The 111357-nt window shown below is 68.0% G+C and carries 102 protein-coding genes, 2 tRNA genes and 1 pseudogene (2 of these 105 only partly in view); 43 read left to right on the forward strand and 62 right to left on the reverse strand.

Translation table 11 applies throughout. The features are described from left to right. Window positions 1-234 carry the 3' end of a lytic transglycosylase domain-containing protein gene (locus AC1RRV_RS10165; RefSeq protein ID WP_492859684.1) on the forward strand. The gene continues 1311 nt to the left of window position 1, outside the view, so only the last 234 of its 1545 coding nucleotides appear in the window; its start codon lies off the left edge, out of view; the stop codon is at window positions 232-234. Between the two features lie 12 nt (window positions 235-246). On the opposite strand, the gene AC1RRV_RS10170 is transcribed toward AC1RRV_RS10165, so the two are convergent. After that, window positions 247-711 (reverse strand): glycosyltransferase family protein, encoded by a 465-nt coding sequence (locus tag AC1RRV_RS10170; protein WP_492859500.1) that lies wholly within the window; start codon window positions 709-711, stop codon window positions 247-249. A 141-nt stretch (window positions 712-852) separates the two neighbouring features. Between AC1RRV_RS10170 and AC1RRV_RS10175 the strand changes: the two genes are divergently transcribed. Both AC1RRV_RS10175 and AC1RRV_RS10180 read left to right on the forward strand, forming a co-directional pair. Continuing rightward, window positions 853-1332 carry a hypothetical protein gene (locus tag AC1RRV_RS10175; protein ID WP_492859501.1) on the forward strand — a complete coding sequence of 160 codons (480 nt, stop codon included), beginning with the start codon at window positions 853-855 and terminating at the stop codon, window positions 1330-1332. Between the two features lie 112 nt (window positions 1333-1444). After that, window positions 1445-1828 (forward strand): hypothetical protein, encoded by a 384-nt coding sequence (locus AC1RRV_RS10180; RefSeq protein ID WP_492859502.1) that lies wholly within the window; start codon window positions 1445-1447, stop codon window positions 1826-1828. A gap of 55 nt (window positions 1829-1883) precedes the next feature. Here AC1RRV_RS10180 and AC1RRV_RS10185 read toward each other — a convergent pair whose 3' ends face one another. After that, window positions 1884-2966, reverse strand: a complete 1083-nt coding sequence (locus AC1RRV_RS10185; RefSeq protein ID WP_492859503.1) for a PA0069 family radical SAM protein — start codon at window positions 2964-2966, stop codon at window positions 1884-1886. Window positions 2967-3140: 174 nt separating this feature from the next. Here AC1RRV_RS10185 and AC1RRV_RS10190 point away from each other — a divergent pair, with 174 nt between their 5' ends. After that, entirely contained in the window at window positions 3141-6338 is a 3198-nt protein-coding gene (locus AC1RRV_RS10190; protein WP_492859504.1) for a PAS domain S-box protein, read from the forward strand. Further along, the gene (locus AC1RRV_RS10195) at window positions 6338-6763 is read left to right on the forward strand and encodes a response regulator (protein WP_492859505.1); all 426 of its coding nucleotides are present in this window, start codon (window positions 6338-6340) and stop codon (window positions 6761-6763) included. Before AC1RRV_RS10190 ends, AC1RRV_RS10195 begins: the two co-directional genes overlap by 1 nt. Here AC1RRV_RS10195 and AC1RRV_RS10200 read toward each other — a convergent pair. After that, window positions 6760-7281, reverse strand: a complete 522-nt coding sequence (locus AC1RRV_RS10200) for a CinA family protein (protein WP_492859506.1) — start codon at window positions 7279-7281, stop codon at window positions 6760-6762. The two genes, AC1RRV_RS10195 and AC1RRV_RS10200, sit on opposite strands and share 4 nt — an antisense overlap. A gap of 6 nt (window positions 7282-7287) precedes the next feature. Next, the gene (locus AC1RRV_RS10205; RefSeq protein ID WP_492859507.1) at window positions 7288-7518 is read right to left on the reverse strand and encodes a hypothetical protein; all 231 of its coding nucleotides are present in this window, start codon (window positions 7516-7518) and stop codon (window positions 7288-7290) included. Window positions 7519-7671: 153 nt separating this feature from the next. Between AC1RRV_RS10205 and AC1RRV_RS10210 the strand changes: the two genes are divergently transcribed. Continuing rightward, the gene (locus AC1RRV_RS10210; protein WP_492859508.1) at window positions 7672-8901 is read left to right on the forward strand and encodes a hypothetical protein; all 1230 of its coding nucleotides are present in this window, start codon (window positions 7672-7674) and stop codon (window positions 8899-8901) included. 37 nt (window positions 8902-8938) lie between these two features. On the opposite strand, the gene AC1RRV_RS10215 is transcribed toward AC1RRV_RS10210, so the two are convergent. The 6 genes from AC1RRV_RS10215 to AC1RRV_RS10240 form a co-directional block, all read right to left on the reverse strand. After that, window positions 8939-9343 carry a VOC family protein gene (locus AC1RRV_RS10215; protein WP_492859509.1) on the reverse strand — a complete coding sequence of 135 codons (405 nt, stop codon included), beginning with the start codon at window positions 9341-9343 and terminating at the stop codon, window positions 8939-8941. Window positions 9344-9422: 79 nt separating this feature from the next. Further along, complete coding sequence (locus tag AC1RRV_RS10220) at window positions 9423-10682, reverse strand: RNA polymerase sigma factor (protein WP_492859510.1); 1260 nt, start codon at window positions 10680-10682, stop codon at window positions 9423-9425. Further along, a complete protein-coding gene (locus tag AC1RRV_RS10225) occupies window positions 10679-11062 on the reverse strand; it encodes a YciI family protein (protein WP_492859511.1) in 384 nt (127 codons plus the stop codon). The genes AC1RRV_RS10220 and AC1RRV_RS10225 overlap by 4 nt, the downstream gene beginning before the upstream one ends. A gap of 69 nt (window positions 11063-11131) precedes the next feature. Beyond that, window positions 11132-12133 carry an acyltransferase family protein gene (locus tag AC1RRV_RS10230; RefSeq protein ID WP_492859512.1) on the reverse strand — a complete coding sequence of 334 codons (1002 nt, stop codon included), beginning with the start codon at window positions 12131-12133 and terminating at the stop codon, window positions 11132-11134. Window positions 12134-12188: 55 nt separating this feature from the next. Further along, window positions 12189-13247 carry a class I SAM-dependent methyltransferase gene (locus AC1RRV_RS10235; RefSeq protein WP_492859513.1) on the reverse strand — a complete coding sequence of 353 codons (1059 nt, stop codon included), beginning with the start codon at window positions 13245-13247 and terminating at the stop codon, window positions 12189-12191. A 22-nt stretch (window positions 13248-13269) separates the two neighbouring features. Next, window positions 13270-14511 (reverse strand): class I SAM-dependent RNA methyltransferase, encoded by a 1242-nt coding sequence (locus tag AC1RRV_RS10240; protein WP_492859514.1) that lies wholly within the window; start codon window positions 14509-14511, stop codon window positions 13270-13272. A 198-nt stretch (window positions 14512-14709) separates the two neighbouring features. Here AC1RRV_RS10240 and AC1RRV_RS10245 point away from each other — a divergent pair, with 198 nt between their 5' ends. Beyond that, a complete protein-coding gene (locus AC1RRV_RS10245; protein WP_492859515.1) occupies window positions 14710-15354 on the forward strand; it encodes a hypothetical protein in 645 nt (214 codons plus the stop codon). 77 nt (window positions 15355-15431) lie between these two features. Here the strand turns inward: AC1RRV_RS10245 and AC1RRV_RS10250 are convergent, their stop codons facing one another. Next, window positions 15432-16163: a TlyA family RNA methyltransferase gene (locus tag AC1RRV_RS10250; protein ID WP_492859516.1), complete on the reverse strand. Its 732-nt coding sequence runs from the start codon at window positions 16161-16163 to the stop codon at window positions 15432-15434. 121 nt (window positions 16164-16284) lie between these two features. Here AC1RRV_RS10250 and AC1RRV_RS10255 point away from each other — a divergent pair, with 121 nt between their 5' ends. Continuing rightward, a complete protein-coding gene (locus AC1RRV_RS10255; protein ID WP_492859517.1) occupies window positions 16285-17772 on the forward strand; it encodes an amidase in 1488 nt (495 codons plus the stop codon). A gap of 57 nt (window positions 17773-17829) precedes the next feature. On the opposite strand, the gene AC1RRV_RS10260 is transcribed toward AC1RRV_RS10255, so the two are convergent. Continuing rightward, window positions 17830-19581, reverse strand: a complete 1752-nt coding sequence (locus tag AC1RRV_RS10260; RefSeq protein WP_492859518.1) for a class I adenylate-forming enzyme family protein — start codon at window positions 19579-19581, stop codon at window positions 17830-17832. 245 nt (window positions 19582-19826) lie between these two features. On the opposite strand from AC1RRV_RS10260, the gene AC1RRV_RS10265 reads away from it, so the two are divergent. Then, window positions 19827-21062, forward strand: coding sequence for a serine hydrolase domain-containing protein (locus AC1RRV_RS10265; RefSeq protein ID WP_492859519.1), 1236 nt, complete (start codon window positions 19827-19829; stop codon window positions 21060-21062). Between the two features lie 40 nt (window positions 21063-21102). On the opposite strand, the gene AC1RRV_RS10270 is transcribed toward AC1RRV_RS10265, so the two are convergent. The 4 genes from AC1RRV_RS10270 to AC1RRV_RS10285 all read right to left on the reverse strand — a co-directional run bounded on the left by AC1RRV_RS10270 (window position 21103) and on the right by AC1RRV_RS10285 (window position 26764). Then, window positions 21103-23823, reverse strand: coding sequence for a valine--tRNA ligase (locus tag AC1RRV_RS10270; protein ID WP_492859520.1), 2721 nt, complete (start codon window positions 23821-23823; stop codon window positions 21103-21105). Window positions 23824-23949: 126 nt separating this feature from the next. After that, a complete protein-coding gene (gene popZ, locus AC1RRV_RS10275; protein WP_492859521.1) occupies window positions 23950-24474 on the reverse strand; it encodes a pole-organizing protein PopZ in 525 nt (174 codons plus the stop codon). Window positions 24475-24618: 144 nt separating this feature from the next. Then, a complete protein-coding gene (locus AC1RRV_RS10280) occupies window positions 24619-26067 on the reverse strand; it encodes a TolC family outer membrane protein (RefSeq protein WP_492859685.1) in 1449 nt (482 codons plus the stop codon). Between the two features lie 124 nt (window positions 26068-26191). Next, a complete protein-coding gene (locus AC1RRV_RS10285; RefSeq protein WP_492859522.1) occupies window positions 26192-26764 on the reverse strand; it encodes a protein-L-isoaspartate O-methyltransferase family protein in 573 nt (190 codons plus the stop codon). Between the two features lie 249 nt (window positions 26765-27013). On the opposite strand from AC1RRV_RS10285, the gene AC1RRV_RS10290 reads away from it, so the two are divergent. Both AC1RRV_RS10290 and AC1RRV_RS10295 read left to right on the forward strand, forming a co-directional pair. After that, window positions 27014-28087 (forward strand): glycosyltransferase family 4 protein, encoded by a 1074-nt coding sequence (locus tag AC1RRV_RS10290; RefSeq protein WP_492859523.1) that lies wholly within the window; start codon window positions 27014-27016, stop codon window positions 28085-28087. Window positions 28088-28103: 16 nt separating this feature from the next. Continuing rightward, window positions 28104-30266 (forward strand): amylo-alpha-1,6-glucosidase, encoded by a 2163-nt coding sequence (locus AC1RRV_RS10295; RefSeq protein ID WP_492859524.1) that lies wholly within the window; start codon window positions 28104-28106, stop codon window positions 30264-30266. Window positions 30267-30292: 26 nt separating this feature from the next. Here AC1RRV_RS10295 and AC1RRV_RS10300 read toward each other — a convergent pair. The 3 genes from AC1RRV_RS10300 to AC1RRV_RS10310 all read right to left on the reverse strand — a co-directional run bounded on the left by AC1RRV_RS10300 (window position 30293) and on the right by AC1RRV_RS10310 (window position 31636). Continuing rightward, window positions 30293-30367: transfer RNA gene (locus AC1RRV_RS10300), tRNA-Asn, on the reverse strand. 269 nt (window positions 30368-30636) lie between these two features. Further along, window positions 30637-30711: transfer RNA gene (locus AC1RRV_RS10305), tRNA-Asn, on the reverse strand. Window positions 30712-30931: 220 nt separating this feature from the next. Next, window positions 30932-31636, reverse strand: a complete 705-nt coding sequence (locus AC1RRV_RS10310; protein ID WP_492859525.1) for a glutathione S-transferase N-terminal domain-containing protein — start codon at window positions 31634-31636, stop codon at window positions 30932-30934. A 181-nt stretch (window positions 31637-31817) separates the two neighbouring features. Between AC1RRV_RS10310 and AC1RRV_RS10315 the strand changes: the two genes are divergently transcribed. Further along, window positions 31818-32219, forward strand: a complete 402-nt coding sequence (locus AC1RRV_RS10315; protein WP_492859526.1) for a hypothetical protein — start codon at window positions 31818-31820, stop codon at window positions 32217-32219. A 9-nt stretch (window positions 32220-32228) separates the two neighbouring features. Here AC1RRV_RS10315 and AC1RRV_RS10320 read toward each other — a convergent pair whose 3' ends face one another. The 3 genes from AC1RRV_RS10320 to AC1RRV_RS10330 form a co-directional block, all read right to left on the reverse strand. Beyond that, window positions 32229-32666 (reverse strand): VOC family protein, encoded by a 438-nt coding sequence (locus AC1RRV_RS10320; protein WP_492859527.1) that lies wholly within the window; start codon window positions 32664-32666, stop codon window positions 32229-32231. A gap of 63 nt (window positions 32667-32729) precedes the next feature. Beyond that, entirely contained in the window at window positions 32730-34658 is a 1929-nt protein-coding gene (locus tag AC1RRV_RS10325) for an ABCB family ABC transporter ATP-binding protein/permease (protein ID WP_492859528.1), read from the reverse strand. Then, window positions 34589-35395, reverse strand: coding sequence for a hypothetical protein (locus tag AC1RRV_RS10330; protein ID WP_492859529.1), 807 nt, complete (start codon window positions 35393-35395; stop codon window positions 34589-34591). Before AC1RRV_RS10330 ends, AC1RRV_RS10325 begins: the two co-directional genes overlap by 70 nt. Window positions 35396-35466: 71 nt before the next feature. On the opposite strand from AC1RRV_RS10330, the gene AC1RRV_RS10335 reads away from it, so the two are divergent. Together AC1RRV_RS10335 and AC1RRV_RS10340 are read left to right on the forward strand one after the other, a co-directional pair. Beyond that, on the forward strand, window positions 35467-36075 hold the full coding sequence (locus AC1RRV_RS10335) for an LOG family protein (RefSeq protein WP_492859530.1): 609 nt from the start codon (window positions 35467-35469) through the stop codon (window positions 36073-36075). Window positions 36076-36178: 103 nt separating this feature from the next. Further along, on the forward strand, window positions 36179-36505 hold the full coding sequence (locus AC1RRV_RS10340) for a DUF8200 family protein (protein ID WP_492859531.1): 327 nt from the start codon (window positions 36179-36181) through the stop codon (window positions 36503-36505). 92 nt (window positions 36506-36597) lie between these two features. On the opposite strand, the gene AC1RRV_RS10345 is transcribed toward AC1RRV_RS10340, so the two are convergent. The 4 genes from AC1RRV_RS10345 to AC1RRV_RS10360 form a co-directional block, all read right to left on the reverse strand. Next, entirely contained in the window at window positions 36598-37737 is a 1140-nt protein-coding gene (locus AC1RRV_RS10345; protein ID WP_492859532.1) for an acyl-CoA dehydrogenase family protein, read from the reverse strand. A 102-nt stretch (window positions 37738-37839) separates the two neighbouring features. Beyond that, entirely contained in the window at window positions 37840-39054 is a 1215-nt protein-coding gene (locus AC1RRV_RS10350; RefSeq protein ID WP_492859533.1) for an acyl-CoA dehydrogenase family protein, read from the reverse strand. A 208-nt stretch (window positions 39055-39262) separates the two neighbouring features. Continuing rightward, on the reverse strand, window positions 39263-40144 hold the full coding sequence (locus tag AC1RRV_RS10355) for a nicotinate-nucleotide--dimethylbenzimidazole phosphoribosyltransferase (RefSeq protein ID WP_492859534.1): 882 nt from the start codon (window positions 40142-40144) through the stop codon (window positions 39263-39265). A gap of 67 nt (window positions 40145-40211) precedes the next feature. Then, the gene (locus AC1RRV_RS10360) at window positions 40212-40574 is read right to left on the reverse strand and encodes a hypothetical protein (RefSeq protein ID WP_492859535.1); all 363 of its coding nucleotides are present in this window, start codon (window positions 40572-40574) and stop codon (window positions 40212-40214) included. Between the two features lie 84 nt (window positions 40575-40658). On the opposite strand from AC1RRV_RS10360, the gene AC1RRV_RS10365 reads away from it, so the two are divergent. Next, entirely contained in the window at window positions 40659-40877 is a 219-nt protein-coding gene (locus AC1RRV_RS10365; protein WP_492859536.1) for a DUF1289 domain-containing protein, read from the forward strand. A 7-nt stretch (window positions 40878-40884) separates the two neighbouring features. On the opposite strand, the gene AC1RRV_RS10370 is transcribed toward AC1RRV_RS10365, so the two are convergent. Beyond that, window positions 40885-41211, reverse strand: a complete 327-nt coding sequence (locus tag AC1RRV_RS10370; protein ID WP_492859537.1) for a hypothetical protein — start codon at window positions 41209-41211, stop codon at window positions 40885-40887. Between the two features lie 280 nt (window positions 41212-41491). On the opposite strand from AC1RRV_RS10370, the gene AC1RRV_RS10375 reads away from it, so the two are divergent. Next, the gene (locus AC1RRV_RS10375; RefSeq protein ID WP_492859538.1) at window positions 41492-42007 is read left to right on the forward strand and encodes a TIGR02281 family clan AA aspartic protease; all 516 of its coding nucleotides are present in this window, start codon (window positions 41492-41494) and stop codon (window positions 42005-42007) included. A 16-nt stretch (window positions 42008-42023) separates the two neighbouring features. Here AC1RRV_RS10375 and dusA read toward each other — a convergent pair whose 3' ends face one another. Beyond that, window positions 42024-43040 (reverse strand): tRNA dihydrouridine(20/20a) synthase DusA, encoded by a 1017-nt coding sequence (gene dusA / locus AC1RRV_RS10380; protein WP_492859539.1) that lies wholly within the window; start codon window positions 43038-43040, stop codon window positions 42024-42026. Between the two features lie 343 nt (window positions 43041-43383). On the opposite strand from dusA, the gene AC1RRV_RS10385 reads away from it, so the two are divergent. The 3 genes from AC1RRV_RS10385 to AC1RRV_RS10395 all read left to right on the forward strand — a co-directional run bounded on the left by AC1RRV_RS10385 (window position 43384) and on the right by AC1RRV_RS10395 (window position 45308). Then, window positions 43384-43995 carry a hypothetical protein gene (locus AC1RRV_RS10385; protein ID WP_492859540.1) on the forward strand — a complete coding sequence of 204 codons (612 nt, stop codon included), beginning with the start codon at window positions 43384-43386 and terminating at the stop codon, window positions 43993-43995. An 85-nt stretch (window positions 43996-44080) separates the two neighbouring features. Next, window positions 44081-44533, forward strand: a complete 453-nt coding sequence (locus AC1RRV_RS10390; RefSeq protein ID WP_492859541.1) for an EthD family reductase — start codon at window positions 44081-44083, stop codon at window positions 44531-44533. Between the two features lie 157 nt (window positions 44534-44690). Further along, a complete protein-coding gene (locus tag AC1RRV_RS10395) occupies window positions 44691-45308 on the forward strand; it encodes a cytochrome P460 family protein (RefSeq protein WP_492859542.1) in 618 nt (205 codons plus the stop codon). Between the two features lie 75 nt (window positions 45309-45383). Here the strand turns inward: AC1RRV_RS10395 and AC1RRV_RS10400 are convergent, their stop codons facing one another. Continuing rightward, window positions 45384-45719: a DUF2322 family protein gene (locus AC1RRV_RS10400; RefSeq protein WP_492859543.1), complete on the reverse strand. Its 336-nt coding sequence runs from the start codon at window positions 45717-45719 to the stop codon at window positions 45384-45386. A 357-nt stretch (window positions 45720-46076) separates the two neighbouring features. Here AC1RRV_RS10400 and AC1RRV_RS10405 point away from each other — a divergent pair, with 357 nt between their 5' ends. The 3 genes from AC1RRV_RS10405 (at window position 46077) to AC1RRV_RS10415 (ending at window position 49872) form a co-directional block, all read left to right on the forward strand. Beyond that, the gene (locus AC1RRV_RS10405; protein ID WP_492859544.1) at window positions 46077-49076 is read left to right on the forward strand and encodes a TonB-dependent receptor domain-containing protein; all 3000 of its coding nucleotides are present in this window, start codon (window positions 46077-46079) and stop codon (window positions 49074-49076) included. A 120-nt stretch (window positions 49077-49196) separates the two neighbouring features. Next, window positions 49197-49454, forward strand: coding sequence for a hypothetical protein (locus AC1RRV_RS10410; protein ID WP_492859545.1), 258 nt, complete (start codon window positions 49197-49199; stop codon window positions 49452-49454). 4 nt (window positions 49455-49458) lie between these two features. Continuing rightward, the gene (locus AC1RRV_RS10415) at window positions 49459-49872 is read left to right on the forward strand and encodes a MarR family winged helix-turn-helix transcriptional regulator (protein ID WP_492859546.1); all 414 of its coding nucleotides are present in this window, start codon (window positions 49459-49461) and stop codon (window positions 49870-49872) included. Between the two features lie 3 nt (window positions 49873-49875). On the opposite strand, the gene AC1RRV_RS10420 is transcribed toward AC1RRV_RS10415, so the two are convergent. Next, window positions 49876-50217 (reverse strand): MarR family transcriptional regulator, encoded by a 342-nt coding sequence (locus AC1RRV_RS10420; RefSeq protein WP_492859547.1) that lies wholly within the window; start codon window positions 50215-50217, stop codon window positions 49876-49878. Between the two features lie 28 nt (window positions 50218-50245). Then, entirely contained in the window at window positions 50246-50503 is a 258-nt protein-coding gene (locus AC1RRV_RS10425; RefSeq protein ID WP_492859548.1) for a hypothetical protein, read from the reverse strand. Window positions 50504-50888: 385 nt separating this feature from the next. Here AC1RRV_RS10425 and AC1RRV_RS10430 point away from each other — a divergent pair, with 385 nt between their 5' ends. Both AC1RRV_RS10430 and AC1RRV_RS10435 read left to right on the forward strand, forming a co-directional pair. Further along, complete coding sequence (locus AC1RRV_RS10430; RefSeq protein WP_492859549.1) at window positions 50889-51029, forward strand: hypothetical protein; 141 nt, start codon at window positions 50889-50891, stop codon at window positions 51027-51029. A gap of 13 nt (window positions 51030-51042) precedes the next feature. After that, complete coding sequence (locus AC1RRV_RS10435; RefSeq protein ID WP_492859550.1) at window positions 51043-51429, forward strand: c-type cytochrome; 387 nt, start codon at window positions 51043-51045, stop codon at window positions 51427-51429. Here the strand turns inward: AC1RRV_RS10435 and AC1RRV_RS10440 are convergent. Further along, the gene (locus tag AC1RRV_RS10440) at window positions 51424-53742 is read right to left on the reverse strand and encodes a nitric-oxide reductase large subunit (protein WP_492859551.1); all 2319 of its coding nucleotides are present in this window, start codon (window positions 53740-53742) and stop codon (window positions 51424-51426) included. The genes AC1RRV_RS10435 and AC1RRV_RS10440 overlap by 6 nt on opposite strands. 294 nt (window positions 53743-54036) lie before the next feature. Between AC1RRV_RS10440 and AC1RRV_RS10445 the strand changes: the two genes are divergently transcribed. Together AC1RRV_RS10445 and ligD are read left to right on the forward strand one after the other, a co-directional pair. Next, the gene (locus AC1RRV_RS10445; protein ID WP_492859552.1) at window positions 54037-54306 is read left to right on the forward strand and encodes a hypothetical protein; all 270 of its coding nucleotides are present in this window, start codon (window positions 54037-54039) and stop codon (window positions 54304-54306) included. 5 nt (window positions 54307-54311) lie between these two features. Beyond that, entirely contained in the window at window positions 54312-56975 is a 2664-nt protein-coding gene (gene ligD, locus AC1RRV_RS10450; RefSeq protein WP_492859553.1) for a DNA ligase D, read from the forward strand. A 122-nt stretch (window positions 56976-57097) separates the two neighbouring features. On the opposite strand, the gene ku is transcribed toward ligD, so the two are convergent. From ku to AC1RRV_RS10465, 3 genes are read right to left on the reverse strand one after another with little or no spacing between them, the layout of a single operon-like run. Further along, window positions 57098-57925 (reverse strand): non-homologous end joining protein Ku, encoded by an 828-nt coding sequence (gene ku, locus AC1RRV_RS10455; RefSeq protein ID WP_492859554.1) that lies wholly within the window; start codon window positions 57923-57925, stop codon window positions 57098-57100. Window positions 57926-57981: 56 nt separating this feature from the next. Then, complete coding sequence (locus AC1RRV_RS10460; RefSeq protein WP_492859555.1) at window positions 57982-59016, reverse strand: DNA topoisomerase IB; 1035 nt, start codon at window positions 59014-59016, stop codon at window positions 57982-57984. Further along, on the reverse strand, window positions 59016-59270 hold the full coding sequence (locus AC1RRV_RS10465; RefSeq protein WP_492859556.1) for a hypothetical protein: 255 nt from the start codon (window positions 59268-59270) through the stop codon (window positions 59016-59018). Before AC1RRV_RS10465 ends, AC1RRV_RS10460 begins: the two co-directional genes overlap by 1 nt. A gap of 45 nt (window positions 59271-59315) precedes the next feature. On the opposite strand from AC1RRV_RS10465, the gene AC1RRV_RS10470 reads away from it, so the two are divergent. Next, the gene (locus AC1RRV_RS10470) at window positions 59316-65072 is read left to right on the forward strand and encodes a HAMP domain-containing protein (RefSeq protein WP_492859557.1); all 5757 of its coding nucleotides are present in this window, start codon (window positions 59316-59318) and stop codon (window positions 65070-65072) included. A 2-nt stretch (window positions 65073-65074) separates the two neighbouring features. Then, window positions 65075-67102: a response regulator gene (locus AC1RRV_RS10475; protein ID WP_492859558.1), complete on the forward strand. Its 2028-nt coding sequence runs from the start codon at window positions 65075-65077 to the stop codon at window positions 67100-67102. An 8-nt stretch (window positions 67103-67110) separates the two neighbouring features. Here the strand turns inward: AC1RRV_RS10475 and AC1RRV_RS10480 are convergent, their stop codons facing one another. From AC1RRV_RS10480 to AC1RRV_RS10495, 4 genes are all read right to left on the reverse strand, one after another. Next, a complete protein-coding gene (locus AC1RRV_RS10480; RefSeq protein ID WP_492859559.1) occupies window positions 67111-68184 on the reverse strand; it encodes an NAD(P)H-dependent flavin oxidoreductase in 1074 nt (357 codons plus the stop codon). A 58-nt stretch (window positions 68185-68242) separates the two neighbouring features. Continuing rightward, a complete protein-coding gene (locus AC1RRV_RS10485) occupies window positions 68243-68479 on the reverse strand; it encodes a tautomerase family protein (RefSeq protein ID WP_492859561.1) in 237 nt (78 codons plus the stop codon). A gap of 24 nt (window positions 68480-68503) precedes the next feature. Then, window positions 68504-69214, reverse strand: a complete 711-nt coding sequence (locus AC1RRV_RS10490) for an SDR family NAD(P)-dependent oxidoreductase (protein ID WP_492859563.1) — start codon at window positions 69212-69214, stop codon at window positions 68504-68506. 143 nt (window positions 69215-69357) lie between these two features. Further along, window positions 69358-70296 carry a LysR family transcriptional regulator gene (locus tag AC1RRV_RS10495; protein WP_492859564.1) on the reverse strand — a complete coding sequence of 313 codons (939 nt, stop codon included), beginning with the start codon at window positions 70294-70296 and terminating at the stop codon, window positions 69358-69360. 149 nt (window positions 70297-70445) lie between these two features. Here AC1RRV_RS10495 and pcaF point away from each other — a divergent pair, with 149 nt between their 5' ends. Beyond that, window positions 70446-71648: a 3-oxoadipyl-CoA thiolase gene (gene pcaF, locus AC1RRV_RS10500; RefSeq protein WP_492859565.1), complete on the forward strand. Its 1203-nt coding sequence runs from the start codon at window positions 70446-70448 to the stop codon at window positions 71646-71648. Here pcaF and tpiA read toward each other — a convergent pair. From tpiA to AC1RRV_RS10525, 5 genes are all read right to left on the reverse strand, one after another. Then, window positions 71645-72385 carry a triose-phosphate isomerase gene (gene tpiA / locus AC1RRV_RS10505; RefSeq protein ID WP_492859566.1) on the reverse strand — a complete coding sequence of 247 codons (741 nt, stop codon included), beginning with the start codon at window positions 72383-72385 and terminating at the stop codon, window positions 71645-71647. The genes pcaF and tpiA overlap by 4 nt on opposite strands. Window positions 72386-72457: 72 nt before the next feature. After that, window positions 72458-75037, reverse strand: a complete 2580-nt coding sequence (locus AC1RRV_RS10510) for a TonB-dependent receptor (RefSeq protein ID WP_492859567.1) — start codon at window positions 75035-75037, stop codon at window positions 72458-72460. 135 nt (window positions 75038-75172) lie between these two features. After that, a complete protein-coding gene (locus AC1RRV_RS10515; RefSeq protein WP_492859568.1) occupies window positions 75173-76525 on the reverse strand; it encodes an ATP-binding protein in 1353 nt (450 codons plus the stop codon). Next, window positions 76522-77187 (reverse strand): response regulator transcription factor, encoded by a 666-nt coding sequence (locus tag AC1RRV_RS10520; RefSeq protein WP_492859569.1) that lies wholly within the window; start codon window positions 77185-77187, stop codon window positions 76522-76524. The genes AC1RRV_RS10515 and AC1RRV_RS10520 overlap by 4 nt, the downstream gene beginning before the upstream one ends. After that, window positions 77188-77520 (reverse strand): PepSY domain-containing protein, encoded by a 333-nt coding sequence (locus AC1RRV_RS10525; RefSeq protein ID WP_492859570.1) that lies wholly within the window; start codon window positions 77518-77520, stop codon window positions 77188-77190. It lies immediately after the preceding gene. 120 nt (window positions 77521-77640) lie between these two features. On the opposite strand from AC1RRV_RS10525, the gene AC1RRV_RS10530 reads away from it, so the two are divergent. Then, window positions 77641-79662 (forward strand): TonB-dependent receptor plug domain-containing protein, encoded by a 2022-nt coding sequence (locus tag AC1RRV_RS10530; RefSeq protein WP_492859571.1) that lies wholly within the window; start codon window positions 77641-77643, stop codon window positions 79660-79662. A 181-nt stretch (window positions 79663-79843) separates the two neighbouring features. On the opposite strand, the gene AC1RRV_RS10535 is transcribed toward AC1RRV_RS10530, so the two are convergent. The 3 genes from AC1RRV_RS10535 to AC1RRV_RS10545 all read right to left on the reverse strand — a co-directional run bounded on the left by AC1RRV_RS10535 (window position 79844) and on the right by AC1RRV_RS10545 (window position 82298). Further along, window positions 79844-80065 carry a hypothetical protein gene (locus AC1RRV_RS10535; protein ID WP_492859572.1) on the reverse strand — a complete coding sequence of 74 codons (222 nt, stop codon included), beginning with the start codon at window positions 80063-80065 and terminating at the stop codon, window positions 79844-79846. Window positions 80066-80152: 87 nt separating this feature from the next. Continuing rightward, entirely contained in the window at window positions 80153-80956 is an 804-nt protein-coding gene (locus AC1RRV_RS10540; RefSeq protein ID WP_492859573.1) for an inositol monophosphatase family protein, read from the reverse strand. A gap of 4 nt (window positions 80957-80960) precedes the next feature. Continuing rightward, on the reverse strand, window positions 80961-82298 hold the full coding sequence (locus tag AC1RRV_RS10545; RefSeq protein WP_492859574.1) for an MFS transporter: 1338 nt from the start codon (window positions 82296-82298) through the stop codon (window positions 80961-80963). Window positions 82299-82354: 56 nt separating this feature from the next. On the opposite strand from AC1RRV_RS10545, the gene AC1RRV_RS10550 reads away from it, so the two are divergent. Further along, a complete protein-coding gene (locus tag AC1RRV_RS10550; RefSeq protein WP_492859575.1) occupies window positions 82355-82774 on the forward strand; it encodes a type II toxin-antitoxin system RelE/ParE family toxin in 420 nt (139 codons plus the stop codon). Window positions 82775-82821: 47 nt separating this feature from the next. Further along, window positions 82822-83139 carry a HigA family addiction module antitoxin gene (locus AC1RRV_RS10555; protein WP_492859576.1) on the forward strand — a complete coding sequence of 106 codons (318 nt, stop codon included), beginning with the start codon at window positions 82822-82824 and terminating at the stop codon, window positions 83137-83139. Window positions 83140-83234: 95 nt separating this feature from the next. Here AC1RRV_RS10555 and AC1RRV_RS10560 read toward each other — a convergent pair whose 3' ends face one another. From AC1RRV_RS10560 to AC1RRV_RS10590, 7 genes and pseudogenes are all read right to left on the reverse strand, one after another. After that, complete coding sequence (locus AC1RRV_RS10560) at window positions 83235-84734, reverse strand: CoA-acylating methylmalonate-semialdehyde dehydrogenase (RefSeq protein WP_492859577.1); 1500 nt, start codon at window positions 84732-84734, stop codon at window positions 83235-83237. 35 nt (window positions 84735-84769) lie between these two features. Beyond that, window positions 84770-85576 (reverse strand): 5-deoxy-glucuronate isomerase, encoded by an 807-nt coding sequence (gene iolB, locus AC1RRV_RS10565; RefSeq protein ID WP_492859578.1) that lies wholly within the window; start codon window positions 85574-85576, stop codon window positions 84770-84772. Between the two features lie 48 nt (window positions 85577-85624). Continuing rightward, window positions 85625-85706 (reverse strand): annotated as a pseudogene (locus tag AC1RRV_RS10570) (hypothetical protein); the annotation flags it as partial. A gap of 18 nt (window positions 85707-85724) precedes the next feature. Then, window positions 85725-86624 (reverse strand): myo-inosose-2 dehydratase, encoded by a 900-nt coding sequence (iolE, locus tag AC1RRV_RS10575; RefSeq protein WP_492859579.1) that lies wholly within the window; start codon window positions 86622-86624, stop codon window positions 85725-85727. Between the two features lie 6 nt (window positions 86625-86630). Then, window positions 86631-88475 carry a 3D-(3,5/4)-trihydroxycyclohexane-1,2-dione acylhydrolase (decyclizing) gene (gene iolD, locus AC1RRV_RS10580; protein WP_492859580.1) on the reverse strand — a complete coding sequence of 615 codons (1845 nt, stop codon included), beginning with the start codon at window positions 88473-88475 and terminating at the stop codon, window positions 86631-86633. After that, the gene (locus AC1RRV_RS10585; protein WP_492859581.1) at window positions 88476-90407 is read right to left on the reverse strand and encodes a bifunctional 5-dehydro-2-deoxygluconokinase/5-dehydro-2-deoxyphosphogluconate aldolase; all 1932 of its coding nucleotides are present in this window, start codon (window positions 90405-90407) and stop codon (window positions 88476-88478) included. It lies immediately after the preceding gene. A 127-nt stretch (window positions 90408-90534) separates the two neighbouring features. Continuing rightward, the gene (locus AC1RRV_RS10590) at window positions 90535-91410 is read right to left on the reverse strand and encodes a MurR/RpiR family transcriptional regulator (protein WP_492859582.1); all 876 of its coding nucleotides are present in this window, start codon (window positions 91408-91410) and stop codon (window positions 90535-90537) included. 166 nt (window positions 91411-91576) lie between these two features. Between AC1RRV_RS10590 and iolG (AC1RRV_RS10595) the strand changes: the two genes are divergently transcribed. Together iolG (AC1RRV_RS10595) and iolG (AC1RRV_RS10600) are read left to right on the forward strand one after the other, a co-directional pair. Beyond that, the gene (gene iolG / locus AC1RRV_RS10595) at window positions 91577-92563 is read left to right on the forward strand and encodes an inositol 2-dehydrogenase (RefSeq protein WP_492859583.1); all 987 of its coding nucleotides are present in this window, start codon (window positions 91577-91579) and stop codon (window positions 92561-92563) included. A 15-nt stretch (window positions 92564-92578) separates the two neighbouring features. Then, the gene (gene iolG, locus AC1RRV_RS10600; RefSeq protein ID WP_492859584.1) at window positions 92579-93565 is read left to right on the forward strand and encodes an inositol 2-dehydrogenase; all 987 of its coding nucleotides are present in this window, start codon (window positions 92579-92581) and stop codon (window positions 93563-93565) included. Window positions 93566-93688: 123 nt separating this feature from the next. Here the strand turns inward: iolG (AC1RRV_RS10600) and AC1RRV_RS10605 are convergent, their stop codons facing one another. Beyond that, window positions 93689-95116, reverse strand: coding sequence for an alkaline phosphatase D family protein (locus AC1RRV_RS10605; protein WP_492859585.1), 1428 nt, complete (start codon window positions 95114-95116; stop codon window positions 93689-93691). A gap of 8 nt (window positions 95117-95124) precedes the next feature. Next, a complete protein-coding gene (locus AC1RRV_RS10610; RefSeq protein WP_492859586.1) occupies window positions 95125-96360 on the reverse strand; it encodes a histidine-type phosphatase in 1236 nt (411 codons plus the stop codon). A gap of 210 nt (window positions 96361-96570) precedes the next feature. Here AC1RRV_RS10610 and AC1RRV_RS10615 point away from each other — a divergent pair, with 210 nt between their 5' ends. Continuing rightward, window positions 96571-98595 (forward strand): phytase, encoded by a 2025-nt coding sequence (locus tag AC1RRV_RS10615; RefSeq protein WP_492859587.1) that lies wholly within the window; start codon window positions 96571-96573, stop codon window positions 98593-98595. 365 nt (window positions 98596-98960) lie between these two features. Continuing rightward, window positions 98961-101144, forward strand: a complete 2184-nt coding sequence (locus AC1RRV_RS10620) for a transglycosylase domain-containing protein (RefSeq protein WP_492859588.1) — start codon at window positions 98961-98963, stop codon at window positions 101142-101144. 10 nt (window positions 101145-101154) lie between these two features. Here AC1RRV_RS10620 and AC1RRV_RS10625 read toward each other — a convergent pair whose 3' ends face one another. After that, window positions 101155-101751, reverse strand: coding sequence for a TetR/AcrR family transcriptional regulator (locus AC1RRV_RS10625; protein ID WP_492859589.1), 597 nt, complete (start codon window positions 101749-101751; stop codon window positions 101155-101157). 97 nt (window positions 101752-101848) lie between these two features. Here AC1RRV_RS10625 and AC1RRV_RS10630 point away from each other — a divergent pair, with 97 nt between their 5' ends. Next, window positions 101849-102313: a PaaI family thioesterase gene (locus AC1RRV_RS10630; RefSeq protein ID WP_492859590.1), complete on the forward strand. Its 465-nt coding sequence runs from the start codon at window positions 101849-101851 to the stop codon at window positions 102311-102313. A 30-nt stretch (window positions 102314-102343) separates the two neighbouring features. Here the strand turns inward: AC1RRV_RS10630 and AC1RRV_RS10635 are convergent, their stop codons facing one another. Further along, window positions 102344-103822: an esterase-like activity of phytase family protein gene (locus tag AC1RRV_RS10635; protein WP_492859591.1), complete on the reverse strand. Its 1479-nt coding sequence runs from the start codon at window positions 103820-103822 to the stop codon at window positions 102344-102346. Window positions 103823-103990: 168 nt separating this feature from the next. Here AC1RRV_RS10635 and xth point away from each other — a divergent pair, with 168 nt between their 5' ends. The 4 genes from xth (at window position 103991) to AC1RRV_RS10655 (ending at window position 106568) form a co-directional block, all read left to right on the forward strand. Then, window positions 103991-104764 (forward strand): exodeoxyribonuclease III, encoded by a 774-nt coding sequence (gene xth, locus AC1RRV_RS10640; RefSeq protein WP_492859592.1) that lies wholly within the window; start codon window positions 103991-103993, stop codon window positions 104762-104764. A gap of 62 nt (window positions 104765-104826) precedes the next feature. Continuing rightward, complete coding sequence (locus AC1RRV_RS10645; RefSeq protein ID WP_492859593.1) at window positions 104827-105174, forward strand: arsenate reductase family protein; 348 nt, start codon at window positions 104827-104829, stop codon at window positions 105172-105174. A gap of 118 nt (window positions 105175-105292) precedes the next feature. Next, window positions 105293-106333: a substrate-binding domain-containing protein gene (locus tag AC1RRV_RS10650; RefSeq protein WP_492859594.1), complete on the forward strand. Its 1041-nt coding sequence runs from the start codon at window positions 105293-105295 to the stop codon at window positions 106331-106333. A 76-nt stretch (window positions 106334-106409) separates the two neighbouring features. Then, a complete protein-coding gene (locus tag AC1RRV_RS10655; RefSeq protein WP_492859595.1) occupies window positions 106410-106568 on the forward strand; it encodes a hypothetical protein in 159 nt (52 codons plus the stop codon). A gap of 50 nt (window positions 106569-106618) precedes the next feature. Here the strand turns inward: AC1RRV_RS10655 and AC1RRV_RS10660 are convergent, their stop codons facing one another. Then, on the reverse strand, window positions 106619-107065 hold the full coding sequence (locus tag AC1RRV_RS10660) for a GFA family protein (RefSeq protein WP_492859596.1): 447 nt from the start codon (window positions 107063-107065) through the stop codon (window positions 106619-106621). 194 nt (window positions 107066-107259) lie between these two features. Here AC1RRV_RS10660 and AC1RRV_RS10665 point away from each other — a divergent pair, with 194 nt between their 5' ends. Next, entirely contained in the window at window positions 107260-107841 is a 582-nt protein-coding gene (locus tag AC1RRV_RS10665) for a hypothetical protein (RefSeq protein WP_492859597.1), read from the forward strand. A 1-nt stretch (window position 107842) separates the two neighbouring features. Here the strand turns inward: AC1RRV_RS10665 and AC1RRV_RS10670 are convergent, their stop codons facing one another. The 3 genes from AC1RRV_RS10670 to AC1RRV_RS10680 are packed head-to-tail and all read right to left on the reverse strand — an operon-like array spanning window position 107843 to window position 110441. Beyond that, window positions 107843-108178 (reverse strand): hypothetical protein, encoded by a 336-nt coding sequence (locus AC1RRV_RS10670; RefSeq protein ID WP_492859598.1) that lies wholly within the window; start codon window positions 108176-108178, stop codon window positions 107843-107845. A 16-nt stretch (window positions 108179-108194) separates the two neighbouring features. Continuing rightward, on the reverse strand, window positions 108195-108848 hold the full coding sequence (gene mepK, locus AC1RRV_RS10675; RefSeq protein ID WP_492859599.1) for a peptidoglycan L,D-endopeptidase MepK: 654 nt from the start codon (window positions 108846-108848) through the stop codon (window positions 108195-108197). Between the two features lie 57 nt (window positions 108849-108905). Beyond that, entirely contained in the window at window positions 108906-110441 is a 1536-nt protein-coding gene (locus tag AC1RRV_RS10680) for a L,D-transpeptidase family protein (RefSeq protein WP_492859600.1), read from the reverse strand. Between the two features lie 205 nt (window positions 110442-110646). Between AC1RRV_RS10680 and AC1RRV_RS10685 the strand changes: the two genes are divergently transcribed. After that, window positions 110647-111357, forward strand: the beginning of a protein-coding gene (locus AC1RRV_RS10685) for a glycoside hydrolase family 15 protein (RefSeq protein ID WP_492859601.1). 1098 nt of this gene lie beyond the right edge of the window; only the first 711 of its 1809 coding nucleotides appear in the window; the start codon lies at window positions 110647-110649; its stop codon lies off the right edge, out of view.

Raw genomic sequence — 111357 nt, forward strand, 5'->3', positions numbered from 1 at the left:
GGCGCGGACTGCGACACGCTGTTGCTGATCGAAAGCCTGCCTTTCCAGGAGACCCGCAACTATGTCGAGAAGGTGATGGCCAGCTACTGGACCTATCGCCGGCTCCTAGGCGCGGAGAACAAGACCCTCGACGCCGTGGCCAGCGGCGCACGGCAGGTGGATTTCCGCCTGGATCCGCAGATCGCCCAGCCGACCTCGATCGATCAATTGATGAGCCAGCTGCAGCAGCCGTGATCGCTGGACCGCTCAGTACCTGAGGCTCTTGGCCTTCAAGGCCTTCGCCAGCACCTTCTCGTCACCACCGCTCGCGGGCCAGTCCAGCCGGCGCACGAACACGCCGTGCAGGCGGGGCGACAGCCTGCCCAGCAGGCCGCCCGGCGCGGTCAAGAAAGCCGAAGCCCCCGACCCGCCCGCCAGATGCTTCTCGACCGGCTCACGCCAGCCCTCACGCAGGATCGGCGTCGCGCGCAGGGTCAGGATCCAGTCGCCCTTGGCCACGGCGGCGCCGGCCGAAAGGCGCGCGGCGACCTCGCCCGACGCCTTCACCAGGCGCGCGCCGCTGTCCTCGGCCAGGGCCTCGACTCCGGCCTCGCCGTCGGCGACCAGGATCACCTCCTTGACCAGCCCGTCCACGGCGGCGGGCACCAGCATGGCCAGCTGGGCGGCCAGACCTTGCAGGTCTTCTGAAGCGACGAGGACGACGGAGATCATGCCCCTGCTTGGCCAGCGGGCGAGGTCGGGTCAAGGGCGAAAGGCCAGGAGCGAGTAGCGCAGCGGCAAGGACGCACGCGTGGCCGCTCGTTGTGATCCCTTTCAACCTCGCCTATCAAGGGCGACGAACAACCATAGGGCGTGCCGGTGATATTCCATGTTCGCGCGTTTGCGCTCACCGTCGTTTCGGTGATCGCCGTCAGTGTCGGTGCGTACGCCGCCCACGCCGCCTACTGGCGTCCTGTCATGCCCAGCGTCGTTATCGATGCGAAAGGCAAGGAAGCCCTCGCGGCGGCAACTCAATTGATGATCATCTATGGGGAAAAGGGCAGCGATCCGTCGAGATCGGGAACCTTGGCGCCGGACCAACGGATTTCGTCCTGCGACATCCTCGGCGAGGCTTGCGTATCACGCGCCGCACGCCACGAGTTCCGGTTGGACGGCCCGCATCGTCAGAGTCTCCAGATCCGCCGCGTCAACGGCCAGGGCAATCCCATTGTCGCGACACTGGTCTGGGTCGGACCGGCCTATCCTGATGAAATCCGACTGATCTGCGATTTTCGCGTCACCGACAGGGACAAGGCTTGTGCGGTCCGAGACATCAGCACTGGAGAGTCTTGAGACCGTCTACCGGCGAAAACCTCAGATTGGTCGCCTCCGGGCGTAGGGCGGCTTTCGACCTCTTCGAGACTACGGGAACGTCTGCTACCAGTTCGGTATGTTCGGGACACGCATGGCCGTTCTGGGTCTCTCGACCGCACTTCTGGTCGGCTGCTCCCCCGTGGTCCAAGAGGTCAGCCGCCCCTTCTACGTCATGTACGTTGCAGACAGTAATGACCGCGCGCTTTTCCGCTGCCCGGACGGTCCTGAAGGCGGATGCGCGGTTGACGGATTGCCTGGTCCCGATGTGTTTGCCGCTGGCGGTAACGCGACGCACATCGTCATTGCGCGCCACCGGGCGGACCGGGATGAGTATTTCTACTTCCGTCGTGTCGCCGAGGAAAAGCGGGGCTGGGGTGACAATCCCGAACGTATCGTAGGACCGCTCGAAAGGTCAGAGTTCGAAGCCGCCTCCAAGCAGGTGGGGCTGCCAGCACTGATTGATTTCTCACGTTAGTGCAGACGTCCGCTCACCACCAATACCCGACAACCACCATTTACGGCCCCGCCCCCTACCCAAACAGATCCAACTGCGGGCTTGCCTTCCTCGGCGGCGTGAATTGGCTGGCGTCCAGCGGGGTCCAGGGTTGGTCGAGACCGAACTTGTTCACCGCCAGGTGGAAACGCTGGCGCAGCACCTCGGCGACTGGCCCGTCACCGATCATCCGCTCGCCCCAACTGGCGTTGTAGGTCTCGCCCTTGCGGATCTGGCGGACCAGGGACATCACCTTGCGGGCGCGGTCGGGATGGTCGGCCTCCAGCCATTCCTCGAACAGTTGGGCGATCTCGCGCGGCAAGCGCAGGGCCACGTAGCCCGCTCCCCGCGCGCCGGCCTTGGCCGAGGCCTCCAGCACCGCCTCGACCTCGTGGTCGTTGAGCCCCGGAATGGCCGGCGCGAACATAACCGTCACCGGCACCCCGGCTTCGGTCAGCCGCCGCACCGCCTCGATCCGCTTGCCCGGCGTCGCCGCGCGCGGCTCCATGCTCCGCGCCAGCTTGCGGTCCAAGGTCGTGATCGAGATCGCCACCCGTGTCAGCTTTCGCGCCGCCATCCGGCTCAGCACGTCGATGTCGCGCAGGATCAGGGCGGACTTGGTGATGATCGTGAACGGGTGGCTGTAGCGGTCCAGCACCTCGATCACTTGCCGGGTCACGCGCAGCTGCTTTTCGTCGGGCTGATAGGGGTCGGTGTCGCCCCCGATATGGATCGTCGCCGGCTTGTAGCTGGCCCTGGCCAGCTCCTTCTCCAGAAGTTCGCCCGCATGGGGCTTGAAGAAGATCTTGCTCTCGAAATCCAGGCCGGGCGACAGCCCCAGATAGGCGTGGGCCGGCCGGGCGTAGCAGTAGATGCAGCCGTGGCTGCATCCCCGATACGGATTGATCGAGCGATCGAAGCCGACATCAGGACTCTGGTTGCGGGCGATGATCGTCCGCGACTTCATCGGCTGCAGCTCGGTCTTCAGCTGCCGAGGCTCGTCCTCCTCGCCCCAGCCGTCGTCGAACACTTCGCGCGCCTGCGCCTCGAAACGTCCGGTCCGATTGGATTTCGCCCCACGCCCCCTGGGCGCGGGCCCCAGCTTCACTGCCTCGGCCATGGCGGCACTATGCGCCAGCGATGAGAACATAACAAGAACTTACGTGTGCCGACGGGCCGTGCGCCAATCGGTCGCACGCCGAGCGCCGGTCCGGATCAGCAATTGGCAAGGCTGTTTCGCGCAAAGTACGCCCGACGCTGCAAAGGTTTGCATCGCAGAGTTGAGAAGCGCCGAATGTCCGAAAGCGATCGCCTCGCCGCGCTCGTCTCCTATCGCGTGCTGGACACGGCGCCCGAGCCTGCCTTCGATGAGATCACCCGGTGCGCGACCGAGCTCTTCGACGTGCCGATCGCCCTGGTGTCGCTGATCGATCGCGACCGGCAATGGTTCAAGTCCAGACAGGGCCTGGCCGCCTGCTCGACGCCACGAGACCACGCCTTCTGCGCCCACGCGATCCAGCTGCCGCCGGGCGAGGTCATGGTGGTCGAGAACGCGACCCAGGATCCGCGCTTCGCCGACAATCCGCTGGTCACCGGCGATCCGAACATCCGCTTCTACGCCGGCGCCGTGCTCAGCGACGCGGAGGGCCATAACCTCGGAACGCTCTGCCTGATCGACGACAAGCCCCGGCCTGCTCTGACGCCCCGTGAATCCGCCGAACTGCGCATGCTGGCCACGGCCGTGGTCGGACAGCTTGAGAAGACCCGTGCCGAACGCCGGCTGCAGGAAGAGAGCCGCCTCCTGCAGATGACCGAGACCATCTCGGGCGTCGGTCACTGGCGCGCCGATCTGCTGACCGACACGATTCATTGGTCTGACGAGGTCTACAAGATCTACGGCCTGGCGCGCGAGGCGTTCACGCCGACCTCCGATAACTGGCTGGAGCTCTACCACCCCGACGACCGTGAAGGCGCCCGCCAGGCCTTCGCCCGGACCGTCAAGGGTGAGCGCCTCGTGGAGCACGAGCTGCGCCTGCTCCGCGCTGATGGCCAGACCCGCCTGGGCCTGGGCCGCGCGACCTGCGAGTACGACGAGGCGGGCAAGGTCGTATCGATCTTCGGCGTGCTGGAAGACGTCACCGCGCGGAAGGCGGCCTTCGAGGCCCTGAGCCGCAGCGAGAACCAGCTCCGGGCCAGCGAGGCGCGCGCCAGCAAGGTCGTGGCCAACGCCTATCAGGCCATCGTCACCATCGACGAAACCGGCCACGTCACCGGCTGGAACCGCTTCGCCGAGAAGACCTTCGGCTGGACGGCGGAAGAGACGATCGGCCAGCGCCTCAGCGACTTCATCATCCCGCAGGAACACCGCCCGGCCCACGACAAGGGCATGGCTCGCTTCCTGCGCACCGGCCAGAGCGCCGTGATCGACCAGCGCATCGAGGTGCCCGCCCAGCGCAAGTCGGGCGAGACCTTTCCGATCGAGCTGGCCATCAGCGGCGCCGAGGGCCCGGACGGTTGGGGCTTCACCGCCCTGATGCACGACATTTCGGAGCGCAAGGCGCAGCTGGAGATCTTCGAGACCTCGTTCGACCACGCCGCCGTCGGCATGGCTCTGGTCAGCCTGGACGGCGCCTTCAACAAGGTGAACGACGCCTTCTGCGACATCGTCGGCTATTCGGCCGAGGAAATGGCGACGACCGACTTCCAGGCCATCACCCATCCCGACGACCTGGAAAAGGACCTGACCCTGCTGCATCAGCTTTTGGATGGCGAGATCCAGAGCTACGGCATGGACAAGCGCTACCTCCATAAGGACGGACGCCTGGTCTGGGTCCACCTGTCGGTGTCGCTGGTGCGCGCGCCGGACGGCGCGCCGAAACACTTCATCGCCCAGGTCCAGGACCAGACCGCCCGCATCGAGGCCCAGGACGCTCTGGAGCGCCAGACTCTGAGCCTGTCGGCCATGGCCGAACAACTGGCCGTCGCCAAGGACACCGCCGAGGACGCCGCCCGCGCCAAGGCCGAGTTCCTGGCGACCATGAGCCATGAGTTGCGCACGCCGCTGAATAGCGTGATCGGCTTCTCGCGCCTGCTGACCGACAGCGGAGATCTTACCCCGACCGATCGCCGCTACGCCGAGCGTGTCCGCTCGGCCGGCGAAGGCCTGAACGTGCTGATCGACGACATCCTGGACTATTCCAAGCTGGACGCCGGGGCCGTGGCCTTGGAAGCCAAGTCGTTCAGCTTCGATGACTTGGTCGCCGACACCCTGGCCATGCTGGAGCCTCAGGCCGCCGACCATGGCGTGGCCTTGCGGCGTTCGGGACGCATCGCCGGCTGGGTCGAGGGTGACGCCTTCCGCCTGCGCCAGGTGCTGCTGAACCTGCTGTCCAACGCCGTGAAGTTCACCCTGGACGCCTCGGTGACGGTCGACATCGCGCTGCTGGACGCTCCAGCCGGTCGCCGACGCCTGCGCCTCTCGGTCATCGACGAGGGCGTCGGTATCGCCCCAGACGCCCTGGGCCGCCTCTTCCACCGTTTCGCCCAGGCCGACGACTCCATCAGCCGCCAATTCGGCGGTACGGGCCTTGGCCTGGCGATCTCGCGCGAGCTTGTCGAACTGATGGGCGGCATGATCGGGGTCGAAAGCAAGCTGGGCGAAGGCTCGACCTTCTGGTTCGAGATCGATCTGCCGGTCGCCGCGCCCGTGGTCGCTATCGCGGCCGCTCGAGCCCCCCGCCGCTTCGACGGGCGACGCGTGCTGCTGGTGGACGACACCGAGCTGAACCGCGAACTGTTCAAGGCGCTGCTGGAGCGTCGTGGCTGCATCGTCGATCTGGCCGACGACGGCGCCCAGGCCGTGGCGGCCTTGGAACGCACCAGCTACGACCTGGTCCTGATGGACGTGCATATGCCGGTCATGGACGGCCGCGCCGCCTCGCGGGAAATCCGCCGACGGGGCCTCTCCGAAGCGCCGATCGTGGCCCTGACCGCCGGCGGCTCGCCCGACCAGATCGCCACCTGCAAGGCCGCCGGCATGTCGGGGCACCTGCTCAAACCGCTCTCCGAGGCGGACCTGGAGCAGGCGCTGGAGACCCACCTGTTGGGCGCGGCGCCGGATCGATCCGCCGGCAAGGCCAGCGACGAAACCGAGGACGAACGCGAGGCCCGAGACGCGCTTGAGGCCCTGATGGGTTTCGAGGCCAGCCTGAAGATGGCCCGCCTGCTGCACGACCAGCTGGGTCGGGCGCTGCGAAATTCCGGCGGGCGATCCCTGGCGGACGAGGCGCATGCGCTCGCGGGTTCGGCGGGCCTTCTCGGCTTCAACCGCCTGACCAATGCCGCGCGCGTCCTGGAAGACTGCTGCCGGGCCGGTGAACCCTCCAAGATGGCCTTCGCCGCGGCGCGGACGGCCGCGGACGGCGCCGAGCGGGTCCTGGCCCAATGGATCGCCCGCCTAGAGCGCCGGATCGAGCGCGAGGCGGCCGCCTGATGTCCAGCAAGGTCCTGATCGTCGATGACGACCCCATGGTCCGCCAGTTCGTGGACCTGGTCCTGACCCAGCAGGGTTACAAGGTCTCGTCGGCCGCGGCGTCGGATACGGCGATGCAGGTCCTGGGCCGTGAAAGCTTCAGTCTCGTGCTGCTGGATATCCGCATGCCCGGCATGACGGGCCTGGACATCCTGCGGCTGATGAAGTCGCGGCGGAACAAGCCGAAGATCCTGATGATGACCGCCCAGCGGGATCCCGGCACGATCATGCAGGCGATCGAGCAAGGCGCGGCTGGCTATCTGATCAAGCCGTTCAAGCCGCAGGACCTGGCCCGCCGCGTGAACGCCATCCTCCGTCCCGAGCCCGCCGAGCGGACCGCGCCGTCGATCGCCGCGCCGCCCGACGACTCCGTGATCCTGGACTAGACCACGAGCGGCGCCGCCACGAGCCCTCGCGCCAAGGCCAACACCGTGCGCAGGCAGGCGATCCTCACCGCCGCGCGGCTGACGTCGCCGAACCGGCGAACCTCGTACCGCAAGGGCTGGTCCCGCAGACCAAGCCCGAAATAGACGAGACCCGGCTCCTCCCCCGGCGCCCCACGTCCCGCGAAGCCCGTGATCGCCAAGGCGAGATCGGCTTTGGACCGCGCCAGTGCGCCCGCCGCCATGGCGATTGCCGCCTGGGGCGAAACCGCGCCGTGCGTCTCCAGGATTTCGGGGTCCACGCCGAGGATGTCCCGCTTGGCGTCATCCGTATAGGCCACGAAGGCCCGGTCAAAGCCGTGGGAACAGCCCTCGACATCGGTCAAGACGGCGGCAGTCAGCCCGCCGGTGCAGCTCTCGGCGACCGTGATCAACATGTCTCGCCCACAGACGTCCGCCATCAAGTCCTGTGCAAGCCGATGGATGTCGTCGGGCAAGCCACGCGCGAAGGTCTCGATCATGGATCGCTACGGCTTGTCCCGCTCGGCGTCGCTGGCTTGGAAGTCCCGTTTGCGTTCGGGATCCGCCGCGTGATGCACATCAGCCTCTCCGCCGCCGCCCGAGACCTTGCTGTGGCGGCTAGAGCGATCGGGGTCGTCGCGATCCTTCACGATGGGATCCGGACGCGGCTTGTCTCGGTTCTCGTGGCTTGCGCCAGGACCACCCCAGCGTTCGGTATTGTCGGTCGGTTGGGTCATCGAGTCCTCCAAGAGATCATCCCCTTGGTCAATTCGACCGCCTCGCCGAGGTTCCCGCCCAGATCGCTCAAGCTTGTCCGCGCCACTCCTGCGACAGTGGGTCGCTGGAGCTTCTAGCTGGGCGATAACCATTGAGGGCTCAGGATCATCGACATGACCGCGCTCGCATGCCTGAAGATCATGGTTGGTGATGAGCTAACCTTCGCCGACACCGAAACCATGGCCACGCTCGTCGCCAAGGTCGCGGGCGCGTATCTCGAAAGCCGATGGCTCTTCCCTCGCCGCTACGGCCTCGTGGCGCCGTTCTCGTTCGTACTGGCCGATCCACGCGCCACCCTGCTGGACGCGCGTGAACTGCAGGCCCTCGCGCGGGACCTTCACGCCAAACTCTTCGGCCACAGCGGCGACGGCGAGGTCTCCCTGCTCATGCTGGAGGGCGACAAGGGCGAGGTGATGCGCTTCGCGGGCATGCCGGTCCAGCAGCTCAAGGCGATGCTGGCCGCCGAGGGCCTGGGGGACGCCATAGGGCGAGTCTGCCGGATCACGCCGGACGGCGTCCTTTCGGTGTCGCCGCCGGGTGGCTCCGTCGCTGGCGAACCGCCGCTGGAAACCCTCAGGGATATACCCGTGACGGCGCCGCGTCCCCGCGTCGGCTATCGCGGCGTCTTCCACGCCACGCGCGAGCTCTTCGTCGGCAACATCGCCGTGTGGCGGCCGGACGAGGCCCTGAGCGACTTCGCGATCGACGCGCCGGACGCCGTTCACGGCCGCGACGCCGACCATGACATCCCGATCCTGCAAGGCGCGAGCGAGGTTCTGGCCGGCCAGGACGCCGGCGTGGCCTTCTTCCCGATCAGCTTCTCGACCCTGATCAAGCCCAGCGCTCGAGACCAATTGCTGCCGCACTTGAAGGCCCTGCCGCGAGGGGCGAGAACCCGCCTGGCGGCGGCGATCTACGACACGCCTCGCGCGCCGTCGTTCTCGGCCATGCAGGTGATCAAGGCCTATCTGAAGCCGTTCTTCGGGCGCGTGGACCTTCGCATCTCCGACCCCGCCTTCCGGGTGGAAGACCTGCCGCCGGACTTCGCCAGCAGCGTCACCCTGATCCTGCCCGAAGGCGCCGAGGGCGTTCGTCTCTCGGCGATCTCACGGTTCCTGCGCGATTGTCCGACCTATACGCGAAAGCGGATCTGGCAGGGCGTCAGCGAGCTGCGCACCCGCCGCGAGCTGAACGCCTGCATCGAACTGGGCGCGCCGTTCTTGAGCGGTCCCGCCGTCACCGACCTGCTGGAGGCGCCCACGCCGGTCACGCCCTGCTCGTCGTTGCACCTGCCGCTACGCGACTGGTCGCGCTCCGACGGACCCGCCACCCGCGCCGCCTAGGGACGAGAGTGGCGACGCGCTTGTGCTTCGTCGCGGCTTACGATTTCGGCGTTGTGGCCAGCGACCAGCTCACCCCGAACCGATCCTTCAGCTGACCATAGCGGTCGCCCCAGAACATCAGCTGGATCGGCATCACCACCTCGAAGCCGGCGTCCACGGCCCGCGCCCAGGCCGCGTCGACGTCGGGCACCTGCAGATGCAGGGTGTAGCCCTGAGGCTTCACCGGATTGAAGCCATGCTCGGGGAAGAAATCGCTGACCATCAGGTTGCCGCCGTTGATCTCCAGGTGGCAGTGGATCAGCCGCTCATCGCCGTCCTTGTAGGGCATGCGCACCAGCTCCCGCGCGCCCAGGGCTCGCTGGTAGAGCTCAGAGGCCCCCGCCGCGCCCTCGACATTGATGTAGGCGGTGACCCCGGTCACTTGCGGCAGTTGGTCGGTCATCAGGTTCTCCGGCTTTGCGGGTGACGACCGCCCGTCGCGGTCTCGAGGCAAGGACGGACGAAGCGTCCGCCGCCCGACACTAGGTCGAAGATTTTTCCGCCTCGGCGGTCACGCGGTCCAGGTACTGGCGGATATTGGCCGCCTCGGCCGCGGTGTTGGCCAACGCGATCGCGCGGTCAAAGGCCTGGCGCGCCTCGACCTTGTGTCCGCTCTGCAGCAGGAACGCGCCCCGCGCGCCGTGGAAGTGGAAGTAGCCGTCCAGCCGCGTGGCCAGCGGTTCGATCATCTCCAGGGCCGCCTCGGGCCCGTGCACCTTGGCCGTCGCCACGGCGCGGTTCAGGGTGATCACCGGCGACGGCTGCATGATCTCCAGAGTCGCATAGAGCTGGTCGATGCCGGCCCAGTCGGTCTCCTCCGGCCTGGCCGCGCGGGCATGCAAGGCCGCGATGGCCGCCTGCACCTGGTACGGCCCTGGATCTCGCTTCAGCATCGCCTTGTCGATCAAGGCCAGCCCCTCACCAATCATCTTGCGATTCCAGAGGCTTCGATCCTGATCTTCCAGCAGGATCGCCTGGCCGTCGGCGCTGAACCGGGCTTCGGAGCGAGCGTGTTGCAGCAGCAGCAGCGCCGTCAGCCCCATCATCTCCGGCTCGGCCGGGAACAGACGCAGCAGCAAGCGCGCCAGACGGATGGCCTCGTCGCAGAGACCGCCCTTGGCCTCGACCGCCTTGCCGCTGGCCGAGTAGCCCTCGTTGAAGACCAGGTAGATCATCGCCGCGACGGCCGCGAAGCGTTCGGCGCGCTCGATCGGCCCTGGCGCCTCGAAGGGCGCGTCACCGGCCCCGACCTTGGCCTTGGCGCGGGTGATCCGCTGCTCCATCGCCGCCTCGCCGACCACGAAGGCGCGAGCGATCTCGCGGACCGACAGGCCCGAAACGATCCGCAGCGCCAGGGCGATCTGCTGGGTGGCCGGCAGGTCCGGATGGCAGCAGATGAACAGCAGCCGCAGCACGTCGTCGCGATAATGCGAACCGTCCAGCCGCTCGGCGGCCTCGGCCTCGGCGTCCTCAAGGTCGGACAGCAGTTCCTCGGGCGGCAGGACCGTGTTGCGGCTGGACTTGCGAACCGCGTCGATGGCGGCGTTGCGGCCGACCATGATCAGCCAGGCCGTCGGATCGCGGGGCGGCCCGTTCTTGGGCCACGCCTTCAGAGCGCGCAGGCAGGCGTCCTGGAACGCCTCCTGGGCCGCGTCCATGTCGCGGAAATAGCGCAGCAGCGCCGCCATGGCCTGGGGCCGGGCGGCGGTGATGGCCCCCTCGATCCAGGCCAGGTCGGTCATGCGCCACTGGCTCCTGAAGCCGCTCCGGGCAGGAACAGGGCGATAGGACGGATCTCGTACGAGCCGCCGGGATTGGCCTTGCCCAGGTCCTTGGCGATCTCCAGCGCGCCGTCCAGCGAGTCGCAGTCGACGACGTAGAAGCCCAGCAGCTGCTCCTTGGTCTCGGCGAACGGACCATCCAGCACCAGCGGCGGATCGCGGTCCTTGCGCAGGGTCGTGGCCGCCGTGGTCGGCATCAGGCGCGCGACCGGGCCGAGACGCCCTTCGCGGGTCAGCCGCTCCTGGACGACGCCCAGCTTCTGCATGACCTCGTCGTCGTGCTCCTTGGACCAGGCGCAGGTGACGTCTTCCTGGTTGTAGCAAAGTATGGCGTAGAGCATGGGCGATCCTCGTTTCCCGTCCTAAGGACGGCGGACTATGCCCAGATCCGACATCGCGCCCAGAATTTTTTAGAGCGACCGCAGCCGGCGGCGGGCGGGTTCGTCATAGAGCCTCAGCACGGCCCAGGCGCCGACAAGGATCAAGGGGATCGCGACCGCCGCGAAGCCCAGCGGATAGCCCTTGCCGCCCACCGCCCGGAAGGCCCGCAGCAGCAGCTCCCAGCCCAGCCAGTGCAGGGCGTAGAGCGGATACGAGATCGCGCCCGAGATCCGGCACAGCACGCCCGAAACGCCCGTCGGGTCGCGCCGCCCGACCAGCACCATCAGCGGGAAAACGATGCTCACGCAGGCGAAGTCATAGAGCCAGTTCAAGGTCGTCCACGGGAAGCTCAGGACAATGGCCAGGACCACGGTCAGCAGCCAGGCCGGCGCCGCGAGGCCCGTGAAAGGTTGGATCCGGTAGCAGCCCCAGCCCAACAGGAAGGCGAAGGCGGTGCGCAGCCCGCTGATCACGAAGGTCGCCCGGTCCCACCCCGTCAGCACCCCGCCCATCCCGTGGGCGATATAGGCCATCACCGGGATCAGCAGCACGAGCATCAGCACGTGCCCCATGACGCCCAGGCGTCGTAGCGGGAACCACGCCGCGCCGACGGCCAGCTCGAAGAACAGCGACCAAGCCGGTGGGTTCAAAGGAAAAATCGGCGCGAACCCCGGCTCCTCCGCCCAGAGGCGCGGGACCATCACGAGGCCAAGTCCCAGCCACTCCGGCACGCGCTCACGATGCTCGATGATCACGGTCGCGCCGGCCAGCATGGTCAGCGCGATCAGCGGCCACAGCCGGATCAACCGCTGACGCATGAAGCCCAGCCAGCCGATATCGCGGCGGCCATAGGCATGGGCCAGGACGAAACCCGACAGACAGAAGAAGAAGTCGACCGCCAGATAGCCGTGCGAGACCAGCCAAGGCCGGCCGGTCCATCCGCCGATGTGGTAGAGCATGACGCCGATAGCCGCGACGCCGCGCAGGCCGTCCAGCGCCTCGTATCGTCGTCCCGCGTCGCGATCAGCCAAGCCTGCGCCCCTATTCCCCGTCCCTGCTTAGCCAAGGCCGGGCAATGGACGCAACTCAGCTCGCCGGTTTCTCCAGCAGCAGCGCCTTGGTCAGAAAGGCCCGATCCTCACCGATCACCTTCAAGCCCGCCGCGTCGAACAGGGCCGGCAGGTCGGTCTCGGCGTAGCTGCCGTAATAGGGTTCGTGAAAATAGGCCGGGAAGGCCTCGAGCAAGCGGGCCAGATCCGGCGTGTCGCTCGGCTGTACGGAGTCGACGAAGACCAACACCCCACCAGGCTTCAGAACCCGCGCCAGGCTGGCGGCCACGACGGGGCGGACGCGCGGCGGCAGTTCGTGGAAAAGATAGACGCAAGTCACGGCGTCCAAAGAGCAATCCGCGAAGGGCAAGGTCTCCGCATTGGCCTTGATCCCGCCCCCGCCGACACGCTTGCGGGCCTCGGCCAGATAGGCCTCCGAGAGGTCCAGGCCCGCGATCGCCGCGCGCGGAAACGCGGCCTTCAGGTCCCTGAGAAAGGCTCCCGAACCGCAAGCGACGTCGACAACCCTTGCGTCGCGATGGTCGCGCCCGCGCCAGTGTTTCGCCAACAGCGACAGGCCGCGTCGCCGCATCGCGCCCGCCGTGCCTGAGAACAGCGCCTCGACCTGCGCCTCGTAGCGCCGGGCGCTCTCGGCCGTGAACCAGCCGCCGGACTGATAGTGGAAGTTTTGGCGGTAATAGTTTGGATAGGCTCGACTATCGGCCACATCCCGAACCTCGACCCCATCGCCGCGACGGCGACGCTGGTCGACCTCGAAGGCGTCCGCGATGAAGTCGGCGGCCTCGCGCAGAGCGGCCGAGGGACGGCTGAAACCGTCCTCGACGGCGGGATAGAGCCCTTTGGCGACGTCGCGCGCGTCCTTTTCGAACGCTTCCAGATAGGCGCGGCGCAGACCGCTCTTGCCGACGGGCGCGGTCGAGGGTTTGAAGCGCGTCGTCTGCTCGCCCTTGGTCGGCTGGGTCAGGGACCGTGCGAGACTTCCGGTCGCCGTCCACCAGGCCGCCTTCACCGCGGCCTTGGCGCGCTGGCCTAGGGCGTCGACCGCGAAGGCTGTCCTCGTCCGTCTCTCGTCCATACCGCGCTCATCCAGGCCGGCGTCACCGCGTGAAGACCCCGACGAGCTCAATATGGGGCGACCATACGAACTGGTCCACCGGCAGCACCTTCTCCAGCCGGAAACCGGCGTCGACCAACACGCGGGCGTCCTTGGCGAAGGTGCCCGGATTGCAGGACACGCTGACGACCTTGGCCACCTTGGAGCGGGCGATCTCGACCGTCTGCTCGGCGGCGCCGGCGCGCGGCGGGTCGATGACAACGACGTCGGTCTTGGTCAGTTCGGTGGTCAGCACCGGACGACGGACCAGATCGCGGGCCTCGGCGGTGATCGGCTTCAGCCCGGATACCGCGCCCAGGGCGGTCTTCAGCGCCGTGATGGCGGGCGCGCTCACCTCGGCGGCGTAGACGGCGCCGACCTCGGCCAGGCGGAAGGTGAAGGTGCCGACGCCGCAATAGAGGTCGGCGATGCGGTTCGCGCCCTGGGCTTCGGCCACGGCGAACTCGACCATGGCCCGCTCGGCGGCGGGCACCGCCTGCAGGAAGCTCCCCGCCGGCAGGGCGACCACCGCCGGACCCAGCTTCACCATCGGCTGGCGGGCGCCATAAACGGTCTCGCCGGCGAGCGTGACGCGCGCGAAATCACCCTCGCTGGCCGCCATGGCCGCGCGCATGCGGGCGTCGGCCGACAGGCCGCCACTCTTGCGCTCGACGCCGGTGACATCGATGTCGAGACCGGTGCTGGTCAGGGTGACGTGGAGGGTCGGCGCCGACTTCGGATGCTCCAGGAACGGTTCGGCCAAGTGGGCGAGCGCCGGCAGCGCCGCGACGATGCGCGGATCGGTGACTGGGCATTCCTCGATCGGCACGAGGTTCCAGGATCGGCGCGACTTGAACCCCAGATGCGCCCCGCCCTTGATCTTGCGGGCGTGCAGGGCGACGCGGCGGCGCGAGCCCGGCGGCGCGGCGAAGGTCGGCAGGATTTCGGTCTCCAGGCCTTCCATCGACAGCTGGATGCGGATCTGCTCCGCCTTCCAGGCGCGATAGGGCTCGGCGGCCCAATGCTGCAGGGCGCAGCCGCCACAGGCGCCGAAATGCTTGCAGAGCGGCGCGACCCGGTCGGCGCTGGCGCTGAGGATCTCCGCGATCTCGCCCCGCGCGCCCTCCATGTTGGCCCGCACCGTCTCGCCCGGCAGAGTCAGGGGTACGAAGGCCGGCTTGCCGTCCACGGTGCGGGCGAGTCCATCGCCCTGGGCGCCGACGGCGTTGATGATCAGGTCTTGCATCGGCCGTCCATACCCCAAAATCGGGGCTTGAGCGCGCGCCGTGAATGATTTTCCGTGCGTGTGAACGAAGCTGAATATCTCGGTCAGGCGCCGTTCATGTTAGCGGCGCCACTACCTACATCAACGAATGGACCGGGACGGTCGGCGCCGGCGCTCGTAAGCGTCGGCCTGGACGCCCCCAAAAAGACAAGCTCTCTCATGACCATGATCGCCCCAATGAGCAGGACTCCCATGATCAAGACCGTTCTGGGCGTCACCGCCGCCCTCGTCTGTGGCGTGCTGACGCCGACCCTGGCCTCGGCCCAGGCCTATGGCTCGCAAAGCGGCGCCTATGACCGCCAGGGCTACTACTACGACCCCTGCCAGCGCTCGACGACCCAGCGCGGCACGGGCGGCGGCCTGGCCGGCGCCGGCATCGGCGCGGCGATCGGCAGCGGCGTCGCCGCCAACGGCGCCCGCACCGAAGGCGCTGTCCTGGGCGGCCTGCTGGGCGCGGTCATCGGCTCCAACATCGGCAAGAACTCGGCCGCCTGCCGTCCGGGTCAAGCTCCGCCGCCTCCCCCGCCGTCGGCCTACAACGGCTCCTACGACGATCCCGCCTACCGCTCGGCCCCGCCCTCGGGCGGCTACGAGGACGCCCGCCGTGACGCCCAGCGCGACAGCTACTACGAGCGCTCCTACGAGCGGCGCGAGGGCTATCAGGTGAACGACCGCGTCGGCCAAGCCGACGTCAACGGCTGCACCCTGGCCGAAAGCCCGATCCACATGCCGGACGGCCGTATCCAGAAGCGCTTCGTGCGCGTCTGCCCGGACGCCAACGGCAAGTACCAGGTCGTCGACTAAGCCCGACGTTCCGTTTCTTGTGTGGAAGACGATCGGCCGTTCGCTTTGCGAGCGGCCGATTTCTTTTTGCGCCGTGACTAGCGCTTCACCGCCCAGACCAGCTGTTCGACCTGGCCGTCGCCGCCCCTGATCGGGCTTTCGGCCAGACCTTTCACAGACCATCCGGACTCTTCCAGGAAGTCGACGACCTCACGCTCGACGCGGGCGATGGTCTCGGGATCCTTCACGAGGCCGCCCTTGCCGACATGGTCGCGCCCCGCTTCGAACTGCGGCTTGATCAGCGCCACCAGGTCCGCGCCGGTCTCGGCCAGCCCCAGAGCCGCCGGCAAGGCCTTGACCATCGAGATGAAGCTGACGTCGCTGACCACCAGCGCCGGCGGGGTCGGGATCACCGCCTCGTCCAGCGCCCGGGCGTCGACGCCTGAGAGGTCCGTCACGCGCGGATCGTCCCTGAGCTTGGGATGCAGTTGGTCGCGACCCACATCGACCGCGAAAACCCGCGCCGCGCCGCGCGACAGCATCACTTCGGTGAAGCCGCCGGTGGAAGCTCCGACGTCGAGGGTCACGCGGCCCTCCACGGCGATCGGCCAGAGGTCCAGCGCATGGACCAGCTTCAGCGCCCCACGCCCCACCCAGGGGTGGGCCGCCTGGGCGACGATCTCGACGTCCTTCTCGAAGGTGTCCGCCGGCTTGGTGATCACCTTGCCGGCGACCATGACGAGCCCCGCCTCCACGGCCGCACGGGCCTTGGCGCGGCTGTCGACGACGCCGCGATCGACGAGCAACTGATCGATACGTTTCTTGGCCACGCGGCCTCCTGAAAACTCTAGGCCGCCCTTTAGCACGGGGTTGCGGTCAAGGTCTCTTCCGGGCCAACTTAACAGTGATCACCGGCGCGTCAGACGCCGGTCCTGTCGGGGAGCAAACTCAATGCGCTTTAGCCGCCGCGGCCTCATGGCCGCCTCCGCCGCGATCGCGGCCGCGCCGTCCGCCTTCGCCAAACCCAAGACCGCCGCCGCGCCGGCGCCCTGGACGGCGGACGCGACCGAGATCGCCGGCCGCCTGCGTCGCAAGGAGGTCAGCGCCGTCGAGGTGGTCGAGGAGGCCATCCGCCGCGCCGAGGCGCTGCAGCCCAAGGTCCAGGCCCTGGTCGATTCCGACTTCGACCGCGCCCTCGACCGGGCCAAGGCCGGACAGCTCTCGGGCCCGTTCGCCGGCGTGCCGTTCCTGGTCAAGGACCTGGACCCCTACAAGGGAACCCGCACCCGCTACGGCACGCGCGCCACCCTGCGCGCCCAGCCGGAAACCGCCCAGACCGGCTATATCGACGCGTTCGACGCGGCCGGCTTCGTCACGATCGGCAAGTCGGCGACTCCGGAATATGGCTTCCTGCCGACAACCGAGCCGATGGGCTTCCTGCCCACGCGCAACCCCTGGAACACCAAGCACTCGTCGGGCGGCTCTTCCGGCGGCGCGGGCGCGGCGGTGGCCGCGGGGATCGTGCCGATCGCCCATGCCAGCGACGGCGGCGGCTCGATCCGCATCCCAGCGTCCAATTGCGGCCTGTTCGGCCTCAAGCCCTCGCGCGGCCGGATGATCCAGAACCGTCCCGCCAGCCGGGGCATCGATCTGTCGGTCTCGCACTGCGTGGCTCACAGCGTCCGTGACTCGGCCGCCCTGTTCGCCGCGACCGAGCGCACGGACGCCGGCGCGCCCTTCAAGCCGATCGGCGTCGTCACCGCGCCGCTGAAGAAGAAGCTGATGGTCGGCCTGGTCATGAACACCGGCACGGGCCAGGCGCCGCATCCCGAGGTCCAGACCGCCGTCAACAACGCCGCCAAGCTGCTCGCGGACCTGGGCCACAAGGTCGAGCCTACGGCCTGGCCGATGGACGGCGCCCAGTTCAGCCAGGACTTCACCGTGCTGTGGTCCGCCGGCGCCGCCGAGTTGGTCGCCAATATCGGCAAGGCCATCGGCCGCAAGCCCGACTCCAGCATTCTGGAGCCCTTTAGCCTGGGCATGGCCGAACTGATCGGCAAGCTGCCGCAAGGCGCCCTGCCCGCCGCCGTCCAGCGCCTGAACGCCATGATCGGCGTCTATGACGCCTGGCTTGCCAAATACGATGTCATCCTGTCGCCGGTTCTGGGCAGCCCGCCCGTCGAGCTGGGCTACGTCGCCGGCTGGGTGCCGTTCGAGGAGTTGCAGGCGCGCCTGATGAGCTATGTCGGCTACACCCCGGTTCAGAACGTCGCCGGCGCGCCGGCGATGAGCGTACCGCTGCACTGGACCGCCGACGGCCTACCGGTCGGGGTGCAGTTCGCCGGCCGCGCCGGCGGCGAAGCCCAGCTGCTGGCCCTGGCCTACCAGCTGGAAGAGGCCGCGCCGTGGGCGCACAGGAAGCCGCCGGTCAGCGCATAACAAAAAGGGCCCGCGCCTCCGGACGCGGGCCTTTCCCTTGTCAGGATGCGTGGAGGCTTAGCCCTCTACGAACACCTTCTTGAGCTCGTTCTTCATGATCTTGCCGTTGGCGTTGCGCGGCAGGGTCTCGTGCCAGAACACCACCTTCACCGGCACCTTGAAGGCCGCCAGGCGGTCGGCGACGAAGGCGCGCAACTCGGCCTCGGTCGCCTCGGCGCCCGGCTTCAGGGTCACGACGGCGGCCGGCTCTTCGCCCAGGGTCTTGTGTTCGATGCCGACCAGGGCCGCGTCCATCACCGCCGGGTGGTCGTAGAGGCAGTTCTCGACCTCGATGCAGTAGATGTTCTCGCCGCCGCGGATCAGCATGTCCTTGGCGCGGTCGATGATGAAGCAGAAGCCCTCGGCGTCCAGGCGCGCCAGGTCGCCCGTGCGCACCCAGCCGTCGACGAAGGTCTGGGCGCTGGCCTCGGGCTTGTTCCAGTAGCCACGCACCACCTGCGGGCCCCGGCACCACAGCTCGCCCACCTCGCCGATCGGCAGCTCCTTGTAGGGGGCCTCGACGGTCATGATCTTCAGGTCCGTGACCGGCACGGCCGGGCCGCAGCTGTCGGGACGGTTTTCATAGTCCTCGGCCGAGTTGCTGGTCGCGGTGGCCGAAGTCTCGGTCATGCCCCAGCCGTTGCCCGGCGAAGCCTTGGGCCAGATTTCCTTGATCTTGCGGACCAGCTCCGGCGCGGACGGCGCGCCGCCATAGGCCACGGCCTCGATCGACGAGAGGTCGTAGTTCTCGCGGCTGGGATGCTCGATGATCTGCCAGGCGATGGTCGGCACGCCGCCCATCTGGGTCAGGCGCTCGTCCTGGATCAGCTGCATCGCCTTTTCCGGGTCCCACTTGCGCATCATGGCCAGCTTGGCGCCGCCGAACAGCGAGGGGTTCAGCACCGCGAAACAGCCCGTGGCGTGGAAGAACGGCACCGAGATCAGCGAGCCGCGCTGCGGGCCGTTGGGATCCGGCTCCGGGGGCGCTTCGCCCCGACGCAGGAAGCTGCGCGCCCCGGCGGCGGCGGCGGCGAAGATGTTGCTGTTGACGTTGCGGTGGGTGCCGATGGCGCCCTTGGGCTTACCCGTGGTGCCCGAGGTATAGAAGATCGTCGCGTCGTCGTCGGCCGAGATCGCCACGGTCGGCAGCGGCTTTTCCTCGAGCTTGGCCCAGTCATTGGGACAGCCGATCGCCGTCTCCAGACGCTTCACGTACGGATGGGCGATCTCTTCCTTGGCGCGGCTGACATAGACGCGCTCCAGCTCCGGACAGTTGTCGAAATGCTCGGTCAGGCGCTCAAAGCGCTCGACGTCGACGATGGCCACGCGAGCCCCGGAATCGACCATGCCATATTCCAGCTCCGCCCCCGTCCACCAGGCGTTCAGCGGCGTGACGATCGCGCCCAGCGACAGGGCCGCGTAGAAGCTCACCGGCCATTCGGGCAGGTTGCGCATGACGATCGCGACCCGATCGCCCTTCTTGAGGCCGAAGGCTTCCAGCTCGGCGGCCATGTGGGTCACGGCGCGATAGAAGGCCTCGAAGCTGACCCGCTCGTCCTCGTGGACCATGAAGATCTTCTCGCCGTGGGCGCGGCCCAGGACGAGGGTGTCGCGCAGGGTCGGCGGGGCGTTCTTCCAGACCCGCGTCTTCACGCCCCGGATCTCGATCTCCTCCATCTCGCCGGCCGTACCGGGCGCGGTGATCATGGCGTAGGCCTGCTGGACGGACATCGCCGGCCAGGGCGCGACTTTAGGGGCGGCCTGGGTCATTTGTACTCTCCCGGTATGGTGTCGCGCCTTGTTGAGCGAGCGCGTTCAACGATCAGAAAGCACAGCCGCAAGCCGGATGCAAACATCCGTTTGACCCTAAGAGAACATCGATAAGTTAGGAGCGCCCGGCGTCACGTGACCTAAGGTCATTTGGCCTCCCAAAAGGCCGGCCCTTGCGCCCGGGCGACGCGACCTCACATGCCTGACAAGACGTGAAGTCGCCGCGATTCGAGGGAAGAGGTCTCATGCGTATCCTGCTCGCCGGCTTGGCGACCGCCGTCGGCCTGGCCTTGGCCCTCCCCGGCGCGAGCCTGGCCGCCCAGCGTCCCGTCGCCCTCGCCCAGGCGCCCGACGCGGCGCTCGCGCCCCGGATCGACAAGGTCCTGGATGCGGCCATCGCCGAGCAGCGCCTGGTCGGCGCGGTCGTGCTGGTCGCCCGTGACGGCAAGCTGGTCTACCACCGCGCCGCCGGTCTGGCCGATCGCGAAGCCGGCCGGCCGATGACCGAGGACGCCGTCTTCCGCTTCTCGTCGGTGACCAAGCCGTTCGTCAGCGCCGCCCTGATGCGCCTGGTCGAGCGGGGCAAGGTCCGGCTCGACGATCCGGTGACGACCTACCTGCCCGGCTTCAAGCCCAAGCTGGCCGACGGGACGACGCCGGTCATCACCCTCCGGCAGTTGCTGAGCCATACGGCCGGCCTGACCTACGGCCTCGCCGAGGGCCCGGCGCACCCGTATCACAAGCTCGGCGTCTCGGACGGCATCGACCTGTCCAGGATCAGCCTGGACGAGAACGTCCGCCGTATCGGCCTGGCGCCGCTCGCCTTCCAGCCTGGCTCGGCCTGGCGCTATTCGGTCGCCATCGACGTGCTGGGCGACGTGATCGAGAAGGCGGCCGGCAAGCCCCTGCCCGAGGTGGTCGCCGAGACGGTGACCCTGCCCCTGGGCCTCAAGGACACCGGCTTTCTGGCCAAGGATCCATCCCGCCTGGCCACGCCCTACGCCAACGCCCAGCCCGCGCCGGTGAAGATCGCGGACAATCAAGACGTGACGCTGTGGCAAGGCGCCGTCCGTTTCGCGCCCAGCCGCGCCACCCATCCCGAGGCATTCCCATCCGGCGGCGCGGGCATGATCGGCACGGCCGGGGACGTGCTGGCCTTCCTGGAGACCATTCGCAAAGGCGGCGGGCCGATCCTGAAAGCCGCGACCGTCGCGGAGATGACCAAGGACCAGGTCGGCCAGCAGGCGGCCACCCAGGGGCCCGGCTGGGGCTTCGGCTATGGCTGGGCGGTGCTGGACGACCCGGCCGTCGCCAAGACCCCGCAGGCGGCCGGCACGCTCGCCTGGGGCGGCGTCTACGGCCACAACTGGTTCGTCGACAAGACCAGCGGCCTGACGGTGGTTCTGATGTCCAACACCGCGTTCGAAGGCATGAACGGTCCGGTGACCCAGCAACTGCGCGACGCGGTGTACGGGCGCTAGGCGGGTAGATCCTCCCCCGCGATGCGGGGGAGCATCTCCCCTACCCCACCGACTCCAGCCGGCTCAGCGCCGCCTCGAGCTTGGCCTTGGCGGCCTCCGCGTCGGCGAGACGCTCGCGGTTTTCCTCGATGACCTCTTCCTTGGCGCGGGCCAGGAAGTCCGGGTTGCCGAGCTTCTTGTTGGTCTTCTCGATCTCCCCGACGTGACCGGCGATCTCCTTGGTCAGGCGCGCCTTCTCGGCAGCCAGATCGATGAAGTCTGCGATGGCCAGGGCGCCGGTCGCCTCGCCCATCACGATCGGGACCGACCCCGCCGGAGACGTCTCCGCCTCGCGAACGCTGTCCAGGCGAGCCAGGCTCAACAGCAGGTCGCGATGGCGGGCCAGGCGCGCCTTGGTCTCCGCGCCCGCGCCGACGACGCTGAGGCCCGGCTTGGCCGAGGGCGGCACGTTCATCTCGGCCCGGATCGAGCGGATCTCGCCGACCGTCTCGACCAGCCAGCCGATCTCGGCTGCGGCCTCGGCGTCGATCCAGCTTTCAGGCATTTCCGGCCACTGGGCCGAGATCAACATGCTGTCGCGGGCCGGGCCGAACTCGGCGGTCTTTTCCCACAGCTCCTCGGTGATGAACGGCATCACCGGGTGCAGCAGCTTCAGGATCACGTCCAGGGCCCAGGCGGCGGTGGCGCGGGTCTCGGCCTTGGCCGCCGCGTCGTCGCCGTTCAGGATCGGCTTGGCCAGCTCCAGGTACCAGTCGCAGAACACGTTCCAGACGAAGCGGTACAGGGCGCCGGCGGCTTCGTCGAACGACGGGGCTTCCAGGGCCTTGGTGACCTCGGCTACGGTCTTGACGGTCTCGCCGCGGATCCACTTGTTGATCGGCTGCGCAACGCTTGCGGGATCGAAGCCCTCGACACGCACGCACTCGTTCATCTGGGCGAAGCGCGAGGCGTTCCACAGCTTGGTGCCGAAGTTGCGATAGCCCTCGATGCGCTGCTTGGAGAGCTTGATGTCGCGCGCCTGGCCCGACATCGCCGTCATGGTGAAGCGCACCGCGTCGCAGCCCAGTTCGTCGATCAGGACCAGCGGGTCCATCACGTTCCCCTTGGACTTGCTCATCTTGGCGCCCTTCTCGTCACGGACGAGGGCGTTGATGAACACCTGCTTGAACGGGACTTCGCCCATGAAGTGGATGCCCATCATCATCATCCGGGCGACCCAGAAGAAGATGATGTCGAAACCGGTGACCAGGGTGCTGGTCGGGTAGAAACGGGCGACGTCCGAGGTCTTTTCCGGCCAGCCTAGGGTCGAGAACGGCCACAGGGCCGAGCTGAACCAGGTGTCGAGGACGTCTTCGTCGCGCTTGAGCTGGACGTCGGCGCCGAACTGCGCGCGGGCGGCGGCGTAGGCTTCTTCTTCCGTCTCCTCGACGAAGATCGAACCGTCCGGACCGAACCAGGCCGGGATGCGGTGACCCCACCAGAGCTGGCGCGAGACGCACCAGGGCTCGATGTTGCGCAGCCATTCGAAGTAGGTCTTTTCCCAGTGCCTGGGCTCGAAGACGGTGTCGCCGTTCTCGACGGCCTTCAGGGCCGGCTGGGCCAGGGTCTTGGCGTCGACGTACCACTGGTCGGTCAGGTAGGGCTCGATGACCACGCCGGAACGGTCGCCGTGCGGGACCATGTGCTTGGTCTTCTCGATTTCCTTCAGCCAGCCCTCTTCCTCGGCGCGAGCGACGATTTCCTTGCGCGCGACGAAGCGGTCCTTGCCGACATATTCGGCCGGCACGCTGTCGTTCAGCTTGGCTTCCGGCGTCATGATGTTGATCGCGGCGAGGCCCGCGCGCTTGCCGACGCCGAAGTCGTTGAAGTCGTGAGCCGGGGTGATCTTCACCGCGCCCGAGCCCTTGGTCGGATCGGCGTAGTCGTCGGCGACGATCGGGATGCGGCGACCGACGATCGGCAGGGTCACGAACTTGCCGACCAGGCCCTTGTAGCGCTCGTCATCGGGATGAACCGCGACGCCGGTGTCGCCCAGCATGGTCTCCGGACGGGTGGTGGCCACGACGATGTAGTCGCGGGTCTCGAACTCGGTGGCCTTGCCCTCTTCGTCGAAGGCGATCGGGTGTTGGTAGGTGACGCCGTCGGCCAGCGGATAGGCGAAGTGCCAGTAGGCGCCGTCGACCTCCTTCTGCTCGACCTCGAGGTCGGAGATGGCGGTCTGGAACTGCGGGTCCCAATTGACCAGGCGTTTGTCGCGATAGAGCAGGTTCTGCTTGTAGAGCTGGACGAACACCTTGCGGACGGCGGCCGACAGGCCCTCGTCCAGGGTGAAGCGCTCACGCGACCAGTCGCAGCTGGCGCCCAGGCGGCGCAGCTGGTTGGTGATGGTCCCGCCGCTCTCGGCCTTCCATTCCCAGACCTTGTCGACGAAGGCTTCGCGGCCCATGTCGCGGCGGCCGATGTTGCCGGCGGCGGCCAGTTGGCGCTCGACGACCATCTGGGTGGCGATGCCCGCGTGGTCGGTGCCCGGCAGCCACAGGGCGGCCTTGCCGCGCATCCGGTGGAAGCGGGTCAGCACGTCCTGCAGGGTGTTGTTCAGCGCGTGGCCGATGTGCAGCGAACCGGTGACGTTCGGCGGCGGGATCACGATGACGAACGGCTCCGCGTTCGGATCCTCGCTCGGCTTGAAGGCCCCGGAGGCCTCCCAGGCGGCGTACAGGCGGGGTTCGACGGATTTGGGATCGAAGGTCTTATCGAGCATGGCGGAGCGGATATGCCATCTGCGGCCTCGGCGGGAAACCGTCGGGCCTTGGTTTTCTGGAGTAATTCGCAACGAAAAAGGCGGCCGCCGCAGCGACCGCCTTGATTTTCGGGTCTGAAGGAAGCCTTAGACGCCGCGACCGCGGGCGATCCGGTGCACTTCTTCCTCGACCTTGGTCTCGACGATGCGCGGCAGGTTCTGGTCCAGCCACTCCTTGAGCAGCGGGCGCAGCAGTTCGCGTACGACGTCTTCCAGGGTGCGCGCGTCCTTGGGCATCAGCAGAGCCGAGCTCAGGCTGCCGAAGGCGCTGGCCGCCAGGGTCGAGGCGTGGTTGCCGACCAGCTGGTCAGCGACCTCGTCGCGGTCGAAGACCGGCGACGGCGGCGTATAGGCCGGCTCCGGTTCGGGCGCCGGCGAATAGACGTCGATGTCGCCGACGCTTTCCAGCGGCGGCAGCTCGGGTTCCAGCTCGGGCTCGGGCGCGATCGGATCGGTCAAGTCGAGGACATCGTCCTCGAAAGCCTCGGGCTCCGGCTCGGGCTCGGGCGCAGCCGCCTCCGCCGCAGGCTCCGCCGGCGCGTCATCCTCCGAGATGATGCGCCGGATGGAGGCGAGGATCTCCTCCATCGTAGGTTCTTGAGAATCGGACATGTGCGAGGCCGTCGGAAAGAGGTACGAATCCTTGCGCGCTTTGGGGCGCGCTTCGTCGCGATGGTGCAGACTTGCGCGGCTTAAGCAAGCGCAAGTCTACCGTCTGGGCGGAATCGACGCGGCGGAAGGCGACTTCGAGCCGCCTTAGGGCTGTTGAGCCGGCCTCGTCGACGGCGCCCCGACCTTGTCGATCGCTTCGATCACCGGCTCCCACGGCACCCAACCGACGGCATGGGTCACGCGGTTGTAGGAGGCCTTGGGATCGTAGGCGGTCGTGGTCGACGACAGCTTGTTGACGTCCAGTTGGCCCATCGCCTGCAGCACGACGGCGCTGGCCAAGTATTCGTCGCGACGGGCCGAAACCAGGGCCAGTTCGGCGTTCGACAGTTCGAGCTGGGCGTTCAGCACGTCCAGCGTGGTGCGCAGGCCGACCTGCTGCTCCTGACGCACGCCTTCGAAGGCGATGCGGGTGGCCCGGACCTGTTCCTCGTTCGAGATCAGGCCGGCGCGCGAGGCTAGGAGATTGCTCCAGGCGTTCGAGACCTGCTGGATCGCGGTGCGCTTGGCGCTCTCGGTGGCGCCGCGGGCGGCGTTCTCGCGCTCGGAAGCGGCGCGGACCTGGGAGGTCGTCAGGCCGCCGGTGAAGATCGGCACCGAGGCGGTGATCGCGCCGGACAGGCTGCGGTCATAGTCGCCGAACTGGCTGCCGACGCCCGACCGACGGTCGGCGGCGTAGCCCAGCGAGGCGCGCGCCGAGACGGTCGGACGGTAGCCAGCCTTGGCCACGGCCACGCGAGCGGCGGCGGCTTCTTCATTGTACTTGGCCGAGGCCACGCCCGGATTGGTCGTCTGAGCGGCCTCGAAGGCCCGGTCGACCGAGGCCGGCAGCAGGGTGGCCAGGGTCGGCTCCGGCGCCAGTTCGCCCGGCGTCTGGCCGACGATCGCGGCGTAGCCGGCGCGGCTGACTTCCAGTTGGGCCTGGGCGGACGAGAGACCGGCCTTGGCGGCGGCGAGGCGCGCCTGCGATTGGGCGACGTCGGTGCGGGTGATCTCACCCACGTCGAAGCGGGCGTTGGATTCGTCCAGCTGGCGCTGCAGGACCGCGACGTTTTCCTTGGCGATGCGCAGGCGTTCTTGGTCGCGGCGAACGTCGACATAGGCCTGGACGACACCGACCAGCACATTCTGCTCGACCGAGCGCAGGCCTTCGCGGGCCGACAGCACGTCGGCCTCGGCAGCCGAGAGGTTGGCGCTGGCGCGACCGCCGGTATAGAGCGGCTGGCTGATCGAGACCGAGGCGCTGCTGCCCGAGAGCTTCACGTCGGCGCCGGCGCCGGACGGGTTGGTGTCAGAGCCGGTGATGTCGGCCGCGCCGCTGACGGTTGGACGGAAGCCCGTGCGAGCCTGGACCACGCCCTCATCGGTGATGCGGGCGCTGGCGCGCTGCTGCTGCAGCGTCGGATTGGTTTGATAGGCCAGGGCGATCGCGTCGGCCAGGGTCTCTGCGTGGGCGGCGGAAAACACGCCGGCCATCAGGCCCGCGCTGCAAGCTGCGGCCAGCAATCCGGCCCGTCGACGGTTCGACATCAAGATTCTATCCCCAATCACGCGAAGCTCGCGCCTGCCACAATATGATCGCGTGTAAGTCGGACCGCCAGACGTGGCCAGTTAAGCTTTTTTCACGCAGACGTTGCGGTGATGCTCGCCCGTCGGTCGCCTAGAAACTGAAACCCGCCTCGACCTCGAAACCAGCCAGCATCGGCGGCGACGCATCGAAGGCCTGACGACGGCCAACGCCTTCGTCGGCGCGCAGATAAATCGCGGCGCGGCCCACGGGACCCGTGCGCTCGACCACGCCCAGACGACCGCCGGCGGCCAGGGCGTCCTGCCAGACCTTGGGGGCCAGCGCCACGGCGCCTTCGCAGATGATCACGTCGTACGCGCCAGCCGGAACGGCCTTCAGGTCGTCGCCCTCAAGGCGGGTGACGACCAGGCCCATCTTCTCCATCACGGCGGCCGCGTACGGCGCGGCGATGGCCAGGGCTCTTTCACCTTCACGAGGCTTCAAGGTCTGGAGCAGCTTGCCCACTTCGCGCGGACGCAGCAGCCAGCGGCCCGGCGCATATTCGATGTCGGCGTCGGCATAGGCCAGATAGGCCTTCGAGGCCGGCACGACGCTCTCGCGCGCCACCACGCGCAGCGCGTCCTGCAACGGCAGATCGGTGACGTCTGCGGTGCGAATTTGGCTCTCGACCATGTTCAGCCGCGCGGCGGCGAAGTCGGTGCTCATGGAATCCCTCGAAGGACTGGACTTTCGAGCAGGCTTATAGGTCCCCCGCTCGTCGGAAGGCAATGCGATCCCAAGCCGCGATCTGGCGATTCAGATCGCGGCCGGCGGAGAAGAACCGTCGGAAAGTCGACGCCCAACAAGCATTTGCGGCCGCAAATGGCGATCGGCGGAACAAATTGTCCCGCACGGTACTGATGTTTGGCGGACCCGCGCCGCGTTTTTTAGTTCCCCCGCCCAAGGTCCCGTTTCATGAAGATCGCCCAGGTTACCCCCCTCTACGAGGCCGTTCCGCCGCGCCTGTACGGCGGCACCGAGCGGGTTGTCGCGCATCTCACCGACGCCCTCGTCGACCTCGGTCACGATGTCACCCTGTTCGCCAGCGCCGACGCCGAGACCAAGGCCCGGTTGATCGCCACCCGTGATCAGGCCATCCGCCTGGACCCCGCGCCGCTGAAGTCGGACCTGGCCGCCCACCTGGCCCAGATCGCCGAAGTCAGAGCCCTGGCCGATACATTCGATATCATCCACTTCCACACCGACATGGTGCAGTTTCCGTTCTTCGCCGACCAGGCCAACCGTACGATCACGACCCTGCACGGCCGCCTGGACCTGAAGGACCTGCCCGCGGTCTACAAGCGCTGGCCGCAGTTCCCGCTGGTCTCGATCAGCGACGACCAGCGCCGGCCCCTGCCCTTCGCCAACTGGGCCGGCACCGTCCATCACGGCATGAATGCCGACCTCTATCACCCCACGGAGAAGAGCGACGGCTATCTGGCGTTCCTGGGCCGCATCTCGCCCGAGAAACGGCCGGACCGGGCGATCATGCTGGCCAAGCGCCTGGGCAAGCGTCTGAAGATCGCCGCCAAGGTCGACAGCGCCGACCTGGCCTATTTCGAGGACGAGATCGAACCGATGATGCGGAACGACCCGCTGATCGAGTTCGTCGGCGAGATCGGCGACCACGAGAAGTCGGCGTTCCTGGGTGGGGCCGACGCCCTGCTCTTTCCCATCGACTGGCCCGAGCCGTTCGGCCTGGTGATGATCGAGGCCATGGCCTGCGGGACCCCCGTGGTGGCCTATCGCTGCGGGTCGGTGCCCGAGGTGGTCGAGCCGGGCCTGACCGGCTTCATCGTCGACAATGACGATCAGGCGGCCGAGGCGATCATTAAGGCTGCCTCGCTGGATCGAAACCGGGTCCGCAGGCGTTTCGAAGAACGGTTCTCGTCCGAGGCGATGGCCCGGCGCTATGTCGCGCTCTATCAGCGGCTTTGCGACGGCGCGGCCGTCTACCCGTCCTTGGTCGATCTCGCGGCAAGCGCATGACTTAAAAGGAGGGGCTATGGAGAATCTCGCACCGGCGCTGGACGCACCGGTCGACTACGGCGTGACGGCCGAGGTCCGCGCGCCGCAGAATCTCTACGCCCTGAAAGACAAGGACACCTTCATCGTCGCCGACGAGTTCGGCGACATCGCCGGCCAGGGCGACGGGCTGTTCCACAACGACACCCGCATCCTGTCGCTCTATCGGCTGACCCTCGGTGGCCGCGCGCCATCGCTGCTCTCGGCGGCCGTGGCGCACGACAACGTCTTCTTCACCTGCAACAGCACCAACCAGGCCCTGCCCTACCCCGGCGGGCCGATGGGGCCGCCCGGCGTGCTGCACATCGAGCGCAAGCGCTTCCTGTGGGGTGAGCGGCTGTTCGAACGAATCCGCTGCGTCAATTACAGCCGGGACGTCGTGATGCTGCCGATGTCGATCGAGTTCGACGCCGACTTCCGCGACATGTTCGAGGTGCGGGGCACGCCTCGGGCCCGTCGCGGGATCAAGGGCCCGCCGTATGTCGACGGTCGCCGGGTCGCCTACAGCTATATCGGCCTGGACGGGGTCGAACGGTCGTCGTTCATCTCGTTCTCCGACGCGCCCTTCCGGTTGGCCCCGCACAAGGCCGACTTCATGTTCACCCTGCAGGCCGAGGGCGAGACCGAGCTCTATATCGAGATCGGCGTCGTCAACGGTCACGCGCCCAGCCGCGAGCGCTTTCGCGACGCCGCGGCGCGGGCCCGGTGGGACATGCGCGCTCGCCGCCGGCACGGGGCGCGGCTGAACACCTCCGGTCGCCTGTTCAACGAATGGCTGGGCAAGTCGCGCTCGGATCTCGCCCTGCTGACCACCAAGATGGAGACCGGCCCCTACCCCTATGCCGGCATCCCCTGGTTCTCGACGGCCTTCGGCCGCGACGCGATCATCACCGCCTGGCAGATCCTGTGGTTCGAGCCGTCCCTGGCCAAGGGCGTGCTGCGCTACCTGGCCGCCCATCAGGCTCACGAGCGCTCCAGCTTCCGCGACAGCGCGCCCGGCAAGATCATGCACGAAACCCGCAAGGGCGAGATGCCGGCGCTCGGCGAGGTGCCGTTCGGCCGCTACTACGGCGGGGTCGACACCACGCCGCTGTTCGTGGCCCTGGCCGGCGCCTACCAGGAGCGCACGGGCGACGACAAGCTGATCGACGAGCTGTGGCCGGCGCTCGAACAGGCCATGCACTGGATCGAACACGATGGCGACAGCGATGGCGACGGCCTGATCGACTACGCCCGCGGCCAGGACAGCGGTCTGTCCAACCAGGGCTGGAAGGACAGCGAGGACTCGGTGTTCCACACCGACGGCCGCTATCCCTCCGGGCCGATCGCCCTGGTCGAGGTGCAGGGCTACGCCTTCGCCGCCTATCGCGGCATGGCTCGACTGGCGGAGCGTCGCGGCGAGGTCGACAAGGCCGCCATCTGGCGCGGGAAGGCCGATACCCTGCGCGAAAAGGTCGAGAAGCTCTTCTGGATGGAAGACCGGAACTTCTACGGCATCGCCGTCGATGGCCAGGGTCAGCTGTGCCGGGTGCTGTCCTCGAACCCGGGCCACCTGCTGTTCTGCGGCCTCCCCTCGCCCGAGCGCGCCCGCAAGGTGACCGACGAGCTTCTGTCGGCCTGCTTCAACTCAGGTTGGGGCGTGCGGACCCTGGCCACCAGCGAGGCGCGGTTCAATCCGATCAGCTACCACAACGGCTCGGTCTGGCCCCACGACACGGCCCTGTGCGTCATGGGCCTCTCGCGCTACGGCGAGCGCGACGGCGTCGTGAGGTTGACGGCGGACCTGTTCGAGACCGCCAGCCGGATGGGCATGCGCCTGCCCGAACTGTTCTGCGGCTTTCCCCGGTCGCGCGGCGAGCCGCCGGTGGCCTATCCCGTCGCTTGCCTGCCGCAAGCCTGGGCGGCCGGATCGGTCTTCATGATGATGCAGGCCTGCCTCGGGATCACCGTGGACGCCAATCGCGGCGAGATCGTGCTGGTGGATCCACGCCTGCCGATCGGCATCGATCGCCTGCGCGTCGAGCGGCTACGGGTGGGGAACGAGTCGGTCGATCTCACCTTCGAGCGCCAGGGCGACCGGGTTTCGGTCCATGCCGACGGCGGCGTGCCGCTGACGATACGGTCCAAGCCGTCGTGGGATTGAGACTGGGGATCGAGGAAGGGAGAGAGTGGCTCCGCGGGTAGGATTCGAACCTACGACCAGCCGGTTAACAGCCGGCTGCTCTACCACTGAGCTACCGCGGAACAGGTCGCTCTCAAGAGAGGCCGCGTGATAGCCGCCGAGTCGAGTCGATGCAAGCGCGACCGCGCGCCACCGACGATCCGCCCACAGGCTCCTGACCGGCGAACGGGGGCGCCGCGCGAGAGACGTGAGCCCGCGCCAATAGCTTGACCCGAACCCGCGTCGACGCCGGCACGGTCAAGTTCAAGTCCTGTGGAAATCTTGGAAGCTGTCTCGAACCTCGGAGACTTGCCAGGCCCGCAGGCCGTTGTTCGCAAGTCTGTAAGGTGAGTGGCTCCGCGGGTAGGATTCGAACCTACGACCAGCCGGTTAACAGCCGGCTGCTCTACCACTGAGCTACCGCGGAACAGGTGGCCTCTCAGGAAGAGGCCGGGTGATAGCTGCCTCGCCGCACCGATGCAAGCACCGAATTTCAAAAAATCAGCCCGGCTTGCGGCCGGGCTGTTGAAAGTCAGTGATGGTGGGGCGCCTTCAAAGAAGACACCCTCAAAATCAGTGATTTATGGTTAATCAGGCCTTAATTTCCGACGCCCCGGCCAAAAGGTCGCAGGTGTGAAGCCCCAGCCCTACGGCCGCTTGGGAATATCCAGCGCCCGCTGGACGGCCGGACGGGCCAAGCCCGCCTCCAGCCAGCGTGGCACGTGCTTCAGCGCGCCGTAGTCGACCAGATCGCCCGCGCCATAGAAGCCGACCAGATTGCGCACCCAGCCCAGGCTGGCGATGTCGGCGATGGTGTAGTCGTCGCCCATGATCCATGCCCGCTCGGCGAGGCGCCCTTCCAGCACGCCCAGCAGGCGCTTGGATTCCGTGGCGTAGCGCTGGAGCGGGCGCTTGTCCTCGTACTCCCGCCCCGCGAACTTATGGAAGAAGCCGACCTGGCCGAAGATCGGACCGATGGCGGCCATCTGGAAGAACACCCACTGCAGGGTCTCGTAGCGCGCGGCCGGATCGGTGGGCATCAGCTGGCCGCTCTTGTCGGCCAGATAGACCAGGATCGCGCCCGACTCGAACAGGCCCAGCGGCTTTCCGCCCGGTCCGTTGGGATCAATGATCGCCGGGATCTTGCCGTTCGGGTTCAGCGACAGGAACTCCGGCCCCCAGGTCTCGTCCTTGCCGATGTCGATCGTATGCGGCTCGTAGGGCAGCCCCGTCTCTTCCAGCATGATCGAGACCTTCACGCCGTTGGGCGTCGGCAGCGAGTAGAGCTGGATGCGATCGGGATGCTGGGCCGGCCAGCGCTGGGTGATCGGGAAGGCGGACAGATCCGACATGCAGGGAACCTCGTTCTAACGCTCGCATTAAGCTGGCTCGCATTTGGAGAGCCGCCGGCCGCTTTTCCAGGTCGGCCGAGCCCCCAAAACGAGGACCTGATGAGCGGTGGGATTTGACCGGCGTGCGAACATCGCTATCCGGGAGAGCTGACAAGACGCCCGGGGGGGCTAGAACTACGCCATGACCACCGCCGACGATCATTGGCCGACAACGCTGGAGCGCGTGATGGCGGCCCTGGATTTCGAACTGGCGCCCACCAGCGGCGTCAAGGCTGAAGTCCTGGCCAAGGTCCGCGGCGACATCAGCCAACTGCCCGCCCTGGTGAACCTGGCCGTCCAGGCCGCGATCGAGGTCGACAAGCGCGTGGCCGCCTCCGACACCGAAGCGCCGGTCGACCGCAAGGCGATCCTGGCGCGCAAGGACATGGCGCGCGCCATGAACGACGGCGTGGCGTCGATGTTCATCACCGGCTACGCCACCGCCTACCGCCTCCAACTGGCCCGCATTCTGTGGGCCGGGATAGCCGAAGCGCCGCGTCGCCGGCTGGAGGAGCTGGCCCGCCCCCGGCCGGCCAGCGCCTAGCCGCGCGGCCTACCAGGCGCCGGTGTTCGGCATCGAGCTCCACGGCTCGGCCGGCGGCAGATCGCCTTCCTGCAGCAGCTCGATCGAAATGCCGTCCGGCGAGCGCACGAAGGCCATGTGGCCGTCGCGTGGCGGGCGGTTGATCGTCACGCCCATGTCCATCAGACGCTGGCAGGTCTCATAGATATTGTCGACGCGATAGGCCAGGTGACCGAAGTTGCGGGCGCCGCCATAGTCCTCGTCGTCCCAGTTGTGGGTCAGCTCGACCATAGGGCCGCGACGGTCCTTGGCCAGATCGACGTCGTCCGGCGCGGCCAGGAACACCAGGGTGAAGCGCCCTTTCTCGTTGTCCATGCGATACATTTCCTGGAGCCCCAGGCCATCGCAATAGAACCGCAGCGAAGCGTCCAGATCACGGACGCGGACCATGCTGTGCTGGTAGCGCAAGACGAAGCTCCCTCTCGAAACGTCGCGCCCGATATAGACCCCGGTCCAGGCGCGCGAAATCCACTAAACCGGTTCGCGCTCCCGGGTCTGGCGGCGCCACAGGGCCGCGTACTCGCCGCCCGCTTCCAGCAAGACCTCGTGGCGACCGCGCTCGACCACCTTGCCCCGGCGCAGCACCACGATCTCGTCGGCGTCGGCGATGGTCGAGAGGCGGTGGGCGACGACCAGGGTCGTGCGCCCCGCTCGCGCCTTGCGCAGGGTCGCCTGGATCGCCGCCTCGGTGCGACTGTCCAGGGCGCTGGTCGCCTCATCGAGGATCAGGACGCGCGGCTCGGCCAGCAGCGCCCGTGCGATACCGACCCGCTGGCGTTCGCCGCCGGAGAGCTTGAGCCCGCGCTCGCCGACCTTGGTGCCCATGCCCTCCGGCAGGTTGCGGATGAAATCGCCCAGTTCCGCCGCCTCGGCCGCCGCCCAGACCTCGGCTTCGCTGGCCTCGGGGCGCGCGAAGGCGATGTTGGCCGCCAGGGTGTCGTTGAACAGCGCGACGTCCTGCGGGACCAGGGCCACGGCCCGGCGCAGGGACACCTGCTTCAGGTCGCGCAGGTCCTGGCCATCCAGGGTCACGCGCCCTGCTTGCGGATCGATCATCCGCAAGGCCAGGCGCACCAGTGTGGTCTTGCCCGCGCCCGACGGTCCGACGATGGCCACGGTGGTTCCGGGCGCGATGGCCAGGGAAACCTCCGCCAGCCCCTCCGATCGCGCGCCATGGCGGAACGAGACCGCCTCGAAGGTCACGGCCCCGCCGCGCTGGTCCATGCACGGCGGCAGATCGCGCGCGTCAGGCGCGTCCGCGACGTCCGGAGCCTGGCGGCGCAGCTCCAGCATCGACTCCATGTCGATCAGCGACTGGCGGATCTCGCGATAGGCGAAGCCCAGGATGTTCAGCGGGGCATAGAGATTGATCAGGATCAGTACGGCGGCGGTGACATCGCCGGGTCCGATCTTGCCGGCGGCCGCCTCGGCCCCGGCCAGCACGGCCATGGCGCCCAGGCCCAGACTCATCACCGCCGACTGGATCAGGTTCAGCAGGTTGAGCGAGTTCGTCGCCTTGATCTGCGCCGCGCCATAGAGCTCCAGCGCCCGACCATAGCCTCCGACCGCGCGGTCCTCGGCGCCGAACGACTTGACCGTCTCGTAGTTCAGGAGCGCGTCGACCGCCCTGCCCGCGGCTTCGGCGTCGGCCTCGTTCAGGGCCCGGCGGTGGCCGATCCTCCAGTCGGAGATGGCGAAGGTCAGGTAGCCGTAGACCGCCACCGTCGCCAGGGCGACGGCCGCGAACCGCCAGTCATAGGCCTTGGCCAGCACCACGGCGGCCATGACCAGCTCGACCCCGGTCGGCGCCAGGTTGAAGACCAGGCTGCGCAGCAGGAAGTCCATCGACCGCGCGCCGCGATCGATCGTCCGCGACAGCGAGCCGGTGCGCTTGGTCTGGTGGAAATCGATCGACAGCGACAGGGCGTGAGAAAAAGTCTCGACCGCCGCGCGGGTCTGGGCCGCCTGGGCGACCGGGGTGAAGATGGTGTCACGCGCCTGGGGGGCCGCGGCGGAAATGAAGCGGATCAGCGCCCAGCCGACCGCCAGGCCCGCGAACGCCCAGGTGACGGCCGCCGCCGCCCCCTGCCCCGCCGACAGCTGGTTGACCGCCTTGCCCAGCATCAGCGGCGCCAGCACGCCCAGCGCCTTGCCGCTCAGGGTCAGCAGCAGCGCCACGGTCACGCGCCAACGCAGGCCTGGCGCCCCGGACCTCAGGACCAGTTGAACGAGGTCGCCCATGGCCCGCCAGAACCGCACCGGCTGGTCGGCCTTGGCGATCGCGCCGGGCGTCGCGGTATGGCCGGCGGCGGGCGGGCCGCCCATGCCTCTCATCGAGACCCGCCGATCAGTAGGGTGGTCTGGACGCCGCCGCCGGGCGTCATCCAATCGATCCGCCATCCCTGCGGCGTGCGGCCGGCGCGAACCGGTCCATCAACCAGGCGCGCGGGCGGCGAAGTGACGATCGACACCGCATTCTCGCCGCCGTCGCCCGCCACCTGGACGTCATGGCCCCCGGGGGACAGGGGATCGTTTAGGGCGATGGAGAAACGGCCCGCGTCGTTCGTGCGCCCGCCGCCCCGGGTGACGCGGTCGACGCGCACGTTCAGCCCCGCGCCCGGCGCGGCGACGCCCGAAATCACGGCCCCGCCCGCGCGATCCAGATCCACGCTCAGGATGCGAGGCGACGACGAGCCCGTGGCCACGCGGCGCGCACCCGTGCCAGCCCGCAGCAGGGCGACCTCGCCCCCTTCGGCCACCATCACATAGCCCTCGGCCTGGACGGTCCGTCCTTCATTGATGGTCGACAGGCCAAACAGCCGGACTCCGGGCTCGTCCGGAACGGTCAGGCTCCATTTGCCCTGCGGGTCCACCTGGCCCATGACCACCTCGCCGGTGGGCGAGCCCAGGCGGACGTCGGCATTGGCCGCGCCGTCGCCCGATAGCGCGATACCACCGCCCGTGCGGCGCGCGCCCTCAAGCGTCGGCGGCGCCACATAGCCGGCCTCGGCGCTGTCGATCTTGTTGGCCGCCTTGGGCGCGACGGACTGGGCGGGGTCGCAGGCGGTCAGCAAGGAAGCGGCCAACCCGGTCACGAGGATCTGCGACTTGAAAGCCCGGGAACGAATCCTGATCATGTAGCCTCAGATAGGGATGGATCGAAGGCGCGCGAGACCGCGCGCCTTCGTCGTGTTTGGAGTGGACGACGATGCCCGACGTGTCTAGCCGCCTGGGGTCCGTCTGCGTCTATTGCGGATCGTCCGACGACGCCCAGCCCAGCTACATCACCGACGCCTTTCGGATCGGCGAGAGCTTCGCCGAGGCCGGGCTGAAGCTGATCTATGGCGGCGGCGGCGTCGGCCTGATGGGCGCCACCGCGCGCGGCGCGCATTCGGCCGGCGGCCAGGTGCTGGGAATCATCCCGAGCTTCCTGCGTGGCCGCGAGCAGCCGTTCGACGACGTCGAGACCGTCATCGTCGACAACATGCACGAGCGGAAGATGATGATGTTCGAACGGGCGGACGCCTTCGTCGTCCTGCCGGGCGGCATCGGCACCCTCGAGGAAATCGTCGAACTGCTATCTTGGCGCCGTTTAGATCTTCACCAGAAGCCGATTGTGTTCCATAACCCCGGCGGCTTCTGGGATCCGCTGTTCGATCTCATCCGCCACACGATCGACGCGCGCCTGACCCCGCCTAGCCTGGCCAACGCCTGGCGCGCGGTCGAGAAGGCCGAGGACGTCACCCCCGCCCTCCTGGCCTGGGACGAAGAAATCTACCAGTCGGGCGCGCCGGACAGCCTTCGGCGGTTGACTTAGTTTTCAAAAAGGACGCACTATCCGTTTGAGCTCGCCGGCATGCAAGGCCGTGCGACTCATGCGCCGGAACTCCCATCCGGCGCGGGGATAGGAGACCAAGGAAATGCGTACCGCTGCTCACGCGGGCCTGATGGCCTGCGCCCTGATGGCTGGCCTTCTGGCCGGTCCCGCCTTCGCCGCCGACACCGAAGGCGCCTGGCTGAAACTGAAGAGCCCCGTCTCGACGGACCACTTCATCCAGGACGGTTCGGTCTGGCGCTGCAAGGCCGATGTCTGCACCGCCACGAAGGTCCGAGCCCTGCCCATGGCCCGCGCCTGCCGCAAGCTGGCTGGCCAACTCGGCGAGCTGACCGCCTTCAACTACCGTGGCGAACCGCTGGACGACGCCGCGATCGTCGAATGCAACACGGCGGCCAAGCCCAAGAGCTGACCCCCGTAGAGCACACAGGCAAAGGCCTCCGTCGGCGTGCCGGCGGAGGCCTTCTTTTTTGGGGCCGCTTGGCCCAGCCGTCTTGGCGGCGCTTAGGCGGCCGCGTCGAACGACAGGGATTCGTAGCGCTTCAGGTGGTGATCGACCGAGCCGAACAGGCCCTCGATCAGGCTGGCGCGCTTGAAGTAGTGGCCGATGGCCAGCTCGTCGGTCATGCCCATGCCGCCGTGGATCTGGATGGCGTTCTGGCCCACGAACTTGCAAGCCCGCCCCACGCGCACCTTCATCGCCGAGGCGGCCTTGGCGCGCTCGGCGGCGCTTTCGTCGACCTTGATGGTGGCCATGTAGGTCATCGACACCGACTGCTCGACCTCGATGAACATGTCGACCATCCGGTGTTGCAGCACCTGGAAGTTGGCGATCGAGGTCCCGAACTGCTTGCGCTGCTTGGCGTAGTCCAGCGTGCCCTCGTGCAACTTGCGCAGCACGCCGACGGCCTCGGCGCCGACGGCCACGGTGGCCTCGTCGATCACCTGGTTGACCAGACCCAGGCCGTCCTCGGAGATCAGGGCGTCGGCCGGGACCGAGACGTTCTCGAAATAGACTTCCGAGGCGCGGTTGCCGTCGACGGTCGGGTAGTCGCGGGTGACGACGCCCGGCAGGCTCTTGTCGATCAGGAACACCCCGACGCCACCGGCGTCGCGTTGGGCGCCGCCGGTGCGGGCCGTGACGATAAGGTGTGAGGCGAACGGCGCGCCGACCACCACGGCCTTGTGGCCGTTCAGGACCCAGCCCGAGCCGTCCTTCTTGGCGGTCGTCTTCAGGTCCTGCCAGGTGTAGCGTCCCTGCGGCTCGGCATAGGCGAAGGCGACCGTGGTCGTGCCGCCGACGATGCCCTCGATCACCGAGGCCGCGCCCGCATAGCCCGAGTGCTTCATGAAGCCGCCGCCGATCACGACCGTGCCCAGATAGGGCTCGATGACCAGCGCCTTACCGAACTCTTCCATGATGATCATGTTGTCGATCGGGCCGCCGCCCAGGCCGCCCAGCGCCTCGCTGAACGGGGCGCCTAGGATGCCCAGCTCCTCGGCGAAGGCCTTCCAGTAGTCGGCGCGCCAGCCGCTGTCGGAATTGACGATCTTGCGGCGGGTCTCGAAGTCGTACTTGTCCTGCAGGAAGCTCGCGACCGTGTCGCGGACCATCGACTGCTCTTCGGTGAAGTTGAAATCCATCCCTGGGTTTCCGTTCTTCTATCGCCCGGCCTTCATGCCGGGTCGTTGAAATCATGAGAGGCGGAGCCCGGGCCGACCGGCGGCCCGGCTGGGTCGCGTGCGCTAGAGCCCGAGCACCATCTTGGCGATGATGTTGCGCTGGATCTCGTTGGAGCCGCCGTAGATCGACGTCTTGCGGACGTTGAAATAGCTCGGCGCCGCGCGATGGGCGAAGTCCGGGCCGATCGGATGGGCGTTGTCGCCGTCCTTCGGGAAGCCCCGGAAATACGGCGCGCCATAGTGGCCGGCGGCCTCGAGGACCAGTTCGGTGATCCGCTGCTGGATCTCGGTGCCCTTGATCTTCAGCACGCTGGACTCCGGACCGGGACCACGACCGGCCGCTTCGCCCGCCAGGGTGCGCAGCTCGGTATATTCCAGCGCCGTCAGGTCGATCTCCAGCTCGGCGACCTTGCGCTTGAACATTGGGTCCTTGATCAGGGCGTCGCCGTCGTCCGACAGCTCGACCGCGGCGATCTGACGGATGCGTTCGATGCCGCGCTTGGAGCGCGCCACGCCGGCGATGCCGCTGCGCTCGTGGGCCAGCAGGAACTTGGCGCAGGTCCAGCCCTTGTTTTCGTCGAAGATGCGGTTCTCGACCGGCACCTTGACGTTCTCGAGCCAGACCTCGTTGACCTCGTGCTCGCCGCCCAGGGTGATGATCGGACGCACCGTCACGCCCGGCGACTTCATGTCGATCAGCAGGAACGAGATGCCTTCCTGGATCTTGGCGGTCGCGTCGGTGCGGACCAGGCAGAAGATCCAGTCGCCGTGCTGGGCCAGGGTGGTCCAGGTCTTCTGGCCGTTGACCAGGTAGTATTCCTTGCCGTCGTCGCCGGTGAAGCGCTCGGCCTTGGTCTTCAGGCTGGCCAGGTCCGACCCCGCGCCCGGCTCGCTGTAGCCCTGGCTCCACCAGATGTCGCCCGACAGGGTCGGCGGCAGGAAGCGCTCCTTCTGTTCGGGCGTGCCGAACGTGTAGATCACCGGGCCGACCATGTTGATGCCGAACGGCAGGATCGGCACGCAGTCGGCGCGGGCGGTCTCTTCCGACCAGATGTAGCGCTGCACCGAGGTCCAGCCCGGACCGCCGTACTTCTCCGGCCAGGCGGGGGCGACCCAGCCCTTCTTGGCCAGGGTGCGGTGCCAAGAGAGGAAGTCTTCCTTGGCCATCTCCTCGCCCTCCTCCTGCTTCTCCCGCAGGCCCGCCGGATAGTTCTCGGCGATGAAGGCGCGGACCTCGTCGCGGAAGGCGAGGTCCTCGGGCGAGAAGTCGAGATTCATGGCGGACTCCCGTTTAGCCGGCCTCTCTGAGGGAGGCCGTTATTGCGTTTCGGGCGCCACGATAGATGTCGAACGAGCGTTTGGAAAGATGACGTTAGCGTCAACGGAAGCGAATATGATCCGCGTTCACTTACGCTCCAGGAAACGCGCGATTTCCCGGAGATCCCGCCTGCCCCGCTCGCCCCGTTCCGGGTCGATCAAGGCAGGCCTACCGGACCTCGCAGGCCAGTTTGACGAGGGCCAGGGCCGAGGCGCCGCCGACCCCTTCCTCGTCCAGGGTATCGAGCGCCAGAAGCGGGCGCTTGTCGAGGATTTCAAGCAGGCGCGCATGGCCCTTGGCCGGGCTGACATGAGCTGCCAGGCAGTGGTCGATGGCGCTCGGCTCGATGGCGCGGACGACGGCGGCGGCGGCGCAGGCGGCGTAGCCGTCCAGCAGCACCGGGATCTTCTGGACTCGGGCGGCCAGGATCGCGCCGACAACGGCGGCGGTCTCACGCCCGCCCAGTTGGCGGAGAATTTCGAGCGGATCCTCGCCCATGCCCTCGGCCTTGGCGCGCGCGACGGCGGCGGCGACGGGTTGCGGATCATCGCTCCAATCGGAAGCTTCGCCGCCGAACAGGGCCAGGCAGACGGCGGCGGCGGTGCGGGCGGCCTCGGCGACGATGACGCCGGGGATCAGCAAGTCGGGCTGCTTGGCCAGAGCCTCCATGCCGAAGGCCATGGTGGCGGCCGCCTCCTTCTCGCTCATCGACGGCTTGTCGATGAAATCGGGCGACGGGCGGTCGATGGCGAGGTCGAAGGCCTCTAGCCCCGCGCCCTGCACGCCGGCCAGGCGCGAAACCGTGGCGCCGCCCGAGGCGATGGCCTCCAGGCGGCCCCGGGCGTAGCCACGCGGGCCCACGCCCTGACGCGCGCCGGCATAGAGGGCGACGACCGGTCGATTGACGGCCGGCGGATTCTTCCCGCTCCAGGCGGTCAGCCAGCCGGCGATCTCGGCCAGGCGCCCGCCCTGCTCCAGCGCCGGAGATGGCCCAGGCGCGGGGGGCGAGGCGGCGAGCTGGCGAATGTCGGCGAACGGTGAAGCGGTCATGGGGCGCGGACTTAAACCGCTCCGCGCCCAAAGCAACCCCAGAACCGATCGGGCCGACCAGGGATCGCTAGGAGGCCGCGACCTGCGTCGACAGGAAAGTCTTGCAGACGCCATCACGCTCGGCGAGCAGCTTGGCCTTCCGCTCCTCGTCCTTGGTCTTGCCTTGGCGAGCGGCTTCGGCCTGCAGCGAGACGCCGCGGTCGGTGATTGAGCTGCCGCGGCCGAAGCCTTGCGACTTGATCTGGGCGGCCAGGTCGCCTGCCGGCAGTTCGCCCAGGGCGGACGACTTCGCCAGGGCCAGGCAGCGGTTGGCTTGCAGATATTGGCCGTCGGTCCAGCGATCGCTGGCGCCGGCGGCGAAGGCGGGCGCGGCGGCCGAGGCCAGAACCGCGACCGCGACCGCGACGGTCGAGAGGACGAACTTGCGCATGGAATATCCCTCCAGATTTTGGGACACGACCGCTCGATCCCCCGGCGCTTGCGCGCCGACGGCGGAACGGAGATGCTTGAAACGATGAGTACTGACGCTAAACCGCCCCGCCCTATCGCCACGCCTTGCGTGAAGGTCTGCGCGGTCGACGGCGTGTCGGGTTACTGCCTGGGCTGCCGCCGGACCCTGCCGGAGATCGCCGGCTGGGCCCGCCTGAGCGACGAGGAGCGCGAGACCATCATGGCCGCCCTCCCCGATCGTCCCGACCCGGTGGTCGCCCTGATGGCGGCCACGCGAGCCTGAAACAGCCTTACTTCGCGCCGCCCATATAGGCGCCGCAGCTGCCGTCACGTTCGGCCAACAGCTTGCTCTTCTTCTCGCCGTCGGCGGAGTCAGCCTCCTTGCGGGCGGCCTCGATCTTGTTCTTGGCCGACGTGCGGACGGCCAGGTCGCGGGAGCTGCCTTCGGTGCGCAGGAAGGCGTCCAACGACGCGGTGTCCAGCTTGCCGAGGTTCTCGGACCCCGCCAGGCCACGGCAGCGCGCCGCCTCGAGGAACTGCAGGTTGGTAACCGGACCAGCGTTAGCCGCGCTGGCGAGCGAAGCGGCGGCGACCGTCGCGATGATCAGCGTTTTCATGGCGTTTTTCCCTCGATAAGCCACTTTATTGTCTTCGCTAGAGATAACGCCGCCACAAAGGTTCTCGAAGTTAATTCGAAGACATGAAAAGCATTACAGCGATGTAATATAAGACATTAAAACGATGTAATATGAACGCCGTTCAGTACACTAAGATACTTGTTATGATATTGGTAACCATGGTGTGAAAATCGCTTGCCTGATTCACGCCTTGAAAACGCCTGCCTGCTAGTGATTTAGACAACGGCCGCAGAAGCGGTCTGAAAGCCGGTATGGCGAGGTGTCTTCTATGTTGAGGTTTGCAGCGATCGCCTTCGTCGGCGCCCTGTCTGCCGTAGGCGCGGCCAAGGCCGTCGTCTCGCTCGACGACCTGCGCCGCCCGGAACTCCGCGCGCCGACCGCCGCGTCCGCCACGCTCGGCGGCGAAGGCAGCGCGGCTCAGATCACCAAGGACCGTGACGGGCACTTCTGGGCTCAGGCCGCCGTCGATGGCCATGCCGTCCGCTTCCTGGTCGACACCGGCGCCACCGCCGTCTCGCTCAGCATGGCCGACGCCCAGCGCCTGGGCATCGACACCAGCAAGCTGACCTACGACTACAACGTCATCACCGCCGACGGGCGCACCCGCGCCGCCTCGGTGCATCTGGCCAGCGTCTCCATCGCCGGCGCCAAGGTCCGCGACGTCGACGCCCTGGTCATCGAGAAGGGCCTCGAGAACTCGCTGCTGGGCATGAGCTATCTGGGCCGCCTGTCGCGGTTCGAGGCCACCCCGAACTCGCTGATCCTGCACCCCTGATTTCGACCTGGCGGCTCTATGCCGCCGGGACGGCCCGCTCCTCGCGCGAGGCCAGCGCCAGACGCACGGCGTCCAGTGCGCGATCCACCACATCCAGGCCCGCCCCCGGCTTGACGCCCTCGACCGTCAGGATGCGCCGCCAGGCCCGCGCGCCCGGCAGGCCATGGAACAGGCCCAGCATGTGCCGGCTCATGGCCGCCAGATGCGTTCCGGCCGCCAGTTCCCGCGCCAGATATGGCCGATAGCGCTCGACGGCCTTGAAGCTGTCGACGTCCGACACGTCCAGGCCGAAAACCCGGCGATCGACTTCCCCGAGCAGGCCGGCCTCGTGATAGGCCGCGCGGCCCAGCATCACCCCGTCGACGCCTTGAGCCAGATGCGCCAGCGCCGCGTCGACGCTGGGCACGCCGCCGTTGATGGCGATGATCAGGTTCGGACGCTCGCGCTTGAGCCTGTAGACCAGTTCATAGTCCAGCGGCGGGATGTCTCGGTTCTCCTTCGGCGACAGGCCCTTCAGCCAGGCCTTTCGGGCGTGGACGACGAAGCTGTCGATCCCCGCCGCCGCGCAACGGTCGACCAGGTCGAACAGGCTCTCTTCAGGATCCTGGTCATCCACGCCGATCCGGCATTTCACCGTGGCGGGAACCTTCACCGCGTTCTTGATGGCGGCCATGCACTCGGCGACGAGGTCGGGCTCGCGCATCAGGCACGCCCCGAACCTGCCGCTCTGCACCCGGTCCGAGGGGCAGCCGACGTTCAGATTGATCTCGTCATAGCCGTAGTCCTCGCCGATCCGCGCGGCCTGGGCCAGCTCGGCCGCGTCCGACCCGCCCAGTTGCAGCGCCACCGGATGCTGCACCGGGTCGTAGCTCAGCAGCTTCTCGCGGTCGCCATGCACCACCGCCCCGCTGGTCACCATCTCGGTATAGAGCAGCGCCTCGGTCGACAGGACACGGTGCAGCGACCGGCAATGCCGGTCCGTCCAGTCCATCATCGGCGCGACGGACAATCTATGTGGTTGAAATTTCTTCATTTTTCGACTGGATCAAAATTCCGAAACGCGTCCGTGCTCGCCCTTCACCCGCCTTAGCACGACACTTTTCGCCGCCCTACGACTCTTCACTGACCACTAGACCCACACGCTTGGGGTCTATCCAAAACTCCCATCGGGCAAATGACGGGCCGCCATTCGCGGTAGAGGCCGATATACCAGCCAGGCCTTCACAGTGAAGACGCCAAAGCGGTCGGGCTGTCGCGCCCCAGTTCGACCGGGCTATTGTCGCCATCGGCTGCCTGCCAGCGAGCGGACGCTCGCCATCCCCGCCGCGCCTTCGTCTGGCCCAGTTTTGCCCTATGTCTGAGCGTCGGGAGGTCACATGGACTCGCCGACACCACACCTGATCCTGACCCACGAAGGGCCCGTGCCGCTCGACATCCTGGAGACCTTCGAACGCGCGATCGCCTGCGAGGGGTTGGAGATGAGGCGCGAGGCGCGGATGACCCAGCGAGCCTCGGCCTCGATGGCGCTGCTGGTCTTCACCGGCGTCGGGCTCTTCCTGACCAAGGCCTATTTCGACGGGTTGCTGAAGGAACTTGGCAGCGCCCACGCCAGGGTCCTCGACGCGGCGCTGCGGCAGCTTGGCCACCGCCTGATGGCGTTGCCGGCCCGACGCGTATCGCCCCAGGGGCCGATCACGTTCGCGGACCGATACACGCCCGCTTTCACGGTCTGGATCGAGCGTGACGCCGACAGCCGCTTCAAGATGCTGATCCCGACGGCTCTTTCGTCGGAGGGGCTCGATGCCGCCTTGAGCGCCTATTTGACCTTCGCCCAGGCCTATCACGGCGACGCCTTGGATCCGGAGGACCTGGAGATTCTGGCTGGCGCACGGCCTTTGGCCGGAGTGGTCCTCCTGGCCTACGACGAGGAAAGCGGCACGATCCAGCCGGTGGACCCATTCGAGGGGCGCGGCCTGGCGAGCCCGTGACGCTGAATGGTCGGTATCTCTGGACGCGTTGACTGAGGGCGGGCTCGGCCTGAGTGTATGGCCCCGGCAGGCGAGACGGGCTCGCGTGATCGCGGTCGCCGAGCGTTTTGCTTGGGCGCTCGAGAGGAAGATCGCCACGATGTTGAACAGGCGCGATTTGGGATTGGCCGCGGTGGCGGGTGTCGGCGTGACACTGGCCGCCGCATCCGGATCGACCAGGGCGGCGGAGCCAAGGTCCAGCGCCAGCTTCAACGTGATCTACCCGAACCACGACGGCGCGCGGTTCGACACCAACTACTACCGGTCCACCCACATCCCCATGGTGATGCGCGTGATGAGAGCCGACAAGGTCACGCTGATCGAGGGCGTGCCGAGAGGCGCGACGATGGCGCCGTTCGCGATGATCGCCCACTTCGAGTTCGCGTCCCCCGAAGCCCTGGAGACCGCCCTCGCCAAGCCCGAGATGGCCGAGCTTCGGACCGATGTGGCCAAGTTCACCGACATCAAGCCGACGATCATGTTCGGCAGGCCGCTCTAAGGCCTCCCCGCGCCTGCAACGCGACGCGCGCGTGGCCCAAACCATGGGATGGCGGATATTCAGCGCAACCAGCGACACCCTGGTCGCATAACCGTTGCGAGCAGGGCCGCGCGCCCCCGACCTGCGAGGCTTGTCGCCCTGAGACGAGCCCACGATCATGGACCGAGCTTCATATCTTCTGCGCATCGGCATTTGCGCGATGGCCATCGGAACGTTGGCCGCGGCGACTAACCTTCCGGCGAGCGGCCAAACGTCCGCCGGGGCCATGGTCGCCGAGCCTGAGCGGCGCGGACAGCCCGTCTCCGCGGCCGACGGGGCGCTGGCCCGGCCAACGGACCTCTACCGATGGGTCACCCTGGGAACCACGCTGCGCCTGAGCGCCGACGGCCTGGAGCGACCCGACGAGATGCGCCACATCCAGGTGCGACCGGAGGCGTACGATCGCTTTCGATCCGACGGCCAGTTTCCCGATGGCGCGACCTTCGCCGCGACCTTCTATGGCCTTGAGCGTAGCGGCTCCCAGACCCCCGCCAAGAACGGCGACCGCGCCCTCTACGCCCAGCACGTCGAGCGCCTAGTCGCCCTTGAAATTCTCGATGGCCAGCATCCCGATGGACGGCGCTTCTACATGTTCGCTCCGGGCGTCGCTTCCGCCAAGCCCCTCCCGGCGGGCAACGCCTGCGCGGCCTGTCACCGGTCGAGCGGCGCCGTTCAGGGCACCTTCGCCCAGCACTACCCTGGAATGGCCCCGCGCGCGCCCGAGCCCCCTCGGTGACTTTTCGCCATCGCACCCGGCGCCGTCCCTGAGACGTGTCTCCAAGTAGATGATCCAGGGCGCGTCGCGGCGACCTCAGTGGCCGTCGGCGACGATTTCCATGCTCAGCGGGGCGCCACCGCCGGCGATGGCAATTAGGCGGTCGACATTCGGATGCGCGCCTGGGCGATTTCGCGCGTCCGCCGTGTGCTCGGCAAACACATCCAGACCATGTTCGGCCGCCTTCGCATCCAGAGCGCCGAAAACCTGCTTCAGATATTGATAGACGGCGAGCGACCCTTGCTTGCCCGGTTGATTTTCGATGCTGGCGACCACAGCGCCTTCGGGATCGACGAGGTCGATGCGCTGCACGCCGTCGACGGTCGGCAATTGCTGAAGATTGTCCTTGAACGTCGCGCCCGGTTGAATCATCGCCAGCTTTCTCGTGTTCCAAATTTGCTGCGCGGGCCTGTAACACCCTCCGCGGACGCTCGCTATGAGGCGTACGACGGCCCTGCCCGCCCGCCCTAAATTTGCGGCCGATTTCGCAGCCTGGCCACGCCAACCCCCTAGCCCTCACCCAATACATCGACAGAAACACAGGTGCATGCCCGCAATCATATCTACAATTACACACATGCAATTCAAATATACTGTGCTTTGCAAAACACCGTTCTACACAAATTGTGACTTACACCCCCACTGTAATTGACCACATGAGAACGTTGCTTCCTCTTCAGACCCAGGGGGCGTCGATGTCGGCGCTCGAATAGTTTCGGGAACTGAAGAATGCGCATTGAACTCACAGGGCTCGGTGGGTCGCGGCCAGCCGGCCGCCAGCGGCTGCTGACCTCCACCCTGCTGTCTGGCCTGGCGCTGACCGTCGCGGGGACGGCGAGCGTCGCCCATGCCCAAGCCCAGGCTCAGGCCCCCGCCGCCGACCAGACGCAGGTTGAGGAAATTGTCGTCACCGGTTCGCTGTTCCGCCGCACCGACACCGAAACCCCGTCGCCGGTCACCGTGCTGACGGCGGAAAACCTGCAGCACGCCGGCATCAGCACCGCCACGGACGCCATCCGCTCGATCTCGGCCGACGGGGCCGGCTCGATCGGCACGGGCTTCCAGAGCGGCTTCTCGGCCGGCGGATCGGCCGTCTCGCTGCGTGGCCTGGGGGTCTCCTCGACCCTGGTTCTGGTCGACGGCCTGCGCTCGACCAACTTCCCGATCAATGACGACGGTCACAACGCCTATGTCGACCTGAACTCGATCCCGTTCAGCCTGATCGACCGCATCGAAGTCCTGAAGGACGGCGCGTCGTCGTCATACGGCGCCGACGCCATCGGCGGCGTTGTGAACCTGAAGCTGAGGAAGCAGTTCGTCGGCATCAGGGGCAGCGCGGAAGCCGGCGAAAGCGATCGCGGCGACGCGGAGCACCGCCGCGCGGACATCACCCTGGGCTTCGGCGACTACGCCGCCACCGGCTGGAACGTCTATGTCAACGCCGAGTACCAAACGGACGACCGCATCAGCAATCACAGCCGCGGCTTCCCCTACAACACCCAGGACCTGAGCTCGATCGGCGGCGCGGACCTCAATACCGCCGACTCCGCTCTGACGACCCAGACGCCGAACGCCGTCGTGACCCGCGTCCGTCAGGCCGACCTGAACAATCCGCTCTCGGGCATGCTCGGCGCGCCCCTGACCTCGCAATACCAGTCGCTGAACCTGAACTGCGCCAACGGCACCTATACGGTGACCACGGGCGGCGCCCAGGGCACCGGCTGTAAGTGGGACCTGACCGACAGCTACCGCCAGATCCAGCCGTACCAGAAGCGCTACGCCTTCAACGGTCGCTTGAGCTTCCGCCTGAGCGACAATGTCGAAGGCTACGCCACCGGCAGCTATTCGAAGAGCTATGTCAGCATCAAGGGTCTGCCACAGGGTCTGCGGGCGGGCCAACCCTTCGGCGGCTCGCCGATGCTGTCCTCGCTGGTTCCCGGCATCGTCCTGCCCGTCTATGTCTGCGCGGCCGGCGTGAACTGCGCCACCGATCCGACGCGCAAGCTGAACCCCAACAACCCGTACGCCGCCGCCTTCGCCGCCGATCCGGCGAACGGCGCGGCGCGCATCTACTACCTGTTCGGCGACATCCCGGGTGGCAGCGACCGCGACAACGAAGTCATCCGTGGCACGGTCGGCTTCAACGGCTCGTTCGGCGACGACTGGAACTGGCGTGTCGAGGCCGTCGGCGCACGCGACAACCTGAGACTACAGCAGTACGGCTTCCTGAACGTCGCCAACACGCTGAACGCCATCAACACCGGCGCCTACAACTTTGTCGATCCGTCCAAGAACACCCAGGCCATTCGTGACTACGTGTCGCCGGAAAAGATCACGCCGTCGCACTCGTCGCTGATGGCGATCGACGCCTCGATCACGCACCGTCTGTTCGCCCTGCCGGGCGGCGACGCGCAGATCGCCGTGGGCGTCCAGGCCCGCAAGGAAGTCCTGGAGAACAACAACCAGAACGCCCGTCTGGACACCTGGACCCTGACGACCGCCTCGGCCTTCGGCAAGCACACCGTCAAGGCCGCCTTCTTCGAAATCGCCGCCCCGGTCATGGATACGCTCGAACTGAACGTGTCGGGTCGCTACGACGACTACTCGGAAGGCTTCAGCCACTTCTCGCCGAAGTTCGGCGCGAAGTTCACCCCGATCAAGCAACTGGCCTTCCGCGGCACCTACTCCAAGGGCTTCCGCGCGCCGACCTTCGCTGAATCGGGCCCGCGTTCGCAGTATGCGGGCTTCGTGAGCACGGTCCCGCCGGTCCCGTTCCAGAACGCCCATGGTGGCGCGGGTTCGGGCAACCCATACGCTCAGACCTACAACCTGGGTCGCGGCGTGGCCGGCAACCCGAACCTGAAGCCGGAAAAGTCGCGCAGCTTCACGCTCGGCACGATCTATGAGCCGACCCGCATGCTCAGCTTCACGCTCGACTACTACAACGTGAAGAAGTCCGACCTGATCGTTTCGGGTCCAGACATCGGCAAGGCCGTCGCGGCCTACTTCGCCGCCGGCACCCAGGACGCCGGCTGCGCCGCCGTGGCGGCCGTGGGTCAAGGCTACTCGTGCAACGCTGTCGACGGCCCCGATCCGCTGTTCCCGGCGGCTCAGCCGCGCGTCCTGATCATCAACGTCCCGTACGTGAACGCCGACTACGCGACCACCGCGGGCGTGGACTTCTCGGCCACGGCCAAGATCCCGGTCACCGACGAGATCAAGTGGACAAGCCGCTTGGAAGTCACCCACGTGATCAAGTACGACCTGCACACCCCGTCGGGCGTGCAGAAGTACGCCGGCACCCTGGGCCCCAACGACCTGTCGTCGGGCAACGGTACGGCGGACTGGCGTGGCAACTGGCAGAACACCCTGGCCTTCGGCGACAAGTACACCCTGTCGGCCACGGCCTACTATGTCGGCAAGATCAAGTCGGTCGCGGCCGACCAGCGCACCGACGTCACCTGCGCCACCGGCAACCAGTACAATACCGGCAACACGGTGATGGGCGAGAAGTTCTGCTACATCAAGAAGTTCATCAATGTCGACATGAACGGAACGGCGAAGTTGCGCGATGGCCTCACGCTCTACGCCAACGTCGGCAACGTGTTCGACAAGCGCGCCCCGATCGCGCCGGGCGCCTATGCTTCGGCCCCGAACTTCCTGACGACCTGGCACTTCGCCGGCCTGATCGGTCGTACGTTCAAGGTTGGCGTGCGCTTCGAGTACTAGCCGTCCCCTGATGCCAGTGAGGGCCGCTTCTGAACAGAGGCGGCCCTCCATGGCTCGCCGCCGCGATCGATGATGCGCCCATCTCCGAGCCCAATCAGGCGCGCCGGTCTGGAGATCCTCATGGCCGCCGATGAGAACAAGGCCGTCCTGGCCATGAAACTGCGCCTTCAGATCACCATCGATATCAGCTGCGCCGACCACAACGACGCCGCGGACCATCAACGGCGGCTCGAGCGCTTTCTGGAGGCCGTCCGGATCCACTATCCGCAGGCCGGCATGGGCCTGACCCATTCGCGTCCGCCAGACGTCGCGCCGGAGCCGCAACGCGCGCGCGGGCGCCGCGCGACGGGGGCGGTGGCCGGCTACATCGAGGTCTGAGCCCATGCCGGAACGCCGCCTCAACACGGTTCTCTCGGTGCTTGAGCTGCTGCACCGCGCCTATCCCGGCCTCTCGATGGGCGCGTTTCGAGCCTTGCTCTACATCGCCGAGAACCCTGGCCTCAGCACCAGTGAGCTGGCGGAGCTTTGCGGCGTGACGCTGGCCACCGCCTCACGCACGGTCAGGGCGCTGGCGGGGCCGGACATCCCCCACAGCTTGCCGCCCAGCCTTGGGTTGGTTCGGCTCGGGCGCGTGGGTGAAGACCGCCGCCTGGTGACGGTCGAGCTCTCGGAGGCTGGGAGATTGCTGTGCCGCCGGTTCGACCAGCTGATCGCCGATCCCAGGGTGATCCCCTCCGGGGAGACCACGCGGAGCGCATCCCGTGCTGACCGGATGGCGAGCGCGGGTCGTCGATGACCCCTATCCGAAGGTGGGATGAAAGATCGGGATGCAGGATTGGATCAAGCGGTCAATTTCCGCGCAGAACCGCTGACCCGCGCTCGACAGCGTCACGCACAGCATCCGCGGATCGGCCGGATGCGGACTCACCGACACCAGGTTCATTCCGGCGATGCCCCGGTCCGGATCTCCGGTGGACAACAGCCGGACGGTTCGCGAGGTCGTGGCTTCGCTGACGCGGCAGGCCTGCGCCAGTTCGGCGTTGTTGAGGCCCGGGTTCTCGGCGACGTAGAGCAAGGCCCGCAGCGCCATGATGGTCAGGGCTGGATGGGTGCGCCGGCTGAGTTCGAGGACGCTCAGCACGGTGTTGCGGCGACGCCTGCCCCCGGGCTCAGGCATCGCGATAGACGCCAAGCGCGCCCGTCGAGCGACGGGTGCGGCGAACCGGGCGCGCGGCGGGGGCGCCACGTGTGCGCAGGTGACGGAAGCTCAGCGCGGCTTGGGGGTAGGTCTGGCGCACCGTGGCCAGGAACGCTTCGGCCATTCGCTGGTGATCAGCGGCCTGGAGAAAATCATCCGCGCCGATATCCACGGTAATCTGAACACGCAGGTTGAGCGGCGGAACATCGCTCGTTTCGGTATCACTCATGCGAAAACCTCTTGACCTGAGATCCTGCTAACTCGCCGACAAGACGTATTTGGTGACGGCGCCGAATGGCCGCGCGGCGCCAGCCCCTCCAGCCCCCGCACGCCTGACATGGCGGGGAGCGCTTGCCTGAAAAGGTCCGACTTCAATCCGCCGTCGATATCTTTCATGGCGGTAGTCTAGCCGAAACACCGGCTGGCGCAGCCGCACCGGACGCGCCAGTGGCGGCTTTCGTCGCTCCACCGTCGGCTCACGCCGCTTGGTCGCGCGAGGCCTGAGACGGGCGTGGGAACGCGCGCGCCAAGCCCGGCCTGCATTGGGGCCGACATAGGCTCAGCTTCAGAAACACGACCTCAGTTTTCTCTGAGCTGTTGGCGCGCGGCAGGATATGATCAAGGCGCCGGCCTTCACTGCAATTGGCCCGCTCAAGGCGGACATCGAGGTTCAGCCGCTGTCCGCGATCAACGACCTGCTGGAATGGTTAGAGCAAGGCCAGGCCCCGTCGCCTGTTGTCCTTGAGTTCACTTGAAGCGAGCGCCTAGATGACACATCGAAACTGGGCGATCATCACAGCAGCGTTTGTCTTGGCGGGCGGTGACACCCTGGCCGCTGATCGTGCGGGCGCCATCCTCGCCGGCCAGCGCCTGGCTCAGAGACATTGCGGCAGCTGTCATGCGGTGGCCAAAGGCCCGAGTCCGCTCGACGACGCGCCGCCGTTCCGGGATCTGCACAAGCGCTATCGTGGCGGCGGCCTCCCTCAGCTTTTGAGAGAAGGCATGCTGCAACCGTTGCGGTTACCCGAAGAAGGGTCGCCCAGACGGCATCCGCGTATGCCAATGGCCGTCCTCGGCGACGACGAGGTCGCCGACCTCACCGCCTATCTCAAAAGCCTAGAGCCTTCGCGCGGCCGCCGCCGGGCCAAGTTATAGGCGGACGACCACCGGCTCGTGATCCGGAAGCGGCGTGTCGGCTGTGTCGCCTTGTTTGTGGCGGCCAAGCAGGGCGCGCACCATGAAGATGGCGAAGGCGACCACCCCGACCGTGAACACGATGTCCCCCGGCACTCGCATCCAGACCAGCGCTTCCATGAGGGGACTGTGGATGACCTCGGCGCTGCGGGCGTGGGCGTAGTCACGGGTGAAGCTCTGGTAGGTCTGCAGCAGCCCTTGCGGGAAGAGCGAGAGAAGCACCATCATCGCCAGGCCGATGTTGAGGCACCAGAATGACGTCTTGAGCAGCCCGTTGCTCCAGCGGGCCGGGTCCGAGAGCCCGCGCATGCAAAACAGGGTCAGGCCGATGCCGAGCATGCCGTAGACGCCGAACAGGGCGGCATGGGCATGGGTCGCGGTCGTGTTGAGCCCCTGCATGTAATAGAGCGCCAGGGGCGGATTGATGAAGAAGCCGAACAGCCCGGCGCCGACCAGATTCCACACCAGCACGCTGGTGAAGAAGGCGAAGGGCCAGCGATAGACTTCCTGCCAGCCGTGCCGGTGCTCGAACTTGAGCCGGTTGTAGGCCTCGAACCCGACGACCATCAGCGGCACGACCTCGAGCGCGGAGAACACCGAGCCCAGGGCGATCACCGCGGTCGGCGTGCCGCTGAAATAGATGTGGTGGAACATGCCCAGCACGCCGCCGCCCAGGAAGATGATCGTCGCCAGCAACACGGACGTCGCGGCCACGGACATACGCACAAGCCCCATCTTCACGAACAGGGCCGAGACGATGGCGGTCGCGAACACCTCGAAGATGCCCTCGACCCAGAGATGGACGACCCACCAGCGCCAATATTCCATGACCGAGATGTGGGTGTGCTGACCGTACAGGAGCCCGGTTCCGAACAGCAGGCCGATCGAGACCGTGGCGATGGCGACGAGGAAGACCAGCGAGCGGCCGGCCTTCTCCCGCAGCGCCGGCCAGATCCCGCGCAGCACCAGCACGACCCACAGCAGCAGGCCGATGAATAGGTAGATCTGCCAGAAGCGGCCGAGGTCGAGATATTCATACCCCTGGTGACCGAACCAGAAGTTGGCGGTTCCCGTCCCCAGGCGTCGGTTGATCGCGGCCCATTCGCCGGCGAAGGAGCCGACGACGATGACGAGCAGGCTGACGAACAGGAAATTCACGCCGAAGCGCTGGAATTTCGGCTCCTTGCCGCCGAGCAGCGGGGCGACATAGAGACCTGTCGCCAGCCAGGCCGTGGCGATCCACAGGACCGAGAGCTGGGTGTGCCAGGTGCGGGTCACCGCGTAAGGGAAATACTCGGCCATCGGCAGGCCATAGAGACCCTGCCCTTCGATGGCGTAGTGGGCGGTGACGATGCCTAGCAGCACCTGGGCGAAGAACATCGCGGTGACGACGAAGAAATACTTGGCGGTGGCGCGCATCGACGGCGTGATGGTGGCGCTGCCGAACAGGTCGCTGGTCGCGAAGCCTTCGACCGGCTCGGTGTCGCGGCGCCAGACGTCGAACTCGCGCGCATAGTACCAGACCAGGCCGCCGATGCCGGCGAGCAGCACGAAGATCGAGATGAAGGTCCACAGGAAGATCGCCCCCGTGGGCGTGTTGCCGACCAGCGGCTCATGCGGCCAGTTGCTGGTGTAGGTGATCGTCTTCCCCGGCCGCTCGGCCGCTGCGGCCCAGGAGGTCCAGAAGAAGAAGGCGCCCAGCTCGTGGGCCTCGGTCGCGGTCAGGGTCGCGTTCTGCGGCATCGCGTAGAGTTCGCGCAGATGCTGGTCGGCGGGCGTGCGATTGGTGAACAGCCCCTCGAAATGCGCCGCGGTCGCCGCGATGGCGGCCGCCCGCTGATCGCTGACGGTGATCGCCGCTGTGCTCGGATCGTAGCCGCCGGTGCGCATCTCGCGCTCGAGCAGCGCGCCGATCCGCGCCCGATCGGGCTCGGCCAACGCCTCGAAGCCCGAGTTCGCCAAACGGTCGCGCAGGGCGAGCGCCTCACGATGCAGCCAGTCCGCGCTCCAGTCCGGCGCCACATAGCCGCCGTGGCCCCAGATCGAGCCCTGTTGCATGCCGCCGGTCGATTGCCAGACCGCCTGACCGCGCTGGACCTCGGCGCCCGTGTAGACGACCTGGCCGGAGGCCGACCGCACGGCGGACGGCATGGGCGGCTTGGTGTGATAGATTTCGCCGCCGAACCACAGCAGGGCGCCGAACATGATCGCCATGCTCGCGCCGAAGATGATCCACAACCGACGAATGGAGAATTCAGAGGCGTAGTCAGACATGGCTGTCCCTCGCCCGAAAACCGTGTCGGGTGGCGCGCCAGTTGGGGTGTATCGCCGCCGGTCTCGTCGCGGGCGGGCCCAGACATCGCCCGGCCTGGCCGGACACCGGAGGCTGTAGCGCCTCCGCCTCTCACCTAGGGTAGGGCCGCGACCGGGTGGATGACAGCGATTTTTCAGTTTGGCGCGCGAGGGTCGCGCTTCGCGCGGTCCCGCGTCCCAGTCGTCCACGCGCCGGCGACGGAACGCTCCCCCTCTCCCATCATTCCTCTCTCACGAGATGAAGGAGAGACCGCGATGACTGATGTCGACAATGGCTGGGACGAGCAGGACGGCGCCGAGGCGCTGGACGAGGATGTCGTCGGCAAGGACGGCGAGCTGCGCACCTTCGAGGAACTGCCGGACGTGCTGGACGTCACCCAGGCCGAGGGCGACGCCGACGATGACGACGCCCTGATCGGCGAGGACCTCGACGACGACGAGATCGTGGAGCTCGAGCAGGACGCCGATCCAGGCGAAGGCCGCGACGTCGACGACGAGCGTCCACGGGTCTTTGACGGCGAATAGCCGCCATGGGCGCCCGGAAACTGTCGGCCTATGAGGCCAAGCGCGACTTCAAGCTCACGGCCGAGCCGTCCGGCAAGGTCGCCGTCGCCGCGTCCGAGCGGGCGCGGTTCGTCATCCAGAAGCACGACGCCACCCGCCTGCACTATGACCTGCGGCTGGAGCACGACGGCGTCTTCCTGTCGTGGGCGGTGACCAAGGGTCCCTCGCGCGATCCGCACGACAAGCGCCTGGCGGTGCATGTCGAGGACCATCCGCTGGCCTATGGCGACTTCGAGGGCACGATCCCCCAGGGCCAGTACGGCGGCGGCACGGTGATGCTGTGGGACCGCGGCTGGTGGGCGCCCGAGCCGGGCTTCGACCTGGAAAAGGGTCTCAAGAAGGGCGAGATCAAGCTGGTCTTCGCCGGCGAGCGGATGAAGGGCGGCTGGGTCCTGGTCCGGATCAACAACGACAGGATGGCCAAGGGGGCTTCGAGCAAGCGCGAGAACTGGCTGCTCATCAAGCACCGCGACGAGTTCGCGCTGGAGGATGATGCGGCCTTCCTGGAGGACACGTCCTTCTCGATCGCCTCGGGCCGGACGATGAAGCAGATCGAGGCCGGCAAGGGCAAGGCCCCCACCCCGTTCATGACCGAGGCCGCACCCGCGCCGGACGCGACCTGGAACAGCAACCGCTCGCCCGAGGCCAGCGCCGAGACGGCGGCCGAGGAAACCGGCGCGCCGAAGGGAAGCGAGAACCGCAGGACGGCGCCCAAGGCCCGCGCCAAGAGCCCGGCGCCGAAGAAGACCGCCATGCCGGACTTCGTGCCGCCCCAGCTCTGCAAGCTGGTCGACCGTCCGCCGGGCGGCGACGGCTGGGTCCACGAGATCAAGTTTGACGGCTACCGGATGCAACTGCGGATCGAGGATGGCAGGGCGGCCCTGCGCACCCGGACCGGGCTCGACTGGAGCAAGCGCTTCCCGCAACTGATCGAGGACGCCGCGGACTTCCCCGACGCCTTGATCGACGGCGAGGTCGTGGCGCTGGACGAGCACGGCTCCCCCAGTTTCGCGGGCCTGCAGGCGGCGCTCTCCGAGGAGAAGACGGACGACCTGATCTTCTTCGCGTTCGACCTGCTGCACGCCGACGGCCAGGACCTGAGCGACCTGCCGCTGTCGGATCGCAAGAACCAGCTGAAGACCCTGCTGCCGGATAGCGAGCGCATCCGCTACGTCGAGCACTTCCAGAGCGGCGGCGAGGCGGTGTTGCAATCGGCCTGCCGGATGTCGCTGGAGGGCATTGTCTCCAAGAAGCTCGACGCGCCCTATCGCTCCGGCAAGGGCGCGACCTGGACCAAGGCCAAGTGCCGGGCCGGCCACGAGGTGGTGATCGGCGGCTGGACCACGACCGGCGACGCCTTCCGTTCGCTGATTGTCGGGGTCTATCGCGAGGGCGACCTGGTCCATGTCGGGCGGGTCGGCACGGGCTATGGCCGCGACAAGATCGGCAAGCTGCTGCCGAAGCTGAAGGCCAACGCCCGCAAGACCTCGCCGTTCAGCGGCAAGGGCGCGCCGCGCGGCGGCCCGAACATCCACTGGGTAGATCCTGTGCTGGTCGCCGAAATCGAGTTCGCCGGGTTCACGGGCGATGGCTCGGTGCGCCAGGCCTCGTTCAAGGGTCTGCGCGAAGACAAGCCGGCCAGGACCGTCGAGACCGAGGCGCCCGCGCCGGTCGAGGATGTCGAATTGGCCCAGCCGAAAGCGGCCGCGCCGAAACGACCGGGCGGCAAGGCCTCGGTGATGGGCGTGGCGATTTCCAATCCCGACAAGCCGCTATGGCCGGACGCCGGCGACGGAACGCCCGGCGCGAAGCTGGATCTCGCCGAATATTTCGAGGCCGTCGGGCCCTGGATGCTGGAACACGTCAAGGCCCGCCCCTGCTCGGTGATCCGCACGCCGGACGGGATCGGCCACGAGACCTTCTTCCAGCGCCATTCGGGCAAGGGTGTTTCGGCCCTGATCGACGACGTCACCGTCAGTGGCGACCGCAAACCTTATCTGGTGTTCAACACCGTCGAGAGCCTGGTCGCCGCCGCCCAGTGGGGCGCGACCGAGCTGCATCCCTGGAACTGCCGGCCGAACGAACCGGAGGTCCCTGGCCGCCTGGTCTTCGACCTCGATCCCGCGCCGGACGTGTCGTTCGACGTCGTGGTGGAAGGCGCGCGCGAGATCCGCGACCGGCTGGAGGCGCTGGGCCTGGTTCCCTTCTGCAAGACCACCGGCGGCAAGGGGCTGCACGTGGTGACGCCGCTGAAAGGGAAAGCCGTCGACTGGCCGGCCGCCAAGGCCTTCGCCCGCGAGGTCTGCGCCCGCATGGCCGCCGACAGCCCGGACCAGTACCTGATCAGCATGGCCAAGAAGGATCGCGGCGGCCGGATCTTCCTCGACTATCTGCGCAACGACCGGATGAGCACGGCGGTCGCCCCGCTGTCGCCCAGAGCCCGGCCCGGCGCGCCGGTGTCGTGGCCGATCGCCTGGACCCAGGTGCGCAAGGGGCTGGACCCGACGAGGTTCAACATCCGGACGGTTCCGGGACTGATCAAGGACCTCGACGCCTGGGACGCCTATGCGGACAGCGAGCGGGACCTGGCGGCGGCGATCAAGAAGCTGGGCTCAACTAAAGCCAAATAATCTTGTCATCCCGGCCGAAGCGAAGCGTAGGCCGGGACCCAGGAGGTGACGAAACGCTGAGCGCGCCGCCCCTGGGTCCCGGATAGCCTCTCCGAGGCTTCCGGATGACACGAAGAAGAACCCTAGCTCGCCTTTTTCCGCGCCGGAGCCTTGTGCGCGGCCTTGGCCGGCGCCTTGCCCAGGCTGTTGCGCAGGGCCTCCATCAGGTCGACCACATTGGTGTCCTCGGGCTCGTCGGGCGCGGAGACCTTGCGACCCTTGCCCTTCTGCTTTTCCTTGATCAAGGCGCGCAGGGCGTCCTCGTAGCGGTCGTTGAACTGCTCGGGATCGAACGGGCCTTCCTTCTGCTCGATGATCTTCTGGGCGATCTGGATCATCGCGGCGTCAGGCTTCTTGTCGGGAATGGCGTCAAAATAGGAGGCCGCGTCGCGGACCTCGCGGCGGTTGCGCAGGCTCCAGGCGACCATGCCGTTGTCGCGCGGCTCGATGGCCAGCAGACGCTCGCGCTGGTGCATGACCACGCGCCCCAGCGCCACCTGCCCTTCCTTGGTCATGGCCTCGCGGATCACGCCATAGGCCTCGGCGGCCAGCTTGCCGTCCGGAACCAGGAAATAGGGATTGTCCCAAAAGAGCCGGTCGATGTCGCCGGCGGGAACGAAGCGCTCGATATCTATCGTGCGGGTGCTTTCCAGGCGGACGCTGTCGATCTCGTCCTGGGTGACGACGATGTACTCGCCCTTCTCGTACTCGTAGCCCTTGACGATATCCGAGCGCTCGATCGGTCCTAGGTCCGGGTCGGTCGGGATCATGCGGATCCGGTTGTGGGTCTTCTTGTGCAGCATGTTGAAGTGCACGTCGCCGCGCGCGTCGGTGGCGGTGTACATCGCGACGGGACAGGTCACGAGCGACAGGCGCAAGTGGCCCTGCCAGGTGGGACGGCCGGCGGCCATGGGCGTCTTCTCCAAAATCGACGGGATTCAACGGCGCGGGTCGGAAGGCCGTTCCGTCAGCCCGCCTTGCCCGCCGGCGCGCACGAAGCTTTGGCCGCCTCGAGGAAGCGGATGACCGCCAGCTCGAAGGCGCGGGCCGACCGTCCCGGCCTCAGCGGCAGGACGCCCTGCTCGTACGCCTCCAGCACCAGCGGGTGGATGTACGAGCCTCGACAGACGGCGGCGGTGTTGCCCAGCAGCCCTGCCACGGCCTTGACGCAGGTGTTGACGTTGCGCCTGGCCTCGACGGCGCTGCCCACCTTGGGATGCAGGCAAAGGCCCCGAGCGGCGGCCAGGGTGCCGGCCCAGGTGCGGAAGTCCTTGGCCGAGAAATCCTCGCCCATCGTCTCGCGGATATAGGCGTTGACGTCGGCGCTCTCGACCGAGCGCCGCTGGCCGTCCTCGTCGAGATACTGGAAGAGGCGCTGGCCCGGCACATCCTGGCAGGCCTTGACGATGCGGGCCAAACGCCGGTCACGGAAGCCGGTAGTGTGGACCTTGCCGCTCTTGCCCTTGAACTGGAACGTGCCGCCGACGCTGGAGAGCTTGGCGTGGCGATCCCGCAGGGTCGTCAGGCCGAAGCTCTTGTTCTCCCGGGCGTAGGCCTCGTTACCGACGCGGATCAGGGTCAGCTCCATCAGGCGCACCACCGCGGCGATGACCTTCTCGCGGGGCAGTCCTCGACGAACGAGATCCTTTTCGACCCGCTTCCGCAGTCGCGGCAAGGCCCGGCCGAATGCGATCATGCGCTCGAACTTCAGCCCGTCGCGGTCACGCCGCCAGGCGTCGTGATAGCGATACTGCTTGCGCCCCTTCTGGTCGCGACCGGTCGCCTGGATGTGGCCATCGGCCGAGGGGCATATCCACACGTCGGTCCAGGCCGGCGGAATGGCCAGGGCCAGGATCCGATCCAGGTCGTCGCCCTGCCCTAGCTCGCGGCCGTCCGGCGCGTGGTAGGCGAACCCGTCCTTGCCGAGCGTTCGGCGGATCCCCGGGTCGTCATCGTTCACATAGGTCAGGTCCGGCGCACGGCCGGCGGTGTCCCGCGGCATCACTCTTCCCACCCAGTTTGTCGGGAACGCGGAACGATGACGGTCCACGAAAGTTGCCGCGAAAAAACGCGGAACCGTCCGCCAAACTCGGCGTTGAGAATTTTGGTTTGGGGAGAGGCCGCGCCGACCAACAACGGCGAAGCTTCGGCGCGAAGGGCGACCACCCCGGCCAAGTGTAAATGCGCGCAGGTGGGGTGCTCGGCATGCAGGAAGTTTTGGAACGCGCGGACGCGGTTCGCGGTCTCGACGGTCATCATCTGCTCGGGGCGTTGCGAGCCTTCCGGCGGGGCGACTTCTCGGTGCGATTGCCCACCGACCTCAGCGGCCTCGATGGCGAGCTGGCCGAAGCGTTCAACGACGCGGTCGAGCTGAACGACCGGATCTCCAAGGAATTCGAACGCCTGCGCGACGTTGTCGGACGGCAGGGAAAGATCAATCAGCGCGCGCAGCTCCCGGGCGCGGTCGGCTCCTGGGCCGACAGCGTCGAGGCCGTCAACAGCCTGATCACCGACATGGTGCACCCGACCGCCGAAATGGCCCGGGTGATCGGCGCCGTGGCCAACGGCGACCTCTCCCAGACCATGGACTTCGAGAACGAGGATCGCCCCCTGCGCGGCGAATTCCTGCGGATCGGCAAGGTCGTGAACACCATGGTGGGGCAGCTGGGCTCCTTCGCCTCGGAAGTGACCCGCGTGGCCCGCGAAGTGGGTACGGAAGGCAAGCTCGGCGGTCAGGCCCAGGTGAAGGGCGTCACCGGCGCCTGGAAGGATCTCACCGACAACGTCAACCTGATGGCGGCCAACCTGACCGGCCAAGTCCGCAACATCGCCGAGGTGACCACCGCCGTCGCCAATGGCGACCTGTCGCGCAAGATCACCGTCGACGTGAAGGGCGAGATCCTGGAGCTGAAGAACACCATCAACGTCATGGTGGACCAGCTGAACTCGTTCGCCTCGGAAGTGACCCGCGTGGCGCGGGAAGTCGGTACGGAAGGCAAGCTCGGCGGTCAGGCCAACGTGAAGGGCGTGGCCGGCACGTGGAAGGAGCTGACCGACAACGTCAACCTGATGGCCGGCAATCTGACCGGCCAGGTCCGCAATATCGCCGAGGTGACCACCGCCGTGGCCCGCGGCGACCTTTCCAAGAAGATCACCGTCGACGTGCGCGGTGAAATCCTGGAGCTGAAGGACACCATCAACGTCATGGTGGACCAGCTGAACGCCTTCGCCTCGGAAGTGACCCGCGTGGCCCGCGAAGTCGGCACCGAAGGCAAGCTGGGCGGCCAGGCGCGCGTGGAAGGCGTCACCGGCGCCTGGAAGGACCTCACCGACAACGTCAACTTCATGGCCGCCAACCTGACCGGCCAGGTGCGGAACATCGCCGAGGTGACCACCGCCGTGGCCAACGGCGACCTCTCCAAGAAGATCACCGTCGACGTGAAGGGCGAGATCCTCGAACTCAAGTCGACCATCAACGTCATGGTCGATCAGCTGAACGCCTTCGCCTCGGAAGTGACCCGCGTGGCCCGCGAAGTGGGTACGGAAGGCAAGCTGGGCGGCCAGGCCAATGTCACCGGCGTCGGCGGCACGTGGAAAGAGCTGACCGACAACGTCAACCTGATGGCCGGCAACCTGACCGGCCAGGTCCGCAACATCGCCGAGGTGACCACCGCCGTCGCCATGGGCGACTTGTCCAAGAAGATCACCGTCGACGTGAAGGGCGAGATCCTGGAGCTGAAGAACACCATCAACGTCATGGTGGACCAGCTGAACTCGTTCTCGTCGGAAGTGACCCGCGTGGCCCGCGAAGTGGGCACCGAAGGCAAGCTCGGCGGTCAGGCCCAGGTGAAGGGCGTCACCGGCGCCTGGAAGGACCTCACCGACAACGTCAACTTCATGGCCGCCAACCTGACCGGCCAGGTCCGCAACATCGCCGACGTGACGACCGCCGTGGCCAACGGCGACTTGTCCAAGAAGATCACCGTCGACGTGAAGGGCGAGATCCTCGAACTGAAGTCGACCATCAACATCATGGTCGATCAGCTGAACGCCTTCGCCTCGGAAGTGACCCGCGTGGCCCGCGAAGTCGGCACCGAAGGCAAGCTGGGCGGTCAGGCCCAGGTCAAGGGCGTCGGCGGCGCCTGGAAGGAGCTGACCGACAACGTCAACCTGATGGCCGGCAACCTGACCGGCCAGGTCCGCAACATCGCCGAGGTGACCACCGCCGTCGCCATGGGCGACTTGTCCAAGAAGATCACCGTCGACGTGAAGGGCGAGATCCTGGAGCTGAAGAACACCATCAACGTCATGGTGGACCAGCTGAACTCGTTCTCGTCGGAAGTGACCCGCGTGGCGCGCGAGGTCGGCACCGAAGGCAAGCTGGGCGGTCAGGCCCAGGTGAAGGGCGTCACCGGCGCCTGGAAGGACCTCACCGACAACGTCAACTTCATGGCCGCCAACCTGACCGGCCAGGTCCGTAACATCGCCGACGTGACCACCGCCGTCGCCAAGGGCGACCTCTCCAAGAAGATCACCGTCGACGTGAAGGGCGAGATCCTGGAGCTGAAGTCGACCATCAACGTCATGGTCGATCAGCTGAACGGCTTCGCCTCGGAAGTGACCCGTCTGGCCCGCGAAGTCGGCACCGAGGGCAAGCTAGGCGGCCAAGCCCAGGTGCCCGGCGTGGCCGGCACCTGGAAGGACCTCACCGACAACGTCAACATGATGGCCGCCAACCTGACCGGCCAGGTGCGGAACATCGCCGACGTCGTGACCTCGGTCGCCCAGGGCAATCTGAAGCGCAAGCTGACCCTGGACGCCAAGGGCGAGATCGCCTCGCTGGCCGACACCATCAACGGCATGATCGAGACCCTGGCCACCTTCGCCGACCAGGTGACCAACGTGGCCCGCGAAGTGGGCTCGGAAGGCAAGCTGGGCGGCCAGGCCCGGGTGCCCGGCGCCGCCGGCCTGTGGCGCGACCTGACCGACAACGTCAACGAACTGGCCGCCAACCTGACCACCCAGGTCCGCGCCATCGCCGAGGTCTCCACCGCCGTGACCAAGGGCGACCTGACCCGCTCGATCACCGTCGAGGCCTCGGGCGAAGTCGCGGCGCTAAAGGACAACATCAACGAGATGATCCGCAATCTGAAGGATCAGACTCTGAAGAACACCGAGCAGGATTGGCTGAAGACCAACCTCGCCCGGTTCAGCCGCATGCTGCAGGGCGAGCGCGACCTTTCGACCGTGTCGAACCTGGTGCTGTCCGAGCTGGCGCCGCTGATCAACGCCCAGCACGGCGTCTTCTATGTCTCCGACACCGACGAGAACGGCCAGCCGATCCTGACCCTGGCGGCCAGCTACGCCGGCAATCGCCGCAAGCCGCCCACCGCCAAGCTGCGTCCGCGCGAGGGCCTGATCGGCCAGTGCGCGGCCGAGAAGGAACGCATCCTGCTGACCAACGTCCCCAAGGACTACGTCAAGGTCAGCTCGGGCCTCGGCGAAAGCGCCCCGCGCAGCATCATCGTCCTGCCGGCCCTGTTCGAAGGCGAGCTCAAGGCGGTGATCGAACTGGCCAGCTTCGGCGAGTTCAACGAGACCCAGCAGGCATTCCTGGACCAGCTGATGGAGTCGATCGGCATCGTGCTGTCGACCATCGCCGCCAACATGCGGACCGAGGGTCTGCTCGAACAGTCCCAGCTGCTGACCTCCGAACTGCAGGCCCAGCAGGAAGAGCTGAAGAAGACCAACGACCGCCTGGAACTGCAGGCCGCCTCGCTCCGCCAGTCGGAAGAGCTGCTGCGTTCCAAGCAGGAAGAACTGCAGCAGACCAACGCCGAGCTGGAGGACAAGGCGATCCTGCTGTCGGCCCAGAACAAGCAGGTGGAAGCCAAGAACACCGAGGTCGAACAGGCCAAGGCGGCGCTGGAGGAAAAGGCCGAGCAGCTGGCCCTGACCTCCAAGTACAAGTCCGAGTTCCTGGCCAATATGAGCCACGAGCTGCGTACGCCGCTGAATTCGCTGCTGATCCTGTCGAAGATGCTCAGCGAGAACGCGCAGGGCAATCTGAGCGAAAAGCAGGTCGAGTTCTCGCGCAACATCCACAGCGCCGGCGCCGACCTGCTGGGCCTGATCAACGACATCCTTGACCTGTCGAAGATCGAGAGCGGCACGGTGACCCTCGACATCGGCGAGATGCCGTTCGCCTCGCTGCGCGACCAGACCCAGCGCACCTTCGCCCAACTGGCGCAGGACAAGAAGCTGGACTTCCTGATCGAGATCGACCCGGCCCTGCCGCGCGCGATGTACACCGACGACAAGCGCCTGCAGCAAGTGATCAAGAACCTGCTCTCGAACGCCTTCAAGTTCACCCAGGCCGGTTCGGTGAAGCTGGGCGTGCGCCGCGCCGAGTCCGGCTGGGCGCTCGGCAACGACCACCTGAACAAGGCCGGCCAGGTGCTGGCCTTCGAGGTGGCCGACACCGGCATCGGCATCCCGGAAGACAAGCAGCGGATCATCTTCGAGGCCTTCCAACAGGCCGACGGCACCACCAGCCGCAAGTACGGCGGTACGGGCCTTGGCCTCTCGATCAGCCGCGAGATCACCCGCCTGCTGGGCGGCGAGCTGAAGGTCGTCTCCACGCCGGGCGAAGGCAGCACCTTCACCCTGTATCTGCCGCTGAATTTCAGCCCGACGGCGCAGCAGCAGCAACCCGCGCCCTACCCGCGCGCGCCCAGCGCGCCGTCGCCCACCTTCACCTTCTCGACCGCCGACGCGCCGACCTACGAGCGGGTCGAAACCGTGGCGGACGATCGGGAGTCGATCACCCCCGAGGACGCCACCGTGCTGATCGTCGAGGACGATCCGCGGTTCGCCTCGATCCTGCTGTCGCTGGCCCGCGACAGTGGCTTCAAGGGCGTCCTGACCAGCGAGGGCTCCAGCGTGCCGTCCCTGGCCCGCCGCTTCGCGCCCGAGGCCATCCTGCTGGATGTCGGCCTGCCGGACATGGACGGCCTGGCCCTGCTGGACCTTCTCAAGCGCACCCCCGAGACCCGGCATATCCCGGTCCAGGTGATCTCGGCCGACGACCGCAACGGTCTGAGCCTGTCGATGGGCGCGCTGGGCTTCACCAGCAAGCCGGTCGAGCAGGAAGCGGTCGTCTCGACCTTCGATCGCGTCCGGCGCATCGCCGAGCAGGTTGAACGCACGCCTATCCTCGTCGGCGGCGACGGCGAGACCGCCGACCTGCTGACCTCGGTGTTCGGCGCGCCCCAGGTCGAGAAGGACCTTACCGCCCTGCCTCCCGAAGCCTTCACCGGCGAACAGGGGTGTCTGATCATCGCCGTCGCCGGCGGCTCGGCCGGGGCGACCCTGGATGTGCTGCGCCAACGCGGTACGGTTTCCGGATCGACGGTGCTGTACGCGCCCGGCGACCTCGACGCCGAGGACGAGCGGCGCTTGCGCCTGGCGGTCTTCACCGGCGCGGCGCGGCTGGCGCGCAACGCCGAGCAGCTGATCGACCACGTCGCCCTGATCCAGCACGCGCCGGTCGAACGCCTGCCCGACGCCGCCCGCGCCATGCTGGCCCGGACCCGCCACGCCGACGCCGTCCTCACGGGCCGCACGGCGGTGGTCATCGACGACGACATCCGCAACATCTTCTCGCTGGCCAGCGCGCTGGAGGAGTACGGCATCGAGCTACGCTACGCCGAGAGCGGCCGCGCGGGGCTGGAGCTGCTGGACAGCCTGCCGTCGGTCGACATGGTCCTGGTCGACATCATGATGCCCGACATGGACGGCTACGAGACCATGCGCGAGATCCGCTCGCGCGGGCGCTTCGCCGACCTTCCCGTCGTGGCCGTGACCGCCAAGGCCATGAAGGGCGACCGGCAGAAGTGCATCCAGGCCGGCGCCTCGGACTATGTGTCCAAGCCCGTCGACCTGGACCAGCTCATCTCGGTCCTGCGGGTTTCGGTGCAGCGCGCCGACGCGCGCAGGCTGGCCGGCGACAACATCGTCGCTCTTTCCAGCGTGGCCCTGTCCAACGTGGCGCAGTGACGATGTCGACACCCGCGGTCCAGTTTCCGCCCGAACCCATTCCGGTCGATCGACCTCGGGCCAAGGTCCTGATCGTCGACGACGACGAGCGCAACGCCTTCGCCGCCTCCCAGGCGCTGGAGTCGCTGGGACAGGAGCTGGTCACCGCCCGCTCCGGCCCCGAGGCGCTGCGCAAGCTGCTGCACGACGACTTCGCGGTCATCCTGCTGGACCTGCACATGCCCGACATGGACGGCTACGAGACGGCCGCCCTGATCCGCGAGCGACGGCGGACGCGGGACGTGCCGATCGTCTTCCTGACCGCCGTGTTCCGGGACGAAGGCCACATCTTCAAGGCCTATTCGGCCGGCGCCGTCGACGTGGTGTTCAAGCCCGTCGACCCGTTCATCCTGCGCTCCAAGGTGCAGGTCCTGGTCGATCTCCACCTCAAGCGCGTGGAGCTGGCTCAAGAGCTGGAAAACCGTCAACGCCTGATGGAGGAGAACGCCCGCGTCCACGCCGAGAAGCTGGAAGCCGAACGGTCGCTGCAGGCCTCGCTGCGCCGCCAGCAGGCGATCCAGCGCGCCCTGCCGATCGTCTTCTATTCCCGCGCCGCGGAGCCGCCCTACGCGGCCCTGTCGGTCAGCGACAGCGTCAAGGGGCTGACCGGTTTCGAGGCCGACGACTTCACCGGCGACCCCGGCTTCGGCTTCGAGCGCGTCCATCCCGACGACCGCCACATCGTCCAGCGCGCGCAGGAAGAGGCCCGCCGCAGCGGCTCCTATGCCTGCGAATATCGCTGGCAGTGCGCCGACGGGACCTACAAGCTGCTGATCGACCAGGGCATCCTGAGCGAGGATCGGGATACCGGCTCGCCGGTCATGTTCGGCACCATGCTGGACAACACCGAGCGCCGCGCGCTGGAGGAGGCGCTGGGCCATGCCCGCAAGATGGAGGCGGTCGGCCAGTTGACCGGCGGCGTCGCGCACGACTTCAACAACCTGCTGACGGTCATCCTGGGCAATGTCGACCTGATCCAGCGCCGTAGCGGCGAGGACTTTCCGTTCGCCCGCCAAGTCGCGGCGGTCCGCCAGGCCACCGAACGCGGCGCGGCTCTCACCCGGCAGTTGCTCGCCTTCTCCCGGCGCCAGCGCCTGGACCCGGCGGCCGTCGATCTGAACGAACTGGTCGGCGAGTTCATGCCGCTCCTGAAGCAGGCGGTCGGCGAGGCGGTGTCGGTGCAGTTCCAGCCGGCCGACGGCCCGGCCTTCGTCCACGTCGACCCGGCGCAGATGGAAAGCGCCCTGCTCAATCTGGCGGTCAATGCGCGCGACGCCATGGACGGGGCCGGCAGCCTTGCCATCACGGTCCGCGCCGATACGGGCTCAGGCCACGCCCTGACCGTTCGCGACACCGGTCCCGGCATGCCGCCCGAGGTCGCCTCACGGATCTTCGAGCCCTTCTTCACCACCAAGGACGTCGGCAAGGGTTCGGGCCTCGGCCTCTCCCAGGTCTATGGCTTCGTGCGCCAATCCGGCGGCGAGGTGACGGTCGTGACCCACCCCGGCGAGGGGGCCGTCTTCGAGATCACCCTCCCCGTCATCGGCGCACCGGCCGTCGCGCCCCGCGCGCCTGTCATGCGATCCGACGAGGCGACAGGGTCCGAGCGGATCCTCGTGGTCGAGGACGACCCTTCGTTGCTGGCTCTGGCCGTCGATACGCTGGAGTCGCTGGGCTACAACGTGACCACGGCCCGCAACGCGGCCAGCGCGCTGCGCCGCCTCAAGGGATCCCAGACCTTCGAACTCCTGTTCTCGGACGTGGTCATGCCCGGCGGCGTCAGCGGCCTGGACCTGGCCCGCAGGGCGCGTAGCCGCAATCCCGACCTCAAGGTGCTACTCACCTCCGGCTTCATCGGAGCGGAGGCCATCGACTGGGCCGACGAGTATCCGATGATCGACAAGCCGTACGATCCCCTGTCCCTCGCGGCCAAGGTGCGCTCGGTGCTGGACACCGAGGTCTTCGCGGCGCGGGCCGACGCCGTGCGCTAGGTGGTGGGCTAGTCCACGCCCGCCAGCCGACGCGTCAGCGCGGCGGCCGACATGGGCTGGGCCAGCCGGAAGGCCTGGCCGGCCCACAGCGGGCTGAAGTCGCCACGGCCGGCCGCTTCCGCCGCCTTGCGCAGCGGAGCGACAGCGGCTCCGGCCAACGGAAAGGCCGGCGGCAGCTCCGACAGCGGACCGACCTCGGCCATCAGGCGGTTGACCAGGCCCCGCGCGGGGCGGCCGGTGAACAGGTTGGTGACCGCCGTGGCCTCCTCTGCCTCCGCCAGAGCCCGCCGATAGGCGGCCGAGATCCGGGCCTCGGGGGTCATCAGATAGGCGGTGCCGACCTGGACGGCGTCCGCGCCCAGCGCGAAAGCGGCTTCGACGCCCCGGCGATCGGCGATCCCGCCGGCCGCGATCACCGGAACCGAGACCGTGTCGACGATCCGGGGAACCAGCGAGAACGTCCCGGCCTGGGCGCTCATCTCGCCCAAGGAATCGGGAGGCAGGAAATCGGGAACCAGGAAGTTGCCGCGATGGCCGCCCGCATCCAGCCCCATGGCGATGACCGCATCGACGCCGTGCGCCTCCAGCCATTGGGCCTCGGCCACGGTGGTCGCCGAGGACAGCACCTTGGCGCCGGTTCGCTTGACCCGCTCCAGCAGCGCGGGAGCCGGCAGGCCGAAATGGAAGCTGACCACCTCGGGGCGATAGTCCTCGACCACCCCGGCGAAGGCGTCGTTGAAGGGCGCTCGCCCGCCGGCCGCCAGGGGTTGGTCCGGATCGAGCCCGGCCTCGACGTAGTACGGGGCCAGACGACGACGCCAGGCGGCTTGCCGCTCGGGATCGTCCGGCGGGGTCTCATGGCTGAAGAAGTTCAGGTTGATCGGCTTGCGCGTCGCCGCGCGGATCGTGTCCAGCGCCGCCCGAAGTTCGGCCTCGCCATAGAGCGCGGTCGGCAATGAGCCCAGGCCGCCGGCTTCGCTGACCGCGATCACCATCTCCGGCGTGGTGGCGCCGGCCATCGGCGCCTGGATGATCGGAAGCGCGACGCCCAACAGGTCGAGCACCCGGTTGGAAGTGGCCATGACGATGCTCCTTCTCACGGATCGGGGGCCGCCACCCTTGAGTGACGGCCCCAGGAAATCACGTTTCGCCGGCGGCCAGCCGCCTGCGATATTCGGGCACGGGCATACCGCCCCAGCCCCAGTTTTCCAGTTCCACCTCCTGGATGACCACGAAGGTGGATTCCAGCGGCTTGCCCAACACGTCGAACAAGAGTTGGCTGACCCCGGCGATCAGCTTGGCCTTCTCGTCGGCCGTGACGGCGCTCCGCCCCGGAGCCGAACCTTCGCGCGTGACCTGGATATTGACCATGGGCATGACGGTTTCTCCTTTCCGATGGGCCTAGTGACCGGCGCTCTGGCCGCCGTCGACGTGCAGGATCTCGCCCGTCACGAAGCCGGCGCCTTCGAGATAGAGCACGGCGTCGACGACATCGCGGATCTCGCCCAGGCGGCCCACCGGGTGCAGGCCGGCCAGGAAGGCGTGGGTCTCGGGCGCGTGCATCGGCGTCTTGATCACGCCGGGCGAGACGGCGTTGACCCGTACGCCCTTGTTGGCGAACTCGATGGCCAGCGACTTGGTGGCCGAATTGATCCCGCCCTTGGTCAGGTTGGCCAGGGCGGCCGGCACGTCGGCCAGGGCGTGGTCGGTCAGGCTGGTGGTGATGCTGACGATGTGGCCCGAGCCCTGCTTCAGCATCTCGGCCGCCGCGCGCTGGGTGATGTGGAAGAAGCCGGCCAGATTGGTCGAGACCTTCGCCGCGAAATCTTCGGCCGTATAGGCCGTGAACGGCTTGGCCTGGAAGATGCCGGCGTTGTTGACCAGGGTGTCCACCCGGCCGAACTTGGCCAGGGCCTCGCTGACGATGCGCTCGGCCGTGGCGGGATCGCCGATGTCGCCGGCCACCGCCAGAATATCGGGATCGGCGCCCTGCTTGATCGAGCGGGACGTCGCCACGACCCGGAAGTTGCGATCGCGATAGGCCTTCACCAGATCCGCGCCGATGCCTTGCGACGCGCCGGTGATGATGGCGACCTTTCGTTCGTTGCTCATGACTTGCCTCATTGACGTTCCCGGGCGCGAGGATCGCGAACCGGAGGTCCCTCGGGACCGTTGACGCCAAAGTCGGCTCTTGCGTCGTTCAGCTGAATATCCGCTGGAAGGCAGTCAGTCTTCCGCCAAACGAAGTAATGAGGTCAGGATGTGACGAGCGCCTCGGCCTCCGCCGACAGGCTCGCGAACACCGCTCGCAGCCTCGGCGCGGCGAAGTCGAGGAAGGCCCTGACCTTGGGCGTCGCGGTCCGGCCCTGCGGGGTGATCAGGTGCACCGGCAGCGGCGGCGGCTCGGCGTCGCGCAGCAGGATGCGCAGCGAACCGTCCATCACCCGCTCGGCCACGTGATAGGTGTAGAGCCGCGTCACGCCTCGCCCGTCGACCGCCGAGGCCAGGGCCGCGCGAACGCTGTTGACCACCAGCCGCGGCTTGAACTGCACCGACCGGGGAACCGCCCCACCCGGCGCCGGCGGGAAAACCCAGGTGTCGTGACCGAAGTGCGTGGTGGTGACGATCTGGTGCTTGGCCAGGTCGGCCGGTTCGACGATGCGCGGATGCCGGTCCAGATAACGCGGCGCGGCCACGACCACGCGCTTGACGTCGCCGCCGACCCGCACCGCGACCATCGAGGAGTCCGGCAGTTGGCCGACCCGCAGGGCGATGTCGATGCCCTCGTCGACCAGGCTGGTGTGGCGGTCCAGCAGCAGCAGGTTCACCGTGACAGTGGGATAGGCCTCCAGGAAGGCGTCGACGATCGGGCGAAGAACCTCCTCGCCGCTGATCGGCGGGGCGGTGATCGTCAGGGCGCCGCGCGGGGCGGAGCGTTCGCCCAGCACGACCAGATCGGCCTCCTCCAGGTCGACCAGGATCCGCCGGCAGGCCGTCGCATAGCGCTCGCCCGCCTCGCTCAGCCGCAGCGACCGCGTGGTTCGATGCAGCAGCTCGGCCCCGACATGCTGTTCCAGGAAGGCGATCGCCCGGCTGACGGCGGCCGGCGAGCGTCCAAGCCGGCGCCCCGCCCCGGCCAGGCTACCCTCGTCCAGGGCGGCGACGAACACGCGCATCGCCTCGATCCGATCCATTCGCTCTTCCGATCCACGCAAGGGTTGACGGCGAAAGGCGAGCATATCGCCGCCTGAAGCAACGATCCATTCGAGCCTGCTTGCCCTATGGGGCATGCTGGACGAGGCGCGCGCCAGGCCCGAAGCTGACGCCATCGCCGGAGCCTCACATGACCAACACCGCCTATATCTGTGACGGAATTCGCACCGCCTTTGGTCGCTACGGCGGCGCGCTGTCGAAGGTCCGGGCCGACGACCTGGCGGCGATCCCGCTGAAGGCCCTGGCCGCCCGCAATCCAGGCCTCGACCTTTCGGCCATCGACGAGGTGGTGCTGGGCAGCGCCAACCAGGCCGGCGAGGACAACCGCAACGTCGCCCGCATGGCCCTGCTGCTGGCCGGCTATCCGGTCGAGGTCCCTGGCGTCACCGTCAATCGCCTGTGCGCCTCTGGCCTGGAGGCCGTCGGCTACGCCGCCCGCGCCATCGCCTCGGGCCACAACGACCTGCTGATCGCCGGCGGCGTCGAGAGCATGAGCCGCGCGCCGTTCGTGATGGGCAAGGCCGACAGCGCCTTCTCGCGCAACGCCGAGATCCACGACACCACGATCGGCTGGCGCTTCATCAATCCGGCCATGCGCAAGCTCTATGGCGTCGACTCCATGCCCGAGACGGCCGAGAACGTCGCCACGGACCATGGCGTCAACCGCGAGGACCAGGACGCCTTCGCCCTACGCAGCCAGCAGCGGGCGGCCGCCGCTCAGGCCAACGGCTTCCTGGCCGGCGAGATCACTCCGGTCGAGATCCCCGGCAAGGCCGGCCCCACGATCGTCGACCGCGATGAGCATCCGCGCGACACCACGCTCGAAGCCCTGGCCAAGCTGAAGCCCGTCGTCCGCGAAGGCGGCACGGTCACCGCCGGCAACGCCTCGGGGGTCAATGACGGCGCGGTGGGCCTGATCATCGCCTCGGAGGACGCCGTGAAGCGCCACGGCCTGACGCCGCGCGCCCGGGTGCTGGGCTACGCCACAGCCGGCGTCGCGCCGCGCGTCATGGGGATCGGTCCCGTCCCCGCCGTGCGCAAGCTGCTGGCCAAGACCGGCCTGTCGATCAGCGACTTCGACACCGTGGAACTCAACGAGGCTTTCGCCGCCCAGGGTCTGGCGGTCCTGCGCCAACTGGGCCTGCCCGACGACGGCGTGCACGTGAACCCGAACGGCGGCGCGATCGCGCTGGGACACCCGCTTGGGGCCTCGGGCGCGCGGCTGGTGCTCACCGGCCTGCGTCAGTTGGAGGCGATCGGCGGCAAGCGCGGCCTGGCCACGCTCTGCATCGGCGTCGGCCAGGGCGCGGCCCTGGCGTTCGAGCGGGTCTAGCCGCGCAGGATGCGGGCGAACTGATCGGCCCGCAGCGATGCGCCGCCGATCAGCAGTCCGCCGACCTCCGGGGTGTCCAGGATCGCGCTGGCGTTGTCGGCCGTGACCGAGCCGCCATAGAGGATCAAGGGCCGCTCGCCCCAGGCCTCGTCGAGCGCCGCGCGGACGGCCCCGTGCATCTGGGCGATGTCGGCCTGCGTCGCCGCGCGCCCAGAGCCGATCGCCCAGACCGGCTCGTAGGCCAGGGCCCAGGCGCTTCCGCGCAGGCGCGCGTCCAGCACCGCGCGGACCTGGCCGACCACGACCTCGACCGCCCGCCCGGCGGCGCGGTCCTCGGCCGTGTCACCGACGCAGAGGATCGGCTCCAGGCCTGCCTCCACCGCCGCCACGGCCTTCGCCTGGACGAGGTCGTCGGTCTCGCCGTAGGCCAGACGGCGTTCCGAGTGCCCGAGGATCACGTGGATCGCCCCGGCTTTCGCCAGCAGGCTCGCCGACAGGTCGCCCGTATGGGCCCCCGCCCCGGCGGCGTGGCAGTCCTGGCCGCCGATCTCGACGCCCAGAGGGGCCAGACGGCGATGGGCCTCGCTCAGCAGCGTGGCTGGCGGGCAGACGACAGCGCGGTCCCCCCAACCGCCGCCGGACAGAGCCTCGGCGAGGGTGTCGAGCAGGCCTTCGTCGCCGTTCATCTTCCAATTGCCGACGATCAGGCGCGCGGTCGGCGGGTTCGAAACGGTCATGATGTCCCGGGGAGCAGACATGAAAAGGCCGGCCGTGGCGTTCGCCAGCGGCCGGCCCCTTGGAGACTTCGGCTAGTAGGTGAAGGACATGCCGAAGCGGTACGAACGCCCGTAGCTCTCGCCTTCGCGGAAGCGGTCGCTGGTCCGGAAGAAGTAGTAGTCCGTGGCGTCGTTGAGGTTGTTGGCCTCGGCGAAGATCTCGAACTGCTTGGTGACCTTGTAGGCCACCTTGGCGTCCAGCGTGCTGAGCTCGCCGAAGTAGCCGTCCGAGCGACCGGTGGGATCGCTGATGTTCAGGCCGCCGTCGGTGTCCAGGTACGAGGCGTGGTAGGTGTAGGCCACGCGGCCCGAGAACCCGTACTTTTCGTAGTAGACCTGGGCGCTGGCGATCTTGTCGGCTTGGCCGACCAGCGGGGTCTTCACCGTACGGCCGGGCACCTTCAGCTCGCCGTCCGTGAAGGTCATGTTGAAGTTGACCCCGAAGCCGTCCAGCGGCGACGGCAGGAAGGTCAGCGGCTTCTGGATGTTGAACTCCAGGCCCGTCACCGACGCCTTCGTACCGTTGGCGTACGAGTTGACGATGGCGTTGGTCAGGGCGACGCCGCCGAAGGTGCCGCTCTGGCCCGTGGCCGTGGAATTGAAGATCGGGTTCTCGATGTCCTTGTGGAACAGGCCGATCGAAATGCCGCCTTCGCTGGGGAAGTAATATTCCAGCGAGAAGTCGTAGTTGGTGGCCTTCTGCGGCTTCAGGTTCGGATTGCCCGTGTTGACCGTGTTGCTGGCCGTATCGACGGTGACCGTCGGCACCAGGTCCACGAAGGGCGGCCGGCCCAGGGCCTTGGTGATCGCGCCCCGCGCCAGCACATGCGGCGAGAACTGGTACTTTACGTTCAGGCTGGGGAACCAGTTGGTGTAGCTGTAGCTGCCGAACGAGTTGTAGGTGCTGGTCAGGGTCGTGGCGGCCGTGAAGGCGATGGCCTTGGTGTCGCCCTCGGTGCGCTCGACGCGCACGCCCGGCAGGATGGTCAGGTCGCCCTTCTGGATGCTGGCCATCGCATAGGCGGCCGTCACCTTCTCGATCACCTTGTAGTCCGAGGTCACCGACTGGCTGATCTGGTCGCTGCCGCTGACCGTGAACAGGCTCTGGTTGCTGTCGACGTAGTCCTTGGCGCTCTTGAAGTTGATCGTCGGGCCGAAGCTGTAGGTGCCGTCGTTGATCAGCGGGAAGGTGTCTGCCGTGAACGCGGCCAGGGTCTGGGCCGCCGCCGCGCCGGTGGCGACGAAGGTCCGGCCGGTCTGGTCCTGGAAGCGGTTGCGCTTGAGGTACTTGGCGCCGAACTTCAGGTAGCTGCCCTCGCCCCAATCGGCCATCGGCAGCTTGTAGTCGACGCGCATCTGATCCAGCTTTTCACCGGCCAGACGCGAGACGCGCTTGTAGTTGTTCAGGCGATAGTTGGCCGGGTTCAGCGCCGCGGCGTTGGCCGTGAAGCTGTCGGGCATCTCGTCGCCGAGCTTGAAGCTGCCGCCCAGGCCGGTGGAGGCGGCGGCGCGGAATTCGACCTCGTCGCGGACCGGGTCCTTCTTGTTGGACTCGGCGTGGGTGGCCTGAAGCGTCAAGGCGCCGGGGCCAACATAGAACTCGCCGCCGACCGAGAAGGTCGTGGTGTCGGTGGTCTCGCTGCGCTGGCGGAACAGGCGGCGGGCCGTGGTCGAGCCGGCATTGATGTCGCCACCGGCGGCCGTCAGATTGGTGTAGCTGGCCGCGGCGCCGGGGAAGAAGAAGCGGAAGCGGTTGCGGCTCTCGTTGTCGGCGAACTCCGAGTACATGACCCGGGCGTAGAGCTTGACGTTGTCGTTCGGACGCCAGTCGAAGTTGGCCACCGCGCCCTTGCGGGTGCGCCAGGCCGGATCATAGATCCGCTGGTCCATTTCGGCCGGCAGGTCGACGCCGTTCACGATCTGGCGGCTCGTGGCCAGGATGTCCTCGGAGTAGGACGGGCGCTTGGAATAGTTCAGGGCCAGAACGAGGCCGAACTGGTTCTCGGGGCCGAACTTGCCGCCGACCGACAGATCGCCCTCGTTGGCCTTGCGGTCGCTGTTCTCGTAGACGCCGCGCACGTAGCGGGCGCTGAGGATGTTCTTCTTACGGTCGAAGGCGGTCAGCGTGTTGATGTCGACCTGGCCGGCGATGGCGTTGGCGTCGAGGTCGGCGGTCAGCGACTTCACGACCGTCACCGAACCGATCAGGGCCGACGGAATGTCGTCCAGCTTCACGTTCCGCGATTCCGGCTCGGGGGCCGAGGCGGTCTGGTTGTTGATCGTGACGTTGGCCAGGTTCGGCTCGATGCCGCGGATGATCAGGTAGCGGCCTTCACCCTTGTCGGTGGCCACCGACACACCCGTCAGACGACGGACGGACTCGGCGACGTTCTGGTCGGGCAGCTTGCCCACGTCATTGGCCGAGACCACTTCCACGGCGCTGACGGCGTCGCGCTTTTTCAGCAGCGAGTCGCGGTCGGAGGCCCGTTGACCGGTGACGACCACTTCCTCGACCGTAACCGCCTGGCTCGACTGAGCGGCGGCCACGCCGGGCGCCACGATGCAGGACGTCAGCAACAGCGCGCCTACGAGTTTGCCGGATGCGTTCATCATCCCTCCCCTTCCTGTTCGCGACTCCGCCACGGCGCCATTGGGCGCTCTGGGTCGCTGAAAGGGACAATACGAACGAATTTTCTATTTTGCAAATGGAATAGAAAATTTCGTGCAATTTGTGATTAGAACGGGATTTCAGCCCGTCCGCACCCTCCACGCGATCACCGCGCGCAGCCCGCCCAACTCAGAGCGTTCCATGCCCAGCACGGCGCCCGAGGCCTCGGCGAGGTCGCGGACGATCGCCAGGCCCAGGCCGTGTCCGGGTCCCGCCTCGTCGAGTCGCGCGCCCCGCGCCAGGGCCGCCTCGGCCCGCCCCTCGTCCATGCCGGGCCCGTCGTCCTCGACGCGCAGAACCGGACCTTCCGCCATCGCAACACCCGAGATTCGCACCTGGCGACGGCCATAGCGGGCGGCGTTCTCGATCAAGGCGCCCAGCATCTCGGTGACCGCGTCCTCGGAGGCCGGGACGCGCAGGTCGGCCGGGATCTCGACATCGAACATCAGCCGCTCGCCATCGGCGGTACGCTCCAGCACCGCGACCAGGCGCTCGGCGATCGCCAGCGGCGCGGCCTCGGCGGCGAAGGCGGCCTCGCGGGCGGCGGCGGCGCGGGCCCGCGCCAGTTCGGCTTCGAGAGCCGCCGCGACCGCGGCGATGGCGTCGTCCAGCCCGTCGGCGGCCTCGACGGCGCCGGCCTCGCGAGCCCGGCGGCTCTGGGCCGATAGCGCGGCGAGCGGGGTCTTCAGGCTATGGGCCAGATCGCCGGCCCGGCGGCGCGCGCGGGCCAGATCGGCTTCCCGCGCCTCGGCCAGGGCGTTGATCGCCTCGGCCAGCGGGGCGATCTCACGGGGGTGGTCCTCGGACATCCGGGCCGAGGGACTTTTGCGCAGGCGGGCCAGCTCCTCGCGCACCCGGGCCAGGGGCGAAAGCCCCAGGGCGACCTGCAGGGCGGCGGCGGCCGACAGCACCACCCATAGCCCGGCCAGGAACAGGGCCAGGTCGCGGCCGAATTCGCGCCGGGCGCCGCGCAGCGCCTTCTCGTCGCTGGCCACCTGGATCAGCACCGCCGGCCCGCCACGATCGGGCCGCACCGAGCGCTCGACCAGCAGGATGCGATCGTCGAACGGGCCGGCGGCGATGCGGGAGGTCCAGTCCTCGGCCTGCGCGCCCTCCGGCGGCTTCAGCGCTTGGTCCCATAGCGACACCGAGCGCTCGGCCCCGGCATGGGTCGAGACCTGCCAATAGAGCCCGCCGGCGGCCTTGAGGAGGCGGCGGTCGGGCAGCGTCACGTCGACGGCGGGCGCGCCGTTCGGCTCCAGGCGCAGGCCGGCCACCAGGGCCTGGCCGGTGCGGGTCAGTTCAGCGGTCTCGCGGCGGACGATATGGCGCTCGAACAGCCAGGTCATGGCCAGCCAGGCGACCGCCAGGGCCGCCAGGATCGCCAGCATGCCCCCGGCGATCAGCCGCCATCGCAGCGACCCGCCCTTCACGCGACGCCGCCGGCCAGAAGATAGCCAAAGCCGCGCCGCGTCTCGATCACATCGGTCCCGACCTTGCGGCGCAGGCGGGTGACCAGGGCTTCGATGGCGTTGGCGTCGGCGGTGTCGGCCACGCCATAGAGCTGCTCGGCCAGCTCACCCGCCGAGACGGCCCGGCCGGGATTGTGCGCCAGGCAGTCCAGCAGGCGGAATTCCAGCGGCGACAGCCGGACCGGCGCGCCGTCCAGGGTGGCCGACATGCGGCGAGTGTCCAGCGCCAGGCGGCCGGCCTCGATCACGGGCGAGACGCGGCCGGCGGCGCGCCGGACCAGGCCTCGGGCGCGGGCCAGCAGCTCGCCCATCTCGAAGGGCTTGGCCAGGTAGTCGTCGGCGCCGGCCTCGATGCCCTCGACCTTCTCGGTCCAGTCGCCGCGCGCTGACAGGATCAGCACGGGGAAGCTCCGCCCATCGGCGCGCCAGCGCCTTAGCACCGACAATCCGTCCAGGCGCGGCAGGCCCAGATCCAGGATCACCACGGCATAGTCCTCGACCTCGCCCTTGAACGAGGCGTCCTCGCCGTCACGGGCCAGGTCCACGACGAAGCCCGAGGCGCTCAGCGCCTTGGCCAGGTCCGGACCGACGACCGGATCATCCTCGACGACCAGCGCCCGCACTCAGTCGTCCTCGAGCTTCAGGGTCGCGCCGGTCTTGGCGTCGAGCTCCAGTTCGCGGACGCGTCCGGTCTTGGCTAGGATCTTGAGGTCGTATTTCAGGCGGCCGTTGTCGGACTGCTCCAGCTCGACCTCGATCACCTCGCCGGGCGCGCGCTGGGCGGCGATGGCCAGGATACGGGTCAGGGGCAAGACCTCCTTGCGCAGCAGCGCCTGGCGGGCGGCCTCGTGGTCCTTCTTCTTATGATCGCTGGCCGAGGCGGCGCCGGCCGACAGCGCGGCGACGGCGGCCAAGGCGACAAGAGCGGTGCGGAGGGGAGAATGGGACTGGGTCATGGGCCTGACGATTCCACGTCCATCCTGACACGCCCCTGACGCGCCGTAACGCCCGGACGTCAGCAAGCTTGGGCGAGAAGGCTCAAAGGCGCCGACGGAGCGCCTCTGGGGAAGCCATCCATGACCGTTCGACGCCGCCTCGTTCCGGCTCTCGCCGCCCTCGCCGTTCTGCACGGCGGCCCTGCTCTCGCCGCTCAGGAGACCGTGACCGCCTACCCGGCCGCCTTCTTCGCCTCCGCCCAGCCCTATTCGGCCTTCGACATGATCGCGCGGCTGCCGGGCTTTTCCTTCGATGGCGGCGACAGCGACGTGCGCGGCTTCTCGGGAGCCGGCGGCAATGTGTTGATCGACGGCAAGCCGCTGGCCAGCAAGGCCGAGAGCCTGGAGGACATCCTCAAGCGGATCCCTGCCCGCTCGGTCGAACGCATCGAGCTGATCCGCCCCGGCGCCGCCGGCTTCGACCTGCAAGGCCGCGCGCTGGTCGCCAATGTCGTACGCGTTCGCGAAGCCACGACCCGGGGGCGTATCGAGAGCGGTCTCGAGGTCCATCGCCGCGCAAGGGCGCCAAGCCTGTCCGCCGAGATCTCGCGGCGTTCGGGGGACCGTCTGACCGAGCTCTCGGTCTCGATCGGGCGCGAGATCGAAGACGACAAGGGCCAGGGGCCTCGCCTTCGGATTTCCCCGACCGGCGCCCTGCTCCGCGACGCGACCTATCGCGAGGACCAGGCTCACCGCGTCGCCGAGGTCACCGCGGGCCACGAGCGCGACCTGGCCGGTGGCCGCCTGCGCCTCGACGCCTCGGTGAAGTCCGATCATACCCGCGCCGACATTCTGGAAGTCGCCCGGTTTCCCGCCCCGACCCGCGAGATCGTGGTCGAGCGCGAACGGGTGCTGGACCGTGAGATCGGCGGGCATTACGATCACGCGCTGAGCGCCCGCTGGGCGTTGGAGACCCTGGCCCTGGTCCGCGCCTCGCGCATCCGGGCCGGCGACCAATCGGTGGAAGGCGTCGATGTCAGCGCCACGCGGCTCGCCTCGGATGGCCACGAGTCGATCGCCCGCGCCCTTCTGCGCCATCAGGGTACGAGGACCACCCTCGAGTTCGGCGGCGAGGTCGCGTTCAACAGCCTCGACAGCCACAGCGGCCTTTCCGAGAACGGCGTCGAGATCGCCCTGCCCGCCGCCAATGTCCGGGTCGAGGAGCGCCGGGCCGAGGGCTTCACCACCCTGACCTGGCGCGCCGGCGATCGCCTGACCCTGGAGGCCGGCGCGCGACTGGAAACCTCCACCCTGACCCAGTCCGGCGACAACGCTCTGAAGAAGTCGTTCCTCTATCCCAAGCCGCGCCTGCTGGTCGCCTGGGCGCCGGATCCGCGCAACCAACTGCGGCTGTCAGTGGAGCGTCGAGTCGGTCAGCTGGATTTCGCCGATTTCGTCAGCTCGACCTCCCTGACCTCGGCCACGGTGACGGCCGGCAATCCGGACCTCGAGCCCGACAAGGCCTGGCGACTGACGGCAACCTGGGAGCGCCGCCTGCCGGGCGACGGCTCGCTGGTGCTGACCGCCCGCCATGACGCGATCTCGGACGCCGTGGATCGGGTTCCGGTGATCGGGCCGGGCTACGCCTATGACGCGCCGGGCAATATCGGCGATGGTCGGCGGACCGAGATCCAGCTGGACGCCGCCCTGCCCTTGGACGCCCTGCGTGCGCGCGGCGGCCTGCTGAAGGCCTCGGTGATCGCGCGCCACAGCCGCGTCACCGACCCGGCCACAGGCGCTTCCCGACCGATCTCCGACGAGCCGGCGCTGGAGGGCGCGATCCACTTCACCCAGGACCTGCCAGCTCGCCGTCTGCGCTGGGGGATCGACGCGACCCTGGGCGAGAACAAGCCGGAGTACCGGTTCGATGAGGTCCGCCACGACCGGACAGCGGCGCGTTATGGCGTGTTCGCCGAGCTGCATCCGGCGCCGGCCTGGAGCCTTCGCTTGCATGCCGACAACTTGACGGATGGCAAGGTCGTCCGCCGTCGCGAGCAATATGCCGGCCCACGCGGGTCCTCGGCCCTCAAGCGCATCGAGACTCGGGACATGGCGCACGGAGCCTTCGCGGGCCTCACGGTGCGCCGTAGTTTTGGGGGCTAGGGTCCAGCTACGATTGAGTCCTAACGTCTCGTCATCCCGGAAGCCTCGCAGAGGCTATCCGGGATCCAGGGGCCAATGCAGTGCGGTCGCCCTGGGTCCCGGCTCTCCGCTTCGCTGCGGCCGGGATGACGAGGAAAAGGCAGAGCGAGCAAGTAAGACGCTCCAGTATCTCGGTTGCCCCCTAGGCGGCTATCCGGCTGGCGCCGCCCATGGCCCGCCAGCGTTCGCGCTTGGCCAGGGCCCGTTCCAGGGTCACGCGCTTGATGGGCAGCCCCTTGCGCAGCTTGACCCAGGTGGTCTCGCTGATGCCGAAGACGTCGAACAGATAGCGGTCGGTGATCGCCGGCAGGCTGGCGCGCAGATCGGCGAACTCCTCGGGCGTGATGGTGACGAGATCGAGCATGGTGACGGCGTCCTTCGGCGCGCGCGAGATCGGCGGCCCGCTCACGAGGAGCGGACCGTCTATGAATTTCAAAGCGTTTCTAAGGCGTTAGGTTGCGTCGACCGGACGCAATTCGTGCAGCAGTCCGTCGTGGATCTGCGGCGTGGTCGCCAGGACCGTGCCGTTCATGACGTCGAGCGCGCGGCCCAGGGTGTCGGTGACCACCCCGCCGGCCTCACGCACGATCACCGCGCCGGCGGCCATGTCCCAGGCGCTGACGCTCTGTTCCCAATAGGCGTCGAAGCGGCCGCAGGCGACATAGGCCATGTCCACGGCCCCGGCCCCCAGCCGGCGTACGCCCGAGACCTTGTCGGTCAGGCGCCGCATCTCGGCGTGGAACTGCTCCTGGCGCGGCTTGCCCATGAACGGGATGCCGACCGCCAGCACGGCCTGCTCGAAGCCCTGGCGCTTGGAGACGCTGATGGCCACGTCGTTGAGATAGGCGCCCTTGCCCGTTTCGGCCCTGAACAGCTCGCCCAGCATCGGCACATAGGTGACACCGGCAACGATCTCGCCGTCGCGCTGCAGGGCGATGTTCACCGCCCAGATCGGCAGGCCGATCAGGAAGTTGGCGGTGCCGTCCAGCGGGTCGCAGATCCAGGTGTTGGCTAGGTCCGCGCCCTCGATCAGGCCGCCCTCCTCACCGAGGAAGCCGTAGTCCGGATAGGCCTCCGACAGGATCGCCTTCACGGTCTGCTCGGCGCGCACGTCGGCGATGGTGAAGGGATCGGCCGGCCCGTTCTTGTGCTTGATCTCCAGGGTGGCGATCTCGGCGAAGTCCTGTTTCAGGCGGTCGCCGGCGGCCCGCGCCGCGCGGATCATCGTCTGGACCAGGGAGGAAGGTTCGGTCACGGATCTAGTCTCTCAGCTTGGTGCGCCACAGGCAGGTGGCCAGGGTCAGGGAGGCGACGGACGCGCCCATCCAGAAGAGGGTGGCCGGCCCGAAGTCGTAGTGGCGAACGCCGTCGACCATGCGCATGCCCTTGTCGATCAGAGCGCCGCTGACCTGTTCCTGGATGGCGGCGCCGATGTAGCTGAACACGCCGATCAGGCCCATGGCGGCGCCGGCGACGCGCTTGGGGCAGATGTCGGTGGCGAACAGGCCGCCCAGCGAGGTGACGAGCGCCGTCATGCCCAGGCCGAACAGGATCATGCCGGTCACCAGCACCGGGCCGGTGTTGGGGCCGTAGAAGATCAGCCACAGGCCGAGCAGCTCCATCAGGCCGAACATCAGATTGGCGGGCGGACGGCGGGCGTTGAACAGCTTGTCGGAGATGAAGCCGTACGAGATGGCGCCGGCGATCCCGGCCAGGGTCGAGATCATCAGCATCGTGCCGGCGGCGGTCAGGCTGTAGCCCCTCGCCTCCTGCAGATAGAGCACGCCCCAGCTGTTGATGGCGTAGCGGGTCACGTAGATCAGGGCCGAGGACAGGGCCAGGGCCCAGACGGCGGGGATCTTGAGGATCTGCAGCTGGGTCTTGAAGACGCTCGAGGCTTCCTGCTTGGGCTTGTCGCCCTGCCAGTGGTCGTTGCGCCAGTCGGCGACGGCGGGCAGGCCCAGGGTCTGCGGCCGATCCTGGATGAGGAAGTAGGCGCCGATCGCCACCAGGACGCCGATCACCGACGGCCCCCAGAAGCCGAAGCGCCAGCCCAGGGCCGCGACGATGCCGCCGACCCCGACGAACGTCAGGCCCTCGCCGATCGAATGGGCGGTGCTCCAGATGCCGTAGTAGCGACCGCGTTCGCGGTTGGAGAACCACTGGCTCATCGAGACCACGCCGGCCGGGGCGCCGAAGCTCTGGAACCAGCCGTTCAGGCCCCACAGCACCGCCGACACGGCCACGGTGGTCGAGAAGCCCATGCCGATATTGGCGATCGCCGAGATCAGCACGCTGAAGGCGAAGAACCGCTTCATATTGGCGTGGTCGGCCAGGAAGCCGTTGGTCAGCTTGCCAAAGGCGTAGGTGTAGAACAGGGCCGAGCCGATCAGACCGAGCTCGGTCGGGGTGAAAACGCCCGCGTCGATCAGCGGCTTCTTCACCACCCCCAGCGCCAGGCGGCAGGTGTAGGACAGGCCATAGCCGATCGTGATGGCGACCATGATCCGGAAGCGATGGCGCTTGTAGAGCGTATCGATCGTCGACGGATCGGTCAGCGGCGCGGCGTCGGCGCCTGGCGCGAAGAACTTCAGCATCCCTTGGTTCTCTCCCCCGGACCTCGCGTCGCATCGAGTCGTCGCGATCGGCCGATATGGAACACGCTATTTCATTTCCGGAACGAATGGAAGATTTTTTCCATCACCAAGGCATTTTGGAATGCATCGACGCCCGTAGCGTGCAGCGCTACAAATCGGTTGCCGAATGTAGCGCAAGGCGCTACAATTCCCTCATGATCCAAAGCTGGAAAGACAAGCAAGCCGAAGCTGTCTTCAAAGGCGAAGCGCCGAAGGGATTTCCAAGCGACCTGATCAAGGCCTCGCGCCGTCGCCTTCAGGCGTTGGATGCGGCCCTGACGGTGGAGGATTTGAGAACGCCGCCCGGCAATCGCCTTCACCAGCTCACCGGCGATCGCGAGGGGCAATGGTCGATCAGCATCAACGATCAATTCCGCGTCTGCTTCGTCTGGGGCGCACACGGCCCCGAGAACGTGGAGATCGTCGACTACCATTGAGGGCCAAGCCCTCCACTTCCGGGACACCAAACCCGACCGAGGAGACCATGACCAACCGGGACTACACGACCTTCACCTCCCCTCTCCCCCACCCTGGGGAGCACCTGCGGGAGGACTATCTTCCAGCCTTCAACATGTCGGCCGGCGCCCTGGCCAAAGCCATGGGGCTGAAGGATCGCAGCCGGATCGAGCAACTCGTTCGGGAACAGCGCTCGATCACCGCCGACACGGCGCTGCGGCTGGGCAAGGTGTTCGGGACGTCGGCGGAGTACTGGATGAACCTCCAGGCTCAGCACGACCTGTCACGAGACGCCATCACGGCCCGCGCAGCCCTGGCCGCTATCAAGCCCCTGGTCGCGGCCTAGACCCGCCCCAAAAAAGAAGGGCCCCGGACGTCGTCGTCCGAGGCCCAGTTCGCGCACGCAGGAGCGCGTTCGTTCGGGGGGAGGTCCCGAAACCGTCACCGCATGGTGGGGATGACGAAGCTCTGATCCAGCACCGCCCCGCCCTTGGGCCAGCGCTGGGTCACGGTCTTGGTCCGCGTGTAGAAGCGCACGCCGTCCATGCCGTACTGATTGAGGTCGCCGAAGCCGGAACGCTTCCAGCCGCCGAAGCTGTGATAGGCGACCGGCACCGGGATCGGCACGTTGATGCCGATCATCCCGACCTCGACCTGGTCGGCGAACTCGCGGGCGGCGTCGCCGTTGCGGGTGAAGATCGCGACGCCGTTGCCGTACTGGTGGCGGGAGGCGAGGCTGATGCCTTCGGCCAGGCTCTCGGCGCGGACCATCTGCAGCACCGGGCCGAAGATCTCGTCCTGGTAAGAGCGACTGGTCGGCTTGACGTGGTCGAACAGGGTCGGGCCGACGAAGAAGCCGTCCTCGTGGCCTTGCAGGGCGAAGCCGCGTCCGTCGACGACCAGCTCGGCGCCCTCGTCGACGCCCATCTGGATGTAGCTCTCGATCCGCGCCTTGTGGGCGGCGCTGACCACCGGGCCATAGTGAGCGTCCTTGTCGGTGCTGACGCCGACCCGCAGGCCGCCGATCGCGGTGACCAGCTTCTCGCGCAGGGCTAGAGCGGTCTTCTCGCCGACCGGAACGACCACCGGCAGGGCCATGCAGCGCTCACCGGCCGAGCCGTAGGCCGCGCCGATGATGTCGGCGGTCGCCTGGTCGAGATCGGCGTCGGGCAGGACGAGGCCGTGGTTCTTGGCGCCGCCCATGGCCTGGACGCGCTTGCCCGCCGCGCCGGCGCGCTGGAACACCGACTGGGCGATATCCGAACTGCCCACGAAGCTGACGGCCTTGATGTCCGGGTGGTCGAGGATGCCCTCGACGCAGTCCTTGTCGCCGTGGACGACGTTGAGGATGCCCGGCGGCAGACCGGCTTCCATCAGCAGTCCGGCCAGACGCACCGGCACGGACGGGTCCCGCTCGGAGGGCTTCAGGATGAAGGCGTTCCCGCAGGCGATGGCCGGGCCCATCATCCACATCGGGATCATGGCCGGGAAGTTGAACGGCGTGATGCCCGCGACGACGCCGAGGGCTTGGCGCATCGAATAGACGTCGATGCCGGGGCCGGCGCCTTGGGTGTACTCGCCCTTCAACAGGTGCGGGATGCCGCAGCTGAACTCGATGACTTCCAGGCCGCGCATGATGTCGCCCTTGGAGTCGGCGATGACCTTGCCGTGCTCGGACGACAGCAGCTCGGCCAGTTCGTCCATGTGGACTTCCAGCAGGCGCTTGAACTCGAACATCACCCGGGCGCGGCGCTGCGGATTGGTCGCCGCCCAGGCCGGCTGGGCCGCCTTGGCGTTGGCGACGGCGGCGTCCAGTTCCGAGGCCGACGCCAGGGCGACACGCGCCTGCACCTTGCCGGTGTTGGGATCGAAGACGTCGCCGAAACGGCCGGACGTACCCTCGACGGCGCGACCGCCGACGAAGTGGGGGATGCTGCGCATGACGCGCTCCTTCTGGCTTACTCAGGTAACGGGGATCAGGCCTGACGCATGATCCAGTCGTGGGCCGGGTCGTTGCGGAAGATCCACTTCCGATGCGGTCCGGCCATGACGTTGAGGTAGTAGAGGTCGTAGCCGTGCGGGGCCCCGACCGGGTGGTAGCCGCGCGGCACCATCACCACGTCGCCGTCCTGCACGCAGACCGTCTCGTCCAGGCTGCGATCGTCGGTATAGACGCGCTGGAAGGCAAAGCCCTGCGGCGGGTTCAGGCGGTGATAGTAGGTCTCCTCCAGCGCCGTCTCCTCGCCCTCGGTGGCGGTGTCGTGCTTGTGCGGCGGATAGCTGGACCAGTGGCCGCCGGGGGTGATCACCTCGACCACCAGCAGGCCGTCGGCCGGCGCGGTCTCGGGCAGGATGTTGCGGACGTGGCGGACGTTGGTCCCCTTGCCGCGAACCTCGCGCGGCATGTCGCCCTCGGCGATCAGGCGCGCGTGGCCGCCCGGTTTGCCCGGAGCGCTGCAGAGGGCCAGCTCGACGTCGGAGACGGCGGTCACGGCGAAAGACGTGGCGGCGGGGACGTAGACCGCGCCCGGCGCCCGGTCCTCGAACACATTGGCGCGGCCGCCGATCTTGCCGAACGACACACCCTCGGCGCGGACCTCGGCGGTCCCGCTCATCACGACGACGCAGGTCTCGCGGGTGGGCTCGGAGCCCTCGTAGGTCTCGCCGGTCGCCAGCTTGACGACCTGGAAGCCGACATGGGTCCAGCCGGCGCTTTCCGGCGTGACCTCAAGGATCGAGCCATCGGCGTCAGGGGCGTGCGAGCGAACCAGGAGCTTACTCATTGTTCCTGCTCCAAAACTCGTGTCATCCCGGAAGCCTCGCAGAGGCTATCCGGGACCCAGGGGCCGGCGCACCGCGGTCGCCCCTGGGTCCCGGCTCTACGCGCTATGCGCTCCGGCCGGGATGACACGGGTTGGGGTTGAAACGTCATCACGCCGCCCTCAAGCCCGCCGCGGCGGCTTCCTTCTTCAGGGTCGCAAGGCCGATCTCGCCATACTCGCGCGGATTGGCGACAGCCGGATCCTGCTCGGCTTCGACGATGATCCAGCCGGAATAGTTGATCTCGGCCAGGGCCTGCATGACCGCCGCGTAGTCCAGGTAGCCGTCGCCGGGCACGGTGAACATGCCGGCCAGAACCCCGTCGAGGAAGCTGCCGCCCCCGCGCGAGACCACCTTGTGGAAGACCTCGCTGCGGATGTCCTTGCAGTGCACGTGGGCGACGCGGTGCGGATAGCTGCGGATGATCTGGACCGGGTCCAGGCCGCCCAGGGCCGCGTGGCCGGTGTCGACGGTCAGGCCGACAGACGGGCCGGTGTTGGCCAGGAAGGCTTCCAGGTCCTCGGGCCGCTCGACCACGGTGCCCAGGTGGTGGTGGTAGGCGAACTTGATGCCCTGGGCCTGGATGTAGTCGGCCACCTTGGTCAGGCGCGCGCCGAATTCCTTCCAGCCCTCGGCGTCGAGGCGCGGGGTGGCCGACAGGGCCTTGGTCTTGTCGCCGTGAATGGCGTTGCTGGTCTCGGCGTGGACGAAGACGGTGCAGCCCATGGCCTTCAGCAGGGCCAGGTGCTTTTGCAGCGCCGCGATCTCGTCGTCGGCCGACTGGACCAGCAGGTTGCCGCTGTACCAGCCGCCGACCAAGGTCAGGTCATAGCGGTCCAGCAGCGGCTTCAGCACCGCCGGGTCGCGCGGGAAGACGCCGCCCAGCTCGACGCCCTCGAAGCCGATCGCCTGGCAGTCGGCCAGCACGCTCTCCAGCGGGGTGTCGCCGCCCAGCTCGGGCATGTCGTCATTGATCCAGGCGATGGGGCTCACGCCGAAACGGATGGTCATGGGCGTCTAGTCTCCCGTACGCTGTTGCTTGATCTTGGTTTCATAGTCGGCGCGAGCCGCGTTGACGGTCGGGCGCACCGAGACTTCCGGCACCGCCACGTCCCACCAGGCGCCGCCCTCGGTGGTCGGCATCGGGTCGGTGTCGATGACCACGACATAGGTCCGGTCGCTGGCCTTGGCGCGCTCGAGAGCGGCCTCCAGCTCGGCGAGGCTGGCCACCTTCTCCGACCGCGCGCCCAGGCTCTTGGCGTGGGCGGCGAAGTCGATGTCGGGCAGGGTCTGGTGGACCGTGTCGGCCAGCAGGTTGTTGAACGCCGCCCCGCCGGTCGCCGCCTGCAGGCGGTTGATGCAGCCATAGCCCCGGTTGTCGAGGACTGTGACGATCAGCTTGGTCCCCAGCATCACCGAGGTGGCGAGCTCGGAATTCAGCATCAGATAGCTGCCGTCGCCGACCATCACGTGAACCTCGCGGTCCGGGTCGGCCATCTTCACGCCCACGGCGCCGGCGATCTCGTAGCCCATGCACGAGAAGCCGTATTCGACGTGGTAGCCGCCCGGCGCGCGGGTGCGCCACAGCTTGTGCAGCTCGCCCGGCAGGCCACCGGCGGCGCAGACCACGACGCTGTCGTCGGACGAGGCGCGCCACACCGCGCCCAGCACCTGGGCGTCGGTCGGCAGCGGTCGTTCGTCGGCCCTGGTGGCGTCGTCGAAAATCGTGTTCCAGCCCGCGACACGGCCCGTGGCTTTCTCGGTCCAGGCCGCCGGCGCGCGCCAGCCCTCCAGGGCCTCGGCCAAGGCCTCGACCACCGTCAGGGCGTCGCCGACGACGCTGACCGCGCCGTGCTTGTGGGCGTCGTGCGGGGCGACATTGATCTGGACCAGCTTGCGGCCCTCGGCGCCGAACAGGGCGCGCGAGCCGGTGGTGAAGTCCTGCAGCCGGGTGCCGACGCCGATGATCAGGTCGGCCTCTTCCGACGCCGCCACCGAGGCGGTCGTGCCGGTGACGCCGACGGCGCCGAGATTCATCGGGTGATCCCAGGCGAGACTCCCCTTCCCGCCTTGGGTCTCGGCGACCGGCAGGCCGGCGTCATAGGCGAGCGCGGCCAGCGAGGCCTCGGCGCGGGCGTAGAGCACCCCGCCGCCGGCCACCACCAGCGGCCGCTTGGCGGCCTTGATCAGCGACACGAGGTCGACCATCTCGCGCGGATCGGGACGCGCGGCGCGGATGCGCCAGACGCGCTTCTCGAAGAAGGCCTGCGGATAGTCGAAGGCCTCCGCCTGGACGTCCTGGCAGAAGGCCAGGGTCGCGGGACCGCAGGTGGCCGGGTCCAGCATCGTCGCCAGGGCGCGCGGCAGACAGTCGAGGATCTGCTCGGGCCGGACGATGCGGTCGAAATAGCGCGACACCGGCTTGAAGCAGTCATTGGCGCTGACCGTGCCGTCGCCGAAGTCCTCGATCTGCTGGAGGACGGGATCGGGCCGGCGGCTGGCATAGACGTCGCCGGGCAGGAACAGCACCGGCAGGCGGTTGACGTGCGCCAGGGCGGCGGCGGTGACCATGTTGGTCGCGCCAGGGCCGATCGAGGTGGTGCAGACCATGGCCCGTTCGCGTCGCGACTGCTTGGCGAAGGCGATGGCGGCATGGGCCATGCCCTGCTCGTTGTGGGCGCGATAGGTCGGCAGCACGTCGCGGACGCCGTGCAGGGCCTCGCCCAGGCCGGCGACATTGCCGTGGCCGAAGATCGCCCAGACCCCGGCGAAGTACGGAACCTCGCCCTCCGCGCTCTCGACATACTGCGCCGAGAACCAACGGACGGTCGCCTGGGCGGCGGTGAGACGAACGGTAGCCATTTAAGCGGCCTTCTCCACTGAGCCGCGCAGACGCCGCCAGGCGTCGACCAGCACCTTGAACTTGGCGACCAGGGCGGTCACGGCCGCCTCGTCGTCGATCCGGTTCGCCAGCCACTCGCGGGCGACGTCGTAGAAGATGGTCCGGCCCACGGCGAAGCCCTTGACGATCGGGAACGGCGCGACGACCTCGAACGAGGCGACCAACTCGGCCTCCGGCGCCGACAGGCCCAGCAGGACCACACCCCGGCACAGCGGATCGTTCTCGTTGACGGCGGCCTCGATCTCGCGCCACGCGGCCGGATCGGTCAGCGGCTCCAGCTTCCACCAGTCGGGACGGATGCCCAGGGCGTAGAGCCGGCGGATGCCGCGCGCCACGGTCTTGCTGTCGCTCTCCATGCCGCGCGGCAGGATCAGTTCCAGCAGCAGCTCGTGACGGGTCTTGCGACAGGCGTCGAACAGGCGGAGCAGCTGGCGCTCCTGGCGCTCACGCAGCTCGACCTCGTCGTCGGGGTGGTAGAAGGCGAGGCATTTGACGACCTGGTTCAGCGGCCACTCGGCCAGCTCGGTCGCCACGTCGGCCGAGCTCTCGAATTCCAGCGGCCGCGACTTGGGCAGCTCGATCGGGCGGGCGATCCAGTAGTCGTGGTCGGCGGCCTCGGCCAGCGCCTCGAAGCCGAAGCGTCCGTCCAGCAGCATGCCGAAGCGGTTCTCATCGCCGCCGGCCACCGCCTGGACGGCGCGCAGGGCCAAGCGCTTGAAGTCCGGGATGCGCGCCGCATCGCCGCCGGTCTCGTCGATCAGGTCCTCGAACTGGCTGCGGTGATCGATCGCCAGGACGGTCAGCTCGTCATAGACGTGCTCGCGGGTGGTGGCCCAGTGGATGTGCTCCAGCTCGGCGTCCTCGCGCAGGCGGAACGGACGTTCCCGCTCGCTCAGGAAGGCTTCCAGCTCGACCCAGGTGGGCATGGCCGGGGCGCAGCCGTGGCGCGAGACGACGATGGCCCCGCAGGCGTTGCCCCACTCGCAGCAGGTCTCGACGGGCTCGTCGCGCAGCCAGCCGCGCAGGAAGCCGGCCATGAAGGCGTCCCCTGCCCCCAGCACGTTGAACACCTCGACCTTGAAGCCGCGGGCGCTGACGCCCTCGTCCAAGGTGTCGGGGATCGCGCCGGGGAAGGCCACGCAGCCGTCGGGACCGCGCTTGCAGACCAGCAGGGCCTCCGGCGCGCCTTTGCGGATGGCGCGCAGGGCCGCGATGGTGTCGGTCGAGCCGCCCAGGATATGGATCTCTTCTTCCGTGCCGACGATCAGGTCGCAGAGGGCCACGACCTCTTGCAGCTTGGCGGTGACCTGCTGGTTCTCGACGAAGCGGTTCTCGCCGGCGTCCTTGCCGGTCAGGCCCCACAGCACGGGGCGATAGTCGATGTCGAAGGCCACGCGGCCGCCGGCCGCCTTCACGGCGCGGACGGCCTTCAGGCTGGTGTCGTAGACATTGGGTTGCGACAGGTGCGTGCCGTTGATCAGCACGGCGCCGGCGCTGGCGAACCAGGCCTCGTCGACGTCGGCCGGCTCCAGCGCCATGTCGGCGCAGTTCTCGCGATAGAAGATCAGGGGGAAGTTCACCCGGTCGCGGATGCCCAGGATCACCAGGGCCGTCAGGCGGTCGGGGTCGGACAGCACGCCGGCGACATCGACGCCCTCGCGTTCCAGCTGCTCGCGGATGAAGCGGCCCATGTGGTCGGCGCCGACGCGGGTCAGGAGCCCAGTCTTCAGGCCCAGGCGCGCGCCGCCGGAAGCGGTGTTGGTCGGGCTGCCGCCCAGGTACTTGGCGAAGGACCCCATGTCCTCCAACCGTCCGCCCAGTTGCTGGCCGTAGAGGTCGACGCTGGAACGGCCCACCGCGATCAGATCAAGGGTCTTTGCGTCCTGGGCCATACCGGTTCCACGTCACTCTTTGGCCAGCTCCCCACCGGCGATATGTAACGCATATTCCAAACCTAGAACGCTTGCAACATCCATTTCATTTTCCAACGCGATTGGAATGAACGGTTCAACAGGTCGTTCAGGCGCCCTTCTTGGCCTTCCCCTTTTCCTTGCCGGCCTCGAAGGCGAAACCGATCACCAGGGCCTGGGCCAGGCAGATCGAGGCGGCCAGCGAGCGGAAAGTCCGCACCTCCGATTCGCGGACGTGCAGCACCAGTTCGGCGTGCTTGGCGATCGGACTGACCAGGCTGTCGCTGATCGACAGGATCTTGGCCCCGCGCTGTCCGGCCATCTCGACCGCCATCACGGTCTCTTCGGCATAGGGGTGGTAGCTGACCGCGATCAGCAGGTCCTTGGCCCCGATGGTCTGGACCTGCTGCTTGGTCAGGCCCGCGACGCCGTCGATGAACAGGGTGCGCTTGTTGGCCTGCTGCAGCGAATAGGCCAGGTAGGAGGCGACCGGGAACGAGCGGCGGAAACCGGCCACATAGACCGTCTCGGCCTTGTCGATCAGCGTCACGGCCTTGGCCATGTCGCTCTCGCTGACCGTCTGCCCCAGGTTCTGCAGGGCCAGGGTGTTGCCCTCGACGAACTCGGCCAGCACGTCGGCCCCACCCTCGGGCTTCTTGGCCACGGCCTCGTTGAAATGGCGCACCCGCTCGCCGTAGCCCAGGCCCGCATGGCCCGACAGCAGGCCGTCGCGGAACAGCCGCTGCATCTGGCTGGCGCCCGGATAGCCGAACGTCTTGGCGAAGCGCACGATGGCCGAGGGCTGCACCCCGCAGCGCTCGGAGATCACCGCCAGAGTCTCCAGCGCCATCTCGTTCGGCTCGTCCAGCACGTAGCGGGCGATCTGCTGCAGCCGCTTGCTGAGCGACTCATAGCGCTCGAGGATCGCCGCCCTCAGTTCCTCGGCGCTGGTCGGCGCGCTCGCAACCATGGTCTCTTCCGTCATTTCCGCCCCGATACGATCACTTCAGTTTTAGAATATCCATTCCGCGCCCGAACACAAACCAGCGAAATCGACAGGCCGTTCCACTTTCCATCTGGAAGGAATTTTTGTTCCATATTACACGAGAATAGAACGCGGCCGTACGATTAGCCGCGAAGGGAGCGAGACGATGATCAAGGTGGCGCAGTTGGGCGCGGGACGCATGGGGGCGGTGCACGCCCGCAACGCCGCCGCCAATCCGAGGCTGGACCTCGTGGCCCTGGTCGACCCCCGCTCCGAAGTCGCCGGTCCGCTGGCCAAGGAACTGGGCGCGCAGCTCAAGAGCTTCGACGAGGTCCTGGCCGATCCCGAGATCAAGGGGATCATTGTCGCCAGCTCGACCGACGCGCACCTCGACAACACGCTGTCGGCGCTCCGCGCCGGCAAGAAGGTGTTCTGCGAAAAGCCGCTCGACCTGCACCTGGCCACCCTGCTGGCCGCCAAGGGCGAGCTGGAGAAGGCCGAGCACAGTCTGTTCGTGGCCTTCAATCGCCGCTTCGACCCGCACTACCGCGCCCTGAAGGCCCGGATCGACGGCGGCGACATCGGCGCGCTGGAAAGCCTGCACATCGTCAACCACGACCCGGCCACCCCGCCCCCGGCCTTCATCCCGACCAGCGGCGGCCTGTTCAAGGACTTCACCATCCACGACTTCGACCTGGCGCCTTGGCTGCTGGGCGAGCGTCCGGTCGAGGTCTTCGCCTGGGCCAGCTGCCTGATCGATCCGGAAATCGGCGAACTGGGCGATGTCGACACCGCCAAGGTGCTGCTGACCACCGCCACCGGTCGCCTCTGCATGATCAGCAACAGCCGCCGCACCGGCTATGGCTATGACCAGCGCATCGAGGCCTTCGGCTCCAAGGGCGCGGCGCGGGTCGACAACGTCACCAACACCGCCGTCTCGGTGTGGGGCGAGAGCGGCGCCCAGGCCGACAAGTTCCCCTACGCCTTCATCAATCGCTATGTCGGGGCCTACGCCGCCGAGATGGACCACTTCGCCGACGTGCTGGAAGGCAAGGCCAAGCCCGAAGCCGGCCTGGCCGCCAGCATCGCCTCGCTCGAACTCGCCGAAGCCGCCGCCCGCTCGGTGGCGACCGGCGCGCCCGTCAGACTCTGAGAGTACAGGTCACCCATGCACGACATCGCCATTTTGGGCGCCGGCCGCATCGGCCGCATCCACGCCAAGAACGTCGCCGGCCAACCGGGCCTGCGCCTGAAGTACGTGGTCGATCCGATCGCCGCCGCGGCCGACGGCCTGGCCGCCGAGACCGGCGCGATCGTGGCCGATCTCGACACGGCCCTGAACGATCCGTCGGTGGGCGGCGTCATCGTCGCCAGCTCGACCGACACCCACCTGGACTACAGCCTGAAGGCCATCGCGGCCGGCAAGGCGGTGTTCTGCGAGAAGCCGATCGACCAGGACCTGGCCCGCGCCCGTTCGGCGGCCGGCGAACTGGGCGGCAAGGGCGTGAAGCTGTTCCTCGGCTTCAACCGCCGCTTCGACCCGAACTTCCAGGGCCTGAAAGCCCGCCTCACGGCCGGCGTCGTCGGGGCGCTGGAGACGGTGCACATCACCAGCCACGACCCGGCCCCGCCGCCGGTCTCGTACGTCAAGGTTTCGGGCGGCCTGTTCAAGGACATGGCCATCCACGACTTCGACATGGCCCGCTGGCTGCTGGACGAGCCGGTGACCGAGGTGTTCGCCGCCGCCAGCTGCCTGGTCGATCCGGCCATCGGCGAGGCCGGCGATGTCGACACCGCCAAGATCCTGCTGCGCACCGCCTCGGGCAAGATCTGCGTGATCAGCAACAGCCGCCGCAGCGGCTACGGCTACGACCAGCGCATCGAGGCGTTCTGCGCCAAGGGCCTGGTCCGCGCCGACAATGTCATGGAGAGCACGGTCTCGGTCTGGGGCGAGAACGGCGCCGCCAGCGACGCCTTCCAGAACTTCTTCCTCGACCGCTACGCCGAAGCCTATCGCCGCGAGATGGCGCACTTCGCCGAGATCATTCGCGGCGAGGCCCTGCCCTCGGTCGGCTATGTCGACGGCGTCGAAGCCCTGGCCCTGGCCGAGGCGGCGGGCCAGTCGGCCAAGACCGGGCAGGTCGTGAAGCTGTAGAACGCGTCTACTCAGCCAGACGGAAGGGGTCGCTTCGGCGGCCCCTTTTTCATGGGCGGTGCGGCGACAAAAGAACGGCGGCTCCGCAGGAGAGCCGCCGTTGTCAGTTGGAGGATCGAAGGATCAGCTCGGGTCCGTGCCGTAGTAGCCGCGCCCGGCCTTGCGCCGCGCCAGCCGCTTCAGTTCTCCCGGGTCACTCAGCTTGTCCCAGGTGCGTACGCCGTTCGACAGGTCGGCCGGACGCAGGACCAGGGGCTCCCAGACCGCCTCGCCCAGCACGTCGTGCAGGGTGTAGGTGAGGACGGGATCGTCACCCATGCGGAAGCTCATGACCCCCACATTGACGCTGCGGGTCCAGACATCGCGGACCCGCACCTCGGGGTCCTGGCGCAGGAACTTGGTCGCCGGCATCTGGGCCAGGGGCGAGCTGCAGAAGTCGTAGATGTCGTAGCCGCCCGCTTCGGAGCGCGGCACGCAGTTCAGCTCGCCCATGTGCGAGTCGCCTGAGATGCAGACGACGCCACCGATCTTCTCGTCGCGGATGAAGTCGAGGATCTCGTCGCGTTCGGTCAGGTAGGCGCCCCAGGAGTCGCCGCCCTTCTCCTTCTCGGCGCTGGACCAGCCGCCGCCCGAGACCAGAACCTTGAACGGCGTCCGGCTGGCCTTCAGCTCGCGCTTCAGCCAGGCCTTCTGGGCCGGGCCCAGCATGGTCTTGGCCGCCGTGTCCGGCTTGGCGGTCGCATCGCGGTGATAGCGGCCGTCGAGGAAGAAGAAGTCGACCCCGCCGTAGGACTGCTTGAAATAGACGCCCGGCTTGTCGGGCTCGCCGTAGGACGGGTTGGCCCAGTAGGCCTTGAACAGCGCCAGCGACTGGACCTTGATCGGATTGGCCCCGTCGGAGTCGTTGAAGCCGAAGTCGTGGTCGTCCCAGATCGCCAGCTGCGGCGTCGTGCGCAGCAGGGGCTGCAGCGCCTCCACCGCCCGCCCGCGCCGATAGAGGTCGGCGATGTTCTCGGGCTGGTCGCTGTCGGCATAGATGTTGTCGCCCAGCCAGAAGAACAGGTCCGGCTCCAGCGCCTTCACGGTGGTGAAGATCCGCTGCTCCGGATCGAACTGCAGGCGGCAGCACGAGCCGAAGGCGACCCGGAATTCCGCCGCCCCGGCCGGCGCCGTGCGCGCCCGGTGGGGGATCGGCTGGTGGCGATCCAGTTCGCCGGCATAGCGCAGGCGATAGTAGTAGGCCGTCTCCGGTTCGAGCCCCTCGGCGTTCAGCGTCACGCAGAAGTCGCCGGCGGCCGTCGCGGTCGCCTTGGTGCTGACCACCGGTCCGGTGAAGTCGCGCCGCTTGCAGACCTCCAGCGTCACCTCGAAGGCGCCGCTGGCCCGGGTCCAGATGGTCAGGTGGCTCGGCCCGGGCGCGCCGACCATCGGGCCCTCCAGCGCGCGCGGATAGCCGACGACGGCGGCCAGGCCGCTCGTCGCCTGGCCGGCCAGGGCGACACTCGCGACTCCGGCCAGCAGCCGGCGACGATTGAGGCGGGGATGGGTCACGGGCTCTCCTATCGCGCGGCCGGCGAGGCCAGCTTGCCGCCGACGATCTTCTGGAAGGTCTCCAGCGGGCACAAGGTCGCCTCGCCCACCACGCCGCAACCCGGGATCTTGAAGTACGAATAGGACGGCGGGTTGCTGGCCGTCAGCGGCCGCAGCTCGCGCAGCTGGTCCATGGTCTGGGCGGTGTAGAAGGCCCGCACATAGGCCTTGCCGCCGGCGTCCTTCAGCAGCTCGAAGCCCATGGATCCCCCCGGAGGCGGATCGTCCTGGGGATAGTCGGCGGCGGTGAAGTGCGCGCCGAAGAAGCCGCGCAGGGCGGCGATGTTGGTGTCGTGGCCGACCAGCATGGTCAGCTTGCCGCCCGTGCCTTCGGCGCCGGTGAGCGCCTTGAGGATCTCCTTGGCCACCGGCGCGGCGTAGCGCTGGGCGGCATAGGGCGAGCCGACCTCGTAGTGGAACTTCACCGGGTGGAAGCGCAGCATGGCCTGGATGTCGGCCTTGGAGGCGCGGCCCCAGCCGACCTGATCCATCGGCTTGCCCTCGACATATTCCAGCAGGACCGTCTGGCCGGCCGTCGAGGCGATCGACAGCGCGCCTTCCAGGTCCGCCGTATCGCCCTTGTTGGCCTTCAGCGCCGAGGGCCGCTTGGCGATATCGCAGCCGGCTTTGGTCGCGGGATCGCAACCCAGCACCCGTTGCAGGACCGCGAAGTCCTGGGCGTGGGCCCGGGCCTCGGCCGCGACGCCGGGCGTCTGGCGCTGGGCGGCCTTCAGGGCGATGTCGCCGTCGATGCCCTCGGCGGGATGGAAGATCGGGTCGTTGGCCTCGCTGTCCGGATGGGCGACCTTCAGGCCGCAGCCGGGTTGCAGGCCTTCCACGAACATCTCGGCCGTCTTGATCGCCCGCTGCTTGCCGCTGGCCCAGGCCATGATGTCGCCGGCCTTGGCGCAGCCATCGCGCGGCAGCAGGCCCCGCGCGCCCAGGAAGGTGCGGTAGTAAGCGCCCATCAGCCGCGCGCCCTCCCCGCCGTGCGCGGTCAGCTCGCCATAGGGCGTGGTCCAGGTTCCCCAGGCCTGGGCGGTCGTGCCCTCGGGCGTGGCCGGGCTCTTGGTCGGCGGACGGACGCTGTGGCGCATCATCATGACGACGCGTTCCAGCTTCAGGCCCTCGGTCGGACCACCCGAAGGCGCGGCCTGCGCGCCGCCGCCAGCCAGCAGCGGAACCACGGCCATAGCGGCCGTCATCAACGCGTTTCGAAGCCTCGCCATAACGCCTCCCACAGACCGCTTGGTTCAAAGCGCGGCCATTCCATTGACACCCAGAATACGAACAGATTTTCTATTTTACAATATGGATGGAATTTTTCTTCAGATTGACGCTGTTCGTCAGCCGGGCGTCAGCGGCCGCCCTCTAGGCCAGATGCAAGACGTGACCATGACACCAGGGGCAAGACCATGAACCGCCTGAAACTCGCCGCCGGCCTGCTGGCCCTGACGACCGCCACCCCGGCCCTGGCCCAGACGGCTTCACCCACGGTGGGTGTCGTCGGCGCGACGGTCCCGACCGCGCAAGGCGGCGCCAACGCCTCGGCCCTGCTGCGCGACCCGACCGATCCGGCCAAGAGCGTGATCGCCGCCAATGGCAAGCTGGGTGGGCTGGAGCTCTACAGCCTGGACGGCCAGCGCATCGCGGCCATCCCGGGCGGCGAGGTCTATGCCGTCGACACCCGCGAGGACGGCAAGCGCGCCCTGGTCGTCGCCCTGGACCGCCAGGCCGGCCGCCTGCGGATCTTCGCCCGCGACTACGCCAGCGGCGCGACCACCGCCGTCGACGCCCGGCCGCTCCTGCTGGGCTATTCCGGCGAAGGGATCTGCCTGCATCGCAGCGCCCGCGACGGCGCGCTCTACGCCTTCGCCATGGGCCGCGAAGGCCAGCTGGACCAGTGGCTCCTCTATCCGAACGCCGACGGCAAGGTGGACGGTCGCGTGATCCGCCGCCTGCACCTGTCGTCCGAGGCCAAGTACTGCGTCGCCGACGACACGAGTGGCGCGCTCTATGTCGCCCAGCAGGCCGTCGGCGTCTGGCGCTACGACGCCGATCCCGAGGCCGAGCCGGTCCCGACCATCGTCGACATCAACCGCCTGGGCCATATCGCCGGCGAGGTCGGCGGCCTGGCCGTGATCAACGGCGGCAAGGGGGCCGACTACCTGGTCGCCGCCAATGCCGACGCCGGCGACTACAATGTCTATGACCGGAGCGCCGGCGATCAATTCGTCGGAAGCTTCCAGGTCCAGACGAACGGCGCGACGGCCATCGAAGGGCCGTCTGGTCTGTTCGGCCTCCGCGCGCCCGTCGGCGCGGGCCTGCCGGCCGGCGCCCTGCTGATCGCCGACGACCGCAACGCCGGCGCCAACAGCAAGATCCTGTCGTGGAAGGACATCGCCTCGGCGATGAAGCTGTCGCCCGGCCAGGACGCGCCCCAGGTCGAGCCCAGCAAGGTCGCCCTGGTCCACGCGACCATGGAGACCCAACCGGTCGGCCACGACGGCGACGCCGCCGACGATCCGGCCATCTGGGCCCACCCGACCGATCCGGCCAAGAGCGCCATCATCGCCACCGACAAGAAGGGCGGCATGCTGGTCTACGACCTGTCGGGCAAGCGCCTGCAATATCTGCCCGACGGCAAGATGAACAATGTCGACCTGCGGGAAGGCTTCAAGCTGGGCGGCAAGACCGTGACCCTGATCGCCGCCAGCGACCGGACCCACAAGGCCATCGCCCTCTATACGATCGATCCCGAGACCCGCCTGCTGACCAGCGTCGCCGACGGCGTCCAGGCCAGCGGCCTGTCCGATCCGTATGGTCTCTGCATGTACCGCGACCGCAAGGGCGCCATGTCGGTGTTCGTCAGCGATCCCGATGGCCTGGTGCGCCAGTACAGCCTGACCGCCACAGCGACCGGCAAGGTCACCGCCAAGGCCGTGCGCGACGTCAAGTTCGACACCCAGACCGAGGGCTGCGTCGCGGACGATGAGACCGGCGCGCTCTATGTCGCCGAGGAGGACGTGGCGCTGTGGAAGCTAGGCGCCGACGCCAAGACCGGCTCGGCCAAGACGGCCATCGCCCGGGTCGCCGACAACCCCGCCCTGAAGGACGACCTTGAAGGCGTCGGCCTCTACGCCCAGCCGAAGGGCAAGGGCTATCTGGTCGTCTCCAGCCAGGGGAACAACACCTACGCCGTGTTCCGCCGCGAGGGCGACAACGCCTATGTCGGCAGCTTCGCGGTCACGGCCAACGGCGACAACGGCGTCGACGGGATCTCCGAGACCGACGGTCTGGACGTGTCCAGCGCCTCGCTGGGCGCGGGCCTCGAAGGTGGGGCTTTCGTCGCGCAAGACGGTCGCAACATCTCCCCGCCAGAGGCCCAGAACTTCAAGCTGGTGCCCTGGTCGACGATCGCGGCGAAGCTGAAGCTCTAAGAACGACGCCTCTGCTTCGAAGCATGGTCCGGCATCAATCCACTGCCTTCCTGGGCCTTGCGCCCAGGAAAGCGGGGATGTTTGGTTGGTATGAGTATCGCTGAGCTTTGCGGCGATGCGGCCGGCCGCCTTCCAGACAAAAGAAAGCCCGGGCGAAGATCGTCCGGGCTTGAAAAGTCAGGGAGGAAACGCCCCAGGAAGGGCAGAGACCGTGGGCCTCACGTTCAGTGATCTATGATCACTGAAACGCCGTTCAAGGGCGCACCCGAAAAAACTTCTATTCCAGCGCGCTTGGCTTGCCGGGGCCGTGTGGTAATGACCGCCCTCGACGAGTGAGGGCGAGGCCCGAAGCGAGCGCCGAGCCCATGTCCGACCCCATCGATCCGAAAGACGACGCTCCGGAGTCCCCGGGGACGCCGAAACCGCGCAAGCCTCGCAAGCCGCGCGCCTCGGCCGCGATGACCGAAGCCGCGGGCCTGGGCGAAGGCGCGCCTGAACCGGCGGCTCCAAAGCCCGCCCGCCCGCGCAAGCCCCGCGCGGCCAAACCCGCTGTCGAGCCCGAGGCCCTGCCGCAAGAGGCGCCGCCCGAGGCCGCCGAAACCGAACTGCCGGAGGCCGTCGAGGCTGTCCCCGAAGCCGCCCTCTCCCCGGCCGAGCCGGCCAAGACGGTCAAGCCGCCGATCTGGAAGCGCCCCGCCTGGCTGGTCGGCGCGGCCGCCGCCGTGGTGTTGGCGATCGTGCTGGTCGGGTCGCTGTTCTGGTCGCTGCCGCTGAGCCGCGCCCTGGAGCCGCTGACCAACTCGGCCATCGTGCTGGTCGCCGAGGACGGCTCGCCCATCGCTCGCCGGGGTTCGTACAAGGAAGCCCCGATCGACGTCGCCAAGCTGCCGGCCTATGTGCCCGGCGCCTTCATCGCCATCGAGGACCGCCGCTTCTACAGCCACATGGGCGTCGACCCGAAGGCGATCGCCCGGGCCCTGGGCAAGAACGCCAAGGCCGGCGGCGTCTCGGAAGGCGGCTCGACCATTACCCAGCAGCTGGCCAAGAACGCCTTCCTGTCCAGCGACCGCAACCTGCGCCGCAAGGCTCAGGAGGCGCTGATCGCGGTCTATCTGGAAGCCCGCCTGACCAAGACCGAGATCCTGTCGCGCTACCTGTCGTCGGTCTATTTCGGCGACGGCGCCTTCGGCCTGCGCGCCGCGGCCCGGCACTATTTCGGCAAGCAGCCCGAGCAGCTGTCGATCGGCGAGGCCGCCATGCTGGCCGGTCTCGTGAAGGCCCCTTCCCGCCTGGCGCCGTCCAACAATATCGAAGGCGCCCGCGAGCGGATGCGCATCGTGCTGGGCGCCATGGTCGAGACAAAGACCATCACCCAGGCCCAGGCCGACGCGGTCGGCGACGTCTCGGCGATCGAGAACCCGGACAAGCTGCCCACCGGCTCGTATTTCGCCGACTGGGCCCTGCCCCAGGCCCGCGCCTCGATCGGCGCGCGCTACGGCGAGACGATCGTCAAGACGACGCTGGACCCCGAACTTCAGGAAAAGGCCGAGCGGATCCTCAACGACTATATCGAGCGCGACGGCAAGGTCCTGAACATCACCCAGGGCGCCCTGGTGGCCATGCGCAAGGACGGCCGCGTCGTCGCCATGGTCGGCGGCCGCGACTATGGAACCAGCCAGTTCAACCGCGCCGACGGCGAGCGCCAGCCGGGCTCGTCCTTCAAGCTGTTCGTCTACCTGGCCGCCCTGCGCGAGGGCATGACCACCACCAGCCCGATCCTCGACACCCCGGTGCAGGTCAGCGGCTACACGCCCGGAAATCACGAGGGCAAGTATCGTAACCGCGAGATCCCGCTGATCAGCGCCTTCGCCGCCTCGTCCAACGTGGCGGCCGTGCGCCTGGCCCACGACCTGGGCCCCAGGAAGGTCATCAAGGTCGCCCGCGACCTGGGGATCACCGAGAAGATCCCCGACGACCTGACGATGGCGCTTGGCACCGGCTCGATGAGCCTGACGCGCCTGACGGCGGCCTACGCCTCGGTGGCGGCCGGCGAATATCCGATCGTTCCGCACGCCCTGGACACCTTCCAGAAGCCCAGGACCACCGCCTATGACCCGAAGGTCCTGCTGGGCATGCGCGACCTGCTGCGCTCGGCCACCCATCGCGGCACGGGCCTGGAAGCGGCCATCGAGGGCGCCTACGGCAAGACCGGCACGACCCAGGACTATCACGACGCCCTGTTCGTCGGTTACGTCGGCGACCTGGTGGTCGGGGTCTGGGTCGGCAATGACGACAACAGCTCGATGAACGGCGTGGTCGGCGGCGGCGAGCCCGCCAAGATCTGGAAGGCCTTCATGCTCTCGGCCCTGGGCCGCGACGTCGGACCGGTGATGCAGGAAGATCCGCTGGACGATCTGGGCCTGCCGCTGGAAGGCGAGATCGGCCCTGACGGCCTGCCGCTGGCCCCGATGACGGTCCCGGACGCCCCGGATCCCGCCCTGCCCCCCGAGCCGATCGTCCCCGCGCCGCCGCCCGAGCCGAGGGGCTAGCCCCGAAGGACTAGGTTCGGGTCGGATAGCCGAGATAGGCGCGCCCCAGCCGCACGAGCTCGTCCTCGAACTCGCGGCTTTGCAGGAAGTCGACGCCCTCCAGCACCGCCGCGCGCATCGCACCGTGCACCGCCCGGCTCAGCACGAAGGCCTGCACGGGACTCAACGACCGCCCCTGGGCGTCGACGATCCCCGTCTCGGCCGTCGCGAACTTCGCCGCCAGCTCCGCGTGGTCGGCCTGGGCCAGCAGGGCCGAGACCGCGATCCGCCGGGCCCGCTCGCGACCGGCGAAGGCCTGAACGAAGGCGCGGATGATCGCCCGGTCGCGCGCCACGCCAGGCTCTCCGTCTTCGAGGGCGGCCACGACCGCGTCCCGATGGGCTTCGGTCTCGCGCAGCGCCAAGGCCCGCAGGATCGATTGCTTGTCGGGGAAATAGCGATAGAGCGTCCCGATGCTGACCCCGGCCCGCTCAGCCACCGCATTGGTGTTGAAGCCGGACTCGCCGGTCGCCTCCAAAACCTGAGCCGCCGCCTCCAGGACGATGTCGACGGAGGCCTGGGCGCGCTGCTGGCGGGGAATTTTCCGCACGTTTTCAACGACGCTCATTCGACCTCTCCTCAGGACGTCGCCACCTTGGAAAGTCGAGTAACAGAGCCCTCGCTTCACCCCTAGCCTTCACTCGCGCCAACGGGTGGGGGATGGAATGAGTTGGGCGACCGATAGACTGGACGCGTTGAAGGCTGGGACGGCGACGCCGCCGCCCATCGTCGAGACTTTGAAACTGGGCCTGATCGACGACTGGGGCGAGGGTTGGGTGCGCAAGACCTGGCGCCCGACGCCGGAACTGGCCACGGCCGACGGCTCGCTGTTTGGCGGCTATCTGGCCGCCTTGGCCGATCAGGTGCTGGCCTTCGCGGCCATGACGGTCGTGCCGCACGATCGCCTCTATCGGACGGTGAACCTGCAGGTGAATTTCTTGAAGGTGGGTCGAAGCCATTCGCTGGCGATCGAGGCGCGGGTGGTCGCGCGAACCCGCCAGCTGATCACCGCCCGCGCCGAGTTCCGGCGGGACGATGGCGCGCTGATCGCCGAGGCCACGGCCCAGCAGATCCTGATGCCGTTCGATCACTGGCCCGCGGAACAGGCGGCGATCGAGCGGATGGACTAGCACCGCCAGGCGCTTTCTTGGGGCGGCGCCCTAGTTCGGCAAGGTCAGGCGGTAGACCAGGATCAGGTTGTCGTTGTCGCCCGCGCCGGTCTCGCCCTTGAGCGAGGCGTCGAAGTCCTGGCCGTTCACGCGCCCCGTGGCCGTGGCGAAATCGTTGTCGCCGCCCACCAGCAGGAAGACGTCGTGCGGCGCGGCCTTGTCCAGGACCGGCGCCAGGGCCAGGGCCTCGAGCTTCTCGGGCAGGCTGGTCCGGGTCGAGGGCGACACGGCCAGGTCCATGCCATGGGCGCCCAGCTGGACGGGGTTCAACAGATTGACCAGCTCGGTCCGCGCCGCCGGCTTGATGTCGGGATTGAGCACGCCGTCCTTGGCGATCGGCGTCACGTCCTGCTCGTAGGGCGTCCCCGCCAGGTTGGTCGCGTCGGCCAGGTCGACCAGCAGGATGCTCTTGTAGACCGGCGCGTTCGGGGTGGCCTTGCCACGTCCGTTGCCATCGCGGGCCAGCAGCAGGAAACGGGTGTCGCTGAGCGCCAGGGCCTCGGACTGGGCCGCCGTGGCGTCGGCCGGCTGGCCGTCGCCCGCCTCGCGCACCGTCGGCAGTTGCAGAGCGTAGTGGCCGATCGGGGTCAGCGGCGTGCGGGTCTTGGCGATGTCGTAGACCAGCACCCGGGTGTTGCTGCGCGTGGCGTTGTTGGACGACTGGTCCTGCATCGTCGCGCTCTGCAACACGGCGATCAGGCGCTTGCCGTCCGGCGTGACGCTCAAGGCCTCAAGGCCCTGGTTGTTGCGGCGGCCGGTGGTCGGCGCCTTCTCGGCCCCGAAGTCCAGCACGCCTTTCTTGATCGGGCGGATCGCCGGAACGGTCTCGATCACGCCGGCCAGCTTGCCGGCCTTGTCGAACAGATAGATGCCCGCCGCGTACTCGTCGGCGACGTAGAAGCCGCCGTCCGGCAGGTAGGCGATGGCCTCGCTGTCCAGGCTGATCCGCCCCGCGCCCTCGCCGCTGGCCGGCGACGGATAGCGGGCGCCGCCGCGCTCGATCACGTTCGGGCCCGGATCCTTGCCGGTGAACGGCTGGCCGACCTGGTCCTTCAGCAGAAAGCCGCCGGTCGGGGTGATGGTCAGCCCCTTGCCCGGGACCAGGGTGATCTGGTGCTCGTGGACGCGGTTGGCGTAGTCGGTGGTGCCGGCGAACGGTCCGACATTGTTGGGGCCCCGGTCCGGCAGGGTGCGCAGGGTCCCGCTATAGGACCCGTCCGCGTTCCGCTTCCAGCCCGACAGCGCCATGCTGGAGAACGAACCCAGGCTCTCGCCATTGAAGTCGCGCGTCGCCGCCGGCAGCCAGCCCACGGCCACCAGGCCGTGGTTGACATAGGTCTTGCCTTCGAAGCTCACCGCCACGTCCCCCGCGCGCTTGTCCCAGTGGGGGGTAAGGTACTGGGCCGACGCGCCGCCCGCGAGGGCCAATGCGAGGGCGGCGACGGTTCCGGCGAGGCGACGGCGCGACATCAGGCGCTCCTTGGAAGTGTGGCGATCCACTGGCGCGGGCGTCCAGGCCGATCCCCCTGAACTGTGCGCCGATCTAGGCGATCTATGCGTAGGTTTTGCGACGGCCCTTCCTCGCCTCCGCGCGGCGGGCTTCGGAACCGGCCGCCCCAACGCGCCGTTGGCGTCGGGATGCGGATCGCCACCTTCAACATCAACGGCGTCAACGGCCGTCTCGCCGCTCTGCTGCGCTGGCTGGACGAGGACAAGCCCGACATCGCCTGCCTGCAGGAGCTGAAGGCCCCGCAGGACCGGTTTCCGGAAGCGGCGATCCGCGAGGCCGGCTACGGCGCGATCTGGCAGGGCCAGAGCGCCTGGAACGGCGTGGCGATCCTGGCGCGAGGCGACAAGCCGATCGAACGCCGGCGGGGCCTGCCCAATGATCCGGACGACCCGCACAGCCGCTACATCGAGGCCGAGGTCGGCGACCTGATCGTCGGCTGCCTCTACGCGCCCAACGGCAATCCCGCGCCGGGACCCAAGTTCGACTACAAGCTGAAGTGGCTCGCGCGCTTCCTGCTGCACGCCGAGGACCTCCTGGCGGAGGAACGGCCGGTCATCCTGGCGGGCGACTACAACATCATTCCCACCGATCTGGACGTCTATGCGCCCGACCGCTTGCGTGACGACGCCCTGTTCCGGTCCGAGGTGCGGACCGCCTATCGCTACCTGGTCCACCAGGGCTGGACCGACGCCCTGCGCACCCTGCACCCGGACGAGCGGATCTATACCTTCTGGGACTATCTGCGCCGCCGGTTCGATCGCGACGCTGGCCTGAGGATCGACCACCTGATGCTGGACCCAATGCTCGCCAAGCGGCTGGTCTCGGCGGGCGTCGACCGGCACGTACGGGCTCGCGAGAAGCCCAGCGACCATGCGCCGGTGTGGGTGGAGCTCAGGGACTAGGCGACGGTTGACCTTGGCGGACGACTGAATCACGCCATACCGCCTTGCCGAAGGAGTCTCCGATGACCGTCACCGTCTACCACAACCCCAAATGCAGCACCTCGACCAAGGTCGTGGGCATGCTGAAGGACGCGGGCCTGAATCCGACGGTGGTCGAGTATCTGAAGACCGGCTGGACCCGCGAGCAGCTGCTGGATCTGGTCCACCGCTCCGACACCGACCTGAGGGGTCTGCTACGGGAAAACGGCACGCCGGCCAGCGAACTGGGCCTATTGGCGCCGGACGTGTCCAACGAGACTATCCTGGCGGCGATGATCGAGCACCCGATCCTGGTCAACCGCCCCATCGTCGACGGTCCCAAGGGCGTGGTCCTCGCGCGCCCGGTCGAGAAGGCGCTGGCGGTCGCCTAGGGCCGCTTTCGTCCGCCCACGGACGCTGTCGTAAAACTGTCGTCGAACTGTGACAAAAGCCCGGTCATCGGTCCGGCATGCTCCCCCAGGTCACCGGACGACACAGGATTTTGACGACATGAACAAGCTCATCGGCGCGGTCGCCACCGTCGCCCTGCTCGCCGTCGCCGACAACGCCTACGCGGCCCGCGACTATGTCTGGGCCGCCGGCTCCTCGACCGTGTTCCCCTTCTCCACCCGCGTCGCCGAGAACTTCTCGAAGAAGTCCGGCAAGAAGTCGCCCAAGGTGGAAAGCCTGGGCACGGGCGGCGGCATCAAGATGTTCTGCGGCGGCACGGGTGAGAAGTACCCCGACGTCGCCAACGCCTCGCGCCCGATGAAGAAGTCCGAGTTCCTGGCCTGCCAGAAGGCCGGGGTGAAGGACATCGTCGAGATCAAGATCGGCTTCGACGGCATCGTCGTGGCGACCGACAAGAAGGGCCCGGACTTCAACTTCAAGCTCGAGCAGCTGTACCTGGGCCTGGCCGACCAGAGCCTGCGCGGCGGCCAGTTGGTCAAGCAGCCCTACAAGAACTGGAACGAAGTCGGCCAGGGCCTGCCCAAGGCCCGCATCCTGGCCTACGGCCCGCCGCCCACCTCGGGCACCCGTGACGCCTTCATCGAGCTGGCCATGGAAGGCGGCGCCGCCAAGCTGCCGACCCTGGCCAAGATGAAGGCCGCCGACGAGAAGAAGTTCAAGGCCACCGTCTCGCCGATGCGCACCGACGGCGGCTGGGTCGACGCCGGCGAGAACGACAACGCCATCGTCGGCACCATCGAGAAGACCCCGAACGCCGTGGGCGTGTTCGGCTTCTCGTTCCTGGAAGAGAACGCCTCGCGCATCAAGGGCGCGGCGGTCAACGGCGTGAAGCCGACCCCGGCGGCCATCGCCAGCGGCCAGTATCCGCTGTCGCGCTCGCTCTACATCTACGTGAAGAAGTCCCAGGTCGGCGTCACGCCGGGCCTGAAGGAATTCGTCGCCGAGTTCGTCTCGGACGCCGCCACCGGTCGCGGCGGCTACCTGCAAGGCCGCGGCCTGATCCCGCTGCCCCCCGCGCAGCACGTCCAGATGAAGCAGAAGGCGACCAGCCTGGCCCCGATGCCGGCGCCCAAGAGCTAAGCCAAGGGTGCGAACGCACACTTGACCTTCTTTTCCAGCCGGCGCTCCATGGCCGCCGGCTGGAATGGAGACGGCTATGGCCGACAAGGTCGAGGAAAGACTGCGTGACCTCGAGGCGCTGGTGGTCCGGCAGGCTGAACGGCTAGAGGCGCTGGAAGACCAGATCGACGGCCTCATCCGCCTGTCGCGGCGGACGATCGCCCATCTGGTCGTACCCGAGGACGAGGCGGCCTAGCGGTCGCGCCGAACTGAAGACAAACGGGGCGATCGCCAGCCCGCCCCTTCCTATTCCGGCTCGGCCTCGCCCTCACGAGGCTTGAGCCCGTACGGCTTGGCGTCGTCACAGATCTCGTACCAGGACGGCTTGTCCGGCGCGTATTCGTGGAAATCCATCTTCAGGCCCGGATCGTCGTCCAGGCAGTTGGCGGCGATGGCCAGGACTCGCCCGGCGTCGGGATCACCCAGCGAGGTGCCGCAGCGCTTGCAGAAGGCGCGGTTGAACTTCATCGGGGGCTTGGGCTGGTAGCGGACCAGCAGGTCCCTGCCCGCCAGCCAGTGGAACGCCTCGGCCCGGACATAGACATAGGTGCTGGAGCCGGCCTTGCGGCAGCGCGAGCAGTGGCAGGTCCCCATCAGGGCCGGCGGCTCGAACAGCTCGAAGCGGACGCCGCCGCAGCAGCAACTCCCCTTGATCGTCCCGCTGTTGGCCGGCCCACCCTTGATGATTGGCAACGCGCATCTCCTTGGATCTCCAAGGAAACTGCGCCTCCCCTGCCGCCAGCCTGGTGTCAGCAGGCGGAGAGTACGAGGTGAGACGGGTTGTCGCGATGGGGAGGATCGAACAGCGTCAGGACGGGCGGAACTGGCGCCCCGCCCCGCCGTTCCCATACCCATCGAGGGACCTCTACTCTGTGCGGAGCGCCCAAGTGGACCTGCCTAGGAACAAGATAGTCGCGGCAAGCATCGCCGCGGCGGGGGTGGTCACAGCCGCTCTGGTGATGGTCGTCTGGCCGGCGCTCGTCAGCCCGGAGCCGCCTCTCGAAAAGGCAGGCGACGGCGGGCTACGCATCCGGCTCGTCGAACCGCCTAAGGCGGCCGCCATAGCGCGCGGTCCGCTGGACGTGGGCTTGTCGGAAGCCGCGCTCGCCATGGCCAAGGGGCGTGAGGCGCTGTTCGCTGGCGAGCCGCCTGTACGATCGCCGCCGCCCCCATCCCGGCCTCGCTCCGCGCCGGCTCAGATCGCCCAGGCGGATGAAGCGGAAGGCCCCTCGCCGCCAGCCCAGCCGCTAGACGATCGGTGGGAGCGCGAAGCTTGGCGGCGCGACCAGCTGGAGCAGGCTCGACGCCAGCATGCGGACGATGAGCGCTTCGCGCGCGAGGAACGGGCGGCCTGGGAGCAGGAGATGCGCGACCGTCGGCGCTGGGAGGAGGCGCGTGAGCGTGATCGCTACGAACGCCACTATCCACCGCCGCAGGAGGATCTCGAGCCGCGCGCCGAGCGCTGGTAGCCTAGGGCCGAGCGCGCGAGGTCATGCCGGCGGCGGCGGCGTCATCGGCCATTTGCGGGTCCAGCGGCTGGGCGGGAGGACGCTCACGCGGTGTGGCCGGCGGAGGCGTGTCAGCGACAGGTGTGGAGGCCTCGACCTTGCGCTGTTTGGGCTTGGCGTTCGAGCCCATGGCGTCGGCCAGGGCGTCATCGGCGGCGGTGCGCACCTCGGCGGGACCGTCTTCGTAGCCGCCGTCGTCGCCCGCGCTGAAAAACAGGATCGTCCCGAACGTGGCGAGCACCCCGACGATGAAGCCCAGAAGGATCCAACCGAACGGATTGCCGCGACGCTCGCTCATCTGATCCTCTTCCCGGCTAGGTGCCCTTCCACTGCCGGACAGGGCCGACGTCGACGTGCACGAACTTGCTCGTGGGATAGTAACCCACGCCGCCGCGCCCCAGATCCCGGGCGGCGGCCCGGACGTGCTCGAGAGCGACGTCCTCCAGATAGATATCCATGGCCTTGCCGTCCATGTGCAAGCTGCGCTTTGCCACTTCGCCGCTGCGTTCGGCCAGCAGCCTGTTGGTCGCCGGCGAGCGATAGCCGGAGATGACCTGGAAGGCTTCCTTGCTGCCGGTCCGCGCCTGGATCTGGCCCAGCATGTCGTAGAGCCGGGTGTCCATCGGATGGACTTCGTCGTTACGGTAGTCGCGCAGCACCTTGTTCAGGGCCGCGACGGCGTCGGGCACGTACTCGCCCTTTTCCCAATAGACGGCTTCCAGCTTTTCGTCGGTATGGATGTTGCGCAGCTTGACCCAGCGCGGCTCGACCACCGCGCCGACAGGCGTGACGGCGGGCGCGGTCGAAACCGGCGCGACCGGCTTGACGACCATAGGCGGCGGAGCCTGCGGAATGGGTCTTCCTTCCAGGATCGCGCCGATGATGTCGTCATCGGCCCGCGCCGCGAGCGGCAGAAGTCCGGCCCCAAAAGCCCCCAGCCCCCACTGGAGCAGCTTACGTCGATGCATGAATACGCCTTACACCCCGACACTAGGGGGCGAAGGAAACCCATGAGCCTCAGGAAATCAAGCTGAGCCAGGGGGTAGTGCGGCGATCCGCTGCACCAGTTCGCGATCCCAGCCATAGGGATCATCGCGGAAATTCACCTGTCCGTCCGGCGTCACATAGGCCGTCCAGTACAGCAGGAAGACCGCGATCTGCTGCGGCAGCTTGGCCCGGACGGTGTCGCCGGACGCCAGGGTCTGGTCGATCTTTTCCGGCGTCCAGGTCGGGTCTTCGTCCATCAACGCCTTGGCCAGCTCGATCGGCTTCTGCAGGCGCACGCAGCCGTGGCTGGCCAGCCGGCTGAAACTGTCGAACTTCGAGCGGCTGGGCGTGTCGTGCAGATAAACGCCGTACGGATTGGCGAAGTCGAACTTCACCTTGCCCAGCGCCGCGAGGGGGCCGGCCTTCTGCTGCAGGCGTGAGCCACCGTCGCCGGTCGGGATGACGATGAAGTCGTTGCGGCGCAGATAGCCGGGACGCGCCTTCTCCTTGGGCCACAACTCCTTGGCGGCGATCGAGGACGGCACGTTCCAGGGCGGGTTCAGCACGATGCTGTGGATGGCCGACTGCAGCATCGGCGTCTCGTCGCCGGGACGGCCCGTGACCGCGCGCATGGTCAAGGTCGGGGTGTCGCGATGGAACACCGACAGGATGGCGGCGGCCACGTTCACCTGGATCCGCTCGGCCGGCAGGGTCTGGGGCAGCCAGCGCCAGCGCTCCATATTGGCCGTGATCTGATCGATGCGCCGCTCGACGGGCACGTTCAGCGCCTCTAGCGTGCGCTTGTCGACGATGCCGTTCGGATTGAGCCCGAAGCGCTTCTGGGCCCGCTGCACCGCCTGGGTCAGGGCCGCGTCGAAGATCGGCGCGGCGTCGACGGCGATGGTCGCGTCCTCGGCGGCCAGACGCGCTTCCAGGGCCACGACCCGGGCGCCGGTCGCGCCCTGTTTCATGTCCGGACCCGCGACCAGGGGCTGCCATCCGCCCCCGGCGGCGAGGTCGCGATAGGTCGCCAGCCCGATCCGCAGGGTCTGGTAGCCGGTATAGGGCGGCGGCAGGCCGTCCAGCCATTCGGCCAGGCGGTCCTGCTGCAGGGCGGCGACGAAGTCCGCCGTCGGGTCATAGGCGACCGGGCGCAGGCCCCACTCGGTCATGAAGGCGCTGCTGGGCAGCCGACCCGTACGGACGGCGCGGGCATAGGCCAGCGTCAGGCCGACCAGCTGGGTCTGGCCCAGAGCTCGCGCGGCCGGATCGCGGGACTGGTAGAGGTCGATCGCCTGATCGGGCGCGAAAGCCCCGATCTCGAAGCCGTGGGTGTGGGCGTCGCCCAGCACCCGGCGCAGCAGCTCGACCTGGTCGGCGCGCAGCTGGATGGCTGAAAGGTCGGGCTGATAGGGCAGCGGACGCGCCGGAACCAGCGGAACCACTTGCGGCCCCGCCTGCACCGGGCGAGCGCCGGCCAGGGCTGGACGCTGCGACTGGGCCTGGGTGGAGGTCAGCGACAGAAGGCTCAAGGCCGCCGCCAGGACGCCGCAGGATCTCGAAACTCGCATCACCGTCGACAGCCCACACACTCGCGCGGCCAGGGCGCGTTAAGGTTTTCCAGATGGCCGCTCTGGGCAGCCGCCGTCAACGGCGAGTACCGCAAAAGGCGAGCGCCTGCCCCAAATCCGACGCTGGTTTCTCAAAGACAGGAACCCGCAAGCCACACCGTTGGTTTCATGCAGATTGGGGATCGGGGCTTTTAGCGGGGCGATCGCGATGGACAAAGCCTTGAACAAGACGCTCGACCTCTTCCCGATCGGCAACTGCGCCGTCAGCGCCCTGATCGACACGTGCGGCCGTTTCATCTGGGGCTGCGCGCCCCGCGTCGATTCCGACCCGGTCTTCAGCGCTCTGCTGGACAATGCCGACCCCGACGGCGACGCGGCCAAGGGGCTGTGGGACGTGCGGGTCGACCGCCGCGCCGAGGTCCGTCAGGGCTATCTGCGCAACACCCCCATCCTGCGCACCGAGATCGCCGACGAGGACGGCGCCCGGATCGAGATCCTCGACTTCGCCCCGCGCTATGTGCAGCACGGCCGCACGTTCCGACCGACCGCCTTCATCCGCCTGATCCGGCCGATCGTCGGCGTGGCGCGGGTCACCCTGCGCCTGAAGCCCACCGCCGGCTGGGGCTCCCGGATCGCCGAGCACACCTCGGGCTCGAACCACATCCGCTACCTCTGCTCGGACACAACCCTGCGCCTGACCACCGACGCGCCGGTCTCGCACATCCTGGAGGAGCGCACGTTCCGGCTGGAGCAGCCGATCGCCATGTATCTGGGTCCCGACGAAGGCTTCGACGCGCCCGTGGGCCCGACCTGCGAGCGGATGCTGCGCGAGACCGAGAACTACTGGAAGCAGTGGGTCCGCAGCCTGGCCATCCCGCTGGAGTGGCAGACGGCGGTGATCCGCGCGGCCATCACCCTG

The sequence above is a fragment of the Caulobacter sp. GW821-FHT11E10 genome (assembly GCF_058808375.1).

Coding starts and splice junctions, on each gene's coding strand:
- AC1RRV_RS10170 (WP_492859500.1), bottom strand. CDS start 711: ATGATCTCCGTCGTCCTCGTCGCTTCAGAAGACCTGCAAGGTCTGGCC.
- AC1RRV_RS10180 (WP_492859502.1), top strand. CDS start 1,445: ATGGCCGTTCTGGGTCTCTCGACCGCACTTCTGGTCGGCTGCTCCCCC.
- AC1RRV_RS10185 (WP_492859503.1), bottom strand. CDS start 2,966: ATGGCCGAGGCAGTGAAGCTGGGGCCCGCGCCCAGGGGGCGTGGGGCG.
- AC1RRV_RS10190 (WP_492859504.1), top strand. CDS start 3,141: ATGTCCGAAAGCGATCGCCTCGCCGCGCTCGTCTCCTATCGCGTGCTG.
- AC1RRV_RS10195 (WP_492859505.1), top strand. CDS start 6,338: ATGTCCAGCAAGGTCCTGATCGTCGATGACGACCCCATGGTCCGCCAG.
- AC1RRV_RS10200 (WP_492859506.1), bottom strand. CDS start 7,281: ATGATCGAGACCTTCGCGCGTGGCTTGCCCGACGACATCCATCGGCTT.
- AC1RRV_RS10205 (WP_492859507.1), bottom strand. CDS start 7,518: ATGACCCAACCGACCGACAATACCGAACGCTGGGGTGGTCCTGGCGCA.
- AC1RRV_RS10210 (WP_492859508.1), top strand. CDS start 7,672: ATGACCGCGCTCGCATGCCTGAAGATCATGGTTGGTGATGAGCTAACC.
- AC1RRV_RS10215 (WP_492859509.1), bottom strand. CDS start 9,343: ATGACCGACCAACTGCCGCAAGTGACCGGGGTCACCGCCTACATCAAT.
- AC1RRV_RS10220 (WP_492859510.1), bottom strand. CDS start 10,682: ATGACCGACCTGGCCTGGATCGAGGGGGCCATCACCGCCGCCCGGCCC.
- AC1RRV_RS10225 (WP_492859511.1), bottom strand. CDS start 11,062: ATGCTCTACGCCATACTTTGCTACAACCAGGAAGACGTCACCTGCGCC.
- AC1RRV_RS10235 (WP_492859513.1), bottom strand. CDS start 13,247: ATGGACGAGAGACGGACGAGGACAGCCTTCGCGGTCGACGCCCTAGGC.
- AC1RRV_RS10240 (WP_492859514.1), bottom strand. CDS start 14,511: ATGCAAGACCTGATCATCAACGCCGTCGGCGCCCAGGGCGATGGACTC.
- AC1RRV_RS10245 (WP_492859515.1), top strand. CDS start 14,710: ATGACCATGATCGCCCCAATGAGCAGGACTCCCATGATCAAGACCGTT.
- AC1RRV_RS10255 (WP_492859517.1), top strand. CDS start 16,285: ATGCGCTTTAGCCGCCGCGGCCTCATGGCCGCCTCCGCCGCGATCGCG.
- AC1RRV_RS10260 (WP_492859518.1), bottom strand. CDS start 19,581: ATGACCCAGGCCGCCCCTAAAGTCGCGCCCTGGCCGGCGATGTCCGTC.
- AC1RRV_RS10265 (WP_492859519.1), top strand. CDS start 19,827: ATGCGTATCCTGCTCGCCGGCTTGGCGACCGCCGTCGGCCTGGCCTTG.
- AC1RRV_RS10270 (WP_492859520.1), bottom strand. CDS start 23,823: ATGCTCGATAAGACCTTCGATCCCAAATCCGTCGAACCCCGCCTGTAC.
- popZ (WP_492859521.1), bottom strand. CDS start 24,474: ATGTCCGATTCTCAAGAACCTACGATGGAGGAGATCCTCGCCTCCATC.
- AC1RRV_RS10285 (WP_492859522.1), bottom strand. CDS start 26,764: ATGAGCACCGACTTCGCCGCCGCGCGGCTGAACATGGTCGAGAGCCAA.
- AC1RRV_RS10290 (WP_492859523.1), top strand. CDS start 27,014: ATGAAGATCGCCCAGGTTACCCCCCTCTACGAGGCCGTTCCGCCGCGC.
- AC1RRV_RS10295 (WP_492859524.1), top strand. CDS start 28,104: ATGGAGAATCTCGCACCGGCGCTGGACGCACCGGTCGACTACGGCGTG.
- AC1RRV_RS10310 (WP_492859525.1), bottom strand. CDS start 31,636: ATGTCGGATCTGTCCGCCTTCCCGATCACCCAGCGCTGGCCGGCCCAG.
- AC1RRV_RS10315 (WP_492859526.1), top strand. CDS start 31,818: ATGACCACCGCCGACGATCATTGGCCGACAACGCTGGAGCGCGTGATG.
- AC1RRV_RS10325 (WP_492859528.1), bottom strand. CDS start 34,658: ATGGCGGATCGATTGGATGACGCCCGGCGGCGGCGTCCAGACCACCCT.
- AC1RRV_RS10330 (WP_492859529.1), bottom strand. CDS start 35,395: ATGATCAGGATTCGTTCCCGGGCTTTCAAGTCGCAGATCCTCGTGACC.
- AC1RRV_RS10335 (WP_492859530.1), top strand. CDS start 35,467: ATGCCCGACGTGTCTAGCCGCCTGGGGTCCGTCTGCGTCTATTGCGGA.
- AC1RRV_RS10340 (WP_492859531.1), top strand. CDS start 36,179: ATGCGTACCGCTGCTCACGCGGGCCTGATGGCCTGCGCCCTGATGGCT.
- AC1RRV_RS10345 (WP_492859532.1), bottom strand. CDS start 37,737: ATGGATTTCAACTTCACCGAAGAGCAGTCGATGGTCCGCGACACGGTC.
- AC1RRV_RS10350 (WP_492859533.1), bottom strand. CDS start 39,054: ATGAATCTCGACTTCTCGCCCGAGGACCTCGCCTTCCGCGACGAGGTC.
- AC1RRV_RS10355 (WP_492859534.1), bottom strand. CDS start 40,144: ATGACCGCTTCACCGTTCGCCGACATTCGCCAGCTCGCCGCCTCGCCC.
- AC1RRV_RS10360 (WP_492859535.1), bottom strand. CDS start 40,574: ATGCGCAAGTTCGTCCTCTCGACCGTCGCGGTCGCGGTCGCGGTTCTG.
- AC1RRV_RS10365 (WP_492859536.1), top strand. CDS start 40,659: ATGAGTACTGACGCTAAACCGCCCCGCCCTATCGCCACGCCTTGCGTG.
- AC1RRV_RS10370 (WP_492859537.1), bottom strand. CDS start 41,211: ATGAAAACGCTGATCATCGCGACGGTCGCCGCCGCTTCGCTCGCCAGC.
- dusA (WP_492859539.1), bottom strand. CDS start 43,040: ATGAAGAAATTTCAACCACATAGATTGTCCGTCGCGCCGATGATGGAC.
- AC1RRV_RS10385 (WP_492859540.1), top strand. CDS start 43,384: ATGGACTCGCCGACACCACACCTGATCCTGACCCACGAAGGGCCCGTG.
- AC1RRV_RS10395 (WP_492859542.1), top strand. CDS start 44,691: ATGGACCGAGCTTCATATCTTCTGCGCATCGGCATTTGCGCGATGGCC.
- AC1RRV_RS10400 (WP_492859543.1), bottom strand. CDS start 45,719: ATGATTCAACCGGGCGCGACGTTCAAGGACAATCTTCAGCAATTGCCG.
- AC1RRV_RS10405 (WP_492859544.1), top strand. CDS start 46,077: ATGCGCATTGAACTCACAGGGCTCGGTGGGTCGCGGCCAGCCGGCCGC.
- AC1RRV_RS10410 (WP_492859545.1), top strand. CDS start 49,197: ATGGCCGCCGATGAGAACAAGGCCGTCCTGGCCATGAAACTGCGCCTT.
- AC1RRV_RS10415 (WP_492859546.1), top strand. CDS start 49,459: ATGCCGGAACGCCGCCTCAACACGGTTCTCTCGGTGCTTGAGCTGCTG.
- AC1RRV_RS10425 (WP_492859548.1), bottom strand. CDS start 50,503: ATGAGTGATACCGAAACGAGCGATGTTCCGCCGCTCAACCTGCGTGTT.
- AC1RRV_RS10430 (WP_492859549.1), top strand. CDS start 50,889: ATGATCAAGGCGCCGGCCTTCACTGCAATTGGCCCGCTCAAGGCGGAC.
- AC1RRV_RS10435 (WP_492859550.1), top strand. CDS start 51,043: ATGACACATCGAAACTGGGCGATCATCACAGCAGCGTTTGTCTTGGCG.
- AC1RRV_RS10440 (WP_492859551.1), bottom strand. CDS start 53,742: ATGTCTGACTACGCCTCTGAATTCTCCATTCGTCGGTTGTGGATCATC.
- AC1RRV_RS10445 (WP_492859552.1), top strand. CDS start 54,037: ATGACTGATGTCGACAATGGCTGGGACGAGCAGGACGGCGCCGAGGCG.
- ligD (WP_492859553.1), top strand. CDS start 54,312: ATGGGCGCCCGGAAACTGTCGGCCTATGAGGCCAAGCGCGACTTCAAG.
- ku (WP_492859554.1), bottom strand. CDS start 57,925: ATGGCCGCCGGCCGTCCCACCTGGCAGGGCCACTTGCGCCTGTCGCTC.
- AC1RRV_RS10460 (WP_492859555.1), bottom strand. CDS start 59,016: ATGCCGCGGGACACCGCCGGCCGTGCGCCGGACCTGACCTATGTGAAC.
- AC1RRV_RS10465 (WP_492859556.1), bottom strand. CDS start 59,270: ATGACCGTCGAGACCGCGAACCGCGTCCGCGCGTTCCAAAACTTCCTG.
- AC1RRV_RS10475 (WP_492859558.1), top strand. CDS start 65,075: ATGTCGACACCCGCGGTCCAGTTTCCGCCCGAACCCATTCCGGTCGAT.
- AC1RRV_RS10480 (WP_492859559.1), bottom strand. CDS start 68,184: ATGGCCACTTCCAACCGGGTGCTCGACCTGTTGGGCGTCGCGCTTCCG.
- AC1RRV_RS10485 (WP_492859561.1), bottom strand. CDS start 68,479: ATGCCCATGGTCAATATCCAGGTCACGCGCGAAGGTTCGGCTCCGGGG.
- AC1RRV_RS10490 (WP_492859563.1), bottom strand. CDS start 69,214: ATGAGCAACGAACGAAAGGTCGCCATCATCACCGGCGCGTCGCAAGGC.
- AC1RRV_RS10495 (WP_492859564.1), bottom strand. CDS start 70,296: ATGGATCGGATCGAGGCGATGCGCGTGTTCGTCGCCGCCCTGGACGAG.
- pcaF (WP_492859565.1), top strand. CDS start 70,446: ATGACCAACACCGCCTATATCTGTGACGGAATTCGCACCGCCTTTGGT.
- tpiA (WP_492859566.1), bottom strand. CDS start 72,385: ATGACCGTTTCGAACCCGCCGACCGCGCGCCTGATCGTCGGCAATTGG.
- AC1RRV_RS10510 (WP_492859567.1), bottom strand. CDS start 75,037: ATGATGAACGCATCCGGCAAACTCGTAGGCGCGCTGTTGCTGACGTCC.
- AC1RRV_RS10525 (WP_492859570.1), bottom strand. CDS start 77,520: ATGACCCAGTCCCATTCTCCCCTCCGCACCGCTCTTGTCGCCTTGGCC.
- AC1RRV_RS10530 (WP_492859571.1), top strand. CDS start 77,641: ATGACCGTTCGACGCCGCCTCGTTCCGGCTCTCGCCGCCCTCGCCGTT.
- AC1RRV_RS10535 (WP_492859572.1), bottom strand. CDS start 80,065: ATGCTCGATCTCGTCACCATCACGCCCGAGGAGTTCGCCGATCTGCGC.
- AC1RRV_RS10545 (WP_492859574.1), bottom strand. CDS start 82,298: ATGCTGAAGTTCTTCGCGCCAGGCGCCGACGCCGCGCCGCTGACCGAT.
- AC1RRV_RS10550 (WP_492859575.1), top strand. CDS start 82,355: ATGGAACACGCTATTTCATTTCCGGAACGAATGGAAGATTTTTTCCAT.
- AC1RRV_RS10555 (WP_492859576.1), top strand. CDS start 82,822: ATGACCAACCGGGACTACACGACCTTCACCTCCCCTCTCCCCCACCCT.
- AC1RRV_RS10560 (WP_492859577.1), bottom strand. CDS start 84,734: ATGCGCAGCATCCCCCACTTCGTCGGCGGTCGCGCCGTCGAGGGTACG.
- iolB (WP_492859578.1), bottom strand. CDS start 85,576: ATGAGTAAGCTCCTGGTTCGCTCGCACGCCCCTGACGCCGATGGCTCG.
- iolE (WP_492859579.1), bottom strand. CDS start 86,624: ATGACCATCCGTTTCGGCGTGAGCCCCATCGCCTGGATCAATGACGAC.
- iolD (WP_492859580.1), bottom strand. CDS start 88,475: ATGGCTACCGTTCGTCTCACCGCCGCCCAGGCGACCGTCCGTTGGTTC.
- AC1RRV_RS10585 (WP_492859581.1), bottom strand. CDS start 90,407: ATGGCCCAGGACGCAAAGACCCTTGATCTGATCGCGGTGGGCCGTTCC.
- AC1RRV_RS10590 (WP_492859582.1), bottom strand. CDS start 91,410: ATGACGGAAGAGACCATGGTTGCGAGCGCGCCGACCAGCGCCGAGGAA.
- iolG (WP_492859583.1), top strand. CDS start 91,577: ATGATCAAGGTGGCGCAGTTGGGCGCGGGACGCATGGGGGCGGTGCAC.
- iolG (WP_492859584.1), top strand. CDS start 92,579: ATGCACGACATCGCCATTTTGGGCGCCGGCCGCATCGGCCGCATCCAC.
- AC1RRV_RS10610 (WP_492859586.1), bottom strand. CDS start 96,360: ATGACGGCCGCTATGGCCGTGGTTCCGCTGCTGGCTGGCGGCGGCGCG.
- AC1RRV_RS10615 (WP_492859587.1), top strand. CDS start 96,571: ATGAACCGCCTGAAACTCGCCGCCGGCCTGCTGGCCCTGACGACCGCC.
- AC1RRV_RS10620 (WP_492859588.1), top strand. CDS start 98,961: ATGTCCGACCCCATCGATCCGAAAGACGACGCTCCGGAGTCCCCGGGG.
- AC1RRV_RS10625 (WP_492859589.1), bottom strand. CDS start 101,751: ATGAGCGTCGTTGAAAACGTGCGGAAAATTCCCCGCCAGCAGCGCGCC.
- AC1RRV_RS10630 (WP_492859590.1), top strand. CDS start 101,849: ATGAGTTGGGCGACCGATAGACTGGACGCGTTGAAGGCTGGGACGGCG.
- AC1RRV_RS10635 (WP_492859591.1), bottom strand. CDS start 103,822: ATGTCGCGCCGTCGCCTCGCCGGAACCGTCGCCGCCCTCGCATTGGCC.
- xth (WP_492859592.1), top strand. CDS start 103,991: ATGCGGATCGCCACCTTCAACATCAACGGCGTCAACGGCCGTCTCGCC.
- AC1RRV_RS10645 (WP_492859593.1), top strand. CDS start 104,827: ATGACCGTCACCGTCTACCACAACCCCAAATGCAGCACCTCGACCAAG.
- AC1RRV_RS10650 (WP_492859594.1), top strand. CDS start 105,293: ATGAACAAGCTCATCGGCGCGGTCGCCACCGTCGCCCTGCTCGCCGTC.
- AC1RRV_RS10655 (WP_492859595.1), top strand. CDS start 106,410: ATGGCCGACAAGGTCGAGGAAAGACTGCGTGACCTCGAGGCGCTGGTG.
- AC1RRV_RS10670 (WP_492859598.1), bottom strand. CDS start 108,178: ATGAGCGAGCGTCGCGGCAATCCGTTCGGTTGGATCCTTCTGGGCTTC.
- mepK (WP_492859599.1), bottom strand. CDS start 108,848: ATGCATCGACGTAAGCTGCTCCAGTGGGGGCTGGGGGCTTTTGGGGCC.